Annotated in this window: 90 protein-coding genes, 1 other RNA gene and 1 pseudogene (1 of these 92 cut by a window edge); 51 read left to right on the plus strand and 41 right to left on the minus strand. The window is 61.6% G+C overall.

The features are described from left to right. The 6 genes from ftsZ to ligA form a co-directional block, all read left to right on the plus strand. A protein-coding gene (ftsZ, locus tag RWK44_RS21895) for a cell division protein FtsZ (RefSeq protein WP_168323546.1) crosses the window boundary here: on the plus strand, positions 1–5 show its 3' portion. 1,738 nt of this gene lie to the left of the window's left edge; 5 of the gene's 1,743 nt are visible here — the last part of the coding sequence; its start codon lies off the left edge, out of view; it ends in the stop codon at positions 3–5. Between the two features lie 259 nt (positions 6–264). Then, positions 265–1,221: a UDP-3-O-acyl-N-acetylglucosamine deacetylase gene (gene lpxC / locus RWK44_RS21900; protein ID WP_011652789.1), complete on the plus strand. Its 957-nt coding sequence runs from the start codon at positions 265–267 to the stop codon at positions 1,219–1,221. Between the two features lie 259 nt (positions 1,222–1,480). Continuing rightward, positions 1,481–2,350, plus strand: a complete 870-nt coding sequence (locus RWK44_RS21905) for an outer membrane protein assembly factor BamD (protein ID WP_020050822.1) — start codon at positions 1,481–1,483, stop codon at positions 2,348–2,350. 5 nt (positions 2,351–2,355) lie between these two features. Next, positions 2,356–4,029, plus strand: a complete 1,674-nt coding sequence (gene recN / locus RWK44_RS21910) for a DNA repair protein RecN (RefSeq protein ID WP_168323547.1) — start codon at positions 2,356–2,358, stop codon at positions 4,027–4,029. 99 nt (positions 4,030–4,128) lie between these two features. Beyond that, positions 4,129–4,656 (plus strand): DUF6886 family protein, encoded by a 528-nt coding sequence (locus RWK44_RS21915; RefSeq protein WP_168323548.1) that lies wholly within the window; start codon positions 4,129–4,131, stop codon positions 4,654–4,656. A gap of 110 nt (positions 4,657–4,766) precedes the next feature. Continuing rightward, positions 4,767–6,923, plus strand: a complete 2,157-nt coding sequence (ligA, locus tag RWK44_RS21920) for an NAD-dependent DNA ligase LigA (RefSeq protein WP_168323549.1) — start codon at positions 4,767–4,769, stop codon at positions 6,921–6,923. A 33-nt stretch (positions 6,924–6,956) separates the two neighbouring features. On the opposite strand, the gene RWK44_RS21925 is transcribed toward ligA, so the two are convergent. Next, entirely contained in the window at positions 6,957–7,493 is a 537-nt protein-coding gene (locus RWK44_RS21925; protein ID WP_168323550.1) for a GNAT family N-acetyltransferase, read from the minus strand. A gap of 282 nt (positions 7,494–7,775) precedes the next feature. On the opposite strand from RWK44_RS21925, the gene RWK44_RS21930 reads away from it, so the two are divergent. After that, positions 7,776–8,366, plus strand: a complete 591-nt coding sequence (locus RWK44_RS21930; RefSeq protein WP_027664272.1) for a 3'-5' exonuclease — start codon at positions 7,776–7,778, stop codon at positions 8,364–8,366. A gap of 78 nt (positions 8,367–8,444) precedes the next feature. Further along, a complete protein-coding gene (locus RWK44_RS21935) occupies positions 8,445–8,939 on the plus strand; it encodes a CreA family protein (protein ID WP_168323551.1) in 495 nt (164 codons plus the stop codon). Between the two features lie 275 nt (positions 8,940–9,214). Here RWK44_RS21935 and RWK44_RS21940 read toward each other — a convergent pair whose 3' ends face one another. Then, on the minus strand, positions 9,215–9,685 hold the full coding sequence (locus tag RWK44_RS21940; protein ID WP_003541378.1) for a chemotaxis protein CheW: 471 nt from the start codon (positions 9,683–9,685) through the stop codon (positions 9,215–9,217). Between the two features lie 322 nt (positions 9,686–10,007). On the opposite strand from RWK44_RS21940, the gene RWK44_RS21945 reads away from it, so the two are divergent. Both RWK44_RS21945 and RWK44_RS21950 read left to right on the plus strand, forming a co-directional pair. After that, complete coding sequence (locus tag RWK44_RS21945) at positions 10,008–10,610, plus strand: SCO family protein (RefSeq protein ID WP_316029372.1); 603 nt, start codon at positions 10,008–10,010, stop codon at positions 10,608–10,610. 68 nt (positions 10,611–10,678) lie between these two features. Then, entirely contained in the window at positions 10,679–11,557 is an 879-nt protein-coding gene (locus RWK44_RS21950) for a 50S ribosomal protein L11 methyltransferase (protein WP_131666704.1), read from the plus strand. Between the two features lie 417 nt (positions 11,558–11,974). Here RWK44_RS21950 and RWK44_RS21955 read toward each other — a convergent pair whose 3' ends face one another. Further along, complete coding sequence (locus tag RWK44_RS21955; protein ID WP_168321390.1) at positions 11,975–12,148, minus strand: hypothetical protein; 174 nt, start codon at positions 12,146–12,148, stop codon at positions 11,975–11,977. 278 nt (positions 12,149–12,426) lie between these two features. On the opposite strand from RWK44_RS21955, the gene RWK44_RS21960 reads away from it, so the two are divergent. Further along, a complete protein-coding gene (locus RWK44_RS21960) occupies positions 12,427–14,262 on the plus strand; it encodes an aminopeptidase P family protein (protein ID WP_168321391.1) in 1,836 nt (611 codons plus the stop codon). A gap of 46 nt (positions 14,263–14,308) precedes the next feature. Here RWK44_RS21960 and RWK44_RS21965 read toward each other — a convergent pair whose 3' ends face one another. Together RWK44_RS21965 and RWK44_RS21970 are read right to left on the minus strand one after the other, a co-directional pair. After that, positions 14,309–14,617 (minus strand): AzlD family protein, encoded by a 309-nt coding sequence (locus RWK44_RS21965; protein ID WP_168321392.1) that lies wholly within the window; start codon positions 14,615–14,617, stop codon positions 14,309–14,311. A gap of 3 nt (positions 14,618–14,620) precedes the next feature. Continuing rightward, positions 14,621–15,352, minus strand: a complete 732-nt coding sequence (locus RWK44_RS21970; RefSeq protein ID WP_316029373.1) for an AzlC family ABC transporter permease — start codon at positions 15,350–15,352, stop codon at positions 14,621–14,623. A gap of 132 nt (positions 15,353–15,484) precedes the next feature. Here RWK44_RS21970 and RWK44_RS21975 point away from each other — a divergent pair, with 132 nt between their 5' ends. Together RWK44_RS21975 and RWK44_RS21980 are read left to right on the plus strand one after the other, a co-directional pair. Beyond that, positions 15,485–15,739: a DUF2164 domain-containing protein gene (locus tag RWK44_RS21975; protein ID WP_017961276.1), complete on the plus strand. Its 255-nt coding sequence runs from the start codon at positions 15,485–15,487 to the stop codon at positions 15,737–15,739. Between the two features lie 85 nt (positions 15,740–15,824). After that, complete coding sequence (locus RWK44_RS21980; RefSeq protein WP_221942374.1) at positions 15,825–17,417, plus strand: hypothetical protein; 1,593 nt, start codon at positions 15,825–15,827, stop codon at positions 17,415–17,417. Positions 17,418–17,460: 43 nt separating this feature from the next. Here the strand turns inward: RWK44_RS21980 and RWK44_RS21985 are convergent. Continuing rightward, a pseudogene (locus RWK44_RS21985) lies at positions 17,461–18,111 on the minus strand (dihydrofolate reductase family protein); the annotation flags it as partial. Positions 18,112–18,206: 95 nt separating this feature from the next. Beyond that, positions 18,207–18,833 (minus strand): bifunctional nicotinamidase/pyrazinamidase, encoded by a 627-nt coding sequence (pncA, locus tag RWK44_RS21990; protein WP_026265348.1) that lies wholly within the window; start codon positions 18,831–18,833, stop codon positions 18,207–18,209. Between the two features lie 370 nt (positions 18,834–19,203). On the opposite strand from pncA, the gene RWK44_RS21995 reads away from it, so the two are divergent. Beyond that, a complete protein-coding gene (locus tag RWK44_RS21995; protein WP_131666710.1) occupies positions 19,204–19,551 on the plus strand; it encodes a hypothetical protein in 348 nt (115 codons plus the stop codon). Between the two features lie 127 nt (positions 19,552–19,678). Here the strand turns inward: RWK44_RS21995 and RWK44_RS22000 are convergent, their stop codons facing one another. After that, positions 19,679–22,159, minus strand: coding sequence for an ATP-dependent helicase (locus RWK44_RS22000; protein ID WP_221942372.1), 2,481 nt, complete (start codon positions 22,157–22,159; stop codon positions 19,679–19,681). Positions 22,160–22,393: 234 nt separating this feature from the next. Between RWK44_RS22000 and RWK44_RS22005 the strand changes: the two genes are divergently transcribed. The 11 genes from RWK44_RS22005 to RWK44_RS22055 all read left to right on the plus strand — a co-directional run bounded on the left by RWK44_RS22005 (position 22,394) and on the right by RWK44_RS22055 (position 36,815). Continuing rightward, positions 22,394–22,870, plus strand: a complete 477-nt coding sequence (locus tag RWK44_RS22005; RefSeq protein ID WP_168284095.1) for a VOC family protein — start codon at positions 22,394–22,396, stop codon at positions 22,868–22,870. A gap of 445 nt (positions 22,871–23,315) precedes the next feature. Continuing rightward, the gene (locus RWK44_RS22010; RefSeq protein WP_020050804.1) at positions 23,316–25,259 is read left to right on the plus strand and encodes a PrkA family serine protein kinase; all 1,944 of its coding nucleotides are present in this window, start codon (positions 23,316–23,318) and stop codon (positions 25,257–25,259) included. A 12-nt stretch (positions 25,260–25,271) separates the two neighbouring features. After that, positions 25,272–26,546 carry a YeaH/YhbH family protein gene (locus tag RWK44_RS22015; RefSeq protein WP_020050803.1) on the plus strand — a complete coding sequence of 425 codons (1,275 nt, stop codon included), beginning with the start codon at positions 25,272–25,274 and terminating at the stop codon, positions 26,544–26,546. Then, a complete protein-coding gene (locus RWK44_RS22020) occupies positions 26,543–28,093 on the plus strand; it encodes a SpoVR family protein (RefSeq protein ID WP_168284096.1) in 1,551 nt (516 codons plus the stop codon). The genes RWK44_RS22015 and RWK44_RS22020 overlap by 4 nt, the downstream gene beginning before the upstream one ends. A gap of 88 nt (positions 28,094–28,181) precedes the next feature. Next, positions 28,182–28,445 (plus strand): antitoxin, encoded by a 264-nt coding sequence (locus RWK44_RS22025; protein ID WP_027664288.1) that lies wholly within the window; start codon positions 28,182–28,184, stop codon positions 28,443–28,445. After that, positions 28,442–28,855, plus strand: a complete 414-nt coding sequence (locus RWK44_RS22030; protein WP_131666713.1) for a type II toxin-antitoxin system VapC family toxin — start codon at positions 28,442–28,444, stop codon at positions 28,853–28,855. The genes RWK44_RS22025 and RWK44_RS22030 overlap by 4 nt, the downstream gene beginning before the upstream one ends. A 173-nt stretch (positions 28,856–29,028) precedes the next feature. Further along, positions 29,029–29,958: an adenylate/guanylate cyclase domain-containing protein gene (locus tag RWK44_RS22035; RefSeq protein ID WP_131666714.1), complete on the plus strand. Its 930-nt coding sequence runs from the start codon at positions 29,029–29,031 to the stop codon at positions 29,956–29,958. A gap of 268 nt (positions 29,959–30,226) precedes the next feature. Further along, a complete protein-coding gene (locus tag RWK44_RS22040) occupies positions 30,227–31,435 on the plus strand; it encodes an efflux RND transporter periplasmic adaptor subunit (protein ID WP_077978767.1) in 1,209 nt (402 codons plus the stop codon). Next, positions 31,432–34,587: an efflux RND transporter permease subunit gene (locus tag RWK44_RS22045; RefSeq protein WP_168284097.1), complete on the plus strand. Its 3,156-nt coding sequence runs from the start codon at positions 31,432–31,434 to the stop codon at positions 34,585–34,587. The genes RWK44_RS22040 and RWK44_RS22045 overlap by 4 nt, the downstream gene beginning before the upstream one ends. 273 nt (positions 34,588–34,860) lie before the next feature. Beyond that, positions 34,861–35,859 carry a flagellin N-terminal helical domain-containing protein gene (locus RWK44_RS22050; RefSeq protein WP_026158766.1) on the plus strand — a complete coding sequence of 333 codons (999 nt, stop codon included), beginning with the start codon at positions 34,861–34,863 and terminating at the stop codon, positions 35,857–35,859. 290 nt (positions 35,860–36,149) lie between these two features. After that, entirely contained in the window at positions 36,150–36,815 is a 666-nt protein-coding gene (locus RWK44_RS22055) for an OmpA family lipoprotein (protein ID WP_003541337.1), read from the plus strand. A gap of 51 nt (positions 36,816–36,866) precedes the next feature. Here the strand turns inward: RWK44_RS22055 and RWK44_RS22060 are convergent, their stop codons facing one another. Beyond that, positions 36,867–37,274 carry a DUF2000 family protein gene (locus RWK44_RS22060; RefSeq protein ID WP_131666716.1) on the minus strand — a complete coding sequence of 136 codons (408 nt, stop codon included), beginning with the start codon at positions 37,272–37,274 and terminating at the stop codon, positions 36,867–36,869. Positions 37,275–37,319: 45 nt separating this feature from the next. On the opposite strand from RWK44_RS22060, the gene RWK44_RS22065 reads away from it, so the two are divergent. Further along, complete coding sequence (locus RWK44_RS22065; protein WP_316029374.1) at positions 37,320–38,231, plus strand: AraC family transcriptional regulator; 912 nt, start codon at positions 37,320–37,322, stop codon at positions 38,229–38,231. Here RWK44_RS22065 and RWK44_RS22070 read toward each other — a convergent pair. Further along, positions 38,191–39,285 carry an AbrB family transcriptional regulator gene (locus RWK44_RS22070; RefSeq protein WP_316029375.1) on the minus strand — a complete coding sequence of 365 codons (1,095 nt, stop codon included), beginning with the start codon at positions 39,283–39,285 and terminating at the stop codon, positions 38,191–38,193. The two genes, RWK44_RS22065 and RWK44_RS22070, sit on opposite strands and share 41 nt — an antisense overlap. A 326-nt stretch (positions 39,286–39,611) precedes the next feature. Continuing rightward, a complete protein-coding gene (locus RWK44_RS22075) occupies positions 39,612–40,514 on the minus strand; it encodes a LysR family transcriptional regulator (RefSeq protein ID WP_131666719.1) in 903 nt (300 codons plus the stop codon). 92 nt (positions 40,515–40,606) lie between these two features. Between RWK44_RS22075 and RWK44_RS22080 the strand changes: the two genes are divergently transcribed. The 3 genes from RWK44_RS22080 to RWK44_RS22090 all read left to right on the plus strand — a co-directional run bounded on the left by RWK44_RS22080 (position 40,607) and on the right by RWK44_RS22090 (position 47,239). Beyond that, on the plus strand, positions 40,607–41,641 hold the full coding sequence (locus RWK44_RS22080) for an aldo/keto reductase (RefSeq protein ID WP_221942370.1): 1,035 nt from the start codon (positions 40,607–40,609) through the stop codon (positions 41,639–41,641). Positions 41,642–41,907: 266 nt separating this feature from the next. Then, positions 41,908–43,320, plus strand: a complete 1,413-nt coding sequence (locus RWK44_RS22085) for an FAD-binding oxidoreductase (RefSeq protein WP_316029376.1) — start codon at positions 41,908–41,910, stop codon at positions 43,318–43,320. Positions 43,321–43,522: 202 nt separating this feature from the next. After that, a complete protein-coding gene (locus RWK44_RS22090) occupies positions 43,523–47,239 on the plus strand; it encodes an AsmA family protein (protein WP_222060645.1) in 3,717 nt (1,238 codons plus the stop codon). A gap of 46 nt (positions 47,240–47,285) precedes the next feature. Here RWK44_RS22090 and RWK44_RS22095 read toward each other — a convergent pair whose 3' ends face one another. The 4 genes from RWK44_RS22095 to ssrA all read right to left on the minus strand — a co-directional run bounded on the left by RWK44_RS22095 (position 47,286) and on the right by ssrA (position 48,950). Beyond that, entirely contained in the window at positions 47,286–47,546 is a 261-nt protein-coding gene (locus RWK44_RS22095; RefSeq protein WP_020050787.1) for a ribbon-helix-helix domain-containing protein, read from the minus strand. Between the two features lie 153 nt (positions 47,547–47,699). Continuing rightward, positions 47,700–47,894 carry a DUF4169 family protein gene (locus tag RWK44_RS22100; protein ID WP_131639470.1) on the minus strand — a complete coding sequence of 65 codons (195 nt, stop codon included), beginning with the start codon at positions 47,892–47,894 and terminating at the stop codon, positions 47,700–47,702. 49 nt (positions 47,895–47,943) lie between these two features. Beyond that, on the minus strand, positions 47,944–48,459 hold the full coding sequence (locus RWK44_RS22105) for an SspB family protein (RefSeq protein WP_020050784.1): 516 nt from the start codon (positions 48,457–48,459) through the stop codon (positions 47,944–47,946). Positions 48,460–48,587: 128 nt separating this feature from the next. Then, positions 48,588–48,950: a transfer-messenger RNA gene (gene ssrA, locus RWK44_RS22110) on the minus strand. A gap of 111 nt (positions 48,951–49,061) precedes the next feature. On the opposite strand from ssrA, the gene RWK44_RS22115 reads away from it, so the two are divergent. The 5 genes from RWK44_RS22115 (at position 49,062) to RWK44_RS22135 (ending at position 54,517) form a co-directional block, all read left to right on the plus strand. Continuing rightward, positions 49,062–49,856: a thymidylate synthase gene (locus tag RWK44_RS22115; protein WP_012758237.1), complete on the plus strand. Its 795-nt coding sequence runs from the start codon at positions 49,062–49,064 to the stop codon at positions 49,854–49,856. 13 nt (positions 49,857–49,869) lie between these two features. Beyond that, positions 49,870–50,388, plus strand: coding sequence for a dihydrofolate reductase (locus RWK44_RS22120; protein ID WP_072637847.1), 519 nt, complete (start codon positions 49,870–49,872; stop codon positions 50,386–50,388). Positions 50,389–50,536: 148 nt separating this feature from the next. Continuing rightward, on the plus strand, positions 50,537–51,619 hold the full coding sequence (gene hflK / locus RWK44_RS22125; protein WP_027668568.1) for an FtsH protease activity modulator HflK: 1,083 nt from the start codon (positions 50,537–50,539) through the stop codon (positions 51,617–51,619). 3 nt (positions 51,620–51,622) lie between these two features. Further along, positions 51,623–52,585: a protease modulator HflC gene (gene hflC / locus RWK44_RS22130; RefSeq protein WP_062945356.1), complete on the plus strand. Its 963-nt coding sequence runs from the start codon at positions 51,623–51,625 to the stop codon at positions 52,583–52,585. 201 nt (positions 52,586–52,786) lie between these two features. Beyond that, complete coding sequence (locus RWK44_RS22135) at positions 52,787–54,517, plus strand: Do family serine endopeptidase (protein WP_131666723.1); 1,731 nt, start codon at positions 52,787–52,789, stop codon at positions 54,515–54,517. A gap of 12 nt (positions 54,518–54,529) precedes the next feature. On the opposite strand, the gene RWK44_RS22140 is transcribed toward RWK44_RS22135, so the two are convergent. From RWK44_RS22140 to serB, 3 genes are read right to left on the minus strand one after another with little or no spacing between them, the layout of a single operon-like run. After that, positions 54,530–54,817, minus strand: coding sequence for a BrnA antitoxin family protein (locus RWK44_RS22140; protein ID WP_077978754.1), 288 nt, complete (start codon positions 54,815–54,817; stop codon positions 54,530–54,532). Next, positions 54,795–55,085, minus strand: a complete 291-nt coding sequence (locus tag RWK44_RS22145; RefSeq protein ID WP_131666724.1) for a BrnT family toxin — start codon at positions 55,083–55,085, stop codon at positions 54,795–54,797. Before RWK44_RS22145 ends, RWK44_RS22140 begins: the two co-directional genes overlap by 23 nt. Before the next feature lie 48 nt (positions 55,086–55,133). Then, positions 55,134–56,024 (minus strand): phosphoserine phosphatase SerB, encoded by an 891-nt coding sequence (gene serB / locus RWK44_RS22150; protein WP_221942368.1) that lies wholly within the window; start codon positions 56,022–56,024, stop codon positions 55,134–55,136. On the opposite strand from serB, the gene miaA reads away from it, so the two are divergent. Continuing rightward, complete coding sequence (gene miaA / locus RWK44_RS22155) at positions 56,023–56,919, plus strand: tRNA (adenosine(37)-N6)-dimethylallyltransferase MiaA (RefSeq protein WP_221942367.1); 897 nt, start codon at positions 56,023–56,025, stop codon at positions 56,917–56,919. The genes serB and miaA overlap by 2 nt on opposite strands. A 20-nt stretch (positions 56,920–56,939) precedes the next feature. Here the strand turns inward: miaA and pdxR are convergent, their stop codons facing one another. After that, positions 56,940–58,424, minus strand: coding sequence for a MocR-like pyridoxine biosynthesis transcription factor PdxR (pdxR, locus tag RWK44_RS22160; protein ID WP_221942366.1), 1,485 nt, complete (start codon positions 58,422–58,424; stop codon positions 56,940–56,942). Positions 58,425–58,568: 144 nt separating this feature from the next. On the opposite strand from pdxR, the gene RWK44_RS22165 reads away from it, so the two are divergent. Beyond that, on the plus strand, positions 58,569–59,204 hold the full coding sequence (locus RWK44_RS22165; protein ID WP_316029377.1) for a LysE family translocator: 636 nt from the start codon (positions 58,569–58,571) through the stop codon (positions 59,202–59,204). 21 nt (positions 59,205–59,225) lie between these two features. Beyond that, positions 59,226–60,152 (plus strand): dihydrodipicolinate synthase family protein, encoded by a 927-nt coding sequence (locus RWK44_RS22170; RefSeq protein ID WP_221942365.1) that lies wholly within the window; start codon positions 59,226–59,228, stop codon positions 60,150–60,152. On the opposite strand, the gene RWK44_RS22175 is transcribed toward RWK44_RS22170, so the two are convergent. Further along, positions 60,137–62,161 carry an ATP-binding protein gene (locus RWK44_RS22175; protein WP_221999353.1) on the minus strand — a complete coding sequence of 675 codons (2,025 nt, stop codon included), beginning with the start codon at positions 62,159–62,161 and terminating at the stop codon, positions 60,137–60,139. The genes RWK44_RS22170 and RWK44_RS22175 overlap by 16 nt on opposite strands. A 323-nt stretch (positions 62,162–62,484) precedes the next feature. Here RWK44_RS22175 and RWK44_RS22180 point away from each other — a divergent pair, with 323 nt between their 5' ends. Beyond that, complete coding sequence (locus tag RWK44_RS22180) at positions 62,485–64,275, plus strand: acetolactate synthase 3 large subunit (RefSeq protein WP_131639461.1); 1,791 nt, start codon at positions 62,485–62,487, stop codon at positions 64,273–64,275. Between the two features lie 85 nt (positions 64,276–64,360). Continuing rightward, positions 64,361–64,933 (plus strand): acetolactate synthase small subunit, encoded by a 573-nt coding sequence (gene ilvN, locus RWK44_RS22185; RefSeq protein WP_003560902.1) that lies wholly within the window; start codon positions 64,361–64,363, stop codon positions 64,931–64,933. 148 nt (positions 64,934–65,081) lie between these two features. Here the strand turns inward: ilvN and RWK44_RS22190 are convergent, their stop codons facing one another. Next, positions 65,082–65,930, minus strand: coding sequence for an aldo/keto reductase (locus RWK44_RS22190; RefSeq protein ID WP_168284109.1), 849 nt, complete (start codon positions 65,928–65,930; stop codon positions 65,082–65,084). Between the two features lie 149 nt (positions 65,931–66,079). On the opposite strand from RWK44_RS22190, the gene RWK44_RS22195 reads away from it, so the two are divergent. Beyond that, a complete protein-coding gene (locus RWK44_RS22195; RefSeq protein WP_316029378.1) occupies positions 66,080–66,673 on the plus strand; it encodes a LysE family translocator in 594 nt (197 codons plus the stop codon). Here RWK44_RS22195 and RWK44_RS22200 read toward each other — a convergent pair. Both RWK44_RS22200 and RWK44_RS22205 read right to left on the minus strand, forming a co-directional pair. Further along, on the minus strand, positions 66,665–67,141 hold the full coding sequence (locus RWK44_RS22200; RefSeq protein WP_168284111.1) for a DUF2269 family protein: 477 nt from the start codon (positions 67,139–67,141) through the stop codon (positions 66,665–66,667). The two genes, RWK44_RS22195 and RWK44_RS22200, sit on opposite strands and share 9 nt — an antisense overlap. After that, positions 67,141–68,415, minus strand: coding sequence for an SDR family oxidoreductase (locus RWK44_RS22205; protein ID WP_316029379.1), 1,275 nt, complete (start codon positions 68,413–68,415; stop codon positions 67,141–67,143). Before RWK44_RS22205 ends, RWK44_RS22200 begins: the two co-directional genes overlap by 1 nt. Positions 68,416–68,512: 97 nt before the next feature. On the opposite strand from RWK44_RS22205, the gene nthA reads away from it, so the two are divergent. Genes nthA through RWK44_RS22220 form a run of 3 tightly spaced genes read left to right on the plus strand, consistent with a single transcriptional unit; the run spans position 68,513 to position 70,165 of the window. Next, entirely contained in the window at positions 68,513–69,154 is a 642-nt protein-coding gene (nthA, locus tag RWK44_RS22210; protein ID WP_077978745.1) for a nitrile hydratase subunit alpha, read from the plus strand. Beyond that, positions 69,151–69,810, plus strand: a complete 660-nt coding sequence (gene nthB / locus RWK44_RS22215) for a nitrile hydratase subunit beta (RefSeq protein WP_131666381.1) — start codon at positions 69,151–69,153, stop codon at positions 69,808–69,810. Before nthA ends, nthB begins: the two co-directional genes overlap by 4 nt. Further along, positions 69,797–70,165, plus strand: coding sequence for a nitrile hydratase accessory protein (locus tag RWK44_RS22220; RefSeq protein ID WP_222060647.1), 369 nt, complete (start codon positions 69,797–69,799; stop codon positions 70,163–70,165). Before nthB ends, RWK44_RS22220 begins: the two co-directional genes overlap by 14 nt. 106 nt (positions 70,166–70,271) lie before the next feature. On the opposite strand, the gene RWK44_RS22225 is transcribed toward RWK44_RS22220, so the two are convergent. The 5 genes from RWK44_RS22225 to RWK44_RS22245 form a co-directional block, all read right to left on the minus strand. After that, positions 70,272–71,054 carry an anti-sigma factor family protein gene (locus tag RWK44_RS22225; RefSeq protein WP_131666380.1) on the minus strand — a complete coding sequence of 261 codons (783 nt, stop codon included), beginning with the start codon at positions 71,052–71,054 and terminating at the stop codon, positions 70,272–70,274. Beyond that, on the minus strand, positions 71,051–71,566 hold the full coding sequence (locus RWK44_RS22230; RefSeq protein WP_131666379.1) for an RNA polymerase sigma factor: 516 nt from the start codon (positions 71,564–71,566) through the stop codon (positions 71,051–71,053). The genes RWK44_RS22225 and RWK44_RS22230 overlap by 4 nt, the downstream gene beginning before the upstream one ends. Before the next feature lie 30 nt (positions 71,567–71,596). Next, positions 71,597–71,977: a COG4315 family predicted lipoprotein gene (locus RWK44_RS22235; protein WP_131666378.1), complete on the minus strand. Its 381-nt coding sequence runs from the start codon at positions 71,975–71,977 to the stop codon at positions 71,597–71,599. 156 nt (positions 71,978–72,133) lie between these two features. Beyond that, a complete protein-coding gene (locus tag RWK44_RS22240) occupies positions 72,134–72,550 on the minus strand; it encodes a VOC family protein (RefSeq protein WP_077978740.1) in 417 nt (138 codons plus the stop codon). Positions 72,551–72,608: 58 nt separating this feature from the next. Then, complete coding sequence (locus RWK44_RS22245) at positions 72,609–72,944, minus strand: cupin domain-containing protein (RefSeq protein ID WP_077978739.1); 336 nt, start codon at positions 72,942–72,944, stop codon at positions 72,609–72,611. A 139-nt stretch (positions 72,945–73,083) separates the two neighbouring features. Here RWK44_RS22245 and RWK44_RS22250 point away from each other — a divergent pair, with 139 nt between their 5' ends. Both RWK44_RS22250 and RWK44_RS22255 read left to right on the plus strand, forming a co-directional pair. Then, positions 73,084–73,683, plus strand: a complete 600-nt coding sequence (locus tag RWK44_RS22250) for a MarR family winged helix-turn-helix transcriptional regulator (protein WP_222060648.1) — start codon at positions 73,084–73,086, stop codon at positions 73,681–73,683. Positions 73,684–73,813: 130 nt separating this feature from the next. Continuing rightward, the gene (locus tag RWK44_RS22255) at positions 73,814–74,302 is read left to right on the plus strand and encodes an RrF2 family transcriptional regulator (RefSeq protein ID WP_025395243.1); all 489 of its coding nucleotides are present in this window, start codon (positions 73,814–73,816) and stop codon (positions 74,300–74,302) included. 15 nt (positions 74,303–74,317) lie between these two features. Here RWK44_RS22255 and RWK44_RS22260 read toward each other — a convergent pair whose 3' ends face one another. From RWK44_RS22260 to RWK44_RS22275, 4 genes are all read right to left on the minus strand, one after another. After that, complete coding sequence (locus RWK44_RS22260) at positions 74,318–75,799, minus strand: cyclic nucleotide-binding domain-containing protein (protein WP_316029380.1); 1,482 nt, start codon at positions 75,797–75,799, stop codon at positions 74,318–74,320. A gap of 191 nt (positions 75,800–75,990) precedes the next feature. Beyond that, positions 75,991–76,407, minus strand: coding sequence for a cupin domain-containing protein (locus RWK44_RS22265; protein ID WP_131639448.1), 417 nt, complete (start codon positions 76,405–76,407; stop codon positions 75,991–75,993). A 68-nt stretch (positions 76,408–76,475) separates the two neighbouring features. Continuing rightward, positions 76,476–77,231 (minus strand): SDR family oxidoreductase, encoded by a 756-nt coding sequence (locus tag RWK44_RS22270; RefSeq protein WP_168284120.1) that lies wholly within the window; start codon positions 77,229–77,231, stop codon positions 76,476–76,478. A 68-nt stretch (positions 77,232–77,299) separates the two neighbouring features. Next, positions 77,300–77,779, minus strand: coding sequence for a carboxymuconolactone decarboxylase family protein (locus tag RWK44_RS22275; RefSeq protein WP_017961220.1), 480 nt, complete (start codon positions 77,777–77,779; stop codon positions 77,300–77,302). Between the two features lie 131 nt (positions 77,780–77,910). Here RWK44_RS22275 and RWK44_RS22280 point away from each other — a divergent pair, with 131 nt between their 5' ends. Together RWK44_RS22280 and RWK44_RS22285 are read left to right on the plus strand one after the other, a co-directional pair. Then, the gene (locus tag RWK44_RS22280) at positions 77,911–78,834 is read left to right on the plus strand and encodes a LysR family transcriptional regulator (RefSeq protein ID WP_316029381.1); all 924 of its coding nucleotides are present in this window, start codon (positions 77,911–77,913) and stop codon (positions 78,832–78,834) included. Positions 78,835–78,907: 73 nt separating this feature from the next. After that, complete coding sequence (locus tag RWK44_RS22285) at positions 78,908–80,035, plus strand: ATP-dependent DNA helicase (RefSeq protein WP_003541249.1); 1,128 nt, start codon at positions 78,908–78,910, stop codon at positions 80,033–80,035. A gap of 61 nt (positions 80,036–80,096) precedes the next feature. On the opposite strand, the gene RWK44_RS22290 is transcribed toward RWK44_RS22285, so the two are convergent. Further along, positions 80,097–80,789, minus strand: a complete 693-nt coding sequence (locus RWK44_RS22290; protein WP_316029382.1) for a MerR family transcriptional regulator — start codon at positions 80,787–80,789, stop codon at positions 80,097–80,099. Positions 80,790–81,232: 443 nt separating this feature from the next. Here RWK44_RS22290 and RWK44_RS22295 point away from each other — a divergent pair, with 443 nt between their 5' ends. Then, on the plus strand, positions 81,233–81,985 hold the full coding sequence (locus RWK44_RS22295; RefSeq protein WP_168284123.1) for a pyridoxine 5'-phosphate synthase: 753 nt from the start codon (positions 81,233–81,235) through the stop codon (positions 81,983–81,985). A gap of 62 nt (positions 81,986–82,047) precedes the next feature. Here the strand turns inward: RWK44_RS22295 and RWK44_RS22300 are convergent, their stop codons facing one another. Further along, positions 82,048–82,935 (minus strand): SDR family oxidoreductase, encoded by an 888-nt coding sequence (locus tag RWK44_RS22300; protein WP_131666369.1) that lies wholly within the window; start codon positions 82,933–82,935, stop codon positions 82,048–82,050. 138 nt (positions 82,936–83,073) lie between these two features. Between RWK44_RS22300 and RWK44_RS22305 the strand changes: the two genes are divergently transcribed. Beyond that, positions 83,074–83,490 carry a winged helix-turn-helix transcriptional regulator gene (locus tag RWK44_RS22305; protein ID WP_131666368.1) on the plus strand — a complete coding sequence of 139 codons (417 nt, stop codon included), beginning with the start codon at positions 83,074–83,076 and terminating at the stop codon, positions 83,488–83,490. A 126-nt stretch (positions 83,491–83,616) separates the two neighbouring features. On the opposite strand, the gene RWK44_RS22310 is transcribed toward RWK44_RS22305, so the two are convergent. From RWK44_RS22310 to RWK44_RS22340, 7 genes are all read right to left on the minus strand, one after another. Beyond that, positions 83,617–84,279, minus strand: coding sequence for a hypothetical protein (locus RWK44_RS22310; protein WP_131666367.1), 663 nt, complete (start codon positions 84,277–84,279; stop codon positions 83,617–83,619). Positions 84,280–84,297: 18 nt separating this feature from the next. Further along, positions 84,298–85,356: a 3-oxoacyl-ACP synthase III family protein gene (locus RWK44_RS22315; RefSeq protein ID WP_165504471.1), complete on the minus strand. Its 1,059-nt coding sequence runs from the start codon at positions 85,354–85,356 to the stop codon at positions 84,298–84,300. A gap of 214 nt (positions 85,357–85,570) precedes the next feature. After that, entirely contained in the window at positions 85,571–85,801 is a 231-nt protein-coding gene (locus tag RWK44_RS22320; RefSeq protein WP_131666365.1) for a DUF6429 family protein, read from the minus strand. Between the two features lie 133 nt (positions 85,802–85,934). Next, positions 85,935–87,143 carry an MFS transporter gene (locus tag RWK44_RS22325; RefSeq protein WP_131666364.1) on the minus strand — a complete coding sequence of 403 codons (1,209 nt, stop codon included), beginning with the start codon at positions 87,141–87,143 and terminating at the stop codon, positions 85,935–85,937. 110 nt (positions 87,144–87,253) lie between these two features. Beyond that, positions 87,254–87,877: a TetR/AcrR family transcriptional regulator gene (locus RWK44_RS22330; RefSeq protein ID WP_020050749.1), complete on the minus strand. Its 624-nt coding sequence runs from the start codon at positions 87,875–87,877 to the stop codon at positions 87,254–87,256. Between the two features lie 60 nt (positions 87,878–87,937). Then, a complete protein-coding gene (locus RWK44_RS22335; RefSeq protein WP_131666363.1) occupies positions 87,938–88,855 on the minus strand; it encodes a bifunctional helix-turn-helix transcriptional regulator/GNAT family N-acetyltransferase in 918 nt (305 codons plus the stop codon). 227 nt (positions 88,856–89,082) lie between these two features. Beyond that, positions 89,083–89,802, minus strand: coding sequence for an aspartate/glutamate racemase family protein (locus RWK44_RS22340; RefSeq protein ID WP_131666362.1), 720 nt, complete (start codon positions 89,800–89,802; stop codon positions 89,083–89,085). 158 nt (positions 89,803–89,960) lie between these two features. On the opposite strand from RWK44_RS22340, the gene RWK44_RS22345 reads away from it, so the two are divergent. Further along, positions 89,961–90,425, plus strand: coding sequence for an Lrp/AsnC family transcriptional regulator (locus RWK44_RS22345; protein WP_003541227.1), 465 nt, complete (start codon positions 89,961–89,963; stop codon positions 90,423–90,425). Positions 90,426–90,534: 109 nt separating this feature from the next. Beyond that, complete coding sequence (locus tag RWK44_RS22350) at positions 90,535–91,800, plus strand: NAD(P)/FAD-dependent oxidoreductase (RefSeq protein ID WP_316029383.1); 1,266 nt, start codon at positions 90,535–90,537, stop codon at positions 91,798–91,800. Positions 91,801–91,853: the final 53 nt, after the last annotated feature.

Raw genomic sequence — 91,853 nt, forward strand, 5'->3', positions numbered from 1 at the left:
ACTGAGGCCGTGCTTCGGCCTCTCATGCCCGGGATCGAGGTCCCGGGCATTGCTGTTTTTTCGCCCGTGATTCGCAAATGATTTCAATCGCGTGACTTCGTAACAAAGCGAAAGAAACAGTGATTTGGATTGGAGCGCCGGCGCACGTAAGTATGGTGCAACGAAACGGCCCCAGGAGACCTTTTGACAGGCTCCGGCTGCAGAATAAATGATGACCGCGCCGATCGGACAGACCGCCGGTGCGGAAGAATAAAGGCAGAATTTATGGCGATTGGCTTGCTGGGTTTTCAAACGACGGTATCGCGTCCCGTGACGCTTTCGGGCATCGGGGTCCATTCGGGCGCTGACGTTTCGATCACCCTGAACCCGGCCGAATCGGGCACCGGCGTCGTTTTCCAGCGCCTGCATGACAATGGCGATATCACCGAACTCAAGGCCGTTTCCTCGCAGGTCGGTAACACCGACCTCTGCACCGTGCTCGGCTTCTCGCCCGCCCATTCGGTTGCGACGATCGAGCATGTCATGGCCGCCGTCTATGCGCTCGGCCTCGACAATGTGGTGATCGAGGTGCAGGGCTCCGAAATGCCGATCATGGATGGCAGCTCGCTGCCCTTCGTTGAGGCGATCGAGCAGGTCGGTCTCGTCTCGCTCGGCGTCAAGCGCCGTTATATCCGCATCACCAAGCCGGTGCGAATCGAGCATGGCGGCTCCTGGAGCGAATTCCGCCCCTATGACGGCACGCGCTTCGAAGTCGAGATCGATTTCGATTGCCCGCTGATCGGCCGGCAGAAGTGGGCCGGCGACATGACCGCCGCCGTCTTCAAGGCCGAGCTTTCCCGCGCCCGCACCTTCGGGTTCATGCGCGATGTCGAACGTCTCTGGGCGTCGGGCCACGCGCTCGGCTCTTCACTCGAAAATTCCGTCGTCATTTCGGACGACAACACCGTCATCAACGTCGAAGGACTGCGTTACGCCAAGGACGAATTCGTCCGCCACAAGACGCTCGACGCCGTCGGCGATCTGTCGCTTGCCGGCGCCCAGTTCATCGGCTGCTACCGTTCTTATCGCGGTGGTCACAAGATGAACGCCAATGCGCTGAAGGCGCTGCTCGCCGATTCCTCCGCCTACGAGGTGGTCGAGACGTCGACGCCGCGCCAGCGTGTCGCTGCCCGCGAACTGATCGCAGTCAGCGCTTCGGAATTCGCTCCCTGGTCGGCATGACCTCCAGCATATTCTCAAGACCAGGCCGCCTCTTTCCCGGAGGCGGTTTTTTTTATGTCCGGGCGCGTCTGCGGCAATAGGCCGATGCTTGGCCGCCACAGGTCGGGAAGAAGTTGAGAAGCAGGTCATTTCTGCGGCTGCTGCCACAAAAATGCGTTAATGCCTTATCATTGCGTTGCTCTTGATGCACATTTGTGGCTAGAAACGCCAGCGAGGCGTGGCTGCCGTGGAGAGAGCGGCAGCAGTGGGGTTCTTTCGAATGGGTTATGCAGGATCTGAAGGTATGATGAAGACAGCGCGTGCTTTGTTCGCATCGCTTCTGGTGCTCAGCGCAGGCGCCTTGATCTCCGGTTGCCAGTCGGACCCCGATATCGACATCACCAAGCTCGGCCTCGAAACCGATCCGCCCGACGTGCTCTACACGCAAGGCCTTGCCAATATGAAGGCCGGCAACATGGCGGAAGCGGGGCGCAAGTTCGACGCGATCGACCGCGAGAACCCGTTCTCCGAATGGGCGCGCAAGGCGCTTGTGATGAGCACCTTCGTCAAATACCGCCAAGGCCGTCTGGACGATGCGCTTGCTTCCGGCAACCGTTACATGTCGCAGTATCCGAAGTCCCAGGATGCCGCCTATGTGCAGTATCTGATCGGTCTCACCTATTCCAAGCAGATCGTCGACGTGACGCAGGACCAGCGCGCCTCGGCCAAGACGATCGAAGCGATGCAGGCCGTCGTCGACAATTATCCGAACTCCGAATATGTCGACGACGCACAGGCCAAGATCCGCTTCGCACGCGACCAGCTCGCCGGCAAGGAAATGCAGATCGGCCGCTACTACATGGAGCGGAAGGAATATCTCGCCGCGATCTCGCGCTTCCGCATCGTCGTCGAGAAATATCCGAACACGAACCAGATCGAAGAGGCCCTAGCGCGTCTCGTCGAAGCTTATTACTCCATGGGCATCGTCGACGAGGCGCAGACAGCCGCTGCCGTTCTCGGTCACAATTATCCCGACAGCCAGTGGTATGCTGATTCCTACAAGCTGCTGCAGAGCGGCGGTGCCGAGCCGCGTGAAAACAAGGGTTCGTGGATCGCCGCAGCGGGCAAGAAACTTCTTCTCGGTTCCTGAGGCCAATGCTGATCCAGCTTTCGATCCGCGATATCGTCCTGATCGAGCGGCTGGATCTTGCCTTCGAGACCGGCCTCTCCGTGCTGACGGGCGAGACCGGGGCGGGTAAATCCATCCTGCTCGACAGCCTGTCGCTGGCGCTCGGCGGGCGCGGCGACGGCGACTTGGTGCGTCATGGCGAGGACAAGGGCCAGGTGACGGCGGTGTTCGACGTCGGCATGGAACACGGCGCCCGCACCCTCCTGCGCGAAAACGGCATCGACGACGAGGGCGACCTGATCTTCCGCCGCCAGCAATCGGCGGATGGGCGCACCAAGGCCTATGTCAACGACCAGCCGGTCAGCGTGCAGCTGATGCGCCAGGCTGGTCAGCTGCTGGTCGAAATCCACGGGCAGCACGACGATCGCGCCCTTGTCGACACCAATGCCCACCGCACTCTCCTCGATGCGTTCGCCGGCCTTACCGACGAGGTTTCGGAGGTCTCACGGCTCTATCGCCTGTGGCGCGACAGCGAGCGGACACTGAAGAAGCATCGCGAGAAGGTGGAAAGTGCGGCGCGCGAAGCCGACTACCTGCGCTCTTCCGTCGAGGAACTCGAGAAGCTCTCGCCGCAGGATGGCGAGGAGGAAGAACTCGCCGATCGCAGGCAGAAGATGATGAAGGCCGAGCGAATCGCCGGCGATATCGCCGAGGCGTCCGAATTCCTGAACGGCAATGCCTCGCCGGTGCCCCATATCGCCTCACTGGTGCGCCGGCTGGAGCGCAAGAGCCATGAGGCGCCGGGACTGCTCGAAGACACCGTGACGCTGCTCGATGCCGCGCTGGACCAGCTTTCCAACGCGCAGATGGAAGTCGAGGCGGCCCTGCGCAAGACCGAATACGATCCAAGGGAGCTGGAGCGGGTGGAAGAGCGGCTTTTCGCGCTCAGGGCCGCCTCGCGCAAATATTCCGTGCCCGTCACCGAACTGCCGGCGCTTGCCGTGCGCATGATTGCCGATCTTGCCGATCTCGACGCGGGCGAGGAGAGGCTTGCGCGGCTCGACGCCGAGGTCGGCCTGGCCCGGGAAAATTACGATGCGGCGGCGCGCTCGCTGTCAGACAAGCGCCATCATGCCGGCACCGCACTGGCTGGGGCCGTCATGGCCGAGCTGCCGGCACTGAAACTCGAACGCGCCCGTTTCATGGTCGAGATCACCACGGATGCGGGCGAGGCGCTCGCCGAAGGCATCGACGTCGTCGAGTTCCATGTCCAGACCAATCCCGGCACGCGGCCGGGCTCGATCATGAAGGTTGCCTCCGGCGGCGAGCTGTCGCGTTTCCTGCTGGCGCTGAAAGTGGCGCTCGCCGATCGCGGATCGGCCCCGACGCTCGTCTTCGACGAAATCGATACCGGCGTCGGCGGTGCGGTGGCCGATGCGATCGGCCAGCGGCTGAAGCGGCTGTCGGAGCGGGTGCAGGTGCTGTCGGTCACGCATGCGCCGCAGGTCGCGGCGCGGGCGGCGACGCATCTCTTGATTTCCAAGGGACCGTTGGCCGACGGTTCGGAAAAGATCGCCACCCGCGTCGCGACGATGGCGCAGAAGGATCGCACCGAGGAGATCGCCCGTATGCTGGCCGGGGCTTCGGTCACCGAAGAGGCGAGGGCGGCGGCAAAGCGGCTGCTGGCCGGCAACGGCTGATTTTTCTTCCGATGCTCTTCCCGCCCGGGCCGGCGGGATGACAATCATCCTGCGGCGCGATATGGGCTGAAACTTCCCGATCGGCGACGAGCTCATGCCATGCGGCTTTTCCATTTCAGCGACGATGCCGGTATTGCGGCGTTCGAGCCACGCCCGGTTCGCGTCCCGTCTGCCCGTGCGCCCGGCCGAGAATGGCTGAACGGTCCGCTCGTCTGGGCAATCGATGCCGATCATGATTTCATGTATCTCTTTCCGCGCGATTGCCCCCGCATCCTGCTCTGGGCGACAGCCGATACGCCGGAGGCCGAACGGCGGCGCTGGCTCGGCGACTGGCGGGCCGTCGCCTGCGTCGAGCGCCATTGGCTGGAAAGGCTCGAAGCGGAGACGATCCAGCGTTACGAGATGCCGGCCGAGGGCTTCGAGGGTCTGGACGATGCGGGCATGTGGGTGGCCCGCAGACGCGTCATTCCCCTGGAGAGGACCGCCATCACGCGGCTCGACCAGGAGTTTGCGCCGCGCAGGGTGGAGCTTCGGGGGGTCGATAGCCTGCGGCCGTTGAAGGGCCTCTGGAACACCAGCCTGCATGTCAGCGGCATCCGGCTGCGCAATGCCAGGGATTGGGAATAGGCCGGGTAGACCGATCTTCCTTTCGAAGGACCGCAGCCTCTCTTTTCATCCGACAATTTTGCTCTAAAAACAATCCAGATTTCTGGGCAGATTCTCTGGAGTGATGTTCCATGTCCACCGAACGTTCCGCCGTCGACACGTTGACGATCGAAGAGGCTGCTGCTGAGCTCGAACGGCTGGCAAAGGAGATTGCGCATCACGATGCGCTCTATCACGGCAAGGACCAACCGGAGATTTCGGATGCCGATTACGATGCGCTGAAGCGACGCAATGATGCGCTTGAGGCTCGGTTTCCCGAGCTGATCCGCGAGGACAGCCCGTCGCGGCATGTCGGTGCAGCGCCTTCCGTCACCTTCTCGCCTGTCGTCCATGCCCGGCCGATGCTGTCGCTCGACAACACTTTCTCGCAGGATGATGTGCAGGATTTCGTCGCCGGCGTCTATCGCTTCCTCGGCCGTCTGCCGGATCAGTCGATCGCCTTTACTGCGGAACCGAAGATCGACGGCCTGTCGATGTCTATCCGTTACGAGAACGGCAGGCTGGTGACGGCAGCGACGCGCGGCGACGGCACGACGGGGGAGAATGTCACCGCCAATATCCGCACCATCGCCGAAATCCCCAACGAGCTGCCGAAAGGCGTTCCTGCCGTCGTCGAGATCCGCGGCGAGGTCTATATGGCCAAGAGCGACTTCCTGGCGCTGAACCGCCAAATGGAGGCGGAAGGCAAGCAGACCTATGTCAATCCGCGCAACACCGCGGCCGGGTCGCTGCGCCAGCTCGACGCCAAGGTGACGGCGAGCCGCAAGCTGAAATTCTTCGCCTATGCCTGGGGCGAGATGTCGGAGATGCCTGAAGATACGCAATTTGGGATAGTGCAGACCTTCAAGGACTGGGGTTTTCCTGTCAATCCGCTGATGAAACGGCTGAACTCGGTCGCCGACATCCTGGCACATTATGACGAGATCGGCCTTAAGCGCCCGGATCTCGATTACGACATCGACGGCGTCGTCTACAAGGTCGACAGCCTCGAGCTGCAGGCCCGCCTCGGCTTCCGCTCGCGCTCGCCGCGCTGGGCGACGGCGCACAAATTTCCGGCGGAGCAGGCTTTCACGATCGTCGAGAATATCGACATTCAAGTCGGCCGCACCGGCGCCCTGACACCCGTCGCGCGATTGACGCCGATCACCGTCGGCGGCGTGGTCGTCACCAATGCGACGCTGCACAACGCGGATTACATCCGGGGCATCGGCAATAGCGGCGAGCGCATCCGCGACGACGAGCACGATATCCGCATCGGCGATACCGTCATCGTACAGCGGGCAGGTGATGTGATCCCGCAGGTGCTCGACGTCGTCATGGAGAAGCGGCCGGCCGGGGCCAGGCCCTATGAATTTCCGAAGACCTGCCCGGTCTGCGGTTCGCATGCCGTGCGTGAAAGACATGAGAAGACCGGCAAACTCGATTCGGTCACCCGCTGCACCGGCGGCTTCATTTGCAGGGCACAGGCGACGGAGCATCTGAAGCATTTCGTTTCGCGAAACGCCTTCGATATCGAAGGGCTCGGTTCGAAGCAGATCGATTTCTTCTTCGAAAACGAGGACGCGTCGCTGCAGATCCGCACCGCGCCGGATATCTTCACGCTGGAGAAGCGTCAGCAGCAATCGCTGACCAAGCTGGAGAATATTGACGGCTTCGGCAAGGTCAGCGTCGGCAAGCTCTATGCGGCGATCACCGAGCGGCGCAGCATTGCGCTCCACCGCTTCATTTACGCGCTCGGCATCCGTCATGTCGGCGAGACCACGGCGAAGCTCTTGGCGCGTTCTTACGGCACCTATGCGGCTTTTGAAACCGCAATGCGCGAGGCCGAGGCGCTTGCCGGCGACGCCTGGAACGATCTCAACGCCATCGAGGGTATCGGCGAAGTTGTGGCGCGGGCCATCGTCGAATTCTACAAGGAGCCGCGCAATGTCGAGGTGATCACCCGACTGCTTGAGGAGGTGACGCCCGAGGAGGCCGAACAACCGAAGACGGCAGGCAGCCCGGTTGCCGGTAAGACCGTGGTTTTCACCGGCTCGCTGGAAAAATTTACCCGCGACGAGGCAAAGGCGAGGGCGGAAAGTCTTGGCGCCAAGGTGGCGGGATCGGTCTCGAAGAAGACCGACATCGTCGTCGCCGGCCCCGGCGCCGGCTCCAAGCTCGACAAGGCGCGCGAACTCGGCGTGCAGACGATGGACGAGGACGAATGGCTGGCACTGATCAGCGGGTGAGGGGACTGACGGCAAGCCGTCAGCCCCGTTTGTTCATAGCCTGAGCCGCGCCATCGTATAGGCGTCGACATACTCGCCGGATCGAAAGCCGAAGGCCTTCAGTAGGCCTTCCTGTTTGAAGCCGAATTTCCGGTAGAGGCCGATGGCCACGTCGTTGTCGATGTAGACGGTCAGTTCCAGCCGTTTGATATCAAGCCAGTCGTCGGCTGCGTCGACAAAAGCGCCGAGCAGGATTCGCCCGAAGCCGCGGCCGGTGAAATCGTCATGCACGCCCATGCCGATGCTGGCGACGTGCTGCCTGCGGCCGGAAAGACGGTTGAGGCCGCCATTGCCGACGATCCTGCCGTCCTGGGTGACGACGAGGTTGAGTGCTCCCGGCGACGGGTTTTCCATGTGCTTGCGAACTTCCTCGACCCTCTGGTATGGCGGCCGCAAGGTGCCGGCCCGGTAGCCCGGCAGATTTATGAGATCGGTGATCTCCTCCGCATCGGACAGGCGGACGGCGCGCACGAGGACGCCATCTGGCAGGCGCGCTCGGCCGCGAGGTTCATTCTCTTCGTTTTCGGACATTCATGCTCTCCGTTTGTTTCAGGAGGAGAGCCGGCTTTACGAAAACCCTGCTCGCCTCGGCAGGGTTTTCGGGATGATCGGATCGCTGCTAACGCACCATCGTTCCCGCGTACCCTTCAAGGGTCGTGGTGTGATGAATAAGCGCTGCCATGGTCACGGAACCGATCATGGCAACAAATTTCGATATGCGGGTTAAAAAGTCAACCGTGCGTCGTGTCGAATTTGCGCGGCAAGAAGCGGGGCGGTATTCCTGTTCCCGACGAAACGATTCGGGTTGCTGATTTGAAGACCATCGCGATTGACTTCGAGACGGCGAACGAGCAGCGCGGCAGCGCCTGTTCCGTCGGCCTTGCCTGGATCGAGGACGGCAGGGTGACGCGCGTCGAGGAGCGGCTGATCCGGCCGCGGGACATGCGCTTTTCAGGCATGAACATCGCGATCCATGGCATCCGGCCGGAGCATGTCGAGGACGCTCCCGAGTTTCCCGAGGTAATGGATGAGTTTGAGGAGGATTTTCGTGGCGCGACGATGATCGCGCACAATGCCGCCTTCGATTTCAGCGTCTGGCGGGCCAGCCTCGATCTCTACCGGCAATCCTATCCGGAGCTTACCTATCTCTGCAGCCTGAAGATGGCGCAGCGGATTTGGCCGCATTTCCTCTCGCACCGGCTGAACCTGATCGCCGAGCATCTCGGCCTGCGTTTCGTGCACCACAACGCCGCCGAAGATGCCGCCGTCTGCGCAGCGGCGGCGATCGAGATGGCAAGGGCCGTCAAGGCACATGCCGTCCACGCCATACCGTCGTTGATCGGCATGAAGCCAGGTCGGCTGACGGCGCGGGCCTACGAGCCCTGCACCTGCCGAAAAGGCTGATCCCTTTCTGCAAACGCCCTTTTCTTGCAAAGCATGGGTGCATGCTTATCTAGAAAGCGGATTATTCAGGGAGCCGCCATGTCCAGACTGCGCAATCTTCTCCTCGCCGCCTTCTCTTTCGCCGCCCTTTCTACAGGTGCTGCCTCGGCCGAAGTCGTCGGCAAGGTCGGAGTCGACTGGATCGGCAACGACATCATCGTCGAGGCGGTCTCCGACCCCGAGGTCAAAGGCGTTACCTGCCACGTCACCTATTTCGACCGCAGCCTGATCGACCGGTTCAAGAACGGCAACTGGTTCGAGGATCCGTCCAACAATTCCATTGCCTGCCGGCAGACGGGGCCGATCGAGATCGGCAATATCGACCTGTCCAAGGATGGCAGCGAGGTGTTCCGCCAGGGCATGTCGCTGATCTGGAAGACGTTGGTCGTCAACCGCATCTACGACAAGACCAACGACACGCTGATCTATCTCGCCCATTCGCGCGAACTGACCGACGGTTCGGCGAAGATGTCGATCTCGACCATTCCGCTCTATGGGCAGAGCGTTGTCTGGAAGAATGGGAAGCCGCAATAAGGCTGGGAGGTTCCGGGGTCTCTCGCGCTTGCGATGAAAGACCCCGCCCCAACCCCTCCCCACAAGGGGGAGGGGCTTAACTTGCCGCACCCGCTTTCCAGATTTTCGACGTTTCGGGAGGAGCGAGTCGGGGCCTGAGCTTAGTCCCTCCCCCTTGTGGGGAGGGGTTGGGGAGGGGTTTTCCTAAAAACTGATCCGATGCCGGCTTTATTCTCCACCCGAAACTAAAAAGGCCCGGACGAGCCGGGCCTTCGAATTCCAGATATAAGTATTCCTCAGGCGGCCTGCGTCAGCTCGTCGGCAATGACCGTGTCGAGGTTCAAGAAGCAGACCATGGTCTTTTCGAGCGCGACGATGCCGCGGCAGAAGGCGCGCTGGGCTTCCGGGATGATTTCCGGCGGCGGCTGCAGGTCTTCGCTTTTGATGGTCATCATGTCGGAAACCTGCTCGACCAGCAGGCCGACCAGCTTGCCGGCGATGTCGGTGACGATGATCGCCGAGCGCTCAGATGGCTCGGTCATCTTCATGCCGAGGCGGCAGGCCATGTCGATGACGGGGATCACCGCACCGCGCAGGTTAATGAGACCCAAGACGTAGGGCGGGGTGTGCGGCATCGGCGTCACCGGCGCCCAGCCGCGAATTTCGCGGATAGCCATGATGTCGATACAGAATTCCTGATCGCCCAGATGGAACGAAACGATTTCAAGATAAGCGCCCGACTGCTTGATGGCGTTGTTGTTGTTCATGGTCAGAATTCTTCCCAGTTGTCCCCAGCGGGAGAGGCGATGCAGAACCGCTGTTAAATATAGATGTGACGGCTTAAGTCTTTCCTAACGATATGTATTTTCCGATTACCCGCCGCTCAAACGGCAAGCTATTCACAAACATGCCATTTTTGATCCGTGCCGATTCCTAAGGTCGGATTTCGTTGCCGTTGCAGTTTCTATCGGTGAGACAATTAATCACCGGTCAGAAACATATTCTTGAATTGCGCGCGTCCGATCGAGGCTATAATCACGCGGGGCAGGGGCGGACCGTGCGTCTCCGCCCGGATCGAGGATCATGCCAATGAAGACATTCCGCATCGCCGTCTGGGTCGGTGTCCTGATACTTGCCGGGTTTCTTGGCGCGTACACGCTCAACATGACGAAGTCGAGGGACATGGTGGCAGAACCGCCCGTCGGCGTGCCCTTCACGCTGGTCTCCCAAAGCGGACAGCCGATCACCGAGGAGGCGCTGCGCGGCAAGCCGACGGCGCTGTTCTTCGGCTTCACCCATTGCCCGGAAGTCTGCCCGACGACGCTTTTCGAGCTGAACGGCTGGTTGGAGAAGGTCGATCCGAAGGGCGATAAGCTGCAGGCCTATTTCGTGACCGTCGATCCGGAGCGCGACACGCCCGAGATCATGAACGAATACGTCTCCAATGTTTCCAAGCGCATCACCGGCATTTCGGGCGCGCCCGACAAGATCGCCGAGGTGGTCAAGGGGTTCCGCGTCTACGCCAAGAAAGTGCCGGTCGATGAGAAGGATCCGAACGGCGACTATACGATGGATCACACCGCCTCGGTCTTCCTGCTCGATTCGGCCGGGCGGTTTTCCGGAACGATCGCCTATGGCGAAAACCCGGACACGGCGGTAAAGAAGCTGGAGAATCTCGTCAGCAAGGGGTGACAGCTTCAGCGTGATGGGGCGTTGGCTCGATCGGCGGCGGGCAACGGAAACGGGAAAGACCGCCTATTGTGAGTGAAATCCGCCTTTATGTGACGACGACCGAAGCCAAGGCCGAGGAGATCCTCGACCTTCTGAGCGCAGTCTTCGGTGAAGAAGACTTTGCCATCGGCACCACCGAGATCGATGAGAAGAAGGATATCTGGGAAGCCTCGATCTATATGATGGCCGAGGACGAGGCTGAGGTGCAATCCCGCGTCGAGGACGCATTAAAGGCTTCTTTCCCCGATGCCCGGCTGGAGCGGGAAGTCATCCCCGAGATCGACTGGGTGGTGAAATCGCTGGAGGGGCTGAAGCCCGTCCGGGCGGGGCGTTTCCTGGTACATGGCTCGCATGACCGCGACAAGATCCGCCCCGGCGACATCGCCATCGAGATCGATGCCGGCCAGGCCTTCGGCACCGGCCATCACGGCACGACGGCCGGCTGCCTCGAGGTGATCGATAGCGTGGTGCGTTCGCGCTCGGTCCGCAACGCGCTCGATCTCGGCACCGGTAGCGGCGTACTGGCGATTGCGGTGCGCAAGCTCAGGAACATACCGGTGCTGGCGACCGACATCGATCCGATCGCGACGAAGGTGGCGGCCGAGAACGTGCGCCGCAACGGCATCGCCTCGGGCATCGTTACCAGGACCGCGCCGGGCTTTCATTCGACGGCCTTTTCCGAGCATGGCCCCTTCGATCTCATCATCGCCAACATTCTCGCCCGGCCGCTGATCCGCATGGCGCCGAAGCTTGCGACGCATCTTGCGCCTGGCGGATCGGTCATTCTCTCCGGCATCCTTGCCGGGCAGCGCTGGAAGGTGATTGCTGCCTATAGTGGCGCGAGGCTTCGCCATGTCAGAACCATCTGGCGCAACGGCTGGGTGACTATTCATCTCGATCGGCCCTGAGCTTTCAAGGTTGTGAGCAGGTGATTTCTCCTGCAACGCATGCCTTGTTTAAGGCAACGCGCCTCCTCCCCACCCTCATCCCTGTGCCCGTCACAGGGATCCAGCCACCGCGCGTCTGCGCGGTGAATGACTTCATACGAGCTTGAAGAGAGTTTTCCCGCGCCCAAGGACTTGGGCGCACTGGATCCCTGTGACAAGCACAGGGATGAGGGCGGTGGCGGGTGCCGCACCGCCTTATCGAAACGGAACCGCTCTGTGAGCCTTGTTGAAGATAAGAAAAAGGCGGTGCCGATGGCACCGCCTTGGACCGGTCTATCCGGTCAATGCCCGCGAGCTCAAGGGGAGGAGCGCTCGAGCGGGCTCTACTGCATTCCAATAGGCCGGTCCGGGAGGGAGGAGACGGACTGGCTTTCAGGCTTAGAACGCGTAGCTGGGGGCGCCCTTGTGGCGCGTGGCCCGCTGGCCGGCGCCGAGCAGCTTGAGGCTGTCCTCGTTCTGCGGACGGCGGGCGCCGATCACGTGACGCACGGTCTGGCGTTCGCCAGCCTGCACCGGGCAGCTATATGCGAAGCGCGAGAGAGAGGCGGTCATTTCAAGAATTCCTTTGTTTACAGGTTCATCGCGAACCGTTCGATGACGCCTATATAGCTATTCTGAAATGCGGAGGCAGGGGGTTTCGCTCATGGGAGCCATGCGGCCAATGCATAAAGCGTGCCAAATTAACTTTTGGCGTCACAGTTCTGTCAAAATGTTGAGCGGTCCCAGGGGTTCGACTCGTTTTGACGCTTTTTCTCCCCATCGATTGAAATTTCGCTAACATGGCCGGCATCCCATTAACCGGATTCGTCTCAATCATTCAGGTTTCCAGCATGTTCCAGTCTTTCGAGGTTACCTCTACGCCGCAATTCGGCAGGGATCGGGTTTCCGCACTACGCGCCAGTTTCGATTCGCTTGGCGTCGACGCCTTCCTCGTGCCGCGCGCCGATGAATTCAACGGCGAATATGTTCCCGCATGTTCGGAGCGCTTGGCGTGGCTGACGGGCTTTACCGGCTCGGCCGGCATTGCGCTGATCCTGCGCACGCAGGCGATCGTCTTCGTCGACGGACGTTATGTGACGCAGCTTGCCGAACAGGTCGACGGTTCGGTCTTTTCGGGCGGCGATCTCGTCAACGAGCCGCCGCATGTCTGGCTCGCCGCAAACGGAGCCAAGGGCCTGCGGCTCGGCATCGACCCCTGGCTGCATGCCGGGGCCGAGGTACGCCGTCTGGAAAGGGCGCTGTCGGAGATCGGCGGCACGCTGGTCTTCCTGCCGCACAATCCGCTCGACAGGCTTTGGGCCGACCGGCCGGCCGAGCCGCTTGGCGCGGTCAGCATCCAGAACGTCGCGCAGGCCGGCGTGCTGGCGAGAGAGAAGATCGCGACGATCGCCGCGGATCTTTCGAAGAAGAACCTTGCGGCGGTGTTGATCGCCGATCCCTCTTCGGTCGCCTGGACTTTCAATATTCGCGGCGCCGATGTGCCGCACACGCCGCATCCGCTGGCGCGCGCCATCGTCCATGCCGACGGCCGGGCCGAGATCTTCCTCGACAAGCGCAAGACCGGCATCGAGCCGGAGGCCTATCTCGCGCAGATCTGCACGCAGCTGCCGCCATCGGCGCTGGAAGAAAAGCTCACCGCCGTTTCCAGGGATGGCGGCCGCGTGCTGATCGATCCTGACATCGCGGCCTATGCGCTGGCGGAGATCATCCGCAAGGCGGGCGGCGAAGTGGTGGAGGGCGCCGATCCCGCCAAGTTGCCGCGCGCAGTGAAGAACGACGTCGAGATCAACGGTTCGGCCGCCGCCCATCTACAGGACGGGGCGGCGATGGTGGAATTCCTTTATTGGCTGTCGCAGACGAAGCCCGGCACGGTGAGCGAGATCGCTGCTGCCGAACATCTCGAAGCGGCGCGCGCCCGCGTCGGCCAGAGCATGCAGAACCCGCTGAAGGACATTTCCTTCGATACGATTTCAGGTGCCGGCGAACATGCGGCGATCATGCATTACCGCGTGACGACCGAGACCAACCGGGTGATCGAAGCCGGCGAACTCTTCCTGATCGATTCGGGCGCGCAATATATCAACGGCACGACCGACATCACCCGCACGGTCGGAATCGGTACGGTATCGGAAGAGCATCGGCGCTTCTTCACGCTGGTGCTGAAGGGGATGATAGAGATCAGCACAGCGCGTTTCCCGAAGGGCACGCGCGGCTGCGATCTCGATCCGCTGGCGCGCATCGCGCTGTGGCGGGCCGGCGCCGATTTCGCCCATGGCACAGGCCACGGCGTCGGCTCCTATCTCTCGGTGCATGAGGGGCCGCAGCGCATCTCCAGGCTGTCGACGCAGGAACTGCTGCCCGGCATGATCCTTTCGAACGAGCCTGGCTATTACCGGCCCGGCAGCTTCGGCATCCGCATCGAGAACCTGATCTATGTGCGCGGGGCCGAAGAGATCGAGGGCGGCGATGCGCCGATGCTCGGATTCGAGACGCTGACCTTCTGCCCGATCGACCGCAGTCTCGTCATTCCCGAGCTTCTGACCCATGACGAGCTGCACTGGTTCAACGACTATCATCGCCGCACATGTGAGGCGCTGATGCCGCTCATCCATGATCACGATGTCAGGGCGTGGCTCGAAAACGCGACGCTGCCGCTGGAATATTGAGAAAACGGGATGCCTTGAATTTCTGCGCCGGCTGTCGGGCCGGTGCTCAGGCGCCGATCGTGTGGCGCCAGGTCATCACGACGATCCAGGCGGCGACCAGCATCCATGTATGGGTGAAGCGCAGGCCGATGAAGAGGGCGGTGATCAGCGCCAGCTTCGATTCCCAGCCGCCGATGAAGAAGGCGGGTGCGACCAGCGTCGTCAGCACGGCGGCCGGCACGGCATTCAGCGCCGCCTCCATGCGCGGGGGAATGCTCTTCATTCGGGTGATGAGGATATACCCGCCGATGCGGGTGGCGAAGGTGGCGGCGGCTGCAGCGAGGATGACGAGCGCCATGTGAAGATCAAATTCCATGGCTTAGACCTCGTGCACTTCGGATTTAAGGGCGTCGGCTTCGAGATCAGCCTCTTGCGGCGGCAAAGGCAGCACGGCGGCGAGTAGGATGCCAACGGCAGCACCGAGGCTGACATGCCAGGGCGAGCCGACATAGCGGTAGGCGAGTACGGAAGCCACCGCGCTGACGAGCGCCACGGGCAGGAAATTGTCTCGCTTGCGGAAGCCGAGGACGATGCCGAGGAAGTAGGCCGGCAGCAGGATGTCGAGGCCGATGGCCTTAGGATCGCCAATGAAGCCGCCGAGCATGCCGCCGGCGACGCTGATCAGCACCCATGGGATGTAGATGATGATGGCGAAGCCGAAATACCAGGCGAAGGTGAGTTGTCGGCCGGCCTCGCCGCGCTTTACCGCTTCGGCGAATTGCGGATCGACGAGCAGGAAGAAGGTGAAGAATTTCTGCACCGGCGTGAAATGGCCGATGTAGCGCGCCAGCGCCGCCGAATAGAGCACGTGGCGGAAATTGACGGCGAGGATCGACAGCACGATCAGCCAGGCGTGGACATTGTGGCCGAAGAGTTCGATGCCGACCATCTGGCTGGCGCCGGCATAGACCGTGGCACTCATGAAGGCGGCTTCGGAGAGCGACATGCCGTTTTCGACCGCGAGCGCTCCGAACAGGGCGCCAAAGGGCGCCGATGCCAGCGCGACGGCGGAGCCGGCCCGCAAACCTTCAACAAAGTCGGCGCGATTCATGGGATCTTTCCTGTTGGAATTCAGGTTTTCCCTTATGGTCTACTGCTTGCAACGGCAATTGAATTTCATTGATTGACCAATCGATTTCGCTGAACCATCAAACTCCCGATCGCATTCGGTAAAGAGGCAACCATGAAGAAGATCGAATTTTCGAAGGAAGAAAAGGCTGAGATCGTTTCGCGCATCCGCGCTTATTTCGACCGGGAGCTGGATCCCATCGGCGCTTTGCCGGCTGAATTCCTGCTTGACTTCTTCGTCGAGGAGATCGGCCCGTACGTCTACAATCGAGGGCTGAGAGATGCGCAGGCAGCCCTGTTGAAGCGAATGGAAGACATGGCCGAAGATATCCATCTGCTTGAGAGGGAGGAAAAAATTCTAGCGCCTTAGAATCAAACCAGAGCCTTCACTTAACGCCAAATTATTTCTGCACCGATATGGTCGTGACGCTTTCGTTCACCGGGTTGCGTGTTATTTGGCCGTGATTGTCTCTGTTATCGATGAACCTCGATCCGCCAAGCTCGGCAAAGCGTTGATCTTCACGGTCTGGCTTACGCTGGCGTCTGCGCTTTGCTGGTCCGAAACGGTCTGGCGTGACGAGGTTCGTGCTTTGTCACTCGCCCTCCAGGGGGATAATTTCATCGATATGCTTCGCCGGATGCATGGCGAGGGTCATCCTGGTCTTTGGTATATTCTGCTGCGCGCCGCCTATGTCGTGGTCGGCTCGCCTGTCGTCCTGAAGGTCGTCGCCCTGACGGTTGCGGCCGCGGCGGCCTATCTTCTGGTTTTCAGGCTGAAACTGCCGCTTTCCATCATGCTGCTGTCGTTGTTCAGCAGCTTTTCGATTTTCGAATATGCCGCGATGTCGCGAAATTACGGCATCAGCATGCTGGTGATTTTTCTTATCGTCCTGAATTGGGAGAGAGGAGCACGCAACGGCATATTGCTCGGCCTGTTGTTTGCCTTGCTTGCAAATACCAATGTCCATTCGGTCGTGCTCGTCGGCGGCTTCCTTGCCTATTGGTTTTTCGATTTGCTTCTGGCGCGACCAAGGCCTCCTCTGACGGAATATCGGGCCTTTGCGACAGCCGCTGCCATTGCCGCGGTTGGAGTTGTTCTATGTTTCGTAACGGTCTATCCGACCTTCAATGATACGGGGCAGAACGATCTCAGCGGCAAGAATTTCGCTTTGTTTGCCCTTGGTGCGCTTGCCGTGCCCAGTTCCCATTTTATGGAATTCTATCCCAACCGCGTCCTTGAACTGGTCGTGGCATATCCGTTGGCCTCCCATATTTTCGCAGCGTTGATGTCCGTGCTCATCTACGCCAGCCTGTTGGCACTGGCGAACCGGCGGCCGGCGATGATCGCAGCCGGACTGGTTCTCTTGGGGCTTTCGCTGCTTTTTACGCTTGTCTATCCGGGCGGATACAGACATCAGGTGCTCTGGCTGGTTTTCATGATCGCGATCACCGCCTTGACCAGACATACTCAGCGCGAGGGGGCGGGCGCTGCCAGCATCGAGGCTGCTGGCGGGATCGTAAGGTTCGGGCGTCTGTGCTTCCTGATATTGCTGGCGCTACAGGTCGTGTCCGGTATCGAAAAGATCAATCAGGCCTTCATAGCCGAAATACCCCTGAGCCGAAGCAAGGATTTCGGCGCGTTCATGCAATCGCGCCCTGATCTCAAGGACGCGGTCATCATAGCGGATCCCGACTATCTCGTGGAAGCCTTGCCCTATTACGTCTCCAATCGCACCTATCTCCTGCGGGAGGAGCGGTTCGGCGCCATTGTGCGATATACCCGCAACGCGCGGCTTTCGCTCAGCCTTGCCGATATCCTCCAATCAGCACGCCGATTGCAGCAGAGTGAGGGGGTGCCTGTCATCATTCTTCTCTCGCAGCGGCTCGATCGGATCACTGCTCCCGTCTCCTTGCGTGAAAGCTACGTATGGCGGCTGTCTCTGACGCCAGAGGAGATTTCGGCTTTCCAAAGCGCGACAGAGCTCGTCAAAAGCTTCGGTGCGGTTGCCGGAAGCGATGAGACCTACGACGCCTATGTCTTGAAATAAGAAGCCAGACAGCTGCCTGCCTAACTTCCGCTCTTTCGCTCGCCCGCGCTTTCTCAGCCCTCGCGCTCGCCTGCGAGGGCTCGGCCATCGCGAAGCTGCCGGTGTCGACTTTGCCGGCGCGCTCGTAGACGCTCATGATGACGCCTGTCGTCGATACCGAGCTGGCGGTGAGCTTCAGCGCCGCCGGCTTGGTGCCCTTGCCGAACAGGCGCTTGCCGGGGCCAAGGATGAGCGGGAAGGTCAGGAGCCGGAGTTCGTCGATCAGGTCGTGCACCAGCAGGGTTTGCAGCAGGCCGCTGCTGCCCTGCGTCAGGAGGTCCGGACCGTCCTCCTGCTTCAAGCGGGCGATTTCGGCGGCGGCATCGCCGCGCAGCGCAACAGAATTTTCCCAGGTGAGCGGCTCGGCGGAAGTGGTTGCGACATATTTGGTCGCGGAATTGAAGGCTCTTCCGATGGGATCGTCTTTGCCGACGAAGGGCCAGTGCGCTGCGAAGATCTCGTAGGTCTTGCGGCCGAGCAACAGCGCGAAGGGGTCGGTAAAAATCCGGTCCATGAAACCGCCCATCGGCTCGTCCCAATAATTGACGGTCCAGCCGCCAAGGGTGAAGCCGCCGGTCGGATCCTCCTGCGGCGTGCCCGGCGCCTGCATGACGCCATCCAAGCTCACGAAGGCTGCGGTAACAAGCTTTCTCATCTCTCAACTCCCATGATTGGTGCGTTCAGAGCCAAGGACGGATGGGCGGGTGCCGATCCGACATCCGCCACACTGTCTTTTGTCGCTGATCTCAATCAGCCGGCCAGGACCTTGGCGCTGTCGATGATCGCGATGCCATGTGTCCGCATTTCTTCGATGGCGGCGGCGACGCCTTCGGGCGTGATGCCGCGGCTTGCATCCTCGATGAAGCGCACGCGAACGTCAGGCATCATCTCCAGCGCATCGAGCGCGGAGAACTTGACGCAATAATCGGTCGCCAGCCCGCAGACGTCGAGGTCGGTGACGCCCTGATCCTCGAGGAAATCGGAAAGGCCGGTCGAGGCATCGCGGTCATTGTCGCGGAAGGCCGAATAGCTGTCGATAGCAGGATCCTCGCCCTTCTGCTGGATCAGGTCGATCTCTTCGGATTTGAGCTCGGGGTGCAGTTCGGCATCGAGCGTACCCTGAATGCAGTGATCGGGCCACATCATCTGTGGCTTGCCCGACAGTTCTCCCATCTCGAAGGGGGCGGCACCGGGATGGGCGGAGGCGAAGCTGCCGTGGCCCGGCGGATGCCAGTCCTGCGAAGCGACGATCAGATCGTATTTGCCGCTGTCGATCAGTCTGTTTGCGACGGGAACAACCTTGTCGCCCTCCGGCACCGGCAGATTGCCGCCCGGACAGAAGCCGTTCTGAATATCGACGAGCAGCAGCGCTTTCATCAAGGCCAATCCCTTCGCTCTATTGCAGTGCAAGACGCCAAGCGCACTGAATGGATCAACTAGTGGATTTCCAGGCGCGGACGCGCAAGTGTTAATTCTGGCACTAGCGGTCGTAAGTCGTCGAAACAGAATGCTCTAATACGATCATTGCGAGAGTTGACGGGGCGATCGGTGTCTGAGCGCGATTAAATCCATGCCGGTGTTGGCCCGAAATGCCGTAACGCAGTGCGGAAGAGCTATGGGCGGAGTGCCCGGGTTTGCGCGGCTACGGCATTTCGTCTGCTTTCCGCGAGAGGCGACGTCAACCGACCTTGCTCCGGGTCATGATTTCTGCCTTTCTTACCCTTGGAAGCAAGCCGGAAGCGAAACCATGTCAGAGCCGGATCCCGACGAAAAGATCGATGCGACGTTTCGCAACGGGTCGCTGACGGCGGCTGGAATCATCCTTGGCTTCTCGCTCAATTTCATCAGTGTCTGGGTTTCTAATCCCAATGACTGGAGCCGCATCGATATTCTGCCGATGCTGTTCCTGACCGTGGGCATCGCCGTCCAGGTGAAGGTCTTTGCCGATTTGCTGGCGCGGAACTCCCTCGTCGCCACCAATTATGATCGGTCGCGCCGGCTCTTTCTGATCGGGTTGGGAATCGTCGCCGCGGGCATGGGCATCGCCCTCGTCAACGATATTCTCGGGCTTGGAAGGATGCGGATGCTCGGGTGAGCGTTTTCGCGTCGTGCTGACTTGGATCGGTTCAGCTTTTCATGGGAGCGCAGAACCGCTCCAATCTTTTATTTTACGCAATTCCGGACGGAAAACCGCTTCGCACTTTTCCTGGAATTGCTCTGAGTCACACGCGATCGACGAATCCGTCCAGCACCCGTTTCTGTCCGGCCCGGTCGAACTCGATCGTCAGCTTGTTGCCCTCGATGCCAGTGATGTTGCCGTTGCCGAATTTCAGGTGGAATACGCGATCGCCGAGGGTGAATCTCGATGGTTCCGACGAGGTCGATTTCGCCACCAACTCGCCTTCGATGGTACGCCCCTTCGGGCCGCTTTCGCCGTAGCCGATGCGTTCGACGGCGTGGCCGGAGCGGGTGCCCCAATTATCGCGCGTAGCGTCGGTCTTGTTGGCCTGGGCGCGTTTCCAGCCAGGAGTGGAATACGAGTTGGCGAAGGGTTCGGCCTTGTCGAAGCGGGACTGGCCGTAGCCGCCGCGGCCATACCCGCCGTAGCTCTGCTCCATTGCGGCGACCTCGACATGGGTTTCCGGCAGTTCGTCGAGGAAGCGCGAGGGGAGGGTCGACTGCCAGAGGCCATGGATGCGGCGGTTGGAGACGAACCAGACGTGGCAGCGGTGCTTGGCGCGGGTGATGCCGACATAGGCGAGGCGGCGTTCCTCCTCCAGGCCGGCGCGGCCGCTCTCATCCAGCGAGCGCTGGTGCGGGAAGAGGCCTTCCTCCCAGCCCGGCAGGAAGACGGTGTCGAATTCCAGGCCCTTGGCCGAGTGCAGCGTCATGATCGAGACGGCGTCGAGGTTCTCGTTGGTCTCAGCATCCATCACCAGGGAGACGTGTTCGAGGAAGCCGCGCATCGACTCGAAGCTTTCCATCGAGCGGATCAGTTCCTTGAGGTTTTCGAGGCGGCCGGGGGCTTCAGCGCTCTTGTCGTTCTTCCACATGTCGGTATAGCCGGACTCTTCGAGGATCTGCTCGGCAAGTTCGGTATGCGGCGTGTTTTCAAGCAGTTCCTGCCATCGGCGGAAAGATTGAATCACGTCGAAGAGCGCTTTTCGCGCCTTCGGCTTCAGCTCGTCGGTCTCGATGATGTCGGCGGCTGCCGCAAGCATCGGGATATCGCGGGCACGCGCATAGTCGTGCAGCGCGCGCACCGTCGTATCGCCGAGGCCGCGCTTCGGGGTGTTGACGATGCGCTCGAAGGCGAGGTCATCGGCGGCCTGAGCAACCAGGCGGAAATAGGCCATGGCATCGCGGATCTCGAGGCGCTCGTAGAAGCGCGGGCCGCCGATGACGCGATAGTTGAGGCCGAGAGTGACGAAGCGGTCTTCGAATTCGCGCATCTGGAAGGAGGCGCGCACGAGGATCGCCATGTCGTTCAAGAGATGCTTGCCGCGCTGGAGCTGCTCGATCTCCTCGCCGATGGCGCGCGCCTCCTCTTCCGAATCCCAGGAAGCGTGCACCTGCACCTTGACGTCGTCCGGATCGGAGCGGTCGGTGAACAGCGTCTTGCCGAGGCGGCCCTCATTATGGGCGATCAGATGGGCGGCGGCCCCGAGGATATGTTCGGTCGAGCGGTAGTTGCGCTCGAGCTTGATCACCTTGGCGCCGGGGAAATCCTTTTCGAAGCGCAGGATATTGTCGACCTCCGCGCCGCGCCAGCCATAGATCGACTGGTCGTCGTCGCCGACGCAGCAGACGTTCTGCGGCTCGCCCTTGGGGCGCTGAGCGAGAAGCCTGAGCCACATGTACTGGGCGGTGTTGGTATCCTGGTACTCGTCGACGAGGATATAGCGGAAGCGGCCGTGATATTCCTTCAAGAGATCCGGGTTCTTGCGGAAGATCGCGATCGGATGCATCAGCAGGTCGCCGAAGTCGCAGGCGTTCAGCGTCGTCAGCCGCGCCTGATACGCAAAATAGAGATCGCGGCCGCGGCCATTGGCAAAGGCGCGGGCGTCGCCCTCGGGGATATCGGCGGGGCCGAGGCCTTTGTTCTTCCAGGTGTCGATCATGCCGGCGAACTGCTTGGCCGGCCAGCGCTTGTCGTCGAGGCCTTCGGCCTGGATGATCTGCTTGATCAAGCGGATGACGTCGTCGGTATCGAGAATGGTGAAATCGGAGCGCAGGCCGACAAGCTCGCCGTGGCGGCGCAGAAGTTTGACGCCGATCGAATGGAAGGTGCCGAGCCAGGGCATGCCTTCGACGGCGCCGCCGACGAGCAGCGCGATGCGCTCCTTCATCTCGCGGGCGGCCTTGTTGGTGAAGGTGACGGCGAGGATCTGCGAGGGAAAGGCGTGACCGGTGTTGAGGATATGGGCAATGCGGGTCGTCAGTACGCGGGTCTTGCCGGTGCCGGCGCCAGCGAGCACGAGGACGGGGCCTTCCAGCGTTTCGACAGCTTCGGTCTGTTCGGGGTTCAGCCCGGCGAGGTAATCCGGCCGCTTGCCGCCGTCGCGTGCTGCCATGGCGCGCGCCGCGATGCCGCCACCGGCGACGGGCGCCCTTTCGGCGGGGGCGGCAGGCGGCTGTGGCTTGCGCGCCATCTCGCCCGGCTCTTCGTCGAAGAAGGGCATATCGTCGAAACTATTGCTCATGGCGCGTAATGTAGTGATTCGGGAAGGAAAGACCAGAAAAGATGTTCTGCTTTCATTCCCGAGCCACCCGCTATCCCAAGCAGTTGGCTCTCAGCGACAGCGCCCGCCGGCGCGACGGCGGCGACACGACGGAAATATTGCAGCCACAGCATGTCGGAACCCGCGCCCGCTGCGCGTCCTTGGAGCATCGGACGGGAGTCCGGATCAACATCCGTCAACCAAGGAGATCGTTTCATGCCGAAGGTCGTTTCAAATCTCTGGTTCGCCGAGGAAGCGCGCGAAGCCGTCGAATTCTATGTGTCTGTTATCCCGGATTCCCGGATCGGCCGCACCACCATATTGCCGGCCGAAACACCGAGCGGGCCTCCCGGCAGCGTCGAACTGATCGAGTTTACGCTTGCCGACCAGGCCTTCCTGGCCATGAAGGCCGGCCCGCTCGATAGTTTCAACCATTCCTTCTCGATCGCGATTCTCGTGGAAAGCCAGGCCGAGATCGATCGGATATGGGAGGCATTCCTCGCCAATGGCGGCACGCCGGAGGCGTGCGGCTGGCTGAAGGACCGCTGGGGCCTCTCCTGGCAGATCGTGCCGCGCGTGCTCTCCGAGATGGTCGCCGACAGCGACCGTGAGCGCGCGAGGCGGGTGACCGAAGTGATGCTCGGCATGGTCAAGATCGACGTCGCTGCGCTCGATGATGCGTTCAACGGCTGAAGGCCTGCGGAGACATGATCGCAATATCCGGCGCATGATCGTCATGCGCCCATTCTCTAAGAATATTCTGTTTCTAAGAATATCCCGAACTTTCCAGCGTCATATGGCCCGTCGCAAATCGATATTCGCCGATCGAACGGGCCCGCCGCCTGCCGATCGCTGATTTTCGGGATCTCGAATCACGGGCGGTATTGCACACCTTTTTCATCTTTCTGTCACGTCGTGAAATGTGCTGATACCGCGATGGCGTCTTTCTGAACTATACTCACCAACAGTTTCGTACAGTAATTAAAGAACCGGTGGATGCACAATTTCGTGCATTGCTAGAAACGGCCGGTGAGCGTGGAATAACCGACGAAACTATTGATTCTCAGGAACGTCATGGCCATCTCGATGGTTATAGGGACACCTGAAGCCTGTGGCATTAACCTTGAATGGAGGGCCCATGCTGAGCGAATCCGTATTTGATGCGTTCACCCGCAGCTATGATGCGCGTCGCGAGACCGATATGTCGATCTCGGAGTATCTCGATCTTTGCAAAAAGGAACCGCTTGCCTATGCCAATGCGACCGAGCGGCTGCTCGCCGCGATAGGCGAAGCGCAGATGGTCGACACCGCCAGGGACACCCGCCTCGGCCGGATCTTCATGAACCGGACCATCCGGATCTATCCGGCCTTTGTCGGCTTCCACGGCATGGAAGAGACAATCGAACGCATCGTTTCCTTCTTCCGGCACGCGGCGCAGGGGCTTGAGGAGCGCAAGCAGATCCTCTATCTGCTCGGCCCGGTCGGCGGCGGCAAGTCATCGCTGGCGGAGCGGCTGAAGCTGCTGATGGAGGTTCATCCGATCTACGTGCTGAAGGCCGGTGACGAGATCAGCCCCGTTTTCGAAAGTCCGCTCAACCTCTTCGACCCGGACACGATGGGATCGCTCCTGCAGGAGCAATACGGCATTCCCCTGCGGCGCCTGAGCGGACTGATGAGCCCGTGGTGCCTGAAGCGGCTCGACGACTTCGGAGGCGATATTTCCCGCTTCCGCGTCGTCAGAGTACAGCCTTCGCGGTTGCGCCAGATCGCCATCGCCAAGACCGAGCCTGGGGACGAGAACAATCAGGATATCTCGTCCTTGGTCGGCAAGGTCGATATCCGAAAGCTGGAGACCTATTCCCAGAACGATCCGGATGCCTACAGCTATTCGGGCGGCCTCAACCGCGCCAATCAGGGCGTGCTCGAATTCGTCGAGATGTTCAAGGCGCCGATCAAGATGCTGCATCCGCTGCTGACGGCGACGCAGGAGGGGAACTATATCGGCTCCGAGAATATCGGCGCCATACCCTTCTCCGGCATCGTCCTTGCGCATTCGAACGAGGCGGAATGGCAGACCTTCAAGGCCAACAAGAACAACGAAGCGTTCATCGACCGTATTTGCGTGATCAAGGTGCCCTATTGCCTGCGCGTGACGGAAGAGCAGAAGATCTACGAGAAGCTGATCGAGGGATCGGAACTCGCCGATGCGCCATGCGCCCCGGCAACGCTCGAAATGCTGGCCCGCTTCTCCGTGCTTTCACGCCTGCGCAAGCATGAGAATTCGACATACTTCTCGAAGATGCGCACCTATGACGGCGAAAGCCTGAAGGAGACGGATCCGCGTGCCCGCAGTGTCCAGGAATATCGGGATGCCGCCGGCATCGACGAGGGCATGGACGGCATATCGACCCGCTTCGCCTTCAAGGTGCTCGCTTCCACTTTCAATCACGACACCACGGATATCGGCGCCGATCCCGTTCATCTGATGTATGTGCTGGAGCAGTCGATCCGGCGCGAGCAGTTTTCCGACGATGTCGAGAAGCGATATCTGGAATTCATCAAGGCCGATCTTGCGCCGCGTTACGCAGAGTTCATTGGAAATGAAATCCAGAAGGCCTATCTTGAATCCTATGCGGATTACGGACAGAATCTGTTCGACCGCTACGTGGACTATGCCGATGCCTGGATCGAAGACGTGGACTTCAAGGATCCCGATACCGGCCAGCTTCTCGACCGCGAGCTCCTCAACCAGGAACTGACGAAAATCGAAAAGCCGGCGGGAATCGCCAATCCGAAGGATTTCCGCAACGAAATCGTCAAGTTCTGCTTGAGATCGCGGGCAGCCAACGGCGGAAAGAATCCGTCATGGACGAGTTACGAGAAAATCCGGGAAGTCATCGAAAAGCGAATGTTCTCGCAGGTCGAAGATCTTTTGCCGGTTATTTCCTTCGGATCGAAGAAGGATTCCGAAACGGAAAAGAAGCACAGCGAATTCGTCTCGCGCATGGCCGCGCGGGGTTACACGGAGAGGCAGGTTCGGCGCCTCGTCGAATGGTACATGCGCGTCAAACAGGCAAGTTAATGTGGAGCCAATATGCACATTGTCGACCGTCGGCTAAATCCGCGCGGTAAAAGTCTGGAAAATCGGCAACGGTTTCTTCGGCGCATGAAAGGCGCCGTGCAGCAGGCGGTAAAGCGTTCTCTGCAAAACCGGAACATTCGCGATGTACTCGACGGCGGGGAAATCAGCCTGCCGATCGATGGAATGGCCGAGCCGAACTTGAGAAGGGGCGACGGCGGCATCCGCGACCATATCCTGCCTGGAAACAGGGCCTTCGTCGAAGGCGACATTCTTCCGCGCCCGCCGGGGAGCAGGGGCGGAAAACCCAAGGATGCGGGTGAGGGCGACGGCGAGGACGGCTTCCGCTTCGTGCTGACGCGCGAGGAATTCCTGGATGTGTTCCTGGACGATCTGGAACTGCCCGACCTTGCCAAGCGGCGCCTGGCCGAAACCGAGGAGGAAACTCCGTTCCGTGCCGGTTATTCCGTGTCGGGATCGCCGTCCAACATCGCCGTCGGTCGCACGACCAGGCTCGCGATGATGCGCCGTGTCGCGCTTCACCGTCCGCGCCGCGAAGAAATCGAAGCCCTGCAGCGGCAGATCGAGGAATGCGAGGACGACGAGAGCCGGCTGGCGCTTGAGGCAAAACTCAAATCTCTGACGGAAAAAAGCCGGCGCATTCCCTATATCGATCCGCTCGACGTGCGGTATCGCCGCTTCGAAAACGAGCCGAAGCCTGTGGCGAAGGCCGTGATGTTCTGCTTGATGGACGTTTCCGGCTCCATGTCGGAACACATGAAGGACCTGGCGAAGCGGTTCTACCTGCTGCTCTACCTTTTCCTGTCGAAGCGCTACAAGAAAGTGGAGATCGTCTTCATCCGCCATACCGACAAGGCCGAGGAAGTCGACGAGGAAACCTTCTTCTATGGCCCGGCAACCGGCGGTACGCTGGTCTCAAGTGCGCTAGCGGCAATGCGGGCGATCATCGCGGCGCGTTTCGATCCGGCGGAATGGAATATCTATGGCGCCCAGGCCTCGGACGGAGACAACGCCCATTCGGACGGGAACCTGAGCGGACAGCTGCTGCGCGAGATTTTGCCACAGTGCCAATATTTCGCCTATATCGAGGTCGGCGAAGAAGGCGGTGACTCCTCGGTATCCCGCTCGCCGCTTTGGATGCTCTATGACGGGATCCGTTCCGAGCTGCAGCCGCTTTCGATGCGCAAGGTCTGCCGGCGAAACGAAATATTCCCTGTTTTCCACGATCTCTTCCAGAAACGTGACGCACAGTCGAAGGTGACGCCATGACCATGACGATGAGGCCACGAGAGCGGCTATTATTCGAGGGGGCCGACTGGGATTTCGCAACGCTCCAGCGCATCCACGACGCCTGCGAGGAGATCGCGCTCGGCGAACTCGGCCTCGACGTCTATCCGAACCAGATCGAAGTCATCACCTCGGAGCAGATGCTGGATGCCTATTCCTCGACCGGCATGCCGCTCTTCTATCGGCATTGGTCCTTCGGCAAGCATTTCGCGCATCACGAAACCTTCTACCGCCGCGGGATGCGCGACCTTGCCTATGAGATCGTCATCAATAGCTCTCCCTGCATCTCCTATCTGATGGAGGAGAACACGGCGACGATGCAGACCCTTGTCACCGCGCATGCGGCCTTCGGCCACAACCATTTCTTCAAGAACAACTATCTCTTCAAGCTCTGGACCGATGCGGAAGGCATCCTCGACTACCTCGATTTCGCCAAGGGTTATATCACCCGCTGCGAGGAACGTTACGGCGAGGCGGCCGTCGAGCGCACGCTCGACGCAGCCCATGCGCTGATGTCGCACGGGGTGCATCGATACGCGGGCAAGACAACGATTGACCTTCGCCAGGAGGAGAAGCGGCAGCAGGAGCGCCGCACCCACGAGGAGCAGATGTTCAACGACCTGTGGCGCACGGTTCCCGTCGGCAAGGCGCGGAAGGCGGGCGACAGCGGCCTGGAAAAGCGCCGCGCCGCCCTCGGGCTCCCTCAGGACAACATCCTATACTTTCTGGAAAAGTCGGCGCCGCGGCTGCAGCCGTGGCAGCGCGAGATCCTTCGCATCGTCCGCCACGTCGCGCAATATTTTCATCCCCAGCGGCAGACCAAGGTGATGAACGAGGGAACCGCCACCTTCGTCCACTACCAGATCATGAACCGGCTTCACGAGCGGGGGCAGATCAGCGACGGAAACTTCCTCGAATTCCTGAAGTCGCACGCCAACGTCGTGTTCCAGCCGAGCTATGACGACCGGCGATTCTCCGGCTTCAATCCCTATGCGCTTGGCTTTGCGATGATGCAGGACATAGAGAGGATCGTCACGACGCCGACGGAAGAGGACCGCGCATGGTTTCCCGATATCGCCGGACGAGGCGATGCGATGGCGGTCCTGCGCGACATCTGGGCCAATTACCGGGACGAGAGCTTCATCAGCCAGTTCCTTAGCCCGAACCTGATCCGGCAATTGCGGCTGTTCCATCTCTACGACGATCCGGAGCAGACCGAGGGGGTACTGGTTTCGGCGATCCACAACGAGCGCGGATATTTGCGCATCCGCCGCCAGCTCTCCCGCGAATACGATATCGGCTGGACCGATCCGGCGATCGATATCGTCGACGTCGACCTCGCCGGCGACCGCCGCCTGCTTCTGCAGCACATCGTCATGAATGGCTGCTATCTCCAGGAAGCCGACATGAAACTCGTCCTGCAGCATCTTGCCGATCTCTGGGGCTACGACGTCCTGCTTCAGGAAATCGATGATTCCAACATCGTGGCGAGAGAACACACGGCGAGCCCGCGCAAGATCGTTCAGTGATCCAGCGGTTTTGTTGAGGCGCCGGACTTCTTGCTCGCTGCCGGCTATCGGTATATACCATGGTAGCTATCGAGATATGGAGGCTATCATGGCAACGAGAACAGCCAAGATTTTTACGACCGGCCGCAGCCAGGCGGTCAGGCTCCCTGCGGAGTTCCGCTTCGAGGAGAGCGAGGTGTTCGTCCGTCGTGATCCGAAGACCGGCGATGTCATTTTGTCACGCAAGCCGGATTCATGGGATGGTCTCTTTGAACTCTATGGCAAGGATCAGGTTCCGGACGATTTCCTGGGGCCAGACGACCGCCGGCAGCCTTCTCATGATCGTGATCCATTCGAAGGCTGGAAGGAGTGACAGCCTGGATGCTCGATACCAATATGGTAAGCCATGTGATCAAGGGCGATCGGCCGGAGATCATCGAAAGGTTGGCCGCGCTTCCGATGGAGGACATCGTCATCTCATCGATCACCGAAGGGGAGCTGTTCTACGGTCTTGCCAAGCGAGGCTATCCGAAAGCGCTGTCAGAACGCATCCGCCAATTCCTGCTCCGGGTCGACATTCTGCCTTGGGATCACGATGTCACGCGAACTTATGGAGACCTGCGCGCTGCCTGTGAAGCCAAAGGGGTGACCCTGGCGCCCCTCGATATGATGATTGCCGCCCATGCCGTTGCAACTGCCGCAACTCTCGTCACGCGCGACAAGGCTTTTGCCCGCGTCTCGGAGCCTTTAAAGGTCGATGACTGGGCGAATGAAGGAAGCTGAATCGCCCACGCTGCCTCTCATGCCCGGAAAACGCGGGTCGGCAATTATCGGTGGTAACGAACACAAAGGCTTAGTAACTTACCGCCGCTGCAATAGCCCATGATCTCCAATCGACCAGTTTCAGCCTTTGCAGCGAGCTTTCCCGGGGGCAGAGAGCGCGGAGACGAAAGACCATGAGTGAAACGCGGCGCAAGCTGACGACGATCTTCTGTGCTGACGTGCAGGACTATACGCGGCTGATGGGGGCTGACGAGGAGGGGACGCTTGCAAGCCTGAAGCGCTGCCGGGAGGCGATGGGGCGCCTGATCGAAAGCCATGGCGGCCGCGTCGTCAATACCTGGGGCGACGGGCTGATCGCCGATTTCCCGAGCGTGGTCGAGGCGGTGCGGGCGGCCGTCGACACCCAGAACGAACTCGCCGGCTTCAATGCCGACCGCCCGGCCGACGGTCGCATGCTCTTCCGCATCGGCATCAATCTCGGCGACGTGATCGTCGAGGGCGACGACATCTATGGCGACGGCGTCAATATTGCGGCGCGGCTGCAGACGTCGGCTGCGGCAGGCGGCATCGTGATATCGAGCACCGTCTATGACCAGGTCCGCAACAAGGTGGCGGTCGGTTTCGAGTTTCTCGGATCGCTTATGGTGAAGAATGTCGACGAAGGCGTGCCAAGTTACGCGGTGAAGATCGGCGATGCCAGGGACGAGATGCCATCTGCCGAACGATCCGGCCCCGCGCGGCCGCAGCCGCAGCCGGCGCCGGTTATGGCGGCAACAAAGGCCGAGACAACCCCAGCACCGGGCGGACAACAGAGGCTATATGGCGTGCTCGGCGTCATCGCCGCCGCCCTGATCGGTATCAATCTCCTGTCGTGGCAGGGCGTCTTCTGGGCGCGTTTTCCGGTGCTCGCGCTTGCCGTCGTCGCGGCGCTCGCCTGGAACCGCGACCAGACCCGGTTCAATCGCAAGATCACCTTGCTGGCGATCCTGGCGCTCGGCCTTGCCGGCATCAACCTCTTCACCTGGACGGGGCAGTTCTGGGCGGTGTGGCCGATACTGGGCATTGCGGCCGTGATGGGCGTGCGGTGGTCGATGCGCCGATAGGCATCCAACCCGCATCCTCAGGGATTTTGTACGGTATCTTGCCCGACAATCGGCGGGATCAAAGACACGGGCGAGTGTTCATTCAAGCAAAAGTGAGCGGCTGGGTTATTTCCATTCTTTGTTGATATTACAAATCGGTAATGCCGGCTGCTTATGCTTGCCGGTAAGCTGTAAACGCGCGATATTGTCGCATCAGACGGGAATCTCGATCCCGCAGCGCCTCTTTCGACCGACCCTGGTCCAACCTCGAGTCCCTCCGGAGACGTGAATGGCCTTCTGGAAGCAGTTTGTACTTTCGCTCATCGTCATTATTGCCGGCTTTGCCGCGTGGGTTTTCTTCGTGCCCGGCGCCGGCGATACGATGCGCGATGCAGGTATTCCAGACAGCATCGTTTCCAAGATCGCGCCGAAGGCCGAGGAGACGGCCGATGCCGACGCTCCGGCCCGGGCGCAAGGGCAGCAGCGTGGTGAGGGGCAGGGACAGGGGAACCGCCGCAATGGCGGCGGGCGCAACAACACCATTCTCGTCGCGACGCAGGCGGTCGTCCAGGGTATCGTCAACGACCGGCTGAACGCCATCGGCACCGGTGATGCGATCCGTTCGGTCGCGGTCACGCCGCAGGCATCGGGCACGATCCGCGAAATTCTCATCAAGTCGGGCGACAGGGTGAAGGCCGGTCAGGTGCTCGCCAAGCTCGACAGCGAGGAGCAGGTGATCGCCCGCGGCCAGGCTGATGTGGCGGTCAAGGCCGCCGTCGAGAAGTCCAATCTCTATCACAACATCAAGTCCAGCGTGTCGCGCATGGACGTGTTCGATTCGGAGATCGCCGAGCAGGGCGCGCGGCTGCAGCTGCAGGCCGCCGAGCTCAATCTCGCCCGGCGCAACATCACCGCGCCGATCGACGGCATCGTCGGCATCGTGCCGGTCAATATCGGCGACAACGTCACGACGAGCATCCCGATCGTCACGCTCGATGACCGTTCGGAAATCCTCGTCGACTACTGGGTGCCGGAGCGCTTCGCCAATACGGTGTCGGTCGGCCAGCCGGTCGAGGCGATGTCTGTGGCAAGGCCGGGGCAGGTGTTTTCAGGCGTGGTCGAAGCCGTCGACAACCGCATCGATGCGGCAAGCCGCACGCTTCGTCTGCGCGCCCGGATCGACAATAGTTCCGATGAGCTGCGTGCCGGCATGTCCTTCAGTGTCAGCATGAAATTTCCTGGCGACAAATATCCGGCTGTCGATCCCGTCTCCGTGCAGTGGGATTCGCAGGGCTCCTTCGTCTGGCAGGTCAATGACGACAAGTCGCACAAGGTGCGGGTCAGCATCGTGCAGCGCAATCCGGATTTCGTGCTGGTCAAAGCCGATCTCAAGGATGGCGACGTGATCGTCACACAGGGACTGCAGCGCGTGCGTGAGGGTGGGGCGGTGCGTGTGAGCGCCGATGTCGCCGCGACTGCGGAGGTCGCCACGCAATGAACGTGACCGAGATTCATCAGGACAGGGCGTCGGGCAAGCAGAGCTTCACTGCACTTTTCGTTCGCCGGCCGATCCTGGCGCTGGTGTTCAACACGTTGATGGTCGTTGCCGGCCTTGCCGCCTATGTCGGCGTCGAGGTGCGCGAACTGCCCGACGTCGACCGTCCCGTCGTCACCGTGCGCACCACCTTCGATGGCGCATCGCCGCAGACGATCGACCAGGAACTGACCAAGGTGATCGAGGGGGCGGTCGCGCGCGTCAGCGGCCTGAAATCGATTTCATCGACCTCGTCCTTCGGTCAGAGCCGGGTGACGCTGGAATTCTCGGATGCGATCGATCTCTCGGTCGCCGCCAACGACGTGCGCGACGCGATTGGCCGCATCACCCAGAACCTGCCCGACGAAGCGGATGCGCCGCAGATCGTCAAGGCGGATTCGGATTCCTCGGCGATCATGCGCCTTGCCGTCACCTCCACCAATCTCAACATGGACGATCTGACCCAGCTTGTCGAAAACGAGGTGATCGATCGCCTCGCCTCTGTCGACGGGGTTGCCGACGTCGAGGAATATGGCGACCAGGAGAAGGTCTTCCGCGTCGATGTCGACCAGGGGGCGCTTGCCAGCCGCGGGCTGACCATCGGCGACCTGACGAAGGCACTCGATAATGCGGCACTCGACGTGCCGGCCGGCTCGCTGAAGAGCAATACGCAGGATATCGTGGTGCGCGCCACCGCCAACCTGCAGACCCCGGCGGATTTTTCCAACGTCATCCTGCAGGACCGCGTCAGGCTCGGCGATGTCGCGACGGTGATGCTTGGACCACGCGACGGCGAAACGGCGCTGCGCTCCAACGGCAAGCCGGGGATCGGCCTCGGCATCATCCGCCAGGCGCAGTCGAATACGCTGAACATATCGACCGGCATCAAGGCGGCCGTCGACCAATTGTCGAAGACGCTGCCCGAGGGCACGACGATCGCCATCACCAGCGACGACGCCGTCTTCATCCAGGGTGCGATCCACGAGGTGGTGCTGGCGCTGGTGCTCGCCGCCGTCATCGTCACCGCCGTCATCTACCTCTTCCTGCGCGACTGGCGGGCGACGCTGATCCCGGCGGTCAGCATGCCGGTGGCGCTGATCGGCACGCTGGCGGCGATCTACATGGTCGGCTTCTCGATCAACATCCTGACGCTGCTCGCGATCGTGCTGGCGACCGGCCTCGTCGTCGACGATGCGATCGTGGTGCTTGAAAATATCGTACGCCGGCGCTCCGAAGGCATGGGGCCGCGCGCTGCCGCCGTGCTCGGAACGCGCGAGGTGTTCTTCGCCGTCATCGCCACGACGGCGACGCTGGCCGCGGTGTTCATTCCGCTCTCATTCCTGCCGGGACAGGTCGGTGGCCTCTTCCGCGAATTCGGCTTCGTGCTCGCCTTCTCGGTCGGTCTGTCGTCGATCGTGGCGCTGACGCTATGTCCGATGCTCGCCTCGCGCATGCTGACCAAACCGATGCTCGAGGATCACGGCGCGCTCGGCCGCTTCGGTGCAACGCTTGCCGATCTCTACAAATGGGCGCTGCACGGCTGTCTCAACGCGCCTTTCGTCGTCATCCTGTTCTCGGTGATCTTCGCCGGTGCGGCACTCGTCGCTTTCTCGATGGTGAAGAGCGAGCTGACGCCCGAAGAGGACCGGTCGCTGGTGATGATGCGGCTGACGACGCCGCAGGGATCGAGCCTCGAATATACCCGCGACAAGATGCAACTCGTCGAAGAATATCTGCAGCCGCTGGTCGACAGCGGCGACATCCGCAATGTCTTCTCGATCTCCGGGCAAGGCGGTTCGCTGAACAGCGGCTTCATGGTGCTGACGCTCGCCCCCTGGGGAGAGCGTGACAGGACGCAGACGGAGATCGTCGGAGATATCAACCAGGCAGCCTCCAGGGTGCCGGCCCTGCGCGGCAATGCTATATCATCGAACAGCCTTCGCATCCGCGGTGCCGGCAGTGGTCTGCAGATGGCGCTGATCGGCAATGATCACGAGGCGCTGACGGCGGCGGCCGCCAAGCTGGTGCAGTCGCTCGAGGCCACCGGCCAGTATGATACGCCGCGCCTGACCAACGAGCCCAGCCAGGCGCAGGTATCGGTGGCGATCGATCGCGAGCGCGCCTCGGATCTCGGCATCGACATAACCGGGCTTTCCACGGCAATCCAATCGCTGCTCGAAGGGCGCTCGGTGGTCGACGTCTTCGTCGACGGCGAATCCTATCCCGTGCTTTTGACCTCGACGACGCGGCCGATCGACGATCCGACCGATCTTGAGAACGTGTTTCTGAAGACCGGCGACGGCAAGATCGTACCGATGTCGGTCATCGCCACGATGAAGGAAGGTTCGGTCGCGCCGCAGCTCAACCGCGAGCAGCAGCTCGCCTCCGTCGCGATCACTGCCGGCCTCAGGAACGGCATGTCGCTCGGCGATGCCGTCAGCCAAGTGACGGCGCTCGCCGAGCCGCTGCTGCCGCCAGGCTCCCGCCTGCTGCCACTGGCCGAGGCGGCGACGCTCGAAGAGAATTCGAGCGGCATGGCGCTGACCTTCGGCTTCGCCATCGTCATCATCTTCCTGGTGCTGGCCGCGCAGTTCGAAAGCGTGCTGTCCTCGCTGATCATCATGTCGACGGTGCCGCTTGGTCTTGCCTGCGCCGTCTTCGCACTTGTTATCACCGGCTCCAGCCTCAACATCTACAGCCAGATCGGCCTGGTGCTGCTCGTCGGCGTCATGGCGAAGAACGGTATCCTGATCGTCGAATTCGCCAATCAGCTACGTGACCGGGGCGAGGATGTGCGGTCCTCGATCGAGAAGGCCTGCGCGCTGCGCCTTCGTCCCGTGATGATGACGATGATCGCCACCATCCTCGGCGGCGTGCCGCTGGTCTTTGCCCATGGCGCTGGCGCCGAAGCACGCGTTGCGCTCGGCTGGGTGATCGTCGGCGGCCTCGGTTTCGCGACGCTTGTGACGCTGTTCATCACGCCGGTCGCCTATCTGCTGCTTGCCCGCTTCGCCAAGCCGCACGCCCACGAGGAAGCGCGCCTGCACGAAGAGATGTCGGTCGCCACACGGCCACGCGCCGCACCCGATGACGAGCAGCTGCAGGCCGCCGAATAAGGTTTTATCCGACTGCGAAACGCCGCCGGCCAACCTCGTCCGGCGGCGTTTCTCATGGTGTATGAAACCTTGAAAAATTAGCTAAATTACTTCTGAAGTTTAGTCGTTTGTTAAGCATAAACGGCAATGATTGTGACCAGTAACCGACTGGTCTTCTTCGTTTCTTGAAGGCTGCGATGCGCTGGAGTTTCAGCGACCCCGGACATGAATGTCCGTGCGGCACGGTTCATTTTTAGTTCAGTTTGCGTCTGTTGTGTTTTGGAGTTTAGTCCCGTGAGTATTTATCAGCGCGTCTCCGTGGATGCGGCGCTTTATGTGCTGCGCGATATCAATCGGAATATGACGGTCACGCAAAACCACATCACGACGGGTATGCGTGTCGAAAAGGCCAGCGACAACGCCGTCTACTGGTCGATCGCCACCACCGCGCGGACCGACAATAAAGCGGTTTCGGCGATCCAGGATGCGCTTGGCATGGCCGCGGCGACGATGGGAACGGCCTATACCGGCGTTCAGAGCGTCATCGACGTCGTCTCCGAAATCAAGGCAAAGCTGGTTGCCGCAACCGAAGACGGCATCGACAAAAACAAGGTCAACGAAGAGATCAAACAGCTGCAGGAGCAACTGCGCAGCGTTTCGGAATCGGCGACCTTCAACAGCGACAACTGGGTGGTCCTCACCAACGATGCGACGCCGACGCAGCCGCGCCAGATCCCGGCCTCGTTCATCCGCAACGCCGACGGCACGATCTCGATCGGCATGCTGAGCTACCATATCGACAATACGCCGGTGGGAGCGACGACCTCCAAGGACGCGCGCTACCTGATCGACGACCGTGCCACCGGTTCCGGCGAATATGGGGTGCTGACATCGGCCTATTTCGCCACCGAACTCGGTGCTGCGCAAAATTACGTGCTGATGACGAGCAAGAATGGCACCACCACCGGGCAGGTGGTGATCTCGGTGACATCAAGCACGACACAGGGCCAGATCGGCCAGATGATCAGCGTCGTCGACGCCGCGCTGACGCAGCTGACGACGGTCGGTTCGGCCTTCGGCGCGCTGGAAAAGCGCATCAACCTGCAGAACGACTTCGCCACGAAACTGCACGACAACATCACCGCCGGCATCGGCCGGCTTGTCGATGCCGACATGGAGGAGGAGTCGAGCAGACTGCGGGCGTTGCAAACGCAGCAGCAGCTCGGCCTACAGTCGCTGAACATCGCCAACGCCACTTACGACACAATGCGGCAGCTCTTCCAGAACTTCTAAAGGTACGATCCTCCGGCCAGCCGCCCTCGTGGTTTGACACGGCCCTTCGTTCGTCACTGCAATCGATTCACTGGATCGATTGCTCCGCTCCTCACCCGCACCATGAGGGCTGATCGCTGTGCCTGCCGCCGCGCAGGGTCGGCCATCCGCTAAAACTGGTGATATCAGCGCATTCCCGCAACATGGCTGTGTTTCGGCGCCCGAATTTGCCCTATCAGGAGAACATCTTCATTTTCTTGCCGCAATCCTTGCCATTTGCTCGCATCAGTCGAACGGAGACCGTCCTGTCCATGATCAAAAAATTCATACTTCTCGCTATTGCCGCAAGCTATCTCAGCGCCTGCACGACGACCGATCCCTATACCGGTGAACAGAAGGTTTCCAATACGGCCGGCGGCGCGGCGCTTGGCGCGCTCGGCGGTGCTCTCGTCGGCGTGGCTGTCGGCGGCGGCGGCCACGGCAAGCGCAATGCGGCGTTGATCGGCGCAGGCGTCGGCGCTCTCGCCGGCGGTGCGATCGGCAATTACATGGACCAGCAGGAATCCGAGCTTCGCGCCCAGCTCGAAGGCACCGGCATTTCGGTGACCCGCAACGGCGACAACATCATCCTCAACATGCCGTCGAACATCACCTTCGACGTCGATCAGGACGCTGTGAAGCCGGGCTTCTATCCGACGCTGAATTCGGTAGCGATCGTGTTGCGCAAGTTCAACCGCACGCTGATCGACGTCAACGGCCATACGGATTCGACCGGCAGCCTGCAGCACAATCAGGACCTGTCGCAGCGCCGCGCACTTTCGGTTGCCGATTATCTCGGCGGCCAGGGCATCGACCAGCGCCGCGTCTCCGCCGTCGGTTTCGGCCCGTCGCAGCCCGTCGCCTCCAATGCGAGCGAGGCCGGCCGCGCGCAGAACCGCCGCGTCGAGATCCAGATCGCGCCGATCACGCAGGGCTGATTCTGGCTCATACCGTTTGCGGAAAGGCCGGGTCACGCCCGGCCTTTTTCGTCAGTGCTGCATCGTTGCGCCCTTGGTGATCTTGTCGACGATCTTCTTTTCGGCGCGCAGAGCGATACCGACCACCTTGGCGTCTTCGGGCGAAAATTCTGCGAAGACGGCGCGGTTGGCCGCGTCGTGGCCGGTCGCAAACATCTCCTCGATAAACAGCGAGCTGGTGATATCGCGCTCCAGCGCGCGGCGGTGAACGGCTGATATCGTCGCCTCGTCGGCGGAGAGCACGATGATCGGCTGGATCGATAGGGGATTGTAGAGATTGCCGGCGCGGTCCCTGTAGGCTTCGCCGATGATCTCGGGATGCCGGCCGGCGATGCCTGTCATCAGGAAGGCCGTGACGTTCAGCTTCTGCCAGCCGGCAAGATTGTTTCGCAGGACGACGGCAATTTTGGTATCAAACATCGGACGATCTTTCACCTGTCTACGGGTTATGGAGTATCGGGCGCGTTGAACCAGGACTTACATCCGCAGGTCTTCGAAGGTCTTGAACGTTTGTGCGCGGGACCATCCGGCAACGCCATCCTGGCTGCGCCGGCCTTTCCCGGCATCGAGCGCATCGAGGCGCAGTTCTCAGGCAATGCTTTCGAGCCGCACCGGCACGACACCTATGCACTCGGCGTGACTCTGAAGGGGGTTCAGACCTTCCGCTATCGCGGCGAGCCGCGTTTCAGCCTGCCGGGGCAGGTGATCGTGCTGCACCCCGATGAGGAGCATGACGGCGGGGCGGGGACGGAGGATGGGCTGCAATACCGCATGCTCTATCTGGAACCGTCGCTGCTTCTTGAATGCCTGAAGGCGGATGGCGTCGGCCTGCCTTTCGTCGATGAACCCGTTATCGGCGATCCGGCGCTGGCGGGCGCGCTGCTGGCGGCTCTCGGCGAACTCGACCGCGAACTGGACGCGCTTTTCGTCGACGATTTCGTATCGCAGGTGGCGGGCGGGCTGACGCGGCATGCGCGCCGGCCGCCGCGGCCGCTGGGCCTCGTCGCCTGGCGGCAGGCGCGGGCGGCACGGGATTATCTCGAGGCGCATGCGACCCGGGCAGTGAATTCCGGCGAGCTTGAGGCGGTGACGGGGCTCGATCGTTTCGCGCTGTCGCGGCATTTCCGGGCGGCCTTCGCCACCAGCCCGCATCGCTACCTCCTGATGCGTCGGCTGCAGCGGGCGCGGGCGATGATCGGTGCGGGTGAGGGGATTTCCGATGTGGCGGCGGCGACCGGCTTTGCCGACCAGAGCCATCTCAACCGCCATTTCAAGAAGGCCTATGGCATGACGCCCGGCCAATGGGGAGCGCTGGCGCATAACCCCAGGCAGGGCATCAGGCGGGATTTTCCGCAAGGCCGGAACGACGCGCGATGAAACGGGCGAGCATCGGTCCGATCATCAGGATCACCAGGAAACGGCCGGTCTGCATTGCCATGACGAAGGGCACGTCGACATCGCTGGAGGCGGCGATGATGGCGACGGAATCGGCGCCGCCGGGGCTGGTGGCGAGATAGGCGGTCAGTGGATCGATGCCGGCGAAGACATGAAGCGCCACCGCCATGCAGCCACAGAGCGCCATCAGCAGCACGATGCAGGCCGATACCCTCGGCAGGGCGCGCGCCACGTGCTTGAGGATCGAGCGGGTGAACCGCAGGCCGATGCTCCAGCCGACCAGTGCATAGGCGATGGCGAGCAGCCACATCGGTAACTCAATTTTCAGGAGGCCCATGCCCTGCAGCAAGGCGCCGAGAAAGAGCGGCACGATGATCGTGCCGCCCTGGAGGCGCAGGCGCCGGACGCCATAGGCACAAAAGGCAGCAAAAGCCATTGTCGCTGCAAAGGCCGGCCAGTCGATCTCGGGAAAGAGGACGAGCGGCGGCGGCTCGGCGCCGTCGGCTGCCACCCACAGGCGCGAGACCACAGAGGCGCCGACGGCGACGAAGACAACGCGCAGATACTGCATGAAGGCGACGAGACGGGCATCGGCGCCATAGGCTTCCGACATGATGACCATGGCGGAGGCGCCGCCCGGCGAGGAACCCCAGACCGCGGTCGTCCCCGGCAGCACCTGCCAGCGCGTCAAAAGCCAGCCGAGGCCGGTGGCGATGGCGATGACCGAGAAGATGAACAGCAGAAAGAGCGGTGCGTCCTTCGCCATGGTGCCGAGAATGTCAGGGGTGATGGTGCGCGCCATCATCAGGCCGACCAGGACCTGGCCGAACTGCAGCGGCCAGAAGGGCACGCGAAGCTTTCCCTTGCCGACGGTCAATGCCAGTGCCATCGCCGCGACCATCGGTCCGATCAGCAGCGAGGCCGGCAGCGCGAAGAGTTCGAGGAAGACGACGAGGGCGGCCGAAAGTGCCAGCAGCAGCGCCCATTTCGGCAGACCGGCATCCCGCAGCAGGCGGCTCGTGTCGCTGAATGACATGATCTCCGTATCTTTCCTAGAACAGGATGATTTTAGGCCGGGGCGGCCAAAATCTGAATCCTGCTCTAATTAAATAGTTAGAGCATGACCGGCGCGAGCCCTTAAGGGCTGAAGATGGGAAGAGGCTCCGGCATGACGAAGAGAGGCCGGCTGCAAGGACCGACTGACGCGGGTTCGGTATAGGCGGACGCGAGGCGGGCGGTCAATTGCGAAATCTGGCTTCTCGGCGCCCTGGAATGCGAAACTGATTCATGCGACCGCTTCAAGTCGTTGTTTTTATGCATGTCATCATTCCAAAAGCGCTGAGCGGTTTCGGGCTGGGTGCCTCAGAAACGGACATGGCTGACGAGAAAATCGAGCAGTGCGCGTACGCGCGCCGGCAGCGGGCCGCCCTGGCCCATATAGACGGCATAGAACTCCTCGAGATCGCCGGGATTGGCCTCTTCGAGCACCGGCACCAGGCGGCCGGCATCGATATCGGTGCGCAGGGTGAAGGCGGCGAGCCGGGCAAGTCCGGCGCCTGATAATGCGAGGTGACGCATGGCTTCGCCGTCTCCCACCTGCAGGCCCGGGGTGATCGGGATCGTTACCGTTTCGCCACCTTCGCGCAGCGGCCAGCCCTCGATGGCGCGGGCGTAGGAAAAGCCGATACGGCAATGGCGGCGGAGATCGGCGATCGTGCGTGGTTTGCCATGACGCGAGAGATAATCCGGCGATGCGACGATGATCTTGCCGGTGGCGCCAAGCTTGCGGGCGATCAGGCTGGAATTCTTCAGGGGGCCGGCGCGGATTGCGACATCGGCGCGTTCTTCCATCAAGTCGACTATCCTGTCGGTATGGGAAATATCCAGCGTCACGGCCGGATGAAGCGCCATAAAGGCCGGCACGAGCGGCGCCAGCACATGGTTGCCGAAAGAGCCGCTGGTGTTGATGCGGATCCGGCCTGAGGCCTGTTCACCTGTCGAGGCCTGGCGTTCAGCCTCGGCGATATCGGCAAGGATGGCGACGCAGCGCTCGTAGAAGGCACAGCCTTCCGGCGTCAGCTGCAGCCTGCGGGTGGAGCGGTTGACGAGACGAGCGCCGAGGCGTGTCTCCAGCCGGGCGAGGAGCTTGCTGACAGCCGATGGCGTCATGCGCCGGGCCGTGGCGGCGGCGGAAAAGCCACCGCGCTCGACGACGCTGACGAAGACTTCCATTTCACCGGAGCGGTTGATGTCCTGGCGGCTCATAATGAATTCAAGTCACAGATGATTTGCTGATAGGCACTCTATATCATCGAACGTCCGAGGTCTATCTCATAGGAAATAGAGGAGACAGATCCATGGACTATAGAAATCTCGGCGCCTCCGGCCTCAGAGTGCCGGTCTTGAGCTTCGGCGCGGGCACATTCGGCGGCAGCGGGCCGCTGTTCGGCGCCTGGGGCAATACCGATGCCGAGGAAGCGCGGCGGCTCGTCGACATCTGCCTGGAAGCCGGCGTCAATCTCTTCGACACGGCCGACGTCTATTCGGCCGGCGCGTCCGAGGAGGTGCTCGGCCAGGCCATCCGCGGCCGGCGCGACGCTGTGCTGATCTCAACGAAGACGGCGCTGCCGATGGGCGAGGGGCCGCAGGACTGGGGAACGTCGCGGGCGCGGTTGATCCGCGCGACCGAGGATGCGCTGCGCCGGCTCGGGACCGACTATATCGATCTGCTGCAGCTTCATGCTTTCGATGCCTCGACGCCGGTCGAGGAGGTGCTGTCGACGCTCGACGGGCTCGTTGCAGCAGGCAAGATCCGCTATGTCGGCGTTTCCAATTTTGCCGGCTGGGAACTGATGAAGTCGCTCGCCGCCGCCGAGCGCCACGGTTATCCGCGTTATGTCGCCCATCAGGTCTATTATTCGCTGGCAGGGCGCGATTACGAATGGGAGCTGATGCCGCTCGGCGCCGACCAGGGTGTGGGAGCTCTCGTCTGGAGCCCGCTTGCCTGGGGACGGCTGACCGGCAAGATCCGCCGCGGCCAGCCGCTGCCCAAGGCAAGCCGGCTGCACGAGACGGCGCAATACGGCCCGCCCGTCGACGACGAGAAGCTGTTCGACATCGTCGAGGTCCTGGACGCCATCGCAGGTGAGACCGGTCGGACGGTGCCGCAGATCGCCATCAACTGGCTGCTTAACCGGCCGACGGTATCGAGCGTCATCATCGGCGCCCGCAACGAGGAGCAGCTCAGGCAGAACCTCGGCGCGGTCGACTGGAGCCTGTCGAGGGAGCAGATCGAAAGGCTCGACGCGGTCAGCACCGTGACGGCGCCCTATCCCTATTTTCCCTATCGGCGGCAGGAGGGTTTTGCACGGCTCAATCCGCCGATTGTCTGAGGTGCGAGGGCGGCGGACTTGGCTATAGCAACCGCCCTATAACAAAAGGGGAATGAAATCTTCTGCCAATCTTAACTGGACAGCCGCTTTGACTTGCCGCATACCCAGCCTGCTGCATAATTCCTTAAATCGGAATCGATTTAAGGATGAAATTATGCAGCAATTCTAGAGTCCTACAGCGTCCTTTGCGCGGCTGAAAAGACGCGCGGCGCTGTAGCCTGCAGAACACGATATGGTTTCTGCGGAATGGCAGGGAGATCAAAGGGATGGCGCTGAAGGATGCGAAGGCGGGCACACGCAACGAGGCGGGGATTGCCGCTGTGCTCGGCATTCTCAAGCAGAGCTTTGGCGAGCGTTTCCAGACCGGCCAGTCCTTCCGCGAACAGCATGCCCATACGACCACCTATATTCCGCCGCAACTGCCCGACGGGGTGCTTTTCGCCGAGAGTGCCGAGGATGTGAAGGCGGCGGTCAATGCCTGCGCGACCCACAAGGTGCCGGTAATCGGTTTCGGCGTCGGCACCTCGCTGGAGGGGCAGGTCAATGCCGCCAATGGCGGTATTTCGATCGATTTCAGCCGCATGAACCGGGTGATCGAGGTCAATCCCGAAGATCTCGACTGCACCGTCGAACCGGGTGTGACACGCGAGGCGCTGAACATCTACCTGCGCGATACCGGCCTGTTCTTCCCGATCGATCCCGGCGCCAACGCCTCGATCGGCGGCATGGCCTCGACGCGGGCCTCCGGCACCAATGCCGTGCGCTATGGAACGATGAAGGACAATGTGCTTGCCGTCACCGCCGTCACTGCCAATGGCGAGGAGATCCGCACGGCCCGGCGCGCCCGCAAGTCCTCGGCGGGCTACGATCTGACGCGGCTCTTCGTCGGCGCCGAGGGCACGCTTGGCATCCTGACCTCGGTGACGCTGCGCCTGCAGGCGATCCCCCAGAAGATTGCCGGGGGGGCCTGTGCCTTTCCGAGCATCAAGGCCGCCTGCGATGCCGTCATCATGACGATCCAGATGGGCATTCCGGTGGCGCGTATCGAGTTGCTCGATACGGTACAGATGCGGGCCTGCAACGCCTATTCCAAGCTTTCCTATGCCGAAAGCCCGACGCTGTTCCTCGAATTCCACGGCACCGACGAGACGGTGCCGCTGCAATCGGCAGCCTTTGCCGAGATCGCGGCGGAATGCGGCGGCGGCGAATTCCTATGGACCGCCAATGCCGAGGAGCGGACGAAGCTCTGGAGGGCGCGCCATGACGCCTATTGGGCTGCAAGGGCGCTGGCGCCCGGGCTTGCCGCACTTTCGACCGATGTTTGTGTTCCGATATCGAGGCTTGCCGATTGTGTTTCCGAAACGCAGGCGGATATCGAGGAGCATGGGCTGCTGGGGCCGATCGTCGGCCATGCCGGCGACGGGAACTTCCATGTGCTGCTGTTGTTTGATGACAAGAGCACCGAAGGCGTCGCCGTGGCCGAGGCTTTCGTGCAACGGCTCAACCGGCGGGCGCTCGAGATGGACGGAACATGCACCGGTGAACACGGGGTCGGACAGGGCAAGATGGCGTTTCTGGAACAGGAGCTCGGCGGCGCGGTGGATCTGATGCGACAGGTGAAACAGGCGCTCGATCCGGACGATATCTTCAATCCCGGCAAGATTTTCCACCATGGCTGAAAACGGAACATTCTCATGAAGTTGGGTCTTGCCCCCGGCATGAATGGCGCTAGAACAGGATGATGTTAGGCCGGCTCGCCTTGAAATCTGAATCCTGTTCTCAATTAAAGAGTTAGAGCATGATGTCGTCCGAAAACCGCTCACACTTTTCGGCATCATGCTCTAGTGTCGGCAACAGAATCCCGAATGGAGACGCTTTGCATTGGTAGGCCGGTTCCTCGTCTTTCTGGGGGGAGTGATCGTCGTAGTGCTGTTTGTGGCGCTGCTTGCGCCGCTGTTCATCGACTGGACGGATTTCCGCAAGAATTTCGAGGATCAGGCAAGCCGCATCATCGGTAAGAAGGTCACCGTCTACGGCACGGTGGATGCGCGCCTGCTGCCGTTCCCGTCGGTGACGCTGCATGACGTGCGCGTCGGCCAGGAAGCGGACGGCACGCCGATCGTCAAGGTCGAGCAGTTCTCCATGGATGCGGAGCTTGCACCTTTCCTGTCGGGCGAAGCGCTGATCTTCGACATGCGCGTCGTCAATCCGAAGGTACGCTTGAGATTGCTCAAGGACGGCACGCTCGACTGGATGCGCGGCAGCCGCGCGGAAATACCGGCAAGGACCGTCGTTCTCGAAAACGTGCATGTCAGCGGCGGCGAGGTCGAATTCATCGACGATCAGTCGGGTCGCTCGCGTCGCATCACCGGCCTCAACGCGGAAATGTCGGCAAAGTCGCTGGCCGGTCCTTGGCGCATCGAGGGCGACGCTGCGCTCGATGGCGAGCACGGCGGCTTCTCGATCTCGAGCAGTCAGCCGGACGAGAAGGGCGTGCTGCGCATGCGCACGAGGCTCTCGCCGGACAAGCACCCTGTCAGCGTCGATCTCGATGGCGAGCTGAAGCTCGTCGACAGCAAGCCGAACTATCAGGGCCAGCTTTCGGCAGCGATCGAGATCCGCAACAGCGCCAAGCCCGCCAACAAGAAAGAGCAGCCGCCGCGCGTCAAGGGCCGCTTCGAGCTCACCAACGAACGCATCCGCATCCCCGAATACCGGATGGAGATCGGCCCGACGGACGATCCCTATGTCATAACCGGCGAGGCGACGCTCGATACCGGCAATGCGCCGGAATTCCTGCTGACCGCCGTCGGGCAGCAGATCGACGTCAACCGCATCGGCAATCAGGGCTCGGCTGGCAAGACGACGCGGGATCCCGCTGTTTCGGCGCGCCAGCGGCTGAATTCGCTGATTGACATCGTCGCGCAGGTGCCGATCCCGCAGGTGCCGGGCAAGGCGAGCGTCAAGCTGCCGGCGATCGTCGCCGGCGATACGACGCTGCGCGACGTGCAGCTGGAGCTCGAACCGGCCGGCATCGGCTGGATGATCGACAGCGCCACCGGCACGCTGCCGGGGCGCACGCAAGTGGAAGGCAAGGGCAAGCTCCTGCTTCAGGGCGAACCTTCGTTCAACGGCCAGATCGTGATGGCATCCAGCCAGCCGACCGGGCTTGCCTCCTGGCTTGCCGGCTCGGTCGATCCGGCCATCCGGCAATTGCGGCAGGCGGGCTTTTCCGCCAATGTCAGCCTGACGCACGAATTGCAGCGTTTTGAAAATCTCGAGATCGCCATCGGACCGGCGACGCTGAAGGGTCGGCTGGAGCGCCAGGCAATCTCCGGCCAGCCGCCGACGCTGTCGGTGGCGCTAAACGGCGATACGCTCGATCTCGACGCGCTGCAGGCGCTGAGCGGGCTGATGACCGGCCAGGATGCCGGCGACAACGCGCTTGACCACAAGATCGCCGCCCAGCTCAAGGCGGACAAGTTCACCGCCTTCGGCGTCAGTGCCGAGAATGTCGAGACCACGTTTACGATCGCCGATGGGGCGCTTGCCGTCGACCGGCTGTCGATCAAGAATATCGCCGGCGCCGAGCTGACGGCGACGGGCAGGGCGGAAGGTTCGCTGCTCGATTACAAGGGTGCGGGCGAAATCACCTTCAAATCGGCTGATCCCGGCGGCTTCTTCACCATGCTGCGCGAACACCTGCCGCATCACCCGGTGCTCGACCGGCTGGTGCGCAACGCCGGCTGGTACGGCAATACGGCATTGCGCGGCGCACTGACGCTCGGCGGCGACGAGGGCGACGCATTGACGGTGACGCTTGCCGGTGTGGCGAACGGCAGCCGCGTCAATCTCGATTACCGCATGTCCGACCTCCTGGCGCTGACCGGCAACGGCACGACGAGCCTCGAGGCGACGCTCGAAAACGCCGTGCCATCAGTCCTGTTCGGCCAGGCCGGGCTCGACCCGCTGCCGGTCGATGTCGGCGCCAATGGCCGACTGACGCTGAAGGTGAAGGCATCGGGCAACGATCCCGCCGACGCGGCGCTGACCTTTGCGACCGACCGGACCTCGTTCATGGCCAACGGCAAGGTCGATGTCCGGCCGGAGACCTTCATGAACGGCCAGATCGCGCTTTCGCTCGACAGCGCCGATATCGACCCCTATCTCATCATGAACGGCATAGCCTTGCCGCAGACCGGAACCGGGCTGCCGTTCGGCCTGCAGGTCAATGCCGCCGTCGACGGCGAGAAGATCGTCTTTTCGGATCTCAAGGGGCATGCGGCCGACAACGAATTTTCGGGTGCGCTGACCTTCGACCGGAAGGCTGCGAAGACGACCGCAAGCGGCGGGCTGACACTCTCCAAGGCCGATGCCGGCTGGCTCGGCGAGGCGGTGTTCGGCCAGATCGTCGATCCCGCCAACGGTCAGCTGACGACGGCGCCGCTGGGGCTGCCCATCTTCAAGGATCTCGACGTCAACGTGAAGCTGGCGGCCAAGGAGTTCTGGCCCGGCCTGCCGGAAACGGCGGTGTCGGACTTCACCAGCAATGTTGCCTACAAGGGCGACGAGCTGCAGCTCAACGACATGGCCGGGAACTGGGACGGCGGAAAGCTCTCCGGCAATCTGCTCTTCACCAATGCCAGCGGCACAGGTTTCCTGCAGACGAAGCTTGCGCTTGCCGATTCCGATCTTTCCGGCGTCGTCTGGCTGCGCGATGGCGCGCCGATCGCCAACGGCAAGTTCGGATTGTCGCTGTCGATGGAGGCCTCGGGCAAGACGATCGGCGAGATCGCCAGCTCGCTCAATGGTTCGGGCGAACTGAGGCTCGGCGATACCAGCATACGCGGGTTGAACCTTGCCATCCTTCCGCCGCTGCTTGCCGCGACCGATACGATGCAGGAGCAGATCAATGCCGGCAAGGTGCATCCGATCATCGAGACGCTGCTCAGCAACGGCGAGGCGAAGCTGCCGCCGCTCGGCATCCCTTTCAATATCGCCGACGGGACGCTGAGGGTGCAGAATGTCACTGTCGCCAACGATCTCGCCCGCATCACCGCCGATGCGCAGATCGGGCTGCCGGAAGAGCGCATCAGCGCGACGCTGGGTGTCGGGTTCAATCCTGGCACGGAAGCGCTTTCCGGCGCCGAGCCGGCGCTCCGGCTGAATTTTTCCGGCATGCTGCCGTCGCCCGGCAAGACGATGGATGTGACCGATATTACCAGCTATCTGTCGCTGCGCGCCTTCGAGCGCGAGCGCCGGCGTGTCGAGCGGTTGCAGGCGATCGTGCTCGAAAAACAGCGGCTGCGCCGCGAGGTGGCGCTCTACCGGTTCAACGACGCCGAGCGCATCAAGGCGGCCGAGATCGAGCAGCAACGGCAGGCGGAGGAAGAGCGGTTGCGCGCGCTGGCGCGGAAAGCCGCCGCTGAGAAAGCTGCTGCCGAGGCTGAGGCCGCACGCGCGGCGGAAGCCAAAGCGAAGGCGGATGCGGATGCGCAGGCGGGGGCGGCGGCCGAGGCGGAAGCAGCACGGCGCAGCGGGCAGGCGCAGCCCGGTCCGCTCAATTTCGACCAGTTGCCGGGCGTTCAGGCGCAGTGAAAGCGCATAGAATTTGATTCATGCAAGACGCTTCAGGTCTTTGTTTTCATTGATGTCGTCCCAAATCGCTACGCGATTTTGAGCAACATGCATCAAGGCTGGTGGCCTTCAGCCAGGAAAGCACATGCAAGCGCAGCGCCGAGGACAGATTGCTGTCCGGTGGGCGGTGGTCGTCGATTTCGGAGATCAGGGCGGCGAGCGGTATCGAACGGGCTCCGGCAATCGTCTTCAACTCGGTCCAGAACTCATCCTCCAGCGAGAAACTGGTGCGATGGCCGTGCAATGTCGCCGAATGCTTGCGAATCATGGGGCCTTCACATCCCGGACGGAGCACAGCGCGTCCGAGACGCGCTCCGGACTTTCCATCAAATTAAGGGTGGGTTGGCAGATCGATTCAAGGAAAATGCGCAAGTGGCTGATCGCAGAATCCATTCCGGCTTTCACGCGTTGCGTGAAACCGTCACGCGCCGTCGTCATCCGTCTCGATCCGGCCGTCGCGATGGGCTTTATCGGCCTTGTCGTTCAGGCTGCGCGTCAGCTGTTTCTCGGCCTTGGTGCGGCCGAAGGAGACGCGGTTCTGTTCGGCCTGCTTCTCCTTTTCGGAGCGAGCCTGCTTCTTGCGGAACTGGCGCAGATTGATGATTTCGGCGCTCATGCGGTTGCCTGGACCCTCACGAAAAAGGGAGGCTTGGCCTCCCTCCAGATCACTGCTTCTTGCGGAAGGAGTCGAGCGAGACGACGGAGCCCGGTTTCTTCTCCTCGCCGTCGGCGGGTTTTGCGCCTGCAGCGTCAACGGGCTTCCCGGCCGCATCCACCGGATAGGCGGTGATTTCGCCGGACGGCAATTCCTCGCCATCGGCGAGCGGTACGTCGAATTCGAGCTCGAAGTTGACGGAGGGATCGTAAAAGCCGCGGATCGCATTGAATGGGATAACCAGCTTTTCCGGAACGTCTGAGAAGGAAAGGCCGATCTCGAAATGCGTCTCGGTGATCTTCATGTCCCAGAACTGGTGCTGGATGACGATGGTCATCTGCTCGGGGTATTTCGACTTCAGGTGCTGGGAGATGCGCACGCCGGTGGCGCCGGTGAGGAAGGTGATGAAGAAGTGATGATCACCGGGCAGACGGCCCGTCGCTGCGACTTCCGCCAAAACCTTGCGGATGACGCCGCGAAGTGCATCCTGTGCCAGAATGTCGTAGCGGATATGATCCTGCCCCATGCTTTTCCTGTCTTTCGTCGGTTCGGAAGTCTTTTCACAAGGTTATATGCCACGTCCGGGCGCCTTGGGAAAGACCGGAGCCGAGTCACGTTTTTAAGCAGCATACATGATTTCGGCGGCAGGGAGAAGGTGAAGGCTTCTGTTGCCAGGTGCCTTCGAACCCCGCCTAGAGGTGCGAACCACTAGGACTTTGATTGAAGTGTCACACCGCGATTAAGCAGCGAGACGAGCTTCCGCATAGTTGTCGTTTGCAACTACAATTTTAGCCCGATAACGGCGGTACAATGCCGAGCAAAAAGACGATCTTTACACCCTTGTCGATCCTGTTTCGCCCCCATCAAAAGCCGGCCTCTAAGACCGCCGGTTTTTGGTGGAGGCGCCGGGTACCGCCCCCGGGTCCAATAGGTTTATTACACCGCTCATTTATCGCCATAGCCGACCCGAAAGCCGGCAAGGCTGATATAGTGGTTTCCTCAGCCCAAGGAAAGGGCAAACGTCATAAAAGCGTTATGCGGCCCATCAGAAACATTGGGAAAATACCGGCCGGTGATTGGTTTCCCGGCTCCGAAGGCTTAAATTGGCCGAAAGGGAATCAGCGCGACATGAAGCAATATCTCGATCTCTTGAATCATGTGATGGAAAAGGGCTCCGACCGGGGCGACCGCACCGGCACCGGCACGCGCTCGGTCTTCGGCTACCAGATGCGCTTCGACCTCGAAGAAGGCTTCCCCGTCCTTACCACGAAGAAGCTGCATCTGCGCTCGATCATCCACGAGCTTTTATGGTTCCTGAAGGGCGAGACGAATATCCGCTATCTCAAGGAGAACGGCGTTTCGATCTGGGACGAATGGGCCGATGAAAACGGCGATCTCGGGCCGGTCTACGGCGCCCAGTGGCGCTCCTGGCCAGCGCCCGACGGCGGCCATATCGACCAGATCGCCAATCTCGTCAAAGGCATCGTCAACAATCCGAATTCGCGCCGCCACATCGTCTCGGCCTGGAATCCGGCCGAAGTGGACGAAATGGCGCTGCCGCCCTGCCATTGCCTGTTCCAGTTCTATGTGGCTGACGGCAAGCTTTCCTGCCAGCTCTACCAGCGCTCGGCCGATATCTTCCTCGGCGTGCCGTTCAACATCGCCTCCTATGCGCTGCTGACGATGATGGTGGCTCAGGTGACCGGGCTGAAGCCCGGCGATTTCGTCCACACGCTCGGCGACGCCCATCTCTATCACAACCATTTCGACCAGGCGAAGCTGCAGCTAGCGCGCCGGCCGAAGCCGCTGCCTTTCATGCGCATCAAGCCTGATGTGAAGGACATTTTCGGCTTCACCTTCGACGATTTCGAGCTGATCGGCTACGAGGCCGATGCCAGCATCAAGGCGCCGATCGCCGTCTGATCCGGGACATTCCATGGCCGACATTCGCAGGACCATTATCGCCGCGGTTGCCCGCAACGGCATTATCGGCCGCGACGGCGATATGCCGTGGCGGCTTTCGAGCGATCTGAAGCGCTTCAAGGCGCTGACATTGGGAAAGCCTGTCGTGATGGGCCGCAAGACTTACGATTCGATCGGCAAGCCACTGCCGGGACGGCCGAACGTCGTCATTTCGCGGCAAGCGGCGATAGACCATCCCGATGTCTCCATGGCCCATTCGCTGTCCGAGGCGATGACGGTGGCCGACAGGCTGGCGCTCGAAACCGGCGTCGACGAGATTTGCATTATCGGCGGCGGGCAGGTCTACGCGCAGGCGATCGGTCTTGCCGACCGGATGTGCATCACGCATGTCGAGGCCGATCTCGACGGAGACGCGTCGTTTCCCGCGATCGATCCCGACATCTGGCAGGCGGGGGAGGTGATCGCGGTGCCGGCTGGCGAAAAGGACAGTTATCCCACACGTTTCATCGTCTACGAACGCCGTTACGCCTGAAAATGAACTATTTTCCAATTAAATTGACCAAGTTTCTCACGCTGCGTTGAAAGCCGATGCGCTGATACCTATAACGGTCACCAACGCGTCCGCCGGCCAGCCCCCACGGTTTCGGATGCGTGGAGACTTAACGAACAACGAGGTTTTGATGCCCTGGAGCAATCAGAATGGCGGCGGCGGCCCTTGGGGCGGCGGCGGCGGTAATAATCAGGGACCATGGGGACAGGGGCCGAACCGGCCGCGCGGTGGCGGCGGCAAGGGCGGACCGCCTGATCTAGAAGATATTATCCGGCGCGGCCAGGACCAGCTGCGCAACATCATACCCGGCGGCTTCAACGGCGGCGTGGCAGTGATCGTCGCGGCGATCGTCGCGGTCTTCTGGCTGATCCAGTGCATTTATGTCGTGCAGCCGGACGAACGCGGCGTCGAGCTGCGGTTCGGCACGCCGAAGGACGAGATTTCCATGCCGGGCCTGCATTTCCACTTTTGGCCGATGGAAACAGTGGAGACGGTCAAGGTGACCGTACAGCAGCTGAACATCGGGGCGACTTCGGCATCGTCTTCGAACGGCCTGATGCTGTCCAGCGACAAAAGCGTCATCAACGTGCAGTTCGCGGTCTTCTATACCGTCAGCGATCCCAAGGCCTATCTCTTCAACGTCGAAAATCCGGCGGAGACGCTGCAGCAGGTATCCGACAGTGCCATGCGTGAGATCGTCGGCCGACGTCCGGCGCAGGACGCTTTCCGCAGCAATCGTCAGCCGATCGAAGTGGACGTGCTTAACATCCTGCAGGACACGATGAACCGCTATGGCGCGGGCGTGACCGTGACCGGCGTGACGATCCAGAATGTGGCGCCGCCGCGGGAAGTCGCCGATGCTTTCGAAGAAGTGCAGCGTGCCGGCCGTGACCGCGACAGCACGATCGAAGAGGCCAATCGCTACACGAACCAGAAGCTCGGCCAGGCGCGAGGCGATGCGGCCAGAATCCGTGAAGATGCAGCCGCTTACAAAGACCGCGTCGTGAAGGAGGCGGAAGGTGAAGCGCAGCGATTCACGGCGATCAACGACGAATATTCGAAGGCGCCCGACGTGACCCGCAAGCGGTTGTATCTCGAAACGATGGAGCAGGTGCTGAAGAATTCCCGGAAGGTCATTATCGACGAGAAGCAGGGCGTCCTGCCCTATCTGCCGCTCAATGAGCTCGGCAAGCCTGCGCAGCAGGGAGGTTGAGTCATGACATCGAACAGACTTCCCATCATTCTCATCATCCTCGCCATCGTGCTGGTCGGGCTTTATTCGTCCATCTTCGTGGTGAATGCACGCGAGCAGGCCATCGTCGTCCGTTTCGGCCAGATCCAGTCGGTCAAGACCGAGCCTGGCATTTATTTCAAGCTGCCCTTCGGCTTCATGGATGCCGACCGCGTTCAGCTGGTCGAAAAGCAGGCGCTGAGGCTCGATCTCGACAATATTCGCGTTCAGGTCCAGGATGGCCAGACCTTCGACGTCGATGCCTTCGTGATCTATAACATCTCGGATGTTCGCCGCTTCCGCGAAACGGTCTCGGGCGATCGCGAAGCCGCGGAAGCGCGGTTGAGAGCGCAGCTCGATTCATCGCTTCGTCGTGTCTACGGTCTGCGTGACTACAATGCCGCTCTCTCGGAAGAGCGTGTCGCGATGATGCTGGAGATTCGCGACGACCTGCGCACGGATGCCGAAAATCTCGGCCTGCATATAGACGACGTTCGCATCCGCCGCACCGACCTTTCGCCGGAGGTTGCGCCCAACACCTATAACGCCATGCGTTCGGAACGCCTTGCCGAGGCCGAGCGCATCCGTGCCGAGGGCAATGAGGAAGGCCAGCGGCGGCGCGCCATCGCCGACCGTCAGGTTGTCGAGTTCACCGCGGGCGCCCAGCGCGATGCGGAAATCCTTCGGGGCCAGGGCGATGCGGAACGAAACCGCGTCTTTGCCGAAGTCTTCAGCAAGGATCCAGCCTTCTTCGAGTTCTATCGCTCGATGGCGGCCTATTCCTCCGCTCTCTCGTCGCAGGACACGACGCTGGTGCTGTCGCCGAATTCGGAATTCTTCCGCTATTTCGACAATGCCGCCGGCACCCTGCAGCCGACAAATCCGGCCGCGCCAGTTCCGGCAGTTCCGGGCGCAACTGCTCCCGCAGCACCGGTCCCGGCGAACTGACAGCCCGCGAAACGACCACCGACAATTTCGGAAGGGCCGGCCCGAGCGCCGGCCCTTTTTTCGTGGAATGATTGAGACGATCCGGCTTTTGCGAGGCCACCTCACATTGCACGGGGATTTCGCGAAAAGGTGATTTCACCCTCCATCATTCCGCCTTATGCTGATGCTCAATGTGCGCATGCACCCTTATGAGGAAGCTTGATGGCCCCCACGATTCGCTCGCCCTTCAGACGAACGCTAGCGCTTATGGCCAGCGCCGCAATCCTGGCGCAAGCCGGCGTGAGCGGGATTGCCTATGCGCAAACCGCGCCTGAGACGACCGCACCCGGGGTTATTGCACCCGCTCCAGCTACTCCGGAAACGGCTGCTCCCGCTCCTACGCCTCCCGCAGCCGTCGCACCGCAGCAGACCGCTCCGATCCAGGCCGCCGTGCCCAACACCGGCCCGGCTTCCGTCGCCGATCTTGCCGAAGGCCTGCTCGACGCCGTGGTCAACATCTCGACCTCGCAGAAGGTGAAGGACGATGAGGGCGCGGGTCCGGCGCCCCGCGCCCCCGACGGCTCGCCTTTCCAGGAATTCTTCAACGACTTTTTCAACAAGCAACAAGGCAACAAGGGCGGCAACCACAATGTCAGCTCGCTTGGCTCCGGCTTCGTCATCGATCCGACCGGCTATATCGTCACCAACAACCACGTGATCGAGGGCGCCGACGATATCGAGATCAATTTCGCCAATGGTTCGAAGCTCAAGGCGAAGCTGATCGGCACCGATACGAAGACCGATCTTTCGGTGCTGAAGGTCGAGCCGAAGACGCCGTTGAAATCCGTGAAATTCGGCGATTCCAGCACGATGCGCATCGGTGATTGGGTAATGGCGATCGGCAATCCGTTCGGCTTCGGCGGTTCGGTGACGGTGGGCATCATTTCCGGGCGTGGCCGCAACATCAATGCCGGCCCCTACGACAATTTCATCCAGACGGATGCGGCAATCAACAAGGGCAATTCCGGCGGTCCGCTCTTCAATATGAAGGGCGAAGTGATCGGCATCAACACGGCGATCATTTCGCCGAGCGGCGGCTCGATCGGCATCGGCTTTTCGGTGCCGTCGGAGCTTGCTTCCGGCGTCGTTGATCAGCTGCGGGAATATGGCGAGACGCGGCGCGGTTGGCTCGGCGTGCGCATACAGCCGGTGACCGACGATATCGCCGACAGCCTCGGGCTCGACACCGCAAAGGGTGCGCTGGTCGCCGGCGTCATCAAGGGCGGCCCCGTCGACGACGGTTCGATCAAGGCGGGCGACGTCATTTTGAAATTCGACGGCAAGACCGTCAGCGAAATGCGCGACCTGCCGCGCGTCGTGGCGGAAAGCACTGTCGGCAAGGAAGTCGACGTGGTGGTGCTGCGCGACGGCAAAGAGCAGACCGTCAAGGTGAAACTCGGCCGGCTCGAGGACAGCGATCAGGCGGCTGCGTCCGACGATTCAGCACCCGACGGCTCGCAGGACGACGGCGTGATCATTCCGGATCCCGGCGAGAATAATGACATGGACCAGCCGGATTCCGGCGATCAGGCCAAGCCTGCACCTGATACACCCGACCAGCATAAGGGCCAGGTGTCGCCGGATGTGGCCACGCCGAAGAACGTGCTCGGGCTGTCGCTGTCGCTCTTGAGCGCCGAAACGCGCAAGGCCTTCGGCATCGCCGAGAGCGTCGATGGTGTCGTCGTGACGGAAGTGACGCCCGGCTCCGCCTCGGCTGAAAAGGGGCTGAAGCCCGGCGACGTCATCGTCGAGGTGGCGCAGGAGTTCATGAAGTCGCCGGATGCGGTCGCCGCCAAGGTGCAGGCGCTGAAACAGGAAGGCCGCCGCAATGCCCAGCTGATGATCGCAGGGGCGAATGGCGATCTGCGGTTCGTGGCGGTGCCGATGGAGTAAGCGAAGGAGCGGTCAGCCGCTCCTCTTTTGATACCTAGCGACGTGGGTGCGCAACGCGGCATTGATGTCCGTCTGGTAGCCGCGGCCGCCCGCATGGCTCTTGAACCAGTCTAGGATATCGGCATCCAGGCGGATAGTCACTGATTGCTTCAGCGGCCGGTACAAATTGCCCTTGCGAGCTAGGCGCCACTGTTCATCGGTGATCTCAGGAATGTCGCCAGTGTCGATATCCTCTTCGGGAAGCTTCTCCAGTGCCCGAAGTTCGGCGAGCTGCGCGTCAGTTAAGGGTCGATTGCTCATATCGTCTTCTCTCGTGAGATATCGCCTTTCGAGCGCTGATCACTCGGACGGTCTCTTCATCCTCGGCGAGGATGATATGGACGGCGACCAGTACAATCACCAAACCCACGACGCCGATCGCCAGCCATCTTTGTTCGCCGTCATAGACCGCGTCCGGAATGAGAAGATACTGCGGATCATTCCAGATCAGACACGCTGTCTCGAAGGATACGCCATGCTTGGCCTTGTTGGTCCGGTTCTTCTCGTCGTTCCATTGAAACCGCGGCATGTCTTATCCGACAAAATTGTACGTACAAATTTGTAAAATTTCGAGAAGCTATCGTGAAGCGAAATCCGTCTTCCGGTAGCCCTGGATATAAAGCAGTGCGGTCAGGTCGCCGTGGTTGATTTGAATTCGCGCTTGAGCAGCGACGGTGGGCTTGGCGTGGAGGGCAACGCCGGAGCCGGCTAGCTGCAGCATGCCGAGATCGTTGGCGCCGTCGCCGACGGCGATCGCTTCTTCCGGCGAAATGCTGAGGCTTGCCGCAATCTCGTTCAGCGCATCGACTTTCGCCTGCTTGCCGAGGATCGGTTCGGCGACGAAGCCGGAGAGAATGCCTCCGTCTTCGAGCAGCATGTTGGCACGGTTCTCGTCGAAGCCGAGGGTGGCGGCGATGCGGCTGGTGAAAACCGTGAAACCGCCGGAGACAAGCGCGGTGTAATGGCCTTTCGACTTCATGGTGGCGATCAGTTCCAGGCCGCCCGGGGTGAGCGTGATGCGCTTGGCGATGACCTCGTCGACGACCGATATCGGCAGCCCCTTCAGCAGGGCGACACGCTCACGCAGGGCGGGCTCGAAAGCGATCTCGCCGTTCATGGCGCGCGCAGTGATGGTCGCCACCTTCTCCTTCAGGCCGACTTCAGCGGCGAGTTCATCGATGCATTCCTGGCCGATCATCGTCGAATCCATATCGGCGATCAGCAGCTTCTTGCGGCGGGTCTCCTGCTCCTGGATAACGAGGTCGACGGGCGCGCTTGATATTACGGCAAGGATATTGGCCTCGGCCGCGTGCCTATCGGTGCCGTCGCGCAGCGCGATGTCGCAGGCAACGCCATCGGCCAGCCAGTAGAGACCGGCAGCGTTCACGGCCTCGGCCGCCTGCTCGGCGATTTCGGGGGTCAGCACGGGATTTGACGGATTGGCAACAAGCGTGGCAACGAGGGCCATGATGGAAAACCTTCTGAGCACAGTGAACGCGATCCTGATAACCGGGCCGACCGCCAGCGGCAAGTCCGCGCTCGCCGTCGAATTGGCCAGACGCCATGACGGCGCGGTCGTCAACGCCGACAGCATGCAGGTCTACGACACGCTGCGGGTGCTGACCGCGCGGCCGTCGGAAGAGGAAATGCAGGGCGTGCCGCATCATCTCTACGGTCATGTGCCGGCGGCTGCGGCCTATTCGACCGGCGCCTGGCTGCGGGATGTCTCGGCACTATTACCGGGGCTCAGGGACGCAGGACGGCTGCCGGTCTTCGTCGGCGGCACGGGACTTTATTTCAAGGCGCTGACCGGTGGTCTCTCCGATATGCCCGAGATACCGGAGGTGTTGCGGGAGAAACTCAGGACGCGGCTGCTGGAGGAGGGGCCGGACAGGCTCTATATCGAACTCGCCGAGGCCGACCCCGCCATGGCGGCAAGCCTGAACCGCCAGGACGGGCAGCGCATCGTCCGGGCGCTGGAGGTAGTAAAGGCGACGGGGCGGTCGATCGCCGATTTCCAAGGCCGGTCGGGACCGATGGTCATCGACGCGGCTGAGGCCCACAAGATCGTCGTGCTGCCGGACAGAGCAGTGCTGCACCAGCGCATCAACGGGCGTTTCGAAAAGATGCTGCAGCAAGGCGCAGAAGACGAGGTACGGGCTCTGCTTGCGCTCGATCTGCCGGCCGAGACGCCGGTGATGAAGGCAATCGGCGTGTCGCAAATTGCGGCGATGCTGAGGGGTGAGATAACGCGCGACGAGGTACTGGAGAAGGGTGCTGCGGCGACGCGGCAATATGCCAAGCGGCAAATGACATGGTTCCGCAACCAGATGGACGATAGCTGGGAGCGGTTGACGGTTTAAGCTTCAGCTTGTAGCGGGCCTTATGGTTGAGACATCTGCTGGCTCAGCAGTTTGACGAGTTCGCGAACCGCCGCCTGCAGCTGGTCCGGCAGAAATCCGCCGAAGCCCAGCATCAGGCCGGGATGCGCCGGCCGTGTGGCATACATTGGGGAGATCGCCCGCACGGCGAGGCCGGACGAGAGGGCGCGGGCTGCGAGTTGCACGTCGTCGACCTCCTCGGGCAGCCATAGAAGAATATGCATGCCCTGGTCGCTCTGCTGGACGCGGCAGCCCTCAGGCAAGGCCCGATCGAGCGCCGAAAGCAGAACAGCGCGGCGCTCGGCATAGAGGCCGCGGATGCGTCGGATGTGCGCTTCGAAATAGCCTTCCCGCATATAGGCCGCCAGAACGTGCTGTTCGGCGGTCGGCGAATGCCGGTCGAGAATGGCGCGGGCGCCGGCAAAGGCTTCCGCGAGTGGCGAAGGGGCGATGACGTAGCCGAGGCGCAGGGAGGGAAAGAGCACCTTGCTGAAGGTGCCGAGATAGATGACGCGTGAGGGACGCAGCCCTTGCATCGAGGGAAAGGGATGTCCGGCATAACGCAGCTCGCTGTCGTAGTCGTCTTCGACGATCCAGGCGCGATTTTGGTCGGCCCAGGTGATCAAGGAATTGCGCCGAGCCATGCTGAGCGGCATTCCGATCGGATATTGGTGCGACGGGGTCACGAATGCGGCGCGCGCCTGCGGGCATAGCTCAAGGCCGCGTTCCACGTTCATTCCCTGTGCATCGACCGGCAGGCGGTGCGTCTGGACGCCGAGATCATCGAGCACCGCCGTCAGCCCGGGATATGCCGGATCCTCGGCCCATACCGCATCGTCACGCGAGAGAAGCACCCGGCCTGCCATATAGAGGCCTTGCTGGGTGCCCGACGTGACGATGACCTGTTCCGGCTCGCAATGAACGGCCCGCGCGCGGCGGACGTGATCGGCAATGGCAAACCTGAGTTCGAGCAAACCCATAGGATCGTGGTAACCCGAGGGGGCGGCCTGTCGCGACGCGCGCACACGGTTGCCGAGACGGCGCCAGTTGTCGTCCGGCGCAATACCGCAGGCCGGGACGGCGATGGCGAAGGGAACGGGCGGGTGAGGGGTGAGCGCACGGGCGATGGAAATCAGCCGGGCCGCCTGGGACGGCAGATCGACAGCATCCGCAGTAGACGGCACTGCCGGAGTGGGCGGGCGGGCCGGCGTCGCGTCCATCAGATCAGCGGCAACGCGGGTTCCGGCTCCGACCCGCGCTTCGAGATAGCCTTCTGCGGTCAACTGATCGAACACCTCGACGACAGTGCCGCGCGCGATTTTCAGCGAAGCCGCAAGGCTACGCGTCGAAGGAAGGCGTTCTCCCGACCTCAGCTCACTGCGGGCGATTGCGTTCCGCAGGGCCTGCGCAAGCTGGCGACCGACATTGGCCGTTCGATCGATCGCCTCGAGCGATGGTATTTCGATGGTGCTGCGCCGTTTGGACATCGCAAAATGGTCTATACAAATTCTTCAAAATGGCACTTCATGATGAACCAATTTTGGAAGAAAAGGAAGCTTATTGGCGGTTCCCGACGGAGCATTCTTCGTCTTCGTGGGGCGTGCGGGCGCAAACTCCGGAAAAAAACGTAAATGCAGGATCTTCTCGTCGTCTACCAGGATCTTCTCGTCGTCTACATTGCCTACGCAATCGCTGCAGGCAGTCCCGGACCAAGCAATATGGCCATCATGAATGTGGCGATGCGGCAAGGGCGTCGACCGGCGCTCGCCCTTGCCGCTGGTGTTATAACGATGTCGACATGCTGGGGGCTGATCGCGGTCACCGGCATCTCGACACTCCTCGTCCGCTATGCCCATGCCCTGCTGTTCCTTAAGATCGCAGGCGGATTGTACCTTCTCTGGCTCGCCTGGAGAGCGGCCCGCTCGGCCGCCGCCCCGGATAGGCCGGCAAGCGAGGCCGTGCGGCCTGCCGCGCAACGCGGCGCGCTCTATCGTCGCGGCGTTCTGATGCATCTCGGCAATCCGAAGGCGGTTCTGGCCTGGGTGGCGATCATGTCGCTCGGCCTCAAGCCGGGCGCTTCGCCGGAGATGGCCGTCACCGCCTTCGGCGGCTGCGTGCTCTTGGGGATCTGGATTTTTGCCGGCTATGCCGTGCTCTTCTCCACGGCACCGATGGTGCGCGGCTACGCCCGTGCGCGGCGGTGGATCGAGGGCAGTCTTGCCGTCTTCTTCGCGGGCGCCGGATCGCGCCTTCTGTTCTCACATTGACCGGATTTTCAGGATCGCATCATGTCTGTCGCTTCTCCGTTTCATGGACTTTCGGCCTTTCCGCCCACGCCCGCCGACAGGGATGGCCGGGTCGACACCGAAGCCCTCGGTCGCCTGCTGGAACGCCTGTGTGATGCAGGCGTGGCTTCGATAGGCCTTCTCGGCAGCACCGGGATCTATGCCTTTCTCACACGCGAGGAGCGACGGCGAGCCGTCGAGGCTGCCGTCGAGTGCGTTCGCGGTCGTATTCCCCTCGTCGTCGGAGTCGGTGCTCTGAGGACAGACCATGCCCGGAGCCTGGCAAGGGATGCCGAGGCCGGCGGTGCAGGCGCTCTTCTGCTTGCGCCGGTGTCCTACACGCCGCTGACACAGGACGAAGCCTACGAGCATTTCCTGGCGGTCACCGAGGCGGCGAAGCTGCCGCTTTGTATCTACAACAATCCCGGCACGACCCACTTCACCTTCAGCCGGGATCTTCTGCAGCGCCTATCCGATATCGAGACGGTCAGCGCCGTGAAGATGCCTCTGCCTGCTGACGGCGATTTCGCAGACGAGCTGGCGGCATTGCGAGGCAAGACCAGGCTTGAGATCGGCTACAGCGGCGATTGGGGCGCGGCCGAAGCGCTGCTTTCTGGTGCCGACGCCTGGTACAGCGTCATCGGCGGCGTGCTTCCGCGCGTCGCCCTTGCCCTGAGCAAGGCCGCGATTGCAGGCGAGGGCGGCGAGGCGCATCGGCTCGATGATCTCCTCCAGCCGCTCTGGAAAACGTTCAAAGAGTTCGGAAGCCTTCGCGTGGTCTATACGCTGCTCGACCTTCTCTCACTCGCCAGGGCAGAGCTCCCACGTCCTCTGTTGCCGCTCGGGTCGATGGACCGGCAACGGGTGCTCGAGGCCGTCGAGCCTCTGATCGCATTGGAGAGCGAGCTGAAGCGTCAATCCTTGTTGTAGAGGCCGCTCAGCGGTTTTTTCAGGATGCTTTCGCGCAGCGACGTGCCGGGCTCCCGGCGGGAGACGGCGGGCTGATCCGCCGGCGGTATCGGCCGGGGAAAGACCGGCTCGTCGCGGCGCATCTCACGGCGGAGCGCGTCCAGCCTGGGATCGATCGCGGGTGACGTGGCGGGGTCCAGCCGCGGTGTTTGCGGCAGCAGTTCGCGGCGGTAGGATTCGAGTGGCGCGACGGAAGAGGTGGGCGGCGCGTAGGGCTTCGCGTCGAGATCCTCGTCGGCCGCATCAGCCTCGTCGAAACCTGCCACGGACGCGGCATAATTCTGCTGGAAATTCGAAATGTCGGGTCCGACGGTCACCGCCCGCATGCGCGTGACGATCTTGCGCAAATCGACCGTATCCGGATCTTCCTCGCTCTGCTTGCTGTTGGCGCTGCTCGCCTTCGGCAGGAGGTTTTCGTCGACGCGGGAAAAGCGCATGCGCATCGGCACACTGATCGCCTCGCCAAAGGCGATCGCTTCGCCATTGCCGATCGAGGAGATGAAGCTCGTCGTCGAGATCGACGAGTTCGGGATGGCCGAGCGGATGATTTCCTGGTCGCGGTCGTTGGCGAGGCGCATGGCAAAGAGTGTCGAACACTGCGACAGGATCGTCTGGTCGAGCTCGCCCGGCCGCTGGGTGATGATGCCGAGCGAGACGCCGTATTTGCGGCCTTCCTTGGCGATGCGGGCGATCGCCTGGCGCGTCGGCACGAAGCCGAGGCTCGGATCGGAGGGGATATAACGGTGAGCTTCCTCGCAGACGACGAGCATGTGGATGGCGCCGTCGCTCCACAGCGCCACCTCGAAGGCCATGCGGCAGAGTACGGAGGCGACCGAATTGACGACCTCCGAGGGGATGCCGGCAAGCTGGAAGGTGCAGATCGGCCGATTCTCGCCGGGGATGCGGAAGATCTGCGCGATGGTTTCGGTGATCGTGTCGCTGATCGTGTTGTTGGAGAACATGAAGTGATAGCGCGGATCGTTGATCGCAGCGATGAGGCGCATCTTCAGCGACCGCAGGAAGGGCTTTTCCGAGCGGCCTTCCAGGCGGCCGATGCGCTCGTCGATCAGCGCCAGCAGATCGGCCATGCGGTAGGGAACCGGCGTATCGGCGGTAATCGAACTCTTTTCCGTCGTGCGGCGGACCAGCGAGTTGTCGCTGCCGCGGAAGGCGCGCTTGGCTTCCGGCAGGATATCGCGCAGCATGTCGAGCTCTTCGGGCACCGGCGGGCGGCCGCGAAAGACGACTTCGGCGAATTCCTCCAGTCGCATCAGCCAGAAGGGCAGATCAAGCGTATCGGTATCGATGGTGACGGCGTGCTGAGGAAAGGCGGCGGCGAATTCGTTATGCGGATCGAGGATCAGTACACGCAGCTTCGGGTCCGCCGCGATTGCCTTGTGCAGGAGCAGCGACACGGCCGTCGACTTGCCGACACCGGTGGAGCCGACGACGGCGAAATGCTTGGAGAGCATCGAGGGGATGTGAATCGCCGCGTCGATGCTTTCGTCCTGCGTCAGCTTGCCGATGACGGCGGTCGTACCTTCGCCGGCATCGTAGATGCGCATCAGGTCGGCCGATCGGATGCGGTGCGCGATGGCGCCGAGATAGGGATAACGCGAGATGCCGGTCGAGAATTCTTCGCGCCCGTCCTCGTCGACACGGACTTCGCCGAGCAGCTCGGTCTCGATCTTGAAAATATTGTCTTCGCCTTCGCCCCAGGCATGGCTGCCGGTGTTCATCTGATAGACGAGCGCGACGACGCGGTTGCGGCCGACGCTGATCGAAATCAGCCGCCCCACGGACCAGAGTTCGGTCAGATCGGTGCCGCCCTGTTCGGCGACGGCGGCGATGGTCGCCCGCGACCCGCTGCATGCAACGACGCGGCCGAGAAAGCGATTTCCCGGCGCATGGCCATCGCGGCGATCATGCTCGCCTGCCTTGCCAGAGGTGCGCAAGTCGTTGTTGAGCAAAGGGCTACTCCATGCGGTAGCGTAGAAGAATAAAGTCGATCCTTTAACAAATCCTTCATCCTATCGATTTTCGGGGATGCAGGCGTGGGGCAGTTTTTTATTGCGGCATGCGTTGACGCTGCGAAATTTTCTGTCTATCACTTCCGACCATGAAAATCGCAACGGCTCTTATCGTGGTGGGAAAGCGCATGGGCAGGATGGTGTAACCATCCGGCGATAGCCACCCATGCGCTAGATGACAGGCTCCTCAGGGGCCTTTTTTTATGCCCGAAATTCGGGCTTCCGGCCACAAACGCAATCCCAGCATCAAACGGAACAGACAGATGAGCACGGACAATCAGGCGGCAGGCAATCGGATGACGGGAGCGGAGATCGTTCTCAAGGCGCTGAAGGACAACGGCGTCGAACATATTTTCGGCTATCCCGGCGGCGCCGTCCTGCCGATCTACGACGAGATCTTCCAGCAGGAGGATGTCAAGCACATCCTCGTCCGCCACGAGCAGGGGGCAGGCCATGCGGCCGAAGGTTACGCCCGCTCCACCGGCAAGGTCGGCGTCATGCTGGTGACCTCTGGCCCGGGCGCCACCAATGCCGTCACGCCGCTGCAGGACGCGCTGATGGATTCGATCCCGCTCGTCTGCCTGACCGGACAGGTTCCGACCCCACTGATCGGCTCCGACGCCTTCCAGGAATGCGATACGGTCGGCATCACCCGGCCCTGCACCAAGCACAACTGGCTGGTCAAGGATGTCAACCAGCTTGCCGCCGTCATTCACGAGGCCTTCCGCATCGCCCAGTCCGGCCGTCCGGGCCCCGTCGTCGTCGATATTCCGAAAGACGTGCAGTTTGCGACCGGCACCTACACGCCGCCCGCCGATTACGCGATCCAGAAGAGCTACCAGCCGAAGATCCAGGGCGACCTCAACCAGATCCATGCCGCGATCGAACTGATGGCGAATGCGCGCCGTCCGATCATCTACTCCGGCGGCGGCGTCATCAATTCCGGCCCCGAGGCTTCGAAGCTGCTGCGCGAGCTGGTCGATCTCACCGATTTCCCGATCACTTCGACGCTGATGGGCCTCGGCGCCTATCCCGCTTCGGGCAAGAACTGGCTGAAGATGCTCGGCATGCACGGCTCCTACGAGGCCAATATGGCGATGCACGACTGCGACGTCATGGTCTGCATCGGCGCCCGTTTCGACGACCGCATCACCGGCCGTCTCAATGCCTTTTCGCCGAACTCGAAGAAGATACATATCGATATCGATCCGTCCTCGATCAACAAGAACGTCCGGGTCGATATCGGCATTCGCGGCGATGTCGGCCATGTCCTCGAAGACATGGTCCGCCTGTGGCGGGCGCTGCCGAAGAAGCCGGAAAAGGGTCGCCTGGACGACTGGTGGACCGATATCGCCCGCTGGCGGGCACGCAACTCCTTCGCCTATACGAAGAGCAATGACGTCATCATGCCGCAATATGCGCTAGAGCGGCTCTTTGCCCATACCAAGGACCGCGATACCTACATCACCACCGAAGTCGGCCAGCACCAGATGTGGGCGGCACAGTTCTTCGGTTTCGAGCAGCCGAACCGCTGGATGACCTCGGGAGGCCTCGGCACGATGGGCTACGGTCTGCCGGCCGCGCTTGGCGTGCAGATCGCCCATCCCGACAGCCTCGTCATCGACATTGCCGGCGACGCCTCGATACAGATGTGTATCCAGGAAATGTCGGCAGCGATCCAGCATGATGCGCCGATCAAGATCTTCATCATGAACAACCAGTATATGGGCATGGTGCGCCAGTGGCAGCAGCTGCTGCACGGCAACCGCCTATCGAATTCCTATACGGAGGCGATGCCCGATTTCGTCAAGCTGGCGGAGGCCTATGGCGCTGTCGGCCTGCGCTGCGAAAAGCCGGATGCGCTTGATGACACCATTCTGGAGATGATCGAGGTCAGAAAGCCTGTCATCTTCGATTGCCGCGTCGCCAATCTCGCCAATTGCTTCCCGATGATCCCCTCGGGCAAGGCCCATAACGAAATGCTGCTGCCGGACGAAGCCACCGACGAAGCGGTTGCCAATGCGATCGATGCCAAGGGCCGCGCGCTCGTCTGACATTTTTTAATTTTGCGCATAATCCTTTCCGAAAATCGTTTCCGATTTTCGGGGTTATGCGACAGGGAAGAGGAAACTCAAGACCATGAACGCACACCTACAGCCCACGGGCTCCGCTTACTTCATCTCGCCGGAAACGGCGGCGGTCGAAAGCCACACGCTTTCGGTTCTCGTCGACAACGAACCGGGCGTTCTTGCCCGGGTCATCGGTCTGTTCTCCGGCCGCGGCTACAATATCGAGAGCCTGACGGTCTCCGAGACCGAGCATCAGGCGCATCTTTCCCGCATCACCGTCGTCACTCGCGGCACGCCGCAGGTGCTGGAGCAGATCAAGGCGCAACTGGAACGCATCGTGCCCGTGCACCGCGTCGTCGACCTGACGGTGCGGGCCCGCGAGCTCGGCCAGGACCGGCCGATCGAGCGCGAAGTGGCGCTGGTCAAGGTGATCGGCGAGGGCGAGATGCGTGCCGAGACGCTGCGCCTTGCCGATGCCTTCCATGCCAAGGTGGTGGATGCGACGGTCGGACATTTCATTCTGGAGATCACCGGCAAATCGTCGAAGATCGATCAGTTCGTGGCGATCATGAAGCCGCTTGGCCTCATCGAGGTCTGCCGTACCGGAATTGCGGCGATGAACCGCGGCGTGCAGGGCATGTAAGGCACAAGCTTCATACTTTCCTCGGCGTCATCCTCGGCCTTGTGCCGAGGATCTGCCCACGTATCGAGCGGCGCAGATGCTCGGGACAAGCCCGAGCATGACGAAAGAGGAGTCGGCGGGCTTTGTCAGCAGTTCGAGCCGCTGAAGGTCAGAGCATCTCCAGCGGCTTTTTCTTTGTGGGCGGTGGAAAGGTGGCGTCGAGCGCATCCCAGTCGTCGTCGGTGATATCAAGCGAGACGCAGTCGCGGTTTTCGGCTGCGCGTTCGGCATTTGAGGTCTTCGGGATGACGATGACGCCGTCGCGTTCCAGCAGGAAGGCGAGCGCCAGCTGGGCGGGCGTTGCCTGATAGGCCTTGGCGATGCGGATCAGTTCGGGATGGTGCAGGATGCTTCCCTGGTCGATCGGCGAATAGGCCATGATAGGAATGCCGCGGCTCTGGCACCAGGGCAGCAGATCGAACTCGATGCCGCGGCGGGAAAGGTTATAGAGCACCTGGTTGGCGGCGACGTTGGCGCCGTCGGGCACTCCAAGCAGTTCCTCCATGTCGTCGGTGTCGAAATTGGAGACGCCCCAGGCGCCGATCTTGCCGGATGCCTTCAACGTTTCGAAGGCCGCGACGGTCTCTGTGAGCGGATAATTGCCGCGCCAGTGCAGCAGATAGAGATCGATGCGATCGGTGCCAAGGCGTTCGAGACTATGCTCGCAGGCTTCGATCGTACCATGCAGGCTGGCATTCCAGGGATAGACCTTGCTGACGATGAAGACCTCGTCGCGCCGGCCCCTGATCGCCTGGCCGACGATCTCTTCGGCGCCACCGTCGCCGTACATTTCGGCGGTGTCGATCAGCGTCATGCCGAGATCGATGCCGGCCTTGAGGCTTTCGATCTCTGCCTTGGCATGGCCGGCATCCTCGCCCATGGCCCAGGTGCCCTGGCCGAGCGCCGGCACCTCAGTGCCGTTCGGGAATGTGATCGATGGAATCGGGTCGTCCTGCATGGTTTTCTGTCCCTTTGACAGGAGATTGGGCCGGGTCGCCATCTTTCAAGTAATCCTGTCACCATGACAATGATGTAATGGTATCGGCCACTTAGGACAGTTATGCTGACCTAAATAAACAGGCCGCAAGACTGGCTTCGGGAGGTGGCATGCCGCTGGATACATTTCTCGCCCTCGTTCTCTTCGCCTTCACGACCTCGATCACGCCGGGGCCGAACAATATGATGCTCTTCGCATCGGGCGTAAATTTCGGCTTCCGCAGGACGATCCCGCATATGTTCGGCATCGGCGTCGGTTTCTTCTCGCTGCTCATCGGCGTCGGCTTCGGGCTCGGCGCGCTGCTGCACACGGTGCCCGTGGTCTATACGGCGCTGAAGTTTGCAGGCGGCGCCTATCTCGTCTGGATCGCCTGGAAGATCGCTACCTCGCGCTCGCTCAGCGAAGGCAGGAGCGGCGTCGAGCCGATGTCCTTCTTCGCGGCAGCGGCCTTCCAGTGGGTCAACCCGAAAGCCTGGGTGATGGCGGTCACTGCGATGGCGACCTACACCAATCCGCAACTCTACCTGGTGAGCGTGCTGATCGTCGATCTCGCTTTTGCGGCAGTCAATGTGCCCAGCGTTTCGACCTGGGCCGGCTTCGGCTCGGCGCTGAGGGAATGGCTTTCCGATCCGGTGCGGTTGAAATGGTTCAATATCAGCATGGCGGTGCTGTTGGTGCTAAGCCTCTGGCCGATGCTAAAATAGAGTGATTGCGGGCTTCATGAGCATCAGCCAGAGAATGCCGATGACAGAGAAGAAGGCCGGAAAACCGCAAGCAAACCAGATGCGGTAGAGACTGAAATAGGCCGGAGGCAGGGCTTTTCCCGCCGCTGCTGCGGCGCGGGCATGATCGCGCAAGCGGATCTGGATCCAGACGACCGGCAGCCAGAACAGGCCGGTCACGACATAAAGCAGCAGCGAAAGCGCAATCCATCCCTCCGACAGGTCCCAGCCGATCGACCGGGCCAGCAGATAGCCGGTCACCGGCTGGAGAATGGCTGCGGTGGCGGTGAAGAGGGTGTCGGCGATGACAACCGTGCTGGCGACATGGGCGATCAGACGGGGATCGCGTGTCCGGTGTGCCATCACCATGAAGAAGGCGATGCCGGCGCCGGTGCCGAAGAGCACGGTCGCGCCGATGACATGGGCAAGCAGCAGCCATTCCTCAGGCATCAGCGCTCATCCAGCGTGGAAAGTGCGGTGAGCGTCAGCAGGATCGATGGCAGCACCTTGACGAGGGGACCGAGTGGATCGAGCCAGAGTGCGGGTTCGAGCAGGCTGGCGCCGGCAAGATAGGCGAACGACACGGCCAGCATGCCGAGAAGGGCACTTTTTGCCAGTGGGCGAAGGAGGACGGCGGCGCCGAGAGCGATGTCGATCAGGCAGGTTGCAAGCGTCAGCGCCGTGGCTGCGGCCTGAGGCATGAACGGCAGGAAGTGAGCGGATGTCTTCTCCAGCGTCAGCAGCGGGATCAAACCTGAGAGCAGCCAGAAAGCGGATAGGCCCGATATGACGAGCGGCTTCAGAAGATAGAGCCTGGCAAACCAGAGATCCTGTACGCCGGACGGATTGGCCGAGAGCGTCGCTGCCGCGGGTGTTGTGGCAAGGCTGCTCCCTGTTTTCGAGCTCCGCACGCCTTCGGACATGACAGTCATCGCCGTCGAGCGCAGCGGCGAACGCCAGCCGAGGAGGCCTGCGATATCGGCCAGCCACGTCACCGGCCTGGCAAGCCAGGGGGCAAGGGAAAACACACGGGCTGGCTGCAGGCCGAGCCACTGGCGGTGAAGGCGGACGAGATCGGTGAGCGTCAGAACTTCGTCGGCGGCGAGATCGATATCGCCGGAGATGCCGCCGGAGACCGCCTGCGACACGGCTTTCGCCACATCGTCCACCGAAAGCGTTTCGACCAGACTTTCGGCATGGACCAGCGGCAGCACCAGGGGAAAGGCGCCAAGCGCCCGCAGCAGCGCCGAGCCGCCATGGGCATTGCGGCCGAGAACGAGGGCAGGGCGCAGGATGAGGTGAGGCAGACCGCTTGTCGCCAGCGCCTCGTCGGCCCGCCGCTTGGTAGCGAGGAAGGGCAGATCACCAGCGGCTCCCGTCGTCCTTGCCGATATCTGCACGATCAGCGGGCGCGACGAGCGTTTTGCGGCGGAATAGAGCGCCAGCATCGCCTCTGCCTGGGTGGCCGACAGATCATCCGAGAGGCCGTCCTGCAGAGCGCCGGCGCAATTGACGACAACATGCTGGTCCTTGAGGATCTCGTCCCAATCCGCCGGTTTCGTCATGCATGAAAGATCTGCGCGCCGCCAGTCGATCGCCGGCTGTTTCAGGCGCGCACGCGCGGGATTGCGGCCGAGGCCGGTCACGACGTGGCCGTCGGCGACGAGCCGGGCCGCGACGACGGATCCTATAAAACCGGTTGCGCCGAGAATCAGAATGTTCATGGCAGGAGATTAGCGGAAAAGCGCATGAGACATAGAAGGGCTTGGCGGGCCTGCGGCATCTGTTAGAAATAGCGGGCAGTTTCGGGAGGGCTTCGCCTTGCACGACCATGACGACGACCATGAGCACGCCCACGGGCATGATCACGACAACCATTATTCCGACATGCAGGCGCGCGTGAAGGCGCTGGAAACGCTGCTGACGGAGAAGGGGCTCATCGATCCGGCAGCGATCGACGCGATCGTCGAGACCTACGAGACGAAGGTGGGGCCGAGGAACGGCGCGCATGTCGTCGCCAAGGCCTGGAGCGATCCTGATTTCGCCGACTGGCTGAAGCGTGATGCGACGGCGGCCATTGCCAGCCTCGGCTATACCGGCCGACAGGGCGAGCATATGCGCGCCGTCTTCAATACGGCCGAGACCCATAATCTCGTCGTCTGCACGCTCTGCTCCTGTTATCCCTGGTCGGTGCTCGGCCTGCCGCCGGTCTGGTACAAGGCGCCGGCCTATCGTTCGCGCGCCGTCATCGATCCGCGCGGCGTGCTGGCCGAATTCGGGCTGACGCTGCCTGAGGATAAGAAGGTCCGCGTCTGGGATTCGACGGCGGAGCTGCGTTACCTCGTCATTCCCGAGCGGCCCGAAGGGACCGACGGAATGGACGAGCAGGCGCTCGCTGGCCTCGTCAGCCGCGATGCGATGATCGGTACGGCCGTTGCCGGCAAGCCGGAGAGCTTGACATGAACGGACCGCACGATCTCGGCGGGCAGATGGGGTTCGGACCTGTCGCGCCCGAAAAGGACGAGCCTTATTTCCATGCCGAATGGGAAAAGCGGGCGCTCGGCATCACGCTTTCCTGCGGCGCTTTCGGCGCCTGGACCATCGACGAAAGCCGGCACGCGCGCGAGAATATTCCGCCGGCCGCTTATCTCGCCGCCAGCTATTACGAGATCTGGATCCGCGGCATCGACAAGCTGCTCGAACGGCATGGCTTTGCGACTCGCGCGGAATTGCTGTCCGGTCATGCGCAGCAGCCAGGAGCCGTTCCGAAGCGGGTGCTGAAGGCGGACATGGTGCCCGGCGTTCTTGCGAAGGGCGGGCCTTGCGATCGTCCTGTTAAGACCGCGCCGCGCTTCGTGGCCGGCGAAGGGGTGAAGACAAAGAATTTCAATCCAGTAACACATACGCGCCTGCCGCGTTATGCCCGAGCCAAAACAGGCGTGGTCGAGGCAGTGCAGGGTGTTTTCGTCTTCCCTGACGACAATGCGCATGGCGAGGGCGAAAACCCGCAATGGCTCTATACGGTCGTTTTCGACGGCGCGGAGCTTTGGGGTGGAGATGCCGATCCCACGCTGACCGTGTCGATCGATGCTTGGGAGAGCTATCTTGAGCCGGCATGAAATGTCGCCGCTGACGCAATCGTCCGGGCTGCCGACGTCGCCGGAGGGCGAACCGGTTTTTCCCGAGCCATGGGCGGCCGAAGCTTTCGCCATGACCGTGCACCTGCACGCAAAAGGCCTGTTCAGCTGGAGCGAATGGGCTGAAACGCTTTCCGCGCAATTGCACAAGCCTGGCCGGGCCGAAGATGGCAGCGACTATTTCGACTGCTGGGTGGGGGCACTCTGCGACCTTATCGTCGACAACGGCATTGCCGATGCGGAAGCGATCCTGGCACTGCAACAGAGCTGGCAGCGGGCGGCGGAGGCGACGCCGCATGGACGGCCGATCGAGCTCGGCAACGATCCCTCACGCTGATCCTTAGAGCGGTTCAGCTGTTCACGGAAGCGCAGAACCGCTCTAAGTCTTTGTTTTCTACGTAATTCCGGACGGAAAACCGCTTCGCACTTTTCCTGGAATTACTCTACGACGGGAATTGCCGGTAGCACTCCTCGGCTACCTGACGCAGCGTCTCGCGGGAGATTTCGCCGGTCACGGCATAACCGAGTTCGCCGTCGATCCAATAGAAGGTTTCAAGATTGCCCGATGAGGCGAAGCGGAAGCTCGTCGTGCGGTTCTCCGTGTTGCGGCCGACCATGACGGTCAGGCGCTCGCCGGCCTGGTTTTCATACATGAACATCGCGCCCGGCCTGCCGTCGACCGGCAGCAGGCGGCCGCCCACAAGCTTGAAGCCGAGCGGCTGTAGGTTCGGAATCTTGAGGTTCTGAATTGCCAGGCGCTTGCCGAGCCAGCTGGCGAGGTGGACCTCCTCGTTTGCGAAGACCTCGACAGGGTGGCGAACCTCGGCGGCATAGACCGTAAACGCGGTCTGGGCCTGTTTTGGCAGGGTTTCGGAGCCGGCAAGCTGCAGTTCCGGCTTTTCCAGAAGTGCGGGGCCATAATGGCCGCTGACGGCGCCGAGCGTGAAGACGAGGAGGGCTGATGCGGTGATCGCCCAGCGTTTCGCTCCAGATGAAACGGCGCGCGGGGGGACGACGAGCAGAGGATCGGTGTCCTTCGCCTTCTCATAACCGGCAAACAGCGATCGGATGCCTGAATTCTGCGCCTGCCATTCGGCGACCATCGCCGCCTCGTCGGGATTGTCGGTCAGGAAGGCCCCGATGCGGGCGCGCACCGTTTCCGGCAGCTGGCCGTCGGCATAAGCGTGAAGGTCGGCTTCGGTGACGCTCGGATTGGTCTCGTTCATTTCGGTCTCCGAAGCGTAATGATGTTGTCGGCCTTCAATCGCTCGGCGACGCGCCGGCGGGCGCGCGACAGGCGGGACATGACGGTGCCGATCGGGATATCGAGCGCGGCTGCGACCTCGCCATAGGTGTATCCCTCGATGACCACGAGCATCAGCACAGCGCGGTGTTCCTCCGAAAGGCTGTTCAGCGCATCGTCCAGCCGAGCACGTTCCAGCGGATCGGCCGGCGGTTCGGGCACGGCCAGATTTTCTGCGGCATCGAGCTCGACAAGGCCATCGCGAGTCTTGCCGCGCCGGCCGTTGCGGTAGAGATTGGTCATGATGGTCAGGACCCAGCCGCGCAGGTTGAGGCCGCGCCATTGGCGGCGGCGCGTGAGAACCTTTTCGACGCAATCCTGGAGTAGATCCTCGCCATCGGCATCCGAGCGCGTCAGGCTGCGCGAATAGCGCCTGAGCGAGGGCAGGAGGGCCAGGATCTGGCCCTCGAAGGTTTCGGGTGCGGGTATCTTCATGCCGGCTCTCTTGGCATCAGGGCCCGACTATCAAGGTTTGGCGAGATCCCAGTTGCCGCCAACGCCGTCGCCGGTGATGTCGCCCGTCTTCTTGTCCTTGACCCAATAATAGAGCGGCATGCCGTCCTTGGCCCATTGCTTCGTGCCATCCTTACGGTCGATGATCGAATATGCACCATCAGCCTTGGCGTCGCCAGCCGCCATCAGCGGCGGCCAGTTCTTGGCGCAATCATCGTAGCAGTTGGACACGCCCTTGACGTCCTTCTTGAAGGTGTAGAGCGTCATGCCGTTTTCGCCGGCAAGCACCTTGCCCTTGGCGGAGTCGACTTCCTTGACGGGAGCAGCGGCGAAAGCAGCGGTCGCGGCAAGGGCGGCGGCGGCCACGACGGACAGGAATTTCACGGATTTCATGGTGTCTCTCCTCAGATTGGGCACGCAATCTTGCGCTACCTGAGATGAGACACGAGGCGCGGTGGTTTTATTCCAGGCGCAGCAAAAGTTTTCGCGGCGGGCGAGGTGGGCCGAAGCCCGTTTTCGCCCGCACATGTCGCGTCGAGCGGCTTGCCACTATTCTCCTGACGCGGAGGCTGCCGCCATGTCGACCCACACCGCTTCGAATACATGGCCATCGGGATCTTCGAAGGCACGGTTGTAGAGCCAACCCATGTCCGTCGGCGCGCGTGGATCGGCTTTGCCCCCGGCGGCTGCGGCTGCCTCGACGATGGCGTCCACCTCTTCGCGGCTGTCCATCGTCAGCGCGATCAGCACTTCGCTCGCCTTTTGCGCTTCGGCGACAGGCTTTGGCGTGAAGGTCGCGAAAAAATCGCGCGTCAGCAGATGGAAGAAAATGGCGTCGGTCCAAACCATGTTCGACGCCTGGTGATCGCTGAACTGTTCGTTCTTGCTGCAGCCGATGGCTTCATAGAAGCGGGTCGCAGCAGCAAGGTCTTTCACCGGCAGGTTCACGAAAATCATCTTCGACATTGCAGTTCTCTCCTCTTCCTTTGTCTCCAGGCTTTGTCTTCCAGGCGAGGGCTTTGCCTCACACAAATTCCTGCACGATGGTGTCGCTGGCATGAATGCAGACGATTTCGAGCCTTCCGGTGCCGACATTCTCAAAGCGGTGTGGAATGTTGGCGGCCACGACGACGATATCGCCGGGAAAGCCGCGGGTCTTGGCGTCGCCTACGGTGAATTCGGCTTCGCCTTTCCTGACGGCCCATGTCTCGGAATAGGGGTGGACATGCAGAGCGGGCCCTTGGCCGGGCTCGTTGTCGACCAGGAAAAGCGATATCTCGCCGCCATGGTCGCGGCCCTCGAAGCGGACAGTGCGGCTCTGATCGGGTCGCACTTCCTGGTGGCGAAGAATCCTGTACATCACGTGCCTCCCCTTGGTGTCGTCTAGAACGCGAAACTATCTTCGCGAGAAGATATTTGCAAACTATCTTCCTGTCAAGATATCTTCCGTGACTCGGTTGGAAGGTGTATGTCTCTCTTGTGGTGATGTGAGGCAGAGAATGATGAATGGAACGAAAGGGGACGATGGCCGCCCCGGGGACGGTGGCCGCCCCGGGGACGAGGACTGCCCCAGGGAGGACCATGTCGACCGGCTGCGCCGGCAATGGGCGCTGGAACTGCCCGACCTCGACACCGAGCCGATGGCGATCCTGGGGCGGGCCTTTCGTCTATCCAACCTGGTGCGCCCCAGCATCGAAGCGACATTTGCCGATTTTGGCCTCGACCGCGGCGAATTCGATGTGATCGCAACGCTTCGCCGTTCCGGACCGCCTTACCTGATGACGCCGACGGAGATGTATTCGGCGCTGATGATCTCGTCCGGAGGCCTGACCCACAGGCTTGACCGGCTGGAGAAGGCGGGACTGATCCGCCGCGAGAAATCGCCGCGTGACGGGCGCAGCGTGCTGGTGGCTTTGACCGAGGCGGGTGCGGCACTCGCCGAACAGGCCTTCCGTACCGACATGGCGAGCGAATCCTCATTTCTGCAGGCTCTTGATGGAAAGGAGCGTGAGGCGCTTGCGGCGCTGCTGCGCAAGCTGATCGCAGGAATTGAAAGTGATCAGGCGCGAAGTGAGGCAGAGGGCGAGAACGCCGGCTGAATGGAGATCGACGCCGTCACCGTTCAGGCAGCAACACGCTGCTTTTGCAGCTCATTTACATCACTGCTGCTTTCGGATATAATATATCCTTAATTCCATTGGCGGAACCAGCTATCACACGAGTTGCTGAATGATCCTGAAAAGCCAGGTCGAGTGGGCGCTTCACTGCTGCGCCATTCTCGCGGGCCTGCCAGAGGGCAGGTATCTTTCCACCAAGGCGCTCGCCGAGCTTCATGGTCTGCCGAAGGAATATCTCTCCAAAGCACTGCAGAGCCTTTCGCAGGCATCGCTGGTCGAGACCACGCTCGGTCCGAGTGGCGGCTACAGGCTTGCCAAGCCCCCCTCGGATATCAACTTTCTCGAGATCGTCGAGGCGGTCGAGGGGAAGGCGCGCAGCTTCACCTGCACGAACATCCGGGAGAACAATCCCTGCCGGCCGGCCGGTTATTGCGACAGCAAGCCCTGCGCGGTCGCCCGCATCATGTGGGAAGCCGACGAGGCCTGGCGCGATACTCTGAGGCGCGTCCGGCTTTCCGATCTGGTCGGCACCTTGTCCGAGGAAGTGCCGGCCGACATTTGGCGGAGCACGTTTGAATGGGTGCTCAAGCGCGCCGGCTGAGCGGGGTGCCGGTCTCTATGCCTTGAAGATGGTCCTGATAGTCTTCAGGATGGCATGGGCGCTGCGGGCATGTTCCGGGGGCAAAGAGGCGCCGTTGCGGAAACGCCCGGCGCGGCTGGCGAGGTGGTCGGCGATTTCTTCGGCCAGCGCCGGGCGTTCGCTTAGCAGCGGCGCGAACGCCTCCTGATCGATCTCATAGGCGGTCACGGGGGTCAGAGCCTCCAGGGTGCACACTTCCTGCATGCCGGCGAGCAGTCCGGTCTCGCCAAAAAAGTCGCCCGGCGCGAGCCGTCCGCGTTCCTCGCCTGCGTTCCTCGCCGCGATGATGCCGGCGCGCACCATCATCAGTGAGGGGAGCATTTCGTCCTCCCGCACGATCACATCGCCCTTGCGGAACTCCCGGACAGTCGCGGTTTCGGCGAGCCTGAGCTTTTCATCGGACGTCAGTGTCGTAAAGACCGGAATGGCCTCGATCAGGGCAAGCGGCGTTACGCTCGGCGGCTTTGCGCTTTCTTCCGTCGGCAGATCGGCGGTCAGCACCGTCGCCGACGGCGGGATGGCCAGCAGCAGGCCGGCGGATTTGCAATGGCGATAGACGAGATCGAGCACCTCGTTCCGCGCCGGCACCCGCTGGCTCGGGCTCGTCACCCGAAACTGCAGCTCGACCTCAAGTGCGGTGGCATCCAGTCCCTTCAGCGCGACGACCGGCGGCGGTTCGCGCACGATCGAATTGCAACTCGCAAGTGCCGTTGCCATGACGTGCCGGACCGATGCTGGCATCCGCGTCGGGGCGATGCGGATGGTGAGGATCAGGAGGTGGCTCTCGTCAGGCCGGCTGACATTCGTCAGGCCGAGCTTTGCCAGAAAACTGTTCGGCAGTACGACGACATTGTTGGCGCTGGTCAGGATGTGTGTCGCGCGCCAATTGCTTTCGACGACGCGTCCCTCCGTGCCGTCGCTGAGAAGGATCCAGTCGCCAATGATGTATGGCCGGCCGAGTGTCAGGGCGATGCCGGAGAAGAGGTCAGCGAGCGTGTTCTGCAGCGCCAGGCCGAGAATGATGGCGACCACGCCCGAGGTCGCGACGAGGGTTCCGATCGGTACGCCGAAGACGAAGGCCAGAACCGACAGGGCCATGCCGATATAGACGACGCCGATGACCAGATCCTGTAGCAGGCGAGCCTCTCGCGGACTGCCCTCCAGCACCAGATAGAGCCTGATGAAACCGATGACGGCCCATGCCAGATGGATCCACCAGAGCGTTTTTGCGACGATGACGAGCAGGGCCCGCGGATCCTCGGACTCATATCCTTGAAACCGGTGGGGTTCGATACCGCTGCCGACGAGGATCAGCGTCATCACTGCAAAGAAGAGGATCTGCACCACCAGCCGCGTCGTCGGCCGATGACGGGAGAGCAGATGCCAGACGACGATACCGGCAAATCCTACTGTTATCAGGGATATCAGAGGTTTGCCGAAGAGGGCGTCGTCAATCATCTCTCTGTCTCCGGTGTGCAGGCCGCACATGATTCAGCATCTCGGCCGCCTGCGCAAGCATCAGGCCTGCGCAGGCGGTATTGTATCGGCCCGAAAATCGGAACCGATTTTCGGAAAGCACGATGCGTAGATGCAAAGTGTTGCAGCGTCCTTTGCGCGTCTGAAAGACGCGCGGCGCTGTAATGCGATCGTCACTTCTTGAGCGGATAGGTCAGCTCTTTCTGGTTGGTGTCGACGACGAAGACGGCGAGCAGGCGGGCGGGCTTGGTCTCGCTGCCGTTGGCGCTGACGCCATGACGGTCGCCCGGCATTTCGGAGAAGCTCTCTCCGGCCTGATAGACCTTGACCGGGCCGTCATTGACCTGGCTGCGGATCGCTCCTTCAAGCACGGTGGCGTAGATGAAGGCGGTGTCGGGATGAGTGTGGCCTTCGGAGAAGCCGCCCGGGCCGTATTCGACCAGCACGCCCTTGATGCTCTTGCCCGGCACGTTCGGAAGCTCGTGCTCATAGACGAGTGTCACCTTCGCAGACTCGCTGCTGTCATGGGCGCTGACGCCGGTGGCAGCCGGAAAGGCGAGGGCGGCGGCGAAGAAAAATGTTCTGATCATCGGAATCTCCATGGTTTGCTGGGTCGGGGGAAGACGCGCCGAGCGGTCGCGTCTTGAGCGCACGTCAATCATGTTGGCTGGGCGGATTTTGCGAACCACTGCTCGAAGGTGATCGAACCAAGCCGCGGATTGTCGTCGGAAACGAGCGACTGGTCGTTCAGTCTGGCGCCGAAATATCTCGCCTCGACATCAGCCTCGACTATGCGCGGGTCTTTCATTGCCTTCAGATAGCGGGCGACGAGCTCGCTGAGGCGCGCCCGTTCCGGACCAGCGATCTCGAGCGTCGCGTTGGCGGGAGCAGAGAGGGCCACGTCCGCCATGGCATCGGCGACGTCGTCGGAAACGATTGGCTGAACATAGGCCGGCGACAGGTGGACCGTCTGGCCGACCGTTCCCGATTGGGCGATGCCACCGAGGAATTCCATGAACTGCGTCGAATGGACGATGGTGTAGGGAATTCCCGATGCCTTGATCAGTTTTTCCTGGGCAAACTTGCCGCGGAAATAGCCGCTTTCCTGCAGACGCTCGGTGCCGACGACGGAGAGGGCGATATGGTGCTTGACGCCGGCAGCTTTTTCGGCGGCAATAAGATTGCGGCCCGAGGTCTCGAAAAATTCGAGCACGGCCTTATCCTCGAAGGACGGCGAATTGGCGAGGTCGAGCACGACTTCGGCGCCCGAGAGCGCCTCTGCCAGTCCTTCTCCCGTGATCGTGTTGACGCCGGAGTTCGGCGAGGCGGCGATCACGTCATGGCCGCGTTTGCGCAGGCGTTCGACAGTCTTTGAACCGATGAGGCCGGTTCCGCCGATGACAACGATTTTCATAATGGATCTCCGTTCGCTGTCGTGGTGCGGCAGCGTCAAAGGTGAATCTTCTCAATGAATTGCGCGGTTTAGTTCAGGCCAGCCTTATCGAGGCCGTAGGCCTTGTCGGCCGTGCCGGGCACGGTCTTGAAGCCGACATTGACGCGGTTCCAGGCGTTGATCGCCATGACGACGAAAGTCAGATCCGAGATTTCCTTCTCGGAAAGCTGGCCGCGGACCCGTTCGTAAATCTCGTCGGGAACGCCGCCTTCGGGAAGCTTGGTCAGTGCTTCGGTCCAGGCAAGGGCTGCGCGCTCGCGGGGGATGAACAGGTTCGATTCTCGCCAGATGGCGACGTGGTAGAGCCGCAGTTCCGTCTCGCCGTAGATCTTGGCCTGCTTCACATGCATGTCGAGGCAAAAGCCGCATCCATTGATTTGCGAGGCGCGGATCTCGACGAGGGCCTGCAGCTTCTCGTCGATCACGCTGCTCTTCAGCGCCATGCTGAATTCCATGAATTTCTTGAAAAGCTCGGGGGACTGTTGGGCGTAGTTCAGTCGCTGGGTCATGTGTCTCTCCTTTAATTAAGGATACTAAATATCCTTATGGATAAAAGATATCCTTAATTGCTGGACTGTAAAGCCATTCTCGCTTAGTCTGGCTGCATAAAGCCTATGCGCAAAAGTATGAGGGGCAGGGGATGGATATCGTTTCGGCATTGCGGACCTTTCAGCGCGTCGTGGAGACGGGTTCGTTTTCGGCGGCGGCGCACGATCTCGACGTGACGCAGCCGGCGGTCTCGCGACAGGTCGCAGCCCTCGAGGGCCATTTCAACACCCGCCTCCTGCATCGCACGACGAGCGGCCTGTCGCTGACGGCAGAGGGGGAGCGGATGCTGCCGATGGCGCTGCGGATTCTCGAAGCGGTTGAGGAGCTTGGCGATGCGGCCGGATCGGACGGCGCCATGACCTCGGGAAAGGTCAGGCTCAGCGTTCCAGCACCACTCGGCCTCTATCTCAGCGAGCGGCTCGGCGATCTTCTCGCCGCCCATCCGAAGCTCTCGGTCGAACTCATCTTCAGGGAGCAAGGCTCGGATATGATCGAGGAGCGCCTGGATCTCGAAGTGCGCTTGGGCCAGGTCGCCGACAGCAGTCTCGTCTGCCGGCGGATCGGCTGGACGACCGCCTTCCTCGTTGCAGCTCCCGCCTATCTCGCGCGCAGGGCGGCTCCCCGCGCACCGAAGGAGATCAAGGACCATGAATGCCTGTGCTACAATAGGGCAGGCGAGGCCAATACCTGGTCCTTCTCGAACGGTTCGGAAGACATATCGGTCCGGATCTCACCGCGGCTGACTGCCTGCAATGCCGTCGCCATACACCGGGCAGCCCTTGCTGGAGCGGGTCTTGCGGTGCTTTCGCACATCATCGCGATGCCCGATATCACCGCCGGCCGGCTGGTCCCCGTGATGAGGGATTTCCAGCCGAGCCGGCTGCCGGTTACCGTCGTCTATCCCTCGCGGCGCAACATGCCGTTGCGCGTCAAGACGGTTCTGGATTTTCTCACCGACGCTATGAGGCAGGACCCGTCGATGTGTGCCAGTGGCGCGGACCGGCAGTGGAACTGATGATTGTCCGGCCGGGCGATTTGCCGTTTTCCGCCTTGCCTAAAGCCTGCGAATCCTGCCAAGTCCTGCGATCATGCAATTTGCGCCGCAACAAGACGAAGCCCTGAAGGCTGTTTCGAAATGGCTGAAGGAAGGGCGCTCGCCGCTCTTTCGCCTGTTCGGCTATGCCGGAACGGGGAAGACGACGCTTGCCAAGCATTTCGCCGAGAATGTCGATGGCGACGTGCTGTTTGCCGCCTTTACCGGCAAGGCGGCGCAGGTGCTGCGCTCGCGCGGCGCCTCCAACGCCCGGACGATCCATTCGCTGATCTACCGGCCGCGCGGCGAGGAGGCCGTGGAAGACGAGGAAACGGGCAAGACCTCGATCGCGCCGATGTTTTCGATCAACCGGCAAAGCCCGGTCGCGAAGGCGGCGCTGATCATCGTCGACGAATGCTCGATGGTGGACGAGGCGCTTGGCAAGGATCTGATGAGCTTCGGCACGCCGATCCTGGTGCTCGGCGATCCCGGCCAGTTGCCGCCGGTCACCGGCGGCGGCTACTTCACCAATCAGGATCCGGACTACCTGCTCACCGATATCCACCGGCAGGCGCGCGACAATCCGATCATCAAGCTCGCCATGCAGGTGCGCGAAGGCAATGAGGTGATGTACGGCGATTACGGCACGGCCAAGGTGATCTCGAAGAACGAGGTGACGCAGCAGCTGGTGCTCGATGCCGACCAGGTGCTCGTCGGCACCAATCGCACGCGGCGGCGCTACAATCAGCGCCTGCGCGAGCTGAAAGGCTTCAACGCCGATTATCCGCAGACCGGCGACAAGCTCGTCTGCTTGCGGAACGATCCGGCCAAGGGACTGCTCAACGGCTCGCTCTGGCAGGTGATGACCTCGTCGAAGGAAACGACGAAGCCCGGCATCAATCTGCTCGTCCGGCCAGAAGATGACGACATGGACCGGGGAGCGGCCAAGATCAAGCTGCTGAAGCAGGCCTTCGAGGATGTCGAGGGCGAGATTCCCTGGAACACCCGCAAACGCTACGACGAGTTCGACTATGGCTATGCGCTCACCGTTCACAAGGCTCAGGGTTCGCAATGGAACGATGTCGTGCTCTTCGACGAGAGCTGGGCATTTCGCGATACGCGGGAACGCTGGCTCTATACCGCGATCACGCGCGCGGCGGAGACGCTGACGATCGTGCGCTGATCGCATTCGTTATCTGGTGGTGACGAAGAAACGGTGGCGGCCGTATCTTGGGCGGATGGTACTAAGCCTGCACGATTCCGAGCAGAACTGCCTTGGCGATGGCCTGGAAACGGTTGTTGGCGCGGAATTTCAGGATGATTCCGGCCTCCAGGTCACGGGTCTCGTCATGTTTCAGGTCGAGCGCCCGGGCGATTCGCTGGGTCGAATAACCCTCGGCCATCAGTTCCAGGCAACGCCGCTCCTGTGCGGTCAGGCTTGCACTGTCCTGATTGTCGTTTAGCGGCGGCGACTCGACGCTGCCGTCGAAATCCAGGAGATCGCCGGCCTGCTGGAGCTGTCGGTGCAGCGTCGACATCTCGGCCGTCAGTTCGCGCTTGCGCACCTGCAGGGCCTCGCGGAACATCGCCTCGGCCGTTTCCTGCGAATCGGCGTTGCGGAGTTCGTCCATCAGTTCCTGGATGACGGCGATCGGCATGCCGGTTTCGCGGCAGACTGTAATGACGGCCATGCGCATCACGTCGTCCTGGCCGTAGACCCGCATCAGGCCGATGCGGTTGGCTGAAATCAACCCTTTCTCTTCATAGAAATGCAGTGTCCTGTGCGTGACGCCGAATGCGTTTGCCATGTCGGCAATGGGCACCGGACCATCCGGTAGATCCGGCGGTAGCGCGGCCGAAGGCAGGAACCGGTATTTCGACCGTGCCTCCGAAGCGATACCGGCGGTGGCAAACAGGCGTTTGGAACCGTCTGGCATGAACCCTCCTGGGGCATGTTGTTGCACCTCATGCGGTTTTGCCAGTTGCTTCCCATACGCGGCGAGTGGGGTTTCCTCTAGGCGTTCTTCTCATTGGGAAAGAAGCAGTACGCGGCGTACACTACGCGATACGATCTCCACGTTATGCGTGAACGATCTTTTTTATAAGTGCTAAAAATAATCTCTTTTAAATGGGATAGCAACGTGACGGCATGATTTCGGGTGTGCTGCAGCAAGTCATCTGTTGCACCGCCGCATCGGTCGGTCGTCTTCAACGGCGACGGGAAATACTGTTTGCGGTGCGCACCCGGTCAATGCCGAGCCGAAATACCGGGGTTTCATCAGCGATCCGCATCGCATCCATCTGCGAATCTCGTTGGCCATCGCATGGCCCTTGGCTTAAAAGCAGGGCCTCCCGTTTCCGTGACCGATGGATATCAGCCATGCCCGCCAAGCTCTCCGTGAACCTCAATGCCATCGCCATGCTGCGCAACCGGCGCGACCTGCCCTGGCCGAGCGTCGAAGCGCTCGGGCGGATCGCGCTTGCCTCCGGCGCCAGCGGCCTGACGGTGCATCCGCGCCCCGATCAGCGGCACATTCGTTTCTCCGACCTGCCGGTCATCCGCAATCTGATCGACGATGAATTCCCGAAGGCCGAGTTCAATATCGAGGGTTATCCCACAGAGGAATTTTTCGAACTCTGCGCCGGTGCAGCACCCGAGCAGGTGACGCTGGTGCCTGACGATCCCGCGCAGGCGACCTCCGATCACGGCTGGGATTTCCGCAAGCACCAGGCGTTCCTGACCGAAGCCGTCGCGCGGCTGAAGACAATGGGATGCCGGGTGTCGCTGTTTGCCGACGGTGACGGGGACGCACAGGCGGTTGAGATCGCCAAGGCGGTTGGCGCCGATCGGATCGAACTCTATACCGGCCCCTATGGCGGTTGCTTCGACGCGCCGGAGCGGGCGGCGCCGATCCTCGACGCGCTCGGACGGACGGCGGATGCGGCCCTTGCGATCGGGCTCGCCGTTAATGCCGGCCACGATCTGACGGTCGAAAACCTGCCGGCGCTGGTCAGGCGCATTCCCCAGCTTGCCGAGGTCTCGATCGGCCACGGCCTGACCGCCGATGCACTGGGATACGGCATGGCGGAAACGGTCCGGCGTTTTTGCAGGGCGTGTGGGCAGGCGGTTTGATCATTGAAGAAAGCCCGCCCCGTGATGTGCGAGGCGAGCTTTCCAGACGACCTTATGCTGCGTTAGGCGGTCAGGGCCGCCTTGTGCTCCACGAAGAAATCCTTCAGCGGCTGCGGCTGTTTGCCGGTCAGCTTGGAGAAGTCTTCGGTGACGATGTCGAACTTGCCGGCGCGGGTGTTGGCGTCGGCAGAAACCAGCATGTCGGCGACGAAACCGGGAAGACCGGCGCCGCGCATGCCCTGGCCGAGCTGTTCGTCGGTGACGTCGATCACTTCGAGCGGCTTGCCGGCGACGTCGGAAACGATGGCGGCAATCTGCCGGCTGTTCAGCGACTGGGTGCCGGTTACGGTATAGGTGGCGCTCTCGGATGTGCCGGAGGCAAGGGCTGCGGCGATCGCCAGGGCGCAGTCGTCACGCGAGATGGTCGAGATCTTGCCGCCGCCCGTGGCGCTGTACCATTTGCCGCCCTGCAGATTGTGCGGCATGCCGTGCAGATAGTTGTCGTGATACCAGGCGTCGCGGATGATCGTATGGGCGATGCCGCTTGCCTTGATGGCGTTTTCGCTGCCGAGATGATCGGGCGCGAAGGTGACGACCGAATTGTCAGGCGCCGGCATCGAGGTGTAGGCGATGTGCTTTACGCCTGATTTGACTGCCGCCGCAACGGCGCCCTGGTGCTGGGCGAGGCGCTTGCCGGGAGTATCCAGTGCGTCAGTGCTGATGATCAGCAGCCGGTCGACGCCGACGAAAGCCTTCTCCAGACCTGCCGCGTCATCGAAATCGGCCTTGCGGGTGACGACGCCCTTCTTTTCGAGTTCGGAAAGTTTTTCCGGGCTGCGGGTTGCCGCGACGATGTTGCCGGGGGCGACTTTGTAGGTCTCGATGAGGTGATGGATGACACGCTGGCCGAGCTGTCCGGCAGCGCCGGTGACCAGGATGATTTCGCTCATACGTCGTTTCCTTCTGTGTTGTGCTGGCGGTGTTTGCGCCGGTGGTCTCGAAAAGAGAGTAACGCTAGAATAGGAATTGACTTGGCGGTGTAAAGGAGGCAGTTTTTCGGCTCTACGTTACCAAAAGGGAACCAGCAGATGAGCGGTGCGGTCGTCAGTCTAAAGAACAGGACGCCGGGGGTGCGGCGCGAGATTGATCTCGCCGGCCTCGATTTCGGCAATTGCCCGGTCAGGGACATGATGCAGCAGATCGGCGGCAAATGGTCGACGCTGCTGCTCGAGGTGCTGGCGGATCGGCCTTATCGCTTCGGCGAGCTGCGGCGGATGATCCCCGATATTTCGCAGCGCATGCTGACGCAGACGCTGCGCGATCTGCAGAGGGATGGTTATATCGACCGCGAGGTATTCCCAACCAAGCCGCCGAGCGTCGAATATTCGATGACTGAACTCGGACGTTCGCTCTACCAGCCGCTGTCGCAGCTTCTGAACTGGGCGGAAGCGAACCATGATGCCGTTCGCGCCGCCCGTTCGCGATTCGATTCCGCCAACAAATAGGTTGACGCGTCAGTTCAGCCCCCAATTCCCTAGGTATGGTTATGCCGGGCAAATTTCGTCATAACATCGGTCGCCCGGTTCAGAAAGTGCGGTCTCGTGACCGCTTTTCGTTTGCAAATTGCCCGATTAGTCCTGATTACTGCGCCTCAACGGCACGACTGTTTCGACGCGCTTGCCGTTTGCATCCTCGGCAATGATATGGAGGCTTTGACCGGGGGTCGCGACCGGCTCAGTCAGCGTCAACTGCTTGACGATCCAGCCCCCGTCAAACGCGAGATCCTTTACTTCGATATCCTTACTGCCCTCGGCGATGCCGTATCGGAACGGCGGTAACCCACCACGGATGACAGCGCGGACGGTCACTTGGGCAGCCGGTCCGACCGGCAGGGGAGATAGATCCGGACTCGACAGTTCGAACGGCACCGGACGCGACGCCTCTGAGGATTCTGAACCGAAATAGTAACCAACGATGGTACCGAAAACACCGAGCAGCAGGGAAAGGACCTCTTTCGCCCGCTGGAAGCGTAGGTCATTGGCATCGCCGGGGGGCGGGCCGATCAGCGTGTCGAGAACCAATGCGACGGCGATGCCGATCGTCACCACGGCAAAGAGGTAAGTTATCAGCCCTCTGGCGAGTTCCGGCCTGGCCATTCCGGCAAGGAACCCGTGGTCGATGCCCAATATCGAGGCGCCGATCATGAGGAAAAGGCTTATCAAAATCAGCATCGCAAGCATGACCACCGGATTTCGGTAGCCGGTCGGAGTATAGTCACCTGGATCGTCTGCCATGCTCTTGCTCCCCGGGCGTTAGTAAATCCCCTCAATCAAACCAAATACCATACCGGCCGATGCCGGGCAGAAAACGACCCTCTGGCCGCGCGTCAACCTTCCATTTTTCGTCGTCTCGTCAATGGCTGCCGGAATGGAGGCCGAGGCCAGGTTTCCGAACTTGCGAAAAACGCCGTCATAGAGTCGGTCGCCGATTCCCAGTTCCTTCGACATGCGCTTCAGTGCCGACTCGCTGGAACTGTGCGGCAACCAAAGATCGATGATGGAAAGATCTGTCTGATAAGTCTCTTGCACGAAGGCCGTCATCTCGCGCCGTGCCGCACGCGTCAGTTCCGCCCCATGGGCGGTGAGTTGGTGCGGTCCGTTGGTGCCGGTCCTTTCATCGGGAATGCAGAAATCGGAGTAACCGGGCAAGGGCATGCTGCACAGCGCTGCAAATTGCGGCTTCGTACGAAATCGGAAACTCCAGTGGTTGGGCGAAGCGGTGACGACGGTGGCGGTCGCGGCCTCACCGACCGTCAGAGCGGGAAAGGAATAGGCAAGCTCTTCGTTTCCCCTCAGCTGAAAAACTTCCGGAAAACCGTTTTCAAAAATGCAGAACTCGGCGTTGACGATCAGTATATTTCGATAGGCATCAGCGATCTGGAAATTCTGGGCAATCTGCAGCGCTCTTGCCCAGCTCATGCAGGCTTCCGTGATATCGAAGGCGTCCGGTTCGATGCCGAGGGCGGCGCCGACAAACGCCGCATTGGCAGGTTCAAGGAAACCACGTCCCACGCCGCAATAGATGATCAGGTCAATGTCCCGCGTAGCGAGTGATGCGGTGGTAAGCGCCGACTTTGTAGCATCGATCAGGAGATCAATCGCCCGCTCTCCTATGCGCCGGTCACGTATGAAACGCGTCAGCGCGCCCGCATTCTTGAGTAGCCGGTCGATCTTCCCACAATAGGCCTCGACCTCTACCGCAGATTTGTCGCCATTATGTTCTCGGATGAAATCAAGGATGTCATTATTCGAGACAAGACGCGAGGGAGTGCGCAACGCAACTGAAAGGATATCCAGGTCAGCCTCCTTCAAAATGCAGCCACGGAAGGCCGCAACACTTCGCCGCATCTTGAACGGAAGTTCGAGCTGACAACTTCGAACCTCCGTCCGGCGGCTTGGCGACAACAATGACGTGCAGTGTCACTATAAACCAGCCGCTGACGCAGCTTTTGAACTGGGTGGAAGCGAACCATGATGCCGTTCGCGCCGCCGTTTGCATTTCGATTTCGTCAACGGCTAGCGATCATCATGTCGATCGCATGAACAGAGCGCGGAACAATTCCTCCGATCTTCGCAAACCTTCGTCGCTCAGAACGACAGACTTGGCCTTGCCTGCGGGATTTGCAATCAGACCCTTCTGATGCAAACGGTCCATCACGTCCCAGTCAAAACCCTTCCAGGCACGATCTCCGTCATGCAGCGTCAGCCATAACAATGCGAGCACAGCATCGTCGATTTTCTCTTCGTCTATCTCCATGTCGGAATCCCATGCAAAAAGGCGAAAATTCTGCAGCTCTCAAACGGCTGCATACGCTGCTTCCTGGAAGTGGGCATCTATAAGTCGGCTCTGTCAAGATTTTAGATGTTCGATCCTGGATTCTGATCGTGCCTTACTTGCCGCGTCCTTCCGTCAGGAACAGCAGGAAGGCCAGCGCCGGGAAGCAGAAACCGATCCAGGTCGTCATCGTCCAGCCGCCGGTCGCATAGGCCCAGCCGCCGAGTGCTGAGCCCAGCGCGCCGCCGGCAAAGAAGGTCGCCATGAACAGGCCGTTGAGCCGGCTGCGGTGTTCCGGGTTCAGCGCATAGATGGCGCGCTGGCCGCAGACGAGATTGGTCGTCACGCCGAAATCGAGAAGGATCGCCGCTGCCGTCAAGAGCAGCAAAGCGCCAAGCGAGCCGTCGCTAGCGAAATGGCCAATCAGGAAGGCAGCCATGCCGAGCAGCATGGCAAACGTCGAGGCGATCTTCGTCATACCGTGATCGGCAAGCCGGCCGGCAATCGGCGAGGCGATGGCGCCGGCAGCACCTGCGAGGGCGAAGAGAGCGATGCCGTTCTGTGTCAGGCCGAAGGCGGGACTTGCGAGCAGCAGCGGCGTCGTCGTCCAGAACAGGCTGAAGGCGCCGAACATGCCGGCCTGATAGAGCGCCCGGCGCTGCAGCACCCGCGAAGTGAGTGCCAAATGGCCCATGGAGGCGAGCAATTCGCCGTAGCGTAGCCTGGTCGTCGGCCGGCGGACCGGCAGGTTGGCGCGGAGCACGACGGCGAGCACGAGCATGACGCCAGCAGTGACGTAGTAGACCACATGCCAGGACGAGGCCTCGGCGACAAAGCTTGCGAAGGGGCGCGCCAGCATGATGCCGCAGAGCAGGCCGCCCATGACGTTGCCGACGACCTGGCCACGGGTGGCATCAGGCGCCATGTTGGCGGCAAAGGGAACCAGGACCTGAACTGCGACCGATGAAAGACCGATAGAGAGCGAGGCGACGAGGAAGGTTGTGGGCGTCGAAGACAGCGCCGCGCCGATGAGCGCAACGGCGGAGACGGCGATCAGCATCAGCACCAGACGGCGGTTTTCAGTGAGGTCGCCGAGCGGCACGATCAGCAGCAGACCGAGACCATAGCCGATCTGCGTCAGCGTGACGATCAGGCCAGTGGCGGCAGGCGTGAAGCCGAGGTCGGCGCTGATCGGACCGGCGAGCGGCTGGCCGTAATAGAGATTGGCGGCCACCAGCCCGCAGGCGGCGGCGAAAAGGAAAGTGAGCCAGGGGGATAACGCCCGGGGAATGGCCTCATCCGGCGTGGTGGCTGAAACGCTCATCAGAAACTCCGGTATTCAAAGATTGTAGGGATTGAATGCAAAAATGCTGGCTGCGGCCACCCGATCCTTGACCGAATGCCGGTATTTCTCTCGTCCACGGTGCGGACTGTTCAGGTCACGAGCTTCATCGCGGCCTCGGCCGCAGACATCATCTCTTCCCTGCTGCGTCCTGTTTTGCCGATGACGCGCAGGCCCTTGGTAAAGCAGAGGAAGGCGAGGGCGGCGGCATCCGGGTCCACCGTCTTCGGAATGCTGCCGTCTGCCTGGCCGATGCGGATGAGATCGGCCATCAGCTTTTCGTCTGCGGCAAAGGCAGTCACGACGTGGGCAGCCGCTTCCTCGTCTAGCAGGGCGAAGTCGTTGGCGCCGCCAACGACGAGACAGCCTTTACGGCCCGCCTCGCCATAGGAGAGCTCGGTATAATACATCACCATCTGGAAGACTTTGTCGCGGCCTGTTTCCGCCGACGCAATCATCGCTTCGAGACGCCGCCGGCCGAGTTGGCGATAACGACCAAAAGCGGCGAGGAAGACGCCGCGCTTGTCCTTGAACGCCTTGTAGATACTGCCAGAGGCGAGGTCCATTGCCTCGGTCAGATCGCTGATCGAGGTGGCGTGGTAGCCGCGTTCGGAAAAGACCCGTAAGGCCGAATCCAATGCGGCGTCCATATCGAACTCGCGCGGACGGCCACGGCTGCGGGTCTTTGCTTCTGATGTGAGAGTGGCAACGGTCATGGCGCCCAATTAGGGAATGAACGTTTCCAAATCAAGTGAAATTTCTGCGACGCAACAAATTCAGAGATCGAGCACCCAGTTCTGGCCGTTCGCCTCGGGGCCGAACATGCGATGTCTCTCCTCGGAGACAAGGCGGAAGCCCGCCTTGACGTAGATGGCGCGGGCAGTCTCCAGCATGTCGTTGGTCCAGAGCGAGACTTCGCGGTAACCCCTCTCTCTGGAGAAGCGGATGCATTCGTCGACCAGCAGTTTGCCGAGCCCGAGACCGCGGGCTGATTTGTCGACATAGAGCAGACGGAGCTTGGCGATGCCGTCGCCGCCATTGGTGACGAGGACCGAACCGATATTGACGCCGCGGCGTTCGGCGATCCAGCAATATTCTTTGGCCGGATCGAAATTGGCGAGGAATTTGCCGGCGACCTCGGCGACCAGCGCCTCGAAGCGCAGATCCCAGCCATATTCTTCTGCGTAGAAGCGGCCTTGGCTCTCAACGATCCAGCCGATATCGCCGGCGCGGTGGGCGCGGACAATGGCCGGTGCGGGCTTTGCCGCCGGGTCGAGCAGCGTGCGGATCGTGTGCATGGCGGAGACCGCCGCCTCCGGCTCGCCGATGGCGAGATTGTCGAAACGGGCGGCGATCTGCGCATTGGCGCGCCGGCCGAGTTCTTCGAACTGCTCTCGTCCCCGGTCGGTGACAATGATGACCTGGCTGCGCAGGTCGGCCGGATCGGGGCTGGTTTCGATCAGCCCCGCGGCGCGGAAACGCTTGAGGATGCGGCTGAGATAAGCGGGGTCGAGATGCAGGTCCCGGACAAGTGCGGCGGCGCTGACGCCGTCATGCGAGCCGATCTCGAAGAGGATGCGGGCATCGGTCAGCGTGAACGGCGTGTCGAGATAGGCCTTGTTCAGCAGGCCGAGGAAGTTCGTATAGAAGCGGTTGAAATCGCGGGCGGTTTCGATGAGCGATAGGTTAGACATGATGATCTCCAAATGGAGATCCTGGTCAGACTGCTGACGAACCGTGCTCTTCACTCGGCGTCATCCTCGGCCTTGTGCCGAGGATCTGCTGCACCAGTTGCAGATGCTCGGCACAAGCCCGAGCATGACGAAAGAGAGTTGGCCGACTTTGTCAGCAGTCCGGCAAAGATCTCCAGATGGAGATCTTGTCCTGTATTTAGTGGACTGAGTCAACTAACCTGGCAATATCAGGCGGCTTCCTCTTCTGCTGCCTCATCCATTCCCAGCGCGAAATCGACCGCCGCTCGGGCATGGATCGCGGTGGTGTCGAAGCCTGGCAGCGGCAGGTGGTCGGGATCGAGGATCAGGCAGATCTCGGTACAGCCGAGGATGATGCTGTCGGCGCCGTTGTCGATGGCGCGTGCAATCACCGCCATGAGCTTGTCGCGAGAGCTGTCGAGCACCTTGCCGGCGCAGAGTTCGTCGAAGATAATATCGTGCACGGTCGTGCGGTCGCTAGCATCTGGCACCATGATATCAACACCAAGGCTCTTCATGCGGTCGCTGTAGAAGCCGTGCTCCATCGTGTAGCGAGTGGCGAGCAGTAGCGGGCGCTTGCGGCCGGCCGCATGCAGCGATTTCGCGGTCTCGTCGATGATGTGGATCAGTGGCACGGAGATCTTCTCTGCGACCTTGTCGGCGATCAGATGCATGGTGTTGGTGCAGATCAGGATGCAGCCGGCGCCGGCGATCTGCAGGCGCAGAGCCACGTCGGCGAGGCGGCGGGCAGCCATGTCCCAGTCGCCGGCCTTCTGAAGCGCGACGATCTCCTCGAAATTGACAGAATGCAGGATGAGTTCGGCCGAGGCGAGGCCACCCTTGCGGTCACGCACCATCTCGTTGACGACACGGTAATAGACCGCCGAACTTTCGAAACTCATGCCGCCGATAAGGCCGATCGTTTCCATTTCTTCATGCTCTCCATGCTTCTGAACTTTAGAAAATGATGCCGCAATCCCGGCGCGATGTGTTTGCTTTGTTTGTCCCTTGAATCAGATATGTGATAGGATTTTGCGTCATTTTATGAAATTCTGCAAAAAAGACGCGAGAGGTATATGTTCGACACATGCTTGATGATCGTGACAGACGCATTCTGGACATGCTGCAAAAGGATGCGGGCATATCCGTGACCGATCTTGCCGAGCGCGTGGCGCTTTCGATATCGGCCTGCTCACGGCGCATCCAGCGGCTGGAGGAGAGCGGCCATATCGCCCGGCGCATCGTCGTGCTCGACCGGGAAAAGATGGGCGTGCCGACGACGGTCTTCGCGCTGGTCAAGACGGCGCACCATTCCGACGAATGGACGGAGACCTTCCGCCGGATCATCAGCGACATTCCCGAGATCGTCGAAGCGCACCGGCTGACTGGCAATCACGACTACATCCTGAAGATCGTGCTGCCGCGCGTCGAGCACTACGATGTGATCTACAAGCAGATCGTGCGCAAGATCGAGCTCTTCGACGTCTCGGCCTCAATCTCAATGGAGCTTCTGAAGGGCGGCACGGCGATCCCCGTGGGGTATGCCGATTGAGCCGGCTCCACCGACCGGGATGCAGGGGAGCTATGCCGAAACGGCAGTTGCAACCATCGCGGCGAAGGCCACATTGGCTTTGAGCGAAATGGCGCAAAAGGGGTAGGTCATGAGCGATCATCATGTCGTCGTAGTCGGCGGCGGTTTCGGCGGGCTGCAGCTCGTCAATGGCTTGAAAGGTGCCGGCGTCAAGATCACGCTGGTTGATCGGCGCAATCACCATCTCTTCCAGCCGCTGCTCTATCAGGTGGCGACCACCATTCTTTCCACCTCGGAGATCGCCTGGCCGATCCGCCGCCTCTATGCCGACCGGCCTGACGTGACGGTGCTGCTCGGCGAAGTCGCCGGCGTCGATAGCGGTGCGAAGACGGTTTCCTTAAGCAACGGCATGACTCTTGGTTACGATACGCTGGTGCTGGCGACCGGGGCGACACATGCCTATTTCGGCCACGACGAATGGGAGCCGGTGGCGCCCGGCTTGAAGACCCTCGAGGATGCGACGACGATCCGCCGACGCGTGCTGCTTGCCTTCGAGAAGGCGGAGATGGAGGCCGATCCTGCCGTACGCGATGCGCTGTTGACATTCACCATCGTCGGGGCGGGGCCGACCGGCGTCGAGCTGGCCGGCATCATCGCCGAACTCGCGCATTTCACGCTGCCCAAGGAATTCCGCAACATCGACACGCGCAAGACCCGCGTCGTTCTAGTCGAAGCAGGCCCGCGGGTGCTGCCAACCTTCGCCGAGGAGCTTTCGGCCTATGCTCAGAAGGCGCTGGAAAAACTCGGGGTCGAGATCCATCTCGGCAAGCCGGTGACCGAGTGCAACGCCGACGGCGTGAAGATCGGCGAGACCTTCGTTGCCAGCCGGACGATCGTCTGGGCCGCCGGCGTCACCGCCTCGCCTGCGGCGCAATGGCTCGGCGTGCCGGCCGACCGGGCAGGGCGCGTCATCGTCGAAAAGGATCTGAGCGCGCCCGGTCTGCCCGATGTCTTCGTCGTCGGCGATACCGCATCGGTCATGCGCGAGGACGGCAAGCCGGTGCCGGGCATTGCGCCCGCCGCCAAGCAGCAGGGCGGTTACGTCGCCAAGGTCATCCGCGCGCGCCTGTCCGGCAAACCGGCGCCGGCGCCTTTCCGCTACTGGCATCAGGGAAGTCTCGCGACGATCGGCAAGAGTGCTGCGATCATCGATTTCGGCCGGATCAAGCTGAAAGGCTGGCTCGCCTGGTGGATCTGGGGCCTTGCCCATATCTACTTCCTGATCGGTACCCGCTCGCGCTTCTCCGTCGCATGGAGTTGGCTCTGGATCTATCTGAGCGGCCAGCACAGCGCCCGGCTGATCACCCAGCGGGAGACGATGCGCGAGGAGGGGTAAAGCCCCTTCTTCGGGTCAAGTTGGGGACAGCAGGAGAAGGCATGCCGTGTGTG

Origin of the sequence: Rhizobium sp. 25PS6 (assembly GCF_032464655.1) — a bacterium.
In the GTDB taxonomy this organism is placed as follows: domain Bacteria; phylum Pseudomonadota; class Alphaproteobacteria; order Rhizobiales; family Rhizobiaceae; genus Rhizobium; species Rhizobium laguerreae.

Bases quoted from the DNA above. Each gene is read 5' to 3' on its own strand.
- RWK44_RS22095 (WP_020050787.1), bottom strand. From the start codon at position 47,546: ATGATTCGCAAGCATTCGGCGACATTGCACGGCCATCGCACCAGTTTC.
- RWK44_RS22290 (WP_316029382.1), bottom strand. From the start codon at position 80,789: ATGCCAGACGGTTCCAAACGCCTGTTTGCCACCGCCGGTATCGCTTCG.
- RWK44_RS22240 (WP_077978740.1), bottom strand. From the start codon at position 72,550: ATGTCGAAGATGATTTTCGTGAACCTGCCGGTGAAAGACCTTGCTGCT.
- RWK44_RS22300 (WP_131666369.1), bottom strand. From the start codon at position 82,935: ATGAGCGAAATCATCCTGGTCACCGGCGCTGCCGGACAGCTCGGCCAG.
- RWK44_RS21955 (WP_168321390.1), bottom strand. From the start codon at position 12,148: ATGACCGCCTCTCTCTCGCGCTTCGCATATAGCTGCCCGGTGCAGGCT.
- RWK44_RS22350 (WP_316029383.1), top strand. From the start codon at position 90,535: ATGAGCGATCATCATGTCGTCGTAGTCGGCGGCGGTTTCGGCGGGCTG.
- RWK44_RS22345 (WP_003541227.1), top strand. From the start codon at position 89,961: ATGCTTGATGATCGTGACAGACGCATTCTGGACATGCTGCAAAAGGAT.
- RWK44_RS22080 (WP_221942370.1), top strand. From the start codon at position 40,607: ATGGACTATAGAAATCTCGGCGCCTCCGGCCTCAGAGTGCCGGTCTTG.
- RWK44_RS21915 (WP_168323548.1), top strand. From the start codon at position 4,129: ATGCGGCTTTTCCATTTCAGCGACGATGCCGGTATTGCGGCGTTCGAG.
- RWK44_RS22135 (WP_131666723.1), top strand. From the start codon at position 52,787: ATGGCCCCCACGATTCGCTCGCCCTTCAGACGAACGCTAGCGCTTATG.
- RWK44_RS22105 (WP_020050784.1), bottom strand. From the start codon at position 48,459: ATGGGGCAGGATCATATCCGCTACGACATTCTGGCACAGGATGCACTT.
- RWK44_RS22055 (WP_003541337.1), top strand. From the start codon at position 36,150: ATGATCAAAAAATTCATACTTCTCGCTATTGCCGCAAGCTATCTCAGC.
- RWK44_RS21940 (WP_003541378.1), bottom strand. From the start codon at position 9,685: ATGAACAACAACAACGCCATCAAGCAGTCGGGCGCTTATCTTGAAATC.
- hflC (WP_062945356.1), top strand. From the start codon at position 51,623: ATGACATCGAACAGACTTCCCATCATTCTCATCATCCTCGCCATCGTG.
- ilvN (WP_003560902.1), top strand. From the start codon at position 64,361: ATGAACGCACACCTACAGCCCACGGGCTCCGCTTACTTCATCTCGCCG.
- RWK44_RS22045 (WP_168284097.1), top strand. From the start codon at position 31,432: ATGAACGTGACCGAGATTCATCAGGACAGGGCGTCGGGCAAGCAGAGC.
- RWK44_RS22075 (WP_131666719.1), bottom strand. From the start codon at position 40,514: ATGAGCCGCCAGGACATCAACCGCTCCGGTGAAATGGAAGTCTTCGTC.
- RWK44_RS21960 (WP_168321391.1), top strand. From the start codon at position 12,427: ATGTTCCAGTCTTTCGAGGTTACCTCTACGCCGCAATTCGGCAGGGAT.
- RWK44_RS22245 (WP_077978739.1), bottom strand. From the start codon at position 72,944: ATGTACAGGATTCTTCGCCACCAGGAAGTGCGACCCGATCAGAGCCGC.
- RWK44_RS22295 (WP_168284123.1), top strand. From the start codon at position 81,233: ATGCCCGCCAAGCTCTCCGTGAACCTCAATGCCATCGCCATGCTGCGC.
- RWK44_RS22015 (WP_020050803.1), top strand. From the start codon at position 25,272: ATGCACATTGTCGACCGTCGGCTAAATCCGCGCGGTAAAAGTCTGGAA.
- RWK44_RS22330 (WP_020050749.1), bottom strand. From the start codon at position 87,877: ATGACCGTTGCCACTCTCACATCAGAAGCAAAGACCCGCAGCCGTGGC.
- RWK44_RS22235 (WP_131666378.1), bottom strand. From the start codon at position 71,977: ATGAAATCCGTGAAATTCCTGTCCGTCGTGGCCGCCGCCGCCCTTGCC.
- RWK44_RS22280 (WP_316029381.1), top strand. From the start codon at position 77,911: ATGGATATCGTTTCGGCATTGCGGACCTTTCAGCGCGTCGTGGAGACG.
- RWK44_RS22255 (WP_025395243.1), top strand. From the start codon at position 73,814: ATGATCCTGAAAAGCCAGGTCGAGTGGGCGCTTCACTGCTGCGCCATT.
- recN (WP_168323547.1), top strand. From the start codon at position 2,356: ATGCTGATCCAGCTTTCGATCCGCGATATCGTCCTGATCGAGCGGCTG.
- pdxR (WP_221942366.1), bottom strand. From the start codon at position 58,424: ATGTCCAAACGGCGCAGCACCATCGAAATACCATCGCTCGAGGCGATC.
- RWK44_RS22190 (WP_168284109.1), bottom strand. From the start codon at position 65,930: ATGCAGGACGACCCGATTCCATCGATCACATTCCCGAACGGCACTGAG.
- RWK44_RS22025 (WP_027664288.1), top strand. From the start codon at position 28,182: ATGGCAACGAGAACAGCCAAGATTTTTACGACCGGCCGCAGCCAGGCG.
- RWK44_RS22195 (WP_316029378.1), top strand. From the start codon at position 66,080: ATGCCGCTGGATACATTTCTCGCCCTCGTTCTCTTCGCCTTCACGACC.
- RWK44_RS22010 (WP_020050804.1), top strand. From the start codon at position 23,316: ATGCTGAGCGAATCCGTATTTGATGCGTTCACCCGCAGCTATGATGCG.
- RWK44_RS21905 (WP_020050822.1), top strand. From the start codon at position 1,481: ATGGGTTATGCAGGATCTGAAGGTATGATGAAGACAGCGCGTGCTTTG.
- RWK44_RS22115 (WP_012758237.1), top strand. From the start codon at position 49,062: ATGAAGCAATATCTCGATCTCTTGAATCATGTGATGGAAAAGGGCTCC.
- pncA (WP_026265348.1), bottom strand. From the start codon at position 18,833: ATGAAAGCGCTGCTGCTCGTCGATATTCAGAACGGCTTCTGTCCGGGC.
- RWK44_RS22200 (WP_168284111.1), bottom strand. From the start codon at position 67,141: ATGCCTGAGGAATGGCTGCTGCTTGCCCATGTCATCGGCGCGACCGTG.
- RWK44_RS22040 (WP_077978767.1), top strand. From the start codon at position 30,227: ATGGCCTTCTGGAAGCAGTTTGTACTTTCGCTCATCGTCATTATTGCC.
- miaA (WP_221942367.1), top strand. From the start codon at position 56,023: ATGATGGAAAACCTTCTGAGCACAGTGAACGCGATCCTGATAACCGGG.
- RWK44_RS22325 (WP_131666364.1), bottom strand. From the start codon at position 87,143: ATGAGCGTTTCAGCCACCACGCCGGATGAGGCCATTCCCCGGGCGTTA.
- lpxC (WP_011652789.1), top strand. From the start codon at position 265: ATGGCGATTGGCTTGCTGGGTTTTCAAACGACGGTATCGCGTCCCGTG.
- RWK44_RS21935 (WP_168323551.1), top strand. From the start codon at position 8,445: ATGTCCAGACTGCGCAATCTTCTCCTCGCCGCCTTCTCTTTCGCCGCC.
- RWK44_RS22230 (WP_131666379.1), bottom strand. From the start codon at position 71,566: ATGAAGATACCCGCACCCGAAACCTTCGAGGGCCAGATCCTGGCCCTC.
- serB (WP_221942368.1), bottom strand. From the start codon at position 56,024: ATGGCCCTCGTTGCCACGCTTGTTGCCAATCCGTCAAATCCCGTGCTG.
- RWK44_RS22085 (WP_316029376.1), top strand. From the start codon at position 41,908: ATGGCGCTGAAGGATGCGAAGGCGGGCACACGCAACGAGGCGGGGATT.
- RWK44_RS22005 (WP_168284095.1), top strand. From the start codon at position 22,394: ATGCCGAAGGTCGTTTCAAATCTCTGGTTCGCCGAGGAAGCGCGCGAA.
- RWK44_RS22070 (WP_316029375.1), bottom strand. From the start codon at position 39,285: ATGTCATTCAGCGACACGAGCCGCCTGCTGCGGGATGCCGGTCTGCCG.
- RWK44_RS21975 (WP_017961276.1), top strand. From the start codon at position 15,485: ATGAAGAAGATCGAATTTTCGAAGGAAGAAAAGGCTGAGATCGTTTCG.
- RWK44_RS22100 (WP_131639470.1), bottom strand. From the start codon at position 47,894: ATGAGCGCCGAAATCATCAATCTGCGCCAGTTCCGCAAGAAGCAGGCT.
- nthB (WP_131666381.1), top strand. From the start codon at position 69,151: ATGAACGGACCGCACGATCTCGGCGGGCAGATGGGGTTCGGACCTGTC.
- RWK44_RS22145 (WP_131666724.1), bottom strand. From the start codon at position 55,085: ATGCCGCGGTTTCAATGGAACGACGAGAAGAACCGGACCAACAAGGCC.
- RWK44_RS21995 (WP_131666710.1), top strand. From the start codon at position 19,204: ATGTCAGAGCCGGATCCCGACGAAAAGATCGATGCGACGTTTCGCAAC.
- RWK44_RS21970 (WP_316029373.1), bottom strand. From the start codon at position 15,352: ATGAATCGCGCCGACTTTGTTGAAGGTTTGCGGGCCGGCTCCGCCGTC.
- hflK (WP_027668568.1), top strand. From the start codon at position 50,537: ATGCCCTGGAGCAATCAGAATGGCGGCGGCGGCCCTTGGGGCGGCGGC.
- RWK44_RS22310 (WP_131666367.1), bottom strand. From the start codon at position 84,279: ATGGCAGACGATCCAGGTGACTATACTCCGACCGGCTACCGAAATCCG.
- RWK44_RS22285 (WP_003541249.1), top strand. From the start codon at position 78,908: ATGCAATTTGCGCCGCAACAAGACGAAGCCCTGAAGGCTGTTTCGAAA.
- RWK44_RS22020 (WP_168284096.1), top strand. From the start codon at position 26,543: ATGACCATGACGATGAGGCCACGAGAGCGGCTATTATTCGAGGGGGCC.
- RWK44_RS22260 (WP_316029380.1), bottom strand. From the start codon at position 75,799: ATGATTGACGACGCCCTCTTCGGCAAACCTCTGATATCCCTGATAACA.
- RWK44_RS22340 (WP_131666362.1), bottom strand. From the start codon at position 89,802: ATGGAAACGATCGGCCTTATCGGCGGCATGAGTTTCGAAAGTTCGGCG.
- RWK44_RS22180 (WP_131639461.1), top strand. From the start codon at position 62,485: ATGAGCACGGACAATCAGGCGGCAGGCAATCGGATGACGGGAGCGGAG.
- RWK44_RS22225 (WP_131666380.1), bottom strand. From the start codon at position 71,054: ATGAACGAGACCAATCCGAGCGTCACCGAAGCCGACCTTCACGCTTAT.
- RWK44_RS22035 (WP_131666714.1), top strand. From the start codon at position 29,029: ATGAGTGAAACGCGGCGCAAGCTGACGACGATCTTCTGTGCTGACGTG.
- RWK44_RS22000 (WP_221942372.1), bottom strand. From the start codon at position 22,159: ATGAGCAATAGTTTCGACGATATGCCCTTCTTCGACGAAGAGCCGGGC.
- RWK44_RS21965 (WP_168321392.1), bottom strand. From the start codon at position 14,617: ATGGAATTTGATCTTCACATGGCGCTCGTCATCCTCGCTGCAGCCGCC.
- RWK44_RS22270 (WP_168284120.1), bottom strand. From the start codon at position 77,231: ATGAAAATCGTTGTCATCGGCGGAACCGGCCTCATCGGTTCAAAGACT.
- RWK44_RS22170 (WP_221942365.1), top strand. From the start codon at position 59,226: ATGTCTGTCGCTTCTCCGTTTCATGGACTTTCGGCCTTTCCGCCCACG.
- RWK44_RS21945 (WP_316029372.1), top strand. From the start codon at position 10,008: ATGAAGACATTCCGCATCGCCGTCTGGGTCGGTGTCCTGATACTTGCC.
- RWK44_RS22320 (WP_131666365.1), bottom strand. From the start codon at position 85,801: ATGGAGATAGACGAAGAGAAAATCGACGATGCTGTGCTCGCATTGTTA.
- RWK44_RS22205 (WP_316029379.1), bottom strand. From the start codon at position 68,415: ATGAACATTCTGATTCTCGGCGCAACCGGTTTTATAGGATCCGTCGTC.
- RWK44_RS21925 (WP_168323550.1), bottom strand. From the start codon at position 7,493: ATGTCCGAAAACGAAGAGAATGAACCTCGCGGCCGAGCGCGCCTGCCA.
- RWK44_RS22275 (WP_017961220.1), bottom strand. From the start codon at position 77,779: ATGACCCAGCGACTGAACTACGCCCAACAGTCCCCCGAGCTTTTCAAG.
- RWK44_RS22060 (WP_131666716.1), bottom strand. From the start codon at position 37,274: ATGTTTGATACCAAAATTGCCGTCGTCCTGCGAAACAATCTTGCCGGC.
- ligA (WP_168323549.1), top strand. From the start codon at position 4,767: ATGTCCACCGAACGTTCCGCCGTCGACACGTTGACGATCGAAGAGGCT.
- RWK44_RS22140 (WP_077978754.1), bottom strand. From the start codon at position 54,817: ATGAGCAATCGACCCTTAACTGACGCGCAGCTCGCCGAACTTCGGGCA.
- RWK44_RS22305 (WP_131666368.1), top strand. From the start codon at position 83,074: ATGAGCGGTGCGGTCGTCAGTCTAAAGAACAGGACGCCGGGGGTGCGG.
- RWK44_RS22120 (WP_072637847.1), top strand. From the start codon at position 49,870: ATGGCCGACATTCGCAGGACCATTATCGCCGCGGTTGCCCGCAACGGC.
- RWK44_RS22335 (WP_131666363.1), bottom strand. From the start codon at position 88,855: ATGTCTAACCTATCGCTCATCGAAACCGCCCGCGATTTCAACCGCTTC.
- RWK44_RS22250 (WP_222060648.1), top strand. From the start codon at position 73,084: ATGATGAATGGAACGAAAGGGGACGATGGCCGCCCCGGGGACGGTGGC.
- RWK44_RS22265 (WP_131639448.1), bottom strand. From the start codon at position 76,407: ATGATCAGAACATTTTTCTTCGCCGCCGCCCTCGCCTTTCCGGCTGCC.
- RWK44_RS22165 (WP_316029377.1), top strand. From the start codon at position 58,569: ATGCAGGATCTTCTCGTCGTCTACCAGGATCTTCTCGTCGTCTACATT.